General features: G+C 71.5%; 87 protein-coding genes, 2 tRNA genes, 4 pseudogenes and 1 riboswitch. Of the genes and pseudogenes, 44 read left to right on the top strand and 49 right to left on the bottom strand.

The window, feature by feature from the left end; genetic code table 11:
- The 12 genes from ACZ4XX_RS25385 to ACZ4XX_RS25330 all read right to left on the bottom strand — a co-directional run.
- The coding region (locus ACZ4XX_RS25385) for a homocysteine S-methyltransferase family protein (RefSeq protein WP_468510163.1) at positions 1 to 2,162 on the bottom strand (2,162 nt) is incomplete at its 3' end.
- Positions 2,163 to 2,224: 62 nt separating this feature from the next.
- Complete coding sequence (locus ACZ4XX_RS25380; protein WP_468510161.1) at positions 2,225 to 3,208, bottom strand: carbohydrate kinase family protein; 984 nt, start codon at positions 3,206 to 3,208, stop codon at positions 2,225 to 2,227.
- A gap of 5 nt (positions 3,209 to 3,213) precedes the next feature.
- Positions 3,214 to 4,434, bottom strand: a complete 1,221-nt coding sequence (gene metK, locus ACZ4XX_RS25375; protein WP_468510160.1) for a methionine adenosyltransferase — start codon at positions 4,432 to 4,434, stop codon at positions 3,214 to 3,216.
- Positions 4,431 to 4,682 (bottom strand): phosphopantetheine-binding protein, encoded by a 252-nt coding sequence (locus ACZ4XX_RS25370; protein WP_030322008.1) that lies wholly within the window; start codon positions 4,680 to 4,682, stop codon positions 4,431 to 4,433. Before ACZ4XX_RS25370 ends, metK begins: the two co-directional genes overlap by 4 nt.
- A gap of 20 nt (positions 4,683 to 4,702) precedes the next feature.
- Positions 4,703 to 5,140, bottom strand: coding sequence for a holo-ACP synthase (gene acpS / locus ACZ4XX_RS25365; RefSeq protein ID WP_468510159.1), 438 nt, complete (start codon positions 5,138 to 5,140; stop codon positions 4,703 to 4,705).
- 1 nt (position 5,141) lies between these two features.
- Positions 5,142 to 6,041 (bottom strand): class-II aminoacyl-tRNA synthetase family protein, encoded by a 900-nt coding sequence (locus ACZ4XX_RS25360; RefSeq protein ID WP_468510158.1) that lies wholly within the window; start codon positions 6,039 to 6,041, stop codon positions 5,142 to 5,144.
- Between the two features lie 39 nt (positions 6,042 to 6,080).
- Positions 6,081 to 6,974: a diiron oxygenase gene (locus ACZ4XX_RS25355; protein ID WP_468510157.1), complete on the bottom strand. Its 894-nt coding sequence runs from the start codon at positions 6,972 to 6,974 to the stop codon at positions 6,081 to 6,083.
- A gap of 179 nt (positions 6,975 to 7,153) precedes the next feature.
- Positions 7,154 to 8,197 carry a class I SAM-dependent methyltransferase gene (locus ACZ4XX_RS25350; RefSeq protein ID WP_468510156.1) on the bottom strand — a complete coding sequence of 348 codons (1,044 nt, stop codon included), beginning with the start codon at positions 8,195 to 8,197 and terminating at the stop codon, positions 7,154 to 7,156.
- Positions 8,194 to 9,042 carry a class I SAM-dependent methyltransferase gene (locus tag ACZ4XX_RS25345; RefSeq protein WP_468510155.1) on the bottom strand — a complete coding sequence of 283 codons (849 nt, stop codon included), beginning with the start codon at positions 9,040 to 9,042 and terminating at the stop codon, positions 8,194 to 8,196. Before ACZ4XX_RS25345 ends, ACZ4XX_RS25350 begins: the two co-directional genes overlap by 4 nt.
- 237 nt (positions 9,043 to 9,279) lie before the next feature.
- The gene (locus ACZ4XX_RS25340; RefSeq protein WP_468510154.1) at positions 9,280 to 9,819 is read right to left on the bottom strand and encodes a MaoC family dehydratase; all 540 of its coding nucleotides are present in this window, start codon (positions 9,817 to 9,819) and stop codon (positions 9,280 to 9,282) included.
- 100 nt (positions 9,820 to 9,919) lie between these two features.
- A complete protein-coding gene (locus ACZ4XX_RS25335; RefSeq protein WP_468510153.1) occupies positions 9,920 to 11,089 on the bottom strand; it encodes a trans-sulfuration enzyme family protein in 1,170 nt (389 codons plus the stop codon).
- Positions 11,090 to 11,268: 179 nt separating this feature from the next.
- Positions 11,269 to 12,705: an MFS transporter gene (locus ACZ4XX_RS25330; RefSeq protein ID WP_468510152.1), complete on the bottom strand. Its 1,437-nt coding sequence runs from the start codon at positions 12,703 to 12,705 to the stop codon at positions 11,269 to 11,271.
- A 187-nt stretch (positions 12,706 to 12,892) separates the two neighbouring features.
- Between ACZ4XX_RS25330 and ACZ4XX_RS25325 the strand changes: the two genes are divergently transcribed.
- The 3 genes from ACZ4XX_RS25325 (at position 12,893) to cpt (ending at position 15,826) form a co-directional block, all read left to right on the top strand.
- Complete coding sequence (locus tag ACZ4XX_RS25325; RefSeq protein ID WP_468510151.1) at positions 12,893 to 13,612, top strand: HD domain-containing protein; 720 nt, start codon at positions 12,893 to 12,895, stop codon at positions 13,610 to 13,612.
- 388 nt (positions 13,613 to 14,000) lie between these two features.
- A complete protein-coding gene (locus ACZ4XX_RS25320) occupies positions 14,001 to 15,209 on the top strand; it encodes a Cmx/CmrA family chloramphenicol efflux MFS transporter (protein ID WP_468510162.1) in 1,209 nt (402 codons plus the stop codon).
- Between the two features lie 83 nt (positions 15,210 to 15,292).
- Positions 15,293 to 15,826 carry a chloramphenicol phosphotransferase CPT gene (gene cpt, locus ACZ4XX_RS25315; RefSeq protein ID WP_468510150.1) on the top strand — a complete coding sequence of 178 codons (534 nt, stop codon included), beginning with the start codon at positions 15,293 to 15,295 and terminating at the stop codon, positions 15,824 to 15,826.
- Positions 15,827 to 15,890: 64 nt separating this feature from the next.
- Here the strand turns inward: cpt and ACZ4XX_RS25310 are convergent, their stop codons facing one another.
- Together ACZ4XX_RS25310 and ACZ4XX_RS25305 are read right to left on the bottom strand one after the other, a co-directional pair.
- Positions 15,891 to 16,163: a DUF4031 domain-containing protein gene (locus ACZ4XX_RS25310; protein WP_468510149.1), complete on the bottom strand. Its 273-nt coding sequence runs from the start codon at positions 16,161 to 16,163 to the stop codon at positions 15,891 to 15,893.
- 61 nt (positions 16,164 to 16,224) lie between these two features.
- Positions 16,225 to 16,581 carry a hypothetical protein gene (locus ACZ4XX_RS25305; protein ID WP_229314684.1) on the bottom strand — a complete coding sequence of 119 codons (357 nt, stop codon included), beginning with the start codon at positions 16,579 to 16,581 and terminating at the stop codon, positions 16,225 to 16,227.
- Between the two features lie 111 nt (positions 16,582 to 16,692).
- On the opposite strand from ACZ4XX_RS25305, the gene ACZ4XX_RS25300 reads away from it, so the two are divergent.
- The 3 genes from ACZ4XX_RS25300 to ACZ4XX_RS25290 all read left to right on the top strand — a co-directional run bounded on the left by ACZ4XX_RS25300 (position 16,693) and on the right by ACZ4XX_RS25290 (position 20,132).
- Complete coding sequence (locus ACZ4XX_RS25300; RefSeq protein ID WP_468510148.1) at positions 16,693 to 17,610, top strand: MurR/RpiR family transcriptional regulator; 918 nt, start codon at positions 16,693 to 16,695, stop codon at positions 17,608 to 17,610.
- 26 nt (positions 17,611 to 17,636) lie between these two features.
- Entirely contained in the window at positions 17,637 to 18,572 is a 936-nt protein-coding gene (gene murQ / locus ACZ4XX_RS25295) for an N-acetylmuramic acid 6-phosphate etherase (RefSeq protein WP_468510147.1), read from the top strand.
- 69 nt (positions 18,573 to 18,641) lie between these two features.
- Positions 18,642 to 20,132, top strand: a complete 1,491-nt coding sequence (locus tag ACZ4XX_RS25290; RefSeq protein ID WP_468510146.1) for a PTS transporter subunit EIIC — start codon at positions 18,642 to 18,644, stop codon at positions 20,130 to 20,132.
- Between the two features lie 74 nt (positions 20,133 to 20,206).
- On the opposite strand, the gene ACZ4XX_RS25285 is transcribed toward ACZ4XX_RS25290, so the two are convergent.
- Entirely contained in the window at positions 20,207 to 21,712 is a 1,506-nt protein-coding gene (locus ACZ4XX_RS25285; RefSeq protein WP_468510145.1) for an alpha/beta hydrolase, read from the bottom strand.
- A gap of 1,120 nt (positions 21,713 to 22,832) precedes the next feature.
- Here ACZ4XX_RS25285 and ACZ4XX_RS25280 point away from each other — a divergent pair.
- Positions 22,833 to 23,780 carry an aldo/keto reductase gene (locus ACZ4XX_RS25280; protein ID WP_468510144.1) on the top strand — a complete coding sequence of 316 codons (948 nt, stop codon included), beginning with the start codon at positions 22,833 to 22,835 and terminating at the stop codon, positions 23,778 to 23,780.
- An 11-nt stretch (positions 23,781 to 23,791) separates the two neighbouring features.
- On the top strand, positions 23,792 to 24,532 hold the full coding sequence (locus tag ACZ4XX_RS25275; RefSeq protein ID WP_468510143.1) for a transporter substrate-binding domain-containing protein: 741 nt from the start codon (positions 23,792 to 23,794) through the stop codon (positions 24,530 to 24,532).
- 34 nt (positions 24,533 to 24,566) lie between these two features.
- On the opposite strand, the gene ACZ4XX_RS25270 is transcribed toward ACZ4XX_RS25275, so the two are convergent.
- A complete protein-coding gene (locus ACZ4XX_RS25270) occupies positions 24,567 to 25,841 on the bottom strand; it encodes a lysine 2,3-aminomutase (RefSeq protein ID WP_468510142.1) in 1,275 nt (424 codons plus the stop codon).
- Positions 25,842 to 26,223: 382 nt separating this feature from the next.
- Positions 26,224 to 29,364 carry an FG-GAP-like repeat-containing protein gene (locus tag ACZ4XX_RS25265; RefSeq protein ID WP_468510141.1) on the bottom strand — a complete coding sequence of 1,047 codons (3,141 nt, stop codon included), beginning with the start codon at positions 29,362 to 29,364 and terminating at the stop codon, positions 26,224 to 26,226.
- Positions 29,365 to 29,728: 364 nt separating this feature from the next.
- Here ACZ4XX_RS25265 and ACZ4XX_RS25260 point away from each other — a divergent pair, with 364 nt between their 5' ends.
- Together ACZ4XX_RS25260 and ACZ4XX_RS25255 are read left to right on the top strand one after the other, a co-directional pair.
- Positions 29,729 to 30,469, top strand: a complete 741-nt coding sequence (locus ACZ4XX_RS25260) for a class I SAM-dependent methyltransferase (protein WP_468510140.1) — start codon at positions 29,729 to 29,731, stop codon at positions 30,467 to 30,469.
- 41 nt (positions 30,470 to 30,510) lie between these two features.
- A pseudogene (locus tag ACZ4XX_RS25255) lies at positions 30,511 to 30,847 on the top strand (deoxyxylulose-5-phosphate synthase).
- A gap of 83 nt (positions 30,848 to 30,930) precedes the next feature.
- Here the strand turns inward: ACZ4XX_RS25255 and ACZ4XX_RS25250 are convergent.
- Positions 30,931 to 31,401 (bottom strand): SRPBCC domain-containing protein, encoded by a 471-nt coding sequence (locus tag ACZ4XX_RS25250; RefSeq protein WP_468510139.1) that lies wholly within the window; start codon positions 31,399 to 31,401, stop codon positions 30,931 to 30,933.
- A 202-nt stretch (positions 31,402 to 31,603) separates the two neighbouring features.
- Here ACZ4XX_RS25250 and ACZ4XX_RS25245 point away from each other — a divergent pair, with 202 nt between their 5' ends.
- Positions 31,604 to 33,253, top strand: a complete 1,650-nt coding sequence (locus ACZ4XX_RS25245; protein WP_468510138.1) for a hypothetical protein — start codon at positions 31,604 to 31,606, stop codon at positions 33,251 to 33,253.
- Positions 33,243 to 34,913, top strand: a complete 1,671-nt coding sequence (locus tag ACZ4XX_RS25240) for a hypothetical protein (RefSeq protein ID WP_468510137.1) — start codon at positions 33,243 to 33,245, stop codon at positions 34,911 to 34,913. The genes ACZ4XX_RS25245 and ACZ4XX_RS25240 overlap by 11 nt, the downstream gene beginning before the upstream one ends.
- 161 nt (positions 34,914 to 35,074) lie before the next feature.
- Here the strand turns inward: ACZ4XX_RS25240 and groL are convergent, their stop codons facing one another.
- The 4 genes from groL to thrC form a co-directional block, all read right to left on the bottom strand.
- A complete protein-coding gene (gene groL / locus ACZ4XX_RS25235; RefSeq protein ID WP_189836124.1) occupies positions 35,075 to 36,703 on the bottom strand; it encodes a chaperonin GroEL in 1,629 nt (542 codons plus the stop codon).
- A 319-nt stretch (positions 36,704 to 37,022) separates the two neighbouring features.
- Complete coding sequence (locus ACZ4XX_RS25230) at positions 37,023 to 37,226, bottom strand: cold-shock protein (protein WP_015035246.1); 204 nt, start codon at positions 37,224 to 37,226, stop codon at positions 37,023 to 37,025.
- Between the two features lie 408 nt (positions 37,227 to 37,634).
- A complete protein-coding gene (locus ACZ4XX_RS25225; protein ID WP_015035244.1) occupies positions 37,635 to 37,913 on the bottom strand; it encodes a MoaD/ThiS family protein in 279 nt (92 codons plus the stop codon).
- Positions 37,914 to 37,953: 40 nt separating this feature from the next.
- On the bottom strand, positions 37,954 to 39,264 hold the full coding sequence (gene thrC, locus ACZ4XX_RS25220) for a threonine synthase (protein ID WP_389033857.1): 1,311 nt from the start codon (positions 39,262 to 39,264) through the stop codon (positions 37,954 to 37,956).
- Positions 39,258 to 39,402: riboswitch (SAM riboswitch) on the bottom strand. Its footprint overlaps the gene before it by 7 nt.
- A gap of 149 nt (positions 39,403 to 39,551) precedes the next feature.
- Here thrC and ACZ4XX_RS25215 point away from each other — a divergent pair.
- The 3 genes from ACZ4XX_RS25215 to ACZ4XX_RS25205 all read left to right on the top strand — a co-directional run bounded on the left by ACZ4XX_RS25215 (position 39,552) and on the right by ACZ4XX_RS25205 (position 44,071).
- Entirely contained in the window at positions 39,552 to 40,520 is a 969-nt protein-coding gene (locus ACZ4XX_RS25215; RefSeq protein WP_468510136.1) for a glucosyl-3-phosphoglycerate synthase, read from the top strand.
- 108 nt (positions 40,521 to 40,628) lie between these two features.
- Positions 40,629 to 42,485: a DUF7927 domain-containing protein gene (locus tag ACZ4XX_RS25210; RefSeq protein ID WP_468510135.1), complete on the top strand. Its 1,857-nt coding sequence runs from the start codon at positions 40,629 to 40,631 to the stop codon at positions 42,483 to 42,485.
- 140 nt (positions 42,486 to 42,625) lie between these two features.
- Complete coding sequence (locus ACZ4XX_RS25205; RefSeq protein ID WP_468510134.1) at positions 42,626 to 44,071, top strand: alpha,alpha-trehalose-phosphate synthase (UDP-forming); 1,446 nt, start codon at positions 42,626 to 42,628, stop codon at positions 44,069 to 44,071.
- 170 nt (positions 44,072 to 44,241) lie between these two features.
- On the opposite strand, the gene ACZ4XX_RS25200 is transcribed toward ACZ4XX_RS25205, so the two are convergent.
- Entirely contained in the window at positions 44,242 to 44,580 is a 339-nt protein-coding gene (locus ACZ4XX_RS25200) for a winged helix-turn-helix transcriptional regulator (protein ID WP_468510133.1), read from the bottom strand.
- A 97-nt stretch (positions 44,581 to 44,677) separates the two neighbouring features.
- Here ACZ4XX_RS25200 and ACZ4XX_RS25195 point away from each other — a divergent pair, with 97 nt between their 5' ends.
- Positions 44,678 to 45,598, top strand: a complete 921-nt coding sequence (locus tag ACZ4XX_RS25195) for an NAD(P)-dependent oxidoreductase (protein WP_468510132.1) — start codon at positions 44,678 to 44,680, stop codon at positions 45,596 to 45,598.
- 50 nt (positions 45,599 to 45,648) lie between these two features.
- Here the strand turns inward: ACZ4XX_RS25195 and otsB are convergent, their stop codons facing one another.
- The 3 genes from otsB to ACZ4XX_RS25180 form a co-directional block, all read right to left on the bottom strand.
- Positions 45,649 to 46,488: a trehalose-phosphatase gene (gene otsB, locus ACZ4XX_RS25190; RefSeq protein ID WP_468510131.1), complete on the bottom strand. Its 840-nt coding sequence runs from the start codon at positions 46,486 to 46,488 to the stop codon at positions 45,649 to 45,651.
- A gap of 170 nt (positions 46,489 to 46,658) precedes the next feature.
- Entirely contained in the window at positions 46,659 to 46,922 is a 264-nt protein-coding gene (locus ACZ4XX_RS25185; protein WP_468510130.1) for a DUF3263 domain-containing protein, read from the bottom strand.
- A 59-nt stretch (positions 46,923 to 46,981) separates the two neighbouring features.
- Entirely contained in the window at positions 46,982 to 48,265 is a 1,284-nt protein-coding gene (locus tag ACZ4XX_RS25180) for an ABC transporter substrate-binding protein (protein ID WP_468510129.1), read from the bottom strand.
- A gap of 220 nt (positions 48,266 to 48,485) precedes the next feature.
- On the opposite strand from ACZ4XX_RS25180, the gene ACZ4XX_RS25175 reads away from it, so the two are divergent.
- The 3 genes from ACZ4XX_RS25175 (at position 48,486) to ACZ4XX_RS25165 (ending at position 51,650) form a co-directional block, all read left to right on the top strand.
- Entirely contained in the window at positions 48,486 to 49,445 is a 960-nt protein-coding gene (locus ACZ4XX_RS25175; RefSeq protein ID WP_468510128.1) for an ROK family protein, read from the top strand.
- Positions 49,445 to 50,587, top strand: coding sequence for an N-acetylglucosamine-6-phosphate deacetylase (nagA, locus tag ACZ4XX_RS25170; protein WP_468510127.1), 1,143 nt, complete (start codon positions 49,445 to 49,447; stop codon positions 50,585 to 50,587). The genes ACZ4XX_RS25175 and nagA overlap by 1 nt, the downstream gene beginning before the upstream one ends.
- 136 nt (positions 50,588 to 50,723) lie before the next feature.
- Complete coding sequence (locus ACZ4XX_RS25165) at positions 50,724 to 51,650, top strand: 1-phosphofructokinase family hexose kinase (RefSeq protein WP_468510126.1); 927 nt, start codon at positions 50,724 to 50,726, stop codon at positions 51,648 to 51,650.
- A gap of 76 nt (positions 51,651 to 51,726) precedes the next feature.
- Here the strand turns inward: ACZ4XX_RS25165 and ACZ4XX_RS25160 are convergent, their stop codons facing one another.
- Both ACZ4XX_RS25160 and cdgB read right to left on the bottom strand, forming a co-directional pair.
- Positions 51,727 to 52,698, bottom strand: coding sequence for a carbohydrate-binding protein (locus tag ACZ4XX_RS25160; protein ID WP_468510125.1), 972 nt, complete (start codon positions 52,696 to 52,698; stop codon positions 51,727 to 51,729).
- Between the two features lie 95 nt (positions 52,699 to 52,793).
- Positions 52,794 to 54,605, bottom strand: a complete 1,812-nt coding sequence (gene cdgB, locus ACZ4XX_RS25155; protein ID WP_468510124.1) for a diguanylate cyclase CdgB — start codon at positions 54,603 to 54,605, stop codon at positions 52,794 to 52,796.
- A gap of 286 nt (positions 54,606 to 54,891) precedes the next feature.
- Here cdgB and ACZ4XX_RS25150 point away from each other — a divergent pair, with 286 nt between their 5' ends.
- Positions 54,892 to 55,455, top strand: a complete 564-nt coding sequence (locus ACZ4XX_RS25150) for a flavin reductase family protein (RefSeq protein ID WP_468510123.1) — start codon at positions 54,892 to 54,894, stop codon at positions 55,453 to 55,455.
- Positions 55,456 to 55,489: 34 nt separating this feature from the next.
- Here the strand turns inward: ACZ4XX_RS25150 and arfB are convergent, their stop codons facing one another.
- Complete coding sequence (gene arfB, locus ACZ4XX_RS25145) at positions 55,490 to 55,927, bottom strand: alternative ribosome rescue aminoacyl-tRNA hydrolase ArfB (RefSeq protein ID WP_468510122.1); 438 nt, start codon at positions 55,925 to 55,927, stop codon at positions 55,490 to 55,492.
- A 115-nt stretch (positions 55,928 to 56,042) separates the two neighbouring features.
- On the opposite strand from arfB, the gene ACZ4XX_RS25140 reads away from it, so the two are divergent.
- Both ACZ4XX_RS25140 and ACZ4XX_RS25135 read left to right on the top strand, forming a co-directional pair.
- Positions 56,043 to 56,618 (top strand): TerD family protein, encoded by a 576-nt coding sequence (locus ACZ4XX_RS25140; RefSeq protein WP_405856101.1) that lies wholly within the window; start codon positions 56,043 to 56,045, stop codon positions 56,616 to 56,618.
- Positions 56,619 to 56,682: 64 nt separating this feature from the next.
- On the top strand, positions 56,683 to 57,207 hold the full coding sequence (locus ACZ4XX_RS25135; protein WP_468510121.1) for a GNAT family N-acetyltransferase: 525 nt from the start codon (positions 56,683 to 56,685) through the stop codon (positions 57,205 to 57,207).
- A 257-nt stretch (positions 57,208 to 57,464) separates the two neighbouring features.
- On the opposite strand, the gene ACZ4XX_RS25130 is transcribed toward ACZ4XX_RS25135, so the two are convergent.
- Together ACZ4XX_RS25130 and ACZ4XX_RS25125 are read right to left on the bottom strand one after the other, a co-directional pair.
- Complete coding sequence (locus ACZ4XX_RS25130; RefSeq protein WP_468510120.1) at positions 57,465 to 58,895, bottom strand: M1 family metallopeptidase; 1,431 nt, start codon at positions 58,893 to 58,895, stop codon at positions 57,465 to 57,467.
- A gap of 92 nt (positions 58,896 to 58,987) precedes the next feature.
- On the bottom strand, positions 58,988 to 59,527 hold the full coding sequence (locus ACZ4XX_RS25125; RefSeq protein ID WP_468510119.1) for a GlcG/HbpS family heme-binding protein: 540 nt from the start codon (positions 59,525 to 59,527) through the stop codon (positions 58,988 to 58,990).
- 258 nt (positions 59,528 to 59,785) lie between these two features.
- Here ACZ4XX_RS25125 and ACZ4XX_RS25120 point away from each other — a divergent pair, with 258 nt between their 5' ends.
- The 3 genes from ACZ4XX_RS25120 (at position 59,786) to ACZ4XX_RS25110 (ending at position 62,932) form a co-directional block, all read left to right on the top strand.
- Positions 59,786 to 61,003, top strand: coding sequence for a sensor histidine kinase (locus ACZ4XX_RS25120; protein ID WP_468510118.1), 1,218 nt, complete (start codon positions 59,786 to 59,788; stop codon positions 61,001 to 61,003).
- Positions 61,003 to 61,623, top strand: a complete 621-nt coding sequence (locus tag ACZ4XX_RS25115; protein ID WP_468510117.1) for a response regulator — start codon at positions 61,003 to 61,005, stop codon at positions 61,621 to 61,623. Before ACZ4XX_RS25120 ends, ACZ4XX_RS25115 begins: the two co-directional genes overlap by 1 nt.
- 103 nt (positions 61,624 to 61,726) lie before the next feature.
- Positions 61,727 to 62,932, top strand: coding sequence for an FAD-dependent monooxygenase (locus ACZ4XX_RS25110; RefSeq protein WP_468510116.1), 1,206 nt, complete (start codon positions 61,727 to 61,729; stop codon positions 62,930 to 62,932).
- Between the two features lie 6 nt (positions 62,933 to 62,938).
- Here the strand turns inward: ACZ4XX_RS25110 and ACZ4XX_RS25105 are convergent, their stop codons facing one another.
- Both ACZ4XX_RS25105 and ACZ4XX_RS25100 read right to left on the bottom strand, forming a co-directional pair.
- Positions 62,939 to 63,796 carry an ABC transporter permease gene (locus ACZ4XX_RS25105; protein WP_468510115.1) on the bottom strand — a complete coding sequence of 286 codons (858 nt, stop codon included), beginning with the start codon at positions 63,794 to 63,796 and terminating at the stop codon, positions 62,939 to 62,941.
- Complete coding sequence (locus tag ACZ4XX_RS25100; protein ID WP_468510114.1) at positions 63,793 to 64,890, bottom strand: ATP-binding cassette domain-containing protein; 1,098 nt, start codon at positions 64,888 to 64,890, stop codon at positions 63,793 to 63,795. Before ACZ4XX_RS25100 ends, ACZ4XX_RS25105 begins: the two co-directional genes overlap by 4 nt.
- Before the next feature lie 132 nt (positions 64,891 to 65,022).
- On the opposite strand from ACZ4XX_RS25100, the gene ACZ4XX_RS25095 reads away from it, so the two are divergent.
- Genes ACZ4XX_RS25095 through ACZ4XX_RS25085 form a run of 3 tightly spaced genes read left to right on the top strand, consistent with a single transcriptional unit; the run spans position 65,023 to position 67,578 of the window.
- Positions 65,023 to 66,390: a sensor histidine kinase gene (locus ACZ4XX_RS25095; protein WP_468510113.1), complete on the top strand. Its 1,368-nt coding sequence runs from the start codon at positions 65,023 to 65,025 to the stop codon at positions 66,388 to 66,390.
- On the top strand, positions 66,387 to 67,064 hold the full coding sequence (locus ACZ4XX_RS25090; protein WP_468510112.1) for a response regulator: 678 nt from the start codon (positions 66,387 to 66,389) through the stop codon (positions 67,062 to 67,064). Before ACZ4XX_RS25095 ends, ACZ4XX_RS25090 begins: the two co-directional genes overlap by 4 nt.
- 13 nt (positions 67,065 to 67,077) lie before the next feature.
- Positions 67,078 to 67,578, top strand: coding sequence for a hypothetical protein (locus ACZ4XX_RS25085; RefSeq protein WP_468510111.1), 501 nt, complete (start codon positions 67,078 to 67,080; stop codon positions 67,576 to 67,578).
- 111 nt (positions 67,579 to 67,689) lie between these two features.
- Here the strand turns inward: ACZ4XX_RS25085 and ACZ4XX_RS25080 are convergent, their stop codons facing one another.
- Positions 67,690 to 68,364, bottom strand: a complete 675-nt coding sequence (locus ACZ4XX_RS25080) for a pentapeptide repeat-containing protein (RefSeq protein WP_468510110.1) — start codon at positions 68,362 to 68,364, stop codon at positions 67,690 to 67,692.
- Positions 68,365 to 68,490: 126 nt separating this feature from the next.
- Between ACZ4XX_RS25080 and ACZ4XX_RS25075 the strand changes: the two genes are divergently transcribed.
- Both ACZ4XX_RS25075 and ACZ4XX_RS25070 read left to right on the top strand, forming a co-directional pair.
- Positions 68,491 to 69,681, top strand: coding sequence for an NAD(P)-binding protein (locus ACZ4XX_RS25075; RefSeq protein ID WP_468510109.1), 1,191 nt, complete (start codon positions 68,491 to 68,493; stop codon positions 69,679 to 69,681).
- A gap of 57 nt (positions 69,682 to 69,738) precedes the next feature.
- Positions 69,739 to 70,737, top strand: coding sequence for a zinc-binding dehydrogenase (locus tag ACZ4XX_RS25070; protein WP_468510108.1), 999 nt, complete (start codon positions 69,739 to 69,741; stop codon positions 70,735 to 70,737).
- Positions 70,738 to 70,759: 22 nt separating this feature from the next.
- On the opposite strand, the gene ACZ4XX_RS25065 is transcribed toward ACZ4XX_RS25070, so the two are convergent.
- The 4 genes from ACZ4XX_RS25065 to ACZ4XX_RS25050 all read right to left on the bottom strand — a co-directional run bounded on the left by ACZ4XX_RS25065 (position 70,760) and on the right by ACZ4XX_RS25050 (position 73,047).
- Positions 70,760 to 71,095 (bottom strand): hypothetical protein, encoded by a 336-nt coding sequence (locus ACZ4XX_RS25065; protein WP_468510107.1) that lies wholly within the window; start codon positions 71,093 to 71,095, stop codon positions 70,760 to 70,762.
- Between the two features lie 50 nt (positions 71,096 to 71,145).
- Entirely contained in the window at positions 71,146 to 71,538 is a 393-nt protein-coding gene (locus ACZ4XX_RS25060) for a hypothetical protein (protein ID WP_468510106.1), read from the bottom strand.
- Position 71,539: 1 nt separating this feature from the next.
- The gene (locus ACZ4XX_RS25055; protein WP_468510105.1) at positions 71,540 to 72,061 is read right to left on the bottom strand and encodes a GNAT family N-acetyltransferase; all 522 of its coding nucleotides are present in this window, start codon (positions 72,059 to 72,061) and stop codon (positions 71,540 to 71,542) included.
- Positions 72,062 to 72,159: 98 nt separating this feature from the next.
- On the bottom strand, positions 72,160 to 73,047 hold the full coding sequence (locus tag ACZ4XX_RS25050) for an aminoglycoside phosphotransferase family protein (RefSeq protein WP_468510104.1): 888 nt from the start codon (positions 73,045 to 73,047) through the stop codon (positions 72,160 to 72,162).
- A 346-nt stretch (positions 73,048 to 73,393) separates the two neighbouring features.
- Here ACZ4XX_RS25050 and ACZ4XX_RS25045 point away from each other — a divergent pair, with 346 nt between their 5' ends.
- Complete coding sequence (locus ACZ4XX_RS25045; RefSeq protein ID WP_468510103.1) at positions 73,394 to 74,782, top strand: NAD(P)/FAD-dependent oxidoreductase; 1,389 nt, start codon at positions 73,394 to 73,396, stop codon at positions 74,780 to 74,782.
- Between the two features lie 170 nt (positions 74,783 to 74,952).
- Here ACZ4XX_RS25045 and ACZ4XX_RS25040 read toward each other — a convergent pair whose 3' ends face one another.
- Entirely contained in the window at positions 74,953 to 77,064 is a 2,112-nt protein-coding gene (locus ACZ4XX_RS25040; protein WP_468510102.1) for a restriction endonuclease, read from the bottom strand.
- 268 nt (positions 77,065 to 77,332) lie between these two features.
- On the opposite strand from ACZ4XX_RS25040, the gene ACZ4XX_RS25035 reads away from it, so the two are divergent.
- Positions 77,333 to 77,626, top strand: a complete 294-nt coding sequence (locus ACZ4XX_RS25035) for a hypothetical protein (protein WP_468510101.1) — start codon at positions 77,333 to 77,335, stop codon at positions 77,624 to 77,626.
- Between the two features lie 160 nt (positions 77,627 to 77,786).
- Here ACZ4XX_RS25035 and ACZ4XX_RS25030 read toward each other — a convergent pair whose 3' ends face one another.
- The 6 genes from ACZ4XX_RS25030 to ACZ4XX_RS25005 form a co-directional block, all read right to left on the bottom strand.
- Positions 77,787 to 78,665 carry a pentapeptide repeat-containing protein gene (locus tag ACZ4XX_RS25030; RefSeq protein ID WP_468510100.1) on the bottom strand — a complete coding sequence of 293 codons (879 nt, stop codon included), beginning with the start codon at positions 78,663 to 78,665 and terminating at the stop codon, positions 77,787 to 77,789.
- 362 nt (positions 78,666 to 79,027) lie between these two features.
- Positions 79,028 to 79,879 (bottom strand): NAD(P)H-binding protein, encoded by an 852-nt coding sequence (locus ACZ4XX_RS25025; protein WP_468510099.1) that lies wholly within the window; start codon positions 79,877 to 79,879, stop codon positions 79,028 to 79,030.
- A gap of 273 nt (positions 79,880 to 80,152) precedes the next feature.
- The gene (locus ACZ4XX_RS25020) at positions 80,153 to 80,365 is read right to left on the bottom strand and encodes a hypothetical protein (RefSeq protein WP_468510098.1); all 213 of its coding nucleotides are present in this window, start codon (positions 80,363 to 80,365) and stop codon (positions 80,153 to 80,155) included.
- 60 nt (positions 80,366 to 80,425) lie between these two features.
- Entirely contained in the window at positions 80,426 to 80,920 is a 495-nt protein-coding gene (locus tag ACZ4XX_RS25015) for an excalibur calcium-binding domain-containing protein (RefSeq protein ID WP_468510097.1), read from the bottom strand.
- 690 nt (positions 80,921 to 81,610) lie between these two features.
- Positions 81,611 to 81,988: a hypothetical protein gene (locus ACZ4XX_RS25010; RefSeq protein WP_468510096.1), complete on the bottom strand. Its 378-nt coding sequence runs from the start codon at positions 81,986 to 81,988 to the stop codon at positions 81,611 to 81,613.
- Between the two features lie 361 nt (positions 81,989 to 82,349).
- Entirely contained in the window at positions 82,350 to 82,676 is a 327-nt protein-coding gene (locus tag ACZ4XX_RS25005) for a hypothetical protein (RefSeq protein ID WP_468510095.1), read from the bottom strand.
- Positions 82,677 to 82,951: 275 nt separating this feature from the next.
- Here ACZ4XX_RS25005 and ACZ4XX_RS25000 point away from each other — a divergent pair, with 275 nt between their 5' ends.
- From ACZ4XX_RS25000 to ACZ4XX_RS24980, 5 genes are all read left to right on the top strand, one after another.
- Positions 82,952 to 83,515 (top strand): RNA polymerase sigma factor, encoded by a 564-nt coding sequence (locus ACZ4XX_RS25000; protein WP_468510094.1) that lies wholly within the window; start codon positions 82,952 to 82,954, stop codon positions 83,513 to 83,515.
- A 100-nt stretch (positions 83,516 to 83,615) separates the two neighbouring features.
- Entirely contained in the window at positions 83,616 to 84,542 is a 927-nt protein-coding gene (locus ACZ4XX_RS24995; RefSeq protein WP_468510093.1) for a zf-HC2 domain-containing protein, read from the top strand.
- Positions 84,543 to 85,415, top strand: coding sequence for an ABC transporter ATP-binding protein (locus ACZ4XX_RS24990; RefSeq protein ID WP_468510092.1), 873 nt, complete (start codon positions 84,543 to 84,545; stop codon positions 85,413 to 85,415). It begins immediately after the preceding gene.
- Entirely contained in the window at positions 85,412 to 87,049 is a 1,638-nt protein-coding gene (locus ACZ4XX_RS24985) for a hypothetical protein (RefSeq protein WP_468510091.1), read from the top strand. The genes ACZ4XX_RS24990 and ACZ4XX_RS24985 overlap by 4 nt, the downstream gene beginning before the upstream one ends.
- 693 nt (positions 87,050 to 87,742) lie before the next feature.
- On the top strand, positions 87,743 to 87,997 hold the full coding sequence (locus ACZ4XX_RS24980) for a hypothetical protein (protein ID WP_468510164.1): 255 nt from the start codon (positions 87,743 to 87,745) through the stop codon (positions 87,995 to 87,997).
- An 81-nt stretch (positions 87,998 to 88,078) separates the two neighbouring features.
- On the opposite strand, the pseudogene ACZ4XX_RS24975 reads toward ACZ4XX_RS24980, so the two are convergent.
- Together ACZ4XX_RS24975 and ACZ4XX_RS24970 are read right to left on the bottom strand one after the other, a co-directional pair.
- A pseudogene (locus tag ACZ4XX_RS24975) lies at positions 88,079 to 88,186 on the bottom strand (DUF2637 domain-containing protein); the annotation flags it as partial.
- 452 nt (positions 88,187 to 88,638) lie between these two features.
- Positions 88,639 to 88,727: transfer RNA gene (locus ACZ4XX_RS24970), tRNA-Thr, on the bottom strand.
- Between the two features lie 298 nt (positions 88,728 to 89,025).
- On the opposite strand from ACZ4XX_RS24970, the gene ACZ4XX_RS24965 reads away from it, so the two are divergent.
- From ACZ4XX_RS24965 to ACZ4XX_RS24955, 3 genes are all read left to right on the top strand, one after another.
- The gene (locus tag ACZ4XX_RS24965) at positions 89,026 to 89,649 is read left to right on the top strand and encodes a hypothetical protein (protein ID WP_468510090.1); all 624 of its coding nucleotides are present in this window, start codon (positions 89,026 to 89,028) and stop codon (positions 89,647 to 89,649) included.
- 324 nt (positions 89,650 to 89,973) lie between these two features.
- On the top strand, positions 89,974 to 90,411 hold the full coding sequence (locus ACZ4XX_RS24960; RefSeq protein ID WP_468510089.1) for a hypothetical protein: 438 nt from the start codon (positions 89,974 to 89,976) through the stop codon (positions 90,409 to 90,411).
- 736 nt (positions 90,412 to 91,147) lie between these two features.
- The gene (locus ACZ4XX_RS24955; RefSeq protein ID WP_468510088.1) at positions 91,148 to 91,603 is read left to right on the top strand and encodes a hypothetical protein; all 456 of its coding nucleotides are present in this window, start codon (positions 91,148 to 91,150) and stop codon (positions 91,601 to 91,603) included.
- A gap of 134 nt (positions 91,604 to 91,737) precedes the next feature.
- Here the strand turns inward: ACZ4XX_RS24955 and ACZ4XX_RS24950 are convergent.
- Positions 91,738 to 92,322, bottom strand: a pseudogene (locus ACZ4XX_RS24950) (YdcF family protein); the annotation flags it as partial.
- On the opposite strand from ACZ4XX_RS24950, the pseudogene ACZ4XX_RS24945 reads away from it, so the two are divergent.
- A pseudogene (locus ACZ4XX_RS24945) lies at positions 92,311 to 92,868 on the top strand (tyrosine-type recombinase/integrase); the annotation flags it as partial. The pseudogenes ACZ4XX_RS24950 and ACZ4XX_RS24945 sit on opposite strands and share 12 nt — an antisense overlap.
- A 71-nt stretch (positions 92,869 to 92,939) precedes the next feature.
- Here ACZ4XX_RS24945 and ACZ4XX_RS24940 read toward each other — a convergent pair.
- Positions 92,940 to 93,013, bottom strand: a tRNA-Thr gene (locus tag ACZ4XX_RS24940).
- A gap of 182 nt (positions 93,014 to 93,195) precedes the next feature.
- On the opposite strand from ACZ4XX_RS24940, the gene ACZ4XX_RS24935 reads away from it, so the two are divergent.
- The 3 genes from ACZ4XX_RS24935 to ACZ4XX_RS24925 all read left to right on the top strand — a co-directional run bounded on the left by ACZ4XX_RS24935 (position 93,196) and on the right by ACZ4XX_RS24925 (position 95,755).
- Complete coding sequence (locus ACZ4XX_RS24935) at positions 93,196 to 94,293, top strand: ABC transporter ATP-binding protein (RefSeq protein ID WP_468510087.1); 1,098 nt, start codon at positions 93,196 to 93,198, stop codon at positions 94,291 to 94,293.
- A gap of 241 nt (positions 94,294 to 94,534) precedes the next feature.
- Complete coding sequence (locus ACZ4XX_RS24930; RefSeq protein ID WP_231072923.1) at positions 94,535 to 94,945, top strand: hypothetical protein; 411 nt, start codon at positions 94,535 to 94,537, stop codon at positions 94,943 to 94,945.
- A gap of 93 nt (positions 94,946 to 95,038) precedes the next feature.
- Positions 95,039 to 95,755 carry a nucleotidyltransferase family protein gene (locus ACZ4XX_RS24925; protein ID WP_468510086.1) on the top strand — a complete coding sequence of 239 codons (717 nt, stop codon included), beginning with the start codon at positions 95,039 to 95,041 and terminating at the stop codon, positions 95,753 to 95,755.
- Positions 95,756 to 95,957: the final 202 nt, after the last annotated feature.

The raw sequence follows: 95,957 nt of genomic DNA, 5'->3' as shown, positions 1-95,957 counted from the left end.
AGGTTCTTGCCGATGTCGTGGACGTCGCCGCGGACGGTGGCGAGGACGATCGTGCCCTTGCCGTCGGCGTCCGTCTTCTCCATGTGCGGTTCGAGATGGGCCACGGCGGTCTTCATGACCTCGGCGGACTGCAGCACGAACGGCAGCTGCATCTGACCGGAGCCGAACAGCTCGCCGACCGTCTTCATGCCGTCCAGCAGGATCTCGTTGACGATCTCCAGAGCGGGCCGGACCGTCAGGGCCTCGTCGAGGTCCTTCTCCAGGCCGTTCTTCTCCCCGTCGATGATCCGCCGCTTCAACCGCTCGTCCAGCGGCAGAGCGAGGAGCTCCTCCGTCTTGCCGGCCTTCAGGGACTTCGCCGTCGCCCCCTCGAACATCTCCAGGAAGCGCTGGAGCGGGTCGTAGCCGTCCCGGCGGCGGTCGTGGATCAGGTCGAGCGCGACCTCCACCTGCTCCGGTTCGAGGCGGGCGATCGGCAGGATCTTCGAGGCGTGGACGATCGCCGAGTCCAGGCCGGCCTTCACGCACTCGTCGAGGAAGACCGAGTTGAGGACGATGCGCGCGGCCGGGTTCAGGCCGAACGAGATGTTGGACAGGCCCAGGGTGGTCTGCACGTCCGGGTGGAGCCGCTTGAGCTCGCGGATCGCCTCGATCGTCGCGACGCCGTCGCCCCGCGACTCCTCCTGACCCGTGCAGATCGTGAAGGTGAGGGTGTCGATCAGGATGTCCGACTCCCTGATCCCCCAGTTCCCCGTCAGGTCCTCGATGAGCCGCTCGGCGACTGCCACCTTGTGCGCGACGCTGCGGGCCTGGCCCTCCTCGTCGATGGTCAGCGCCATCAGCGCCGCGCCGTGCTCCTTCGCGAGGGCCGTGACCTGCGCGAACCGGGACTCGGGGCCGTCGCCGTCCTCGTAGTTGACCGAGTTGACGACCGCCCGGCCGCCGAGCTTCTCCAGGCCCGCCCGCAGCACTCCGATCTCCGTCGAGTCGAGGACGATCGGCAGCGTCGAGGCCGTCGCGAAGCGGCCGGCCAGCTCCGCCATGTCCGCGACGCCGTCCCGGCCCACGTAGTCCACGCACAGGTCGAGCATGTGCGCGCCCTCGCGGATCTGGTCCCGCGCCATCTCGACGCAGTCGTCCCAGCGGGCCTCCAGCATCGCCTCGCGGAACTTCTTCGAACCGTTGGCGTTCGTCCGCTCGCCGATCGCCAGGTACGCGGTGTCCTGCCGGAACGGCACATGGCTGTAGAGGGAGGACGCGCCCGGCTCCGGTTCCGGCCGCCGGTCGAAGACGGCCGCGCCCCGCACCCGTTCCACGATCTCCCGCAGGTGCTCCGGGGTCGTACCGCAGCAGCCGCCGACCAGCGCGGGACCGTACTCGCGGACGAACGCCTCCTGTGCGTCGGCCAGTTCGGCCGGCGACAGCGGGTAGTGGGCGCCGTCGGAGGTGAGCACGGGCAGGCCGGCGTTGGGCATGACCGAGATCGGTATGCGGGCGTGCCGGGACAGGTGCCGCAGGTGCTCGGCCATCTCGGCCGGGCCCGTGGCGCAGTTCAGGCCGATCATGTCGATGCCGAGCGGCTCCAGGGCGGTCAGCGCCGCCCCGATCTCGGAGCCGAGCAGCATCGTGCCCGTCGTCTCCACGGTGACCTGCACGATCACGGGCAGGTCCACGCCGACCCAGTCCAGGGCCCGGCGGGCGCCGATGACGGCGGCCTTCGTCTGGAGGAGGTCCTGCGAGGTCTCGACGAGCAGGGCGTCCGCGCCGCCGCGGATCAGGCCCTCCGCGTTCTGCCGGAAGGCCTCGCGCAGCGGCTCGTACGTGACGTGGCCCAGGGTCGGCAGCTTCGTCCCGGGGCCCATGGAGCCGAGGACCCAGCGGGGTCGCCCGTCGGCGGCCGTGTGCGCGTCCGCCACGCCCCGGGCGATCCGGGCACCGGCCTCGGACAGCTCGTACACCTGGTGCTCGATGCCGTACTCGGCGAGTGCGGCCAGGTTCGCCCCGAAGGTGTTCGTCTCGACGCAGTCCACGCCCACCGAGAAGTAGGCGTCGTGGACGGAGGCCACGATGTCGGGACGCGTGAGGTTGAGGATCTCGTTGCAGCCTTCGAGGTTCCGGAAGTCGTCCATCGTCGGGTCGGCGGCCTGGAGCATCGTGCCCATCGCCCCGTCGGCCACCACGACCCGCCGCGCGAACTCCTCCCGCAGGGAACTCCGTACGACGGTCACGTGAGCCCCCTCAGACGGGTGACGAGCGTGGCGCTGCACCCGACGCCGTACGTCGTCCTGATCCGGTCCAGGAGCGGGTCCCGGTGCAGGCGGTACTCCTGCGTCCCCACGTAGTCGAGGACGGTCGCGGCCACCGCGCAGCCCAGCTGCGCCGCGCACCGCTCCGGCACGCCCCACAGCCGGCCGGCCAGGAAACCGGACCGGAAGGCGTCACCGACCCCGGTCGGGTCGACGACCGCCGCGACCTCCACGGCCGGCACGGCGAGCGGCTCGCGGCCCTCGCCCCGGATGCGGACACCGGCCTCGCCGTGGGTGGTGACCCAGGTGCCGACCCGGCGCAGCACGTCCGCCTCGGTCCAGCCGGCCTTCTCCAGGAGGAGCGCCGTCTCGTACTCGTTGGTGAACAGGAACCGTGCCCCGTCCACCAGCTCCCGCACCTGCGCGCCGTCGAGCCGCGCCAGCTGCTGCGACGGATCGGCGGCGAAGGGAATCCCCAGGTCACGGCAGGTGCGGGTGTGCCGCAGCATGGCCTCGGGGTCGTCCGGGGAGACCAGGACCAGTTCCAGCCGGCCGGTGCGCGCCACGACCTCCCGCAGGTCGATCTCGCGCGCCTCGGCCATCGCCCCCGCGTAGAAGGTGGCGATCTGGTTCTGGGCCCGGTCGGTCGTACAGACGAACCGGGCGGTGTGGAGCGACTCGCTGACGCGCACCGAGTCGGTGTCCACACCGTGGTCCTTCAGCCAGACCCGGTACGGCTCGAAGTCGGCGCCGACCGCGCCCACGAGGACGGGGCGGAGGCCGAGGACACCGAGTCCGAAGGCGATGTTCGCTGCCACTCCGCCGCGCCTGACCTCCAGGTTGTCGGCGAGGAACGACAGGGAGACCCGGTCCAGCCGGTCGGCGAGCAGCTGTTCGCTGAACCAGCCGGGGAAGGTCATCAGATGGTCGGTCGCGATGGATCCCGTGACAGCGATACGCATGGCCCTCAGCCCTCCTGTCCCGGATGAGCCGCCTTCTTCAGGGCCTCCACGCGGTCGGTGCGCTCCCAGGTGAACTCGGGGAGTTCGCGGCCGAAGTGGCCGTAGGCGGCGGTCTTCGCGTAGATGGGGCGCTTGAGGTCCAGGTCGCGGATGATCGCCGCGGGCCGGAGGTCGAAGACCGCGCTGACGGCTTCCTGGATCTTCTCGTCCGGCAGGGTGCCGGTGCCGAAGGTCTCGACGAAGAGGCCGACGGGTTCGGCCTTGCCGATGGCGTAGGCGACCTGGACCTCGCAGCGGCGGGCGAGGCCGGCGGCGACGACGTTCTTGGCGACCCAGCGCATCGCGTACGCGGCGGAGCGGTCGACCTTCGACGGGTCCTTGCCGGAGAAGGCGCCGCCGCCGTGGCGGGCCATGCCGCCGTAGGTGTCGATGATGATCTTCCGGCCGGTGAGTCCGGCGTCGCCCATCGGGCCGCCGACCTCGAAGCGCCCGGTCGGGTTGACCAGCAGCCGGTAGCCGTCGGACTCCAGGCTGACGCCCTCCTCGACGAGCTCCTTGAGGACGTGCTCGACGACGTACTCGCGCACGTCCGGGGTGAGCAGCCCCTCCACGGAGATGTCCGCGGCGTGCTGCGAGGAGACGACCACGGTGTCGAGGCGGACGGCCTTGTCGCCGTCGTACTCGATGGTGACCTGCGTCTTGCCGTCCGGGCGCAGGTAGGGCACGGTGCCGTCCTTGCGGACCTCGGTGAGCCGGCGCGAGAGCCGGTGGGCGAGGGCGATCGGCAGCGGCATCAGCTCGGCCGTGTCGTCGCAGGCGTAACCGAACATCAGGCCCTGGTCGCCGGCGCCCTGCGCCGCCAGCTCGTCGGCCACGCCCTCCACGCGGGCCTCGTGCGCGGTGTCGACGCCCTGCGCGATGTCCGGGGACTGCGCGCCGATGGACACCGACACGCCGCAGGAGGCGCCGTCGAAGCCCTTCGCGGAGGAGTCGTAGCCGATGTCGAGGACGGCCTCGCGCACCAGCTTCGCTATCGGCGCGTACGCCGTCGTGGTCACCTCGCCGGCGATGTGCACGAGACCCGTGGTGATCAGGGTCTCCACCGCGACCCGCGAGGACGGGTCCTCGGCGAGCAACGCGTCGAGGATGGTGTCGCTGATCCGGTCGGCGATCTTGTCGGGATGGCCCTCGGTCACGGACTCCGAGGTGAAGAGACGGCGGCTCATGCCTGCGCCTCCACCGGGGTCTTGAAGAAGTGCTGCTCGATGGCACCGAGGGTGCGGATGGACTCGACCTCGAGGGTCTCCATCTGGATCGCCGTGCCGCTCTCCTGCTCCAGGAGGAAGACGAACTCGACGAAGGACAGCGAGTCGATGAGCCGGTTCTCGATCAGGTCGAGGTCGGACGCGATGTCGTCGCGCTCGGGGTGACGCTCGAGGATCCAGTTCTTCACCGTCTGCAGGCCGTCGGCCATGGTTGCTCTCCTTTTGGCTGCTAATGGATGGGTGTGGCGGGCGCGATGATCGGTGCGGCCACCGCCACCGCGTAGTCCACGTCGTGGCTGATGGACACGGTGATCTCGGTGATGCCGGACTCGGCGGCCATCTCGGCGGCCGCCCGGTGCAGTTCCACGAGCGGCCAGCCGCCCTCGGAACGCCGCACCACGATGTCCGGCCAGGGCAGGAACCTGCCCCTGACCCGCAAGGTCTTGAAAGCCGCTTCCTTGGCCGCGATCCGCCCGCACAGGCTCAGTACGTCGAGCCCGGAGGAGGTACGGCAGTCGGCGAGCTCGCCGGGGGTGAGCATCCGCTCGAAGAACCGCTCCCCGTACTGGGCGAGGAGCCTGCGGACACGGTTGACGGACACGATGTCCATGCCGAGGTTCGCCCACCCCAGGCCGCCCGCCGGCGGGACGGCGGGACGGGCCGGCACGTCAGATCACCGGCCCGGCCGCGCCACTCGCACCGGCCCGCGTGCGGGCGTTCGCGTCGAGCACCGCCTCGGTCGCCGCCTGCCAGCCGCCGTGGCGGCGGGTCAGCGCGGACAACCAGCGTTCGAGGCCGAAGGCGACACAGCTGGTGAAGGCCGGTCCGCCGGTCGACTCCAGGGTGATGTCGCAGCGGTCGCCGAAGAAGTTCCGGTGCGTGTTGACCGAGGCGATCGCCAGGTCCTCGTACAGGAACTCGTACTTCACCGGGGTGAGCCGCTGGAGGAGCGCCTTCGAGCCGCCCTTGTCGAAGAAGGGGTCGCAGGCGGCCTCCCTGCGCAGCGGCAGGTCGAGCGCCGCGGCGAAGGACCGGATCCGGGTGGTGAAGTCGGCGAGGTGCGTCTCGGCGTGCTCGCGCGCACCGATGGCGACGATCTCCCGCATACGGAAGCCGAGTTGGCGCCGCATGCCCTCGTAGTGGGTCTCCTTGCGGAAGCACCAGGAGCAGATCGTGACGAGGGTGTCGTCGGCGACCCGGGTGCCCTGGTGGTCGAGGTAGACGGCGTAGCAGGAAGCCGAGGGCAGTCCGAGGCCGGCCGGTTCGAGGGCGGCGGCGGGCCACCGCCCGTGCTCGCCGTCGAAGGGGGCGGTGAGGCGTCCCTCCAGGTCGAGCGGGGCGGCGAGGACGGCCTGGTGCGGGAAGTTGTCGTAGTAGTCCAGCTTCGCCAGGTCGGCGGCCGGCAGGAGCGGGGGCATCGTCATCGGGCGTGCGCCCGCGGTCACTCCCCAGCTCTCGAAGGTGTCGTCGAGGAGCCGCAGCAGGCGGGTCCCCTCGGGGCCGAGCGAGGGGAGGCCCCTCGTCGAGCCCGCGGTCTCCCCGGCGTGCGCGGGGGTCGTCACGGTCATGGTCTCTTCACCTCTCGGGTGGGAGGTCTCGCGGGCCGCTCAGACGACGGGCAGGGTGTCGTCGGAGAAGATCCCGGTCTTCAGGAAGAAGGCGAGCGGCTTGCGGATTGCCTTGCGCTCGTGGGGGCGGCGGTTCTCGTCGGCGACCAGCGCGTTGCGCAGGGCCAGCGGGTCGGCGATGCCGGCGTCGCGGTACACGTGCGGGTTGTAGAGCGAGTTGACGCTGTAGACGACGTACCGCTTGAGGTACGCCTCCACCTCGCGGACCCGTTCGGCACTCACGGCCTGGCACATCCGGCCGTACAGGAGGGAGACCAGCTCGCGCCCGAAGGCGATGTGGCGGGACTCGTCCTGGTGGTGGATGCGGTTGACCTCGCGGATGGTGTGGCAGAGCGAGGCGTCCTTCGCCATCCGGGCGTTGTAGTGGTCGACGAGCTCCTCGAAGAAGAGGATGCGGGTGAAGACGAGGAAGTTCTCGACCTCCGGCTCCCAGGCGGCGTCGGCGCGCATGGCGGTGGAGCCGTAGATCTTGTGGCCGTAGCGGCGGCAGAACTCGGAGAAGAACCACATGTGTTCGTTCTCCTCACCGATGAAGTGGTGGAAGAAGTCCGAGGGCACCTCGAAGCCGGGCATGTGGATGCGGCCGACGACCTCGATGAGGAGCTCGCGGATGCCGTGCACGTTGAGGCTGTAGAAGTTGACGGACTCCCACTTCGACAGGCGCTGAAGCGTTTCCTCGTCGAGGGCGTCGTAGTGCTCGGTGCCGTAGACGGTGAGCAGCTCCGGGGTCATCCAGAAGCGGTTCTCCTCCAGTTTCTCGGGCCACTGGAAGGTCTGGTACGGGTTGTAGTAGTCCTCGACGGAGCGCTCGCTGAGCCGCTCCAGGACCTCCATGAACCGGTCGGTGACGGGCAGGGGGGCGGTGGCGCCCATGGTGGTGCTCCTCTTCTTTCGGGGCTCGGTTCGCCTCCGGGGGCCTTGAGTCGGGCTCACGCGTCCGTACGTGCTCGCTCCCTCGTTCCTCGGGAACTCCGCGCGCTCGGACGCGTTCCCCCGACGGCCCCCTTCGGCTCACTCGCCCTCAGGCTCAAGGGGTGCGGGGCCCAGGGCTCTCAGGGCCGGACTTCGTAGACCGCGTTCACCGGGGTCTCGGTGGCACGCCGCCAGCGGGTGAAGCCGGCCTCCTCCGCGATGGCCCGGAAGGCCTTCTCGCCGGAGTGGTTGCCGAGCGCGTGCGGGCCGCGCTGGGCGACCGCGACGGGCAGGCACATGACGGCGGACAGGGCCATGAACATGCGGGCGGCGGGCGTCTGCGCGTCGACGTCCTGCGGGGACACGTTCGACTCGACGAGCATCCATGTGCCGTCCGCGTCGAGGGACTTGTGGACGTGCTGGGCGGCGGCGACCGGGTCGCCCATGTCGTGCAGGGCGTTGAAGAAGCAGACCAGGTCGTAGTCGGAGCCCGGGTAGTCGTCGGCGGACGCGACCTCGAAGACGACCCGCTCGGAGAGACCCGCCTCCTCGGCGAGCTCCCGGGCGATCGAGATGGCCTCCTCCGAGTAGTCGAAGCCGTGCACGGTGGCGTTCGGGAAGGCCTTCGCGATGAGCAGCGTGGTGTGGCCGACGCCGCAGCCCACGTCGGCGACGGTGCCGCCTCCCGCGAGCTTGTCGGTGACCTGGTGGAGGGCGGGCAGCCAGTCGGCGACGAGCTTGTGCTCGTACGTCGGCTGGAAGAAGGAGCCCATGCCGGTGTCGAGGGCCGCGTCGTGTTCGGCCCAGCCGACCCCGTCGCCGGTGCGGTACGCCTCCACGAGCAGGTCCTCGGTGGCGTACAGCGCCTTGAGTGCGGTGAAGAACCCGGCGGCGTACGTGACGGCCTTCGGGTCCGCGAGCACCTCGACGTGGTCGGCGGGGAGCGTGTACGTGAGGGAGCTGGGGTGCCGCTCGACGTACCCGGCGGAGAGCTGGGCGTGCAGCCACTCCTCGATGTACCGCTCGTTCGTGCCTGTCGTCTCGGCGAGCTGCCCGGAGGTGAGCGGGCCCCGCTCGGCGAGCGCCGTGTAGAGGCCGAGGCGCTGCCCGAGGGAGACGGTCAGACCGCGGACGGCCGCCCCGGCGTCGGTGATGACCCGCTGGTGGAAGTCGTGGGCGCTCACGCGGCCGCCTCCTCGTAGCCGTTCGCGCCCGGCAGGTCGCAGGTGAACAGGAAGGAGCGGGGCACCCGCGGGACGGAGCGGGCCGGCACCGGGTAGGGCCAGCGTCCGAAGTCGGCGCCGTCCTCACCGGGCTGCCTGACCTCGCGTACGGCCCAGCCGCAGTCGGCGAGCAGCGCCTCGGGCTCCTCGGTGCCGAAGAGCCAGGGGTTGCCGTCCTCGTCCAGGGCCTTCATGAAGCCGCGGGCGAGCGGGTTCTCCAGGGCGGCCTTCGAGATGACGTCGCCGAGCAGTACGGAGCCGGGGGCGGCGTGCGCGCAGAGCGTCGATATGAGGGTCCGTACGGCCTGCTCCGGCAGGAAGAACAGCAGCCCCTCGACCACCCACAGGACGGGCTCCTCGCTCTTCCAGCCCGCCTCCTTGAGGTGGCCGGTCCAGTCCTGGGTGAGGTCGACGGGGACGGTGATCCGGTCGCGGCCGGCCGGCATCGGCTCCTTCGCCAGCATCTCGGCCTTGGCCTCCAGGAGGGCCGGGCGGTCGAGCTCGTAGACGGTGACGCCGTCGGGCCAGGGCAGCCGGAAGAAACGGGTGTCCATGCCGGCGGCGAGGAAGACGACCTGGCGGATGCCCCGTTCCTCCACCGCCCGGACGATGGCGCGGTCGAGGTAGGTGGTGCGGATGGCGAGGAACGGCACGGTGCCGCCGCCCGCGTAGCGCTCGAGCAGTTCGAAGCCGATCTGGTCGGCGACGGTGCGCGCGTAGGGATCGGCGAACAGCCGGTCCTCGCGCTCGGTCTCCAGGGCGCGCGCGGCGGCGGTCCACTGGGCGGTGCGGGATACGGCCTCCACAGGAGGTCCCCCTTCACTTCGGTGGATGTACGGGGCTTCGGACGGGTCCGGGCGTACGGAGGGGTCCGGATGCGCGGACGGGTCGGGATGCGGGGTCCGGTCTGCGTGCACAGACGGGTCCGCGTGCGTGCACAGACGGGTCCGCGTGCGTGCATGCACAGACGGGTCCGCGTGCGTGCACGGACGGGTCGGGATGTACGGACGGCCGTGTTCAGGGGCCCGACGAAGGACGGTTCGTCAGGCGCTCATGACCGGGACACAGGTCTTGGCCGGTCGCGCGCAGGCGACGGGGTCCTCGGCCGCGGGCATCGACGACAGATGGTCGGCCTCGGAGTCGGCGGGGCGCCGGCGGAAGATGCTGTGCAGGATCATGCTGAACACGGCCGTCCCGTCGGAGGCCACCAGGGTGCACCGCGGTTTGACGGTGCCGGTGGCGGGATTGAACGGCGACGGGGTGGAGCCGAGGATCTCGACGCGCGCGGTGAGGACGTCGCCGGGGCGGACGGGCCGCAGGTAGCGGACCTCGTCGATGCCGGGCGAGCCCATGCAGGCGCTGTAGGCGAGCAGTCCGTCGACGTAGCGGCGCATGAACATCGCCTGGGTGTGGAATCCGCTCGCGATCAGTCCGCGGAACTGCGACCGCTCCGCGCGCTCGGGGTCCGTGTGGAAGGGCTGCGGATCGAAGCGCCTGCCGAACTCCAGCACCTCCTCCGCCGTGATGGTGACGGCGCCCAGCTCGTGGACGTCGCCGGGCCGGAAGTCCTCGAAGTAGCGCATCGTGCGCCCCCCTTGACCTAGGAGTGGTCTTTCCCTGGCACCCACCAATCTACGAATCAGTCATTTATTTTGTCAACCCAAAAGAAGACCTCAAGAGGTGCTATCCGAGGGCCTGTTCGACGTCGGCCCACAGGTCCTCGACGTCCTCCACGCCGACCGACATCCGTACGAGCCCCGGCGCGATGCCGGCGGCCTCCAGCGCGGCCCCGTCGAACTCCCGGTGGGACGTGGACGCCGGATGGGTCATGAGGGACTCCACTCCGCCGAGGGAGAGCGCGAGCCGGGCCACCCGTACGCGCTCGATGAAGGCCCGGCCCGCCTCCCGGCCCCCCGCGAGCTCGAACGACAGCAGCCCGCCGCCGCCGTCCAGGACCGTGCGGGCACGCTCGTACGAGGGATGGCCGGCGAACCACGGGTAGTGGACGGCCGAGACGCGGGGGTGAGCGGCGAGCCGCTCGGCGAGGACGGCGGCGTTGGCGCAGTGCTCGCGCATCCGCAGCGGCAGGGTGGGGATCCCGCGCAGGGTCAGCCAGGCGGCGAACGGGTCGGCGCAGGCGCCGAGTTCGACCGTACGGGGCCAGATGCGGCGGCGCAGCCCGTCGTCGGCGAAGACGGCGGCGCCGCCGAGGACGTCCGAGTGCCCGGAGAGGTACTTGGTGGTGGAGTGGACGACGATGTCTGCGCCGTGCTCCAGGGGACGACACAGGACCGGCGAGGCGAGGGAGTTGTCGACGAGGCCGATAACCCCGAGCGTGCGGGCGGCGGAGAGCAGCCCGGGCAGGTCGGGAACCTGGCCGGTGGGGTTGGCGATGGTCTCCAGGACGAGCAGCCGGGTCGCGGGGTGCACGGCGGCGGCCTCGAACTCGGCCGGGTCGTCGCCGGATATCCGTACGACCTCGATCCCGTACCGCTCGGCCAGGTCGGTGAGCACGGCATGGGTCCCGCCGTACAGGCAGCGCTGCGCCACCACCCTGTCGCCGGGTCGCAGCAGGGCGAGCAGGACCCCGCTGACGGCCCCCATGCCGGAGGCGAAGGCGAGGGCCCCGGCGCCGCCCTCGAGGCCGGCGAGGGTCTGCTCCAGGGCCCGAACGGTCGGGTTGCCGCGGCGGCTGTAGGCGTACGCCCCGTCGGGTCCGGCCATGGCGTCGGCGAGCTCGGCGGCGGACTCGAAGGCGAAGGCGGAGGACTGCACGAGCGGCACGGAGAGCGGCCGACTGCCGGACGGGAGCGGCTCGTTGACGACATGGACGGCGCGGGTCCTGAGTTCCACGGAAGGTCCTTTCCGGACGCTTGTGCGGGATGCGGGAGCGGGTCGCTGTGGGCGGGATGCGGGAGCGGGTCGCTGTGTGCGGGATGCGGGAGCGGGTCGCTGTGTGCGGGATGCGGGATACGGAAAAGGGGCCGCCCGACGTCCGGGGGTGGACATCGGGCGGCCCCTTCGGGCGGGGGTCAGGCGGAGACCTTCTCGCCCTGCGGCGCGGGGGCGGCGGCCTCGGCCGCGACCGCCTTGTCGCTCTTCATGACGAGGAGGGTGATCACACCGCCGACGGCGGCGATGATCGCGGCGCCGATGAAGGCGGACGAGAAGCCGTCCGTCAGCTTCGGCAGGTTGCCGAGCTGGTCGGCGCCCTGGGACATGGCGACGGCGGTCAGCGCGGCGAGGCCGAGCGCGGAGCCGACGTTGTAGGTGGTGTTGACGATGCCGGAGGCGAGACCGGCCTGCTCCTGCGGGGCGCCGGACATGGCGGTCATCATCGTCGGGATGTAGGCGAGGGACATGCCGAGCGCGGCGACCAGCGAGGCCGGGAGGACGTCGACGAGGAAGGAGCCGGTGGGCGGGACGGCGGCGAGCCAGACCAGGCCCGCGGCGAGGACCAGCAGACCGCCGGCGATGAGCGGCTTGGCGCCGACCTTCATCATGAGCCGGGCCGTGATGGCCGTCATGAAGATCATGAGGAGCACGGTCATCGGGAGCAGGGCGGCACCGGACTCGAAGGCGCCGAAGCCCAGGACCTGCTGGAGGTACAGGTTGAGGAAGTACCACATCGGGATCCAGGCGGCGCCGAGCAGCGTCATGGCCAGGTTGGCGGAGCCGAGGCGCGGGACGCGCCAGACGCTGAGCGGCATGAGCGGCTCGCCGATGCTCTTCTGGATCACGAAGAAGAGGACCAGGAGGGCGGCGGCGCCGACCAGCTGGAGGATCGTGCCGGTGGAGCCCCAGCCGACCTCGGGGGCGCGGACCACGGCGAAGACGGCGAGCGCGAGACCGGCGGTGACGGCGACGGCGCCGAGGATGTCGACGGAGCCGCGGCGGGACTCGACGTTCGGCAGGAGCTTGGTGGCGGCGAGGGTCGCGAGGCCGATCGGGATGTAGATGATGAAGACCCACTGCCAGCTCATCCACTCGGTGAAGACACCGCCGAGGAAGACGCCCGCGGTACCGCCGGCCGGGGCGGCGGCGCCGTAGAGCGCCATCGCCTTGCCGAGCTCCTTCGGGTCGTGCATGAAGAGGATCATCAGCAGGGTCATGGCGGAGGGCGCGATGAGCGCGCCGCCGACGCCCTGGACGGCGCGGCCCGCGATCTCGACCCAGGCGGTCTGCGCGGCGGCGGCGAGGACCGAGCCGGCGATCATGACCACCCAGCCGGCGACGAAGATCTTGCGGGCTCCGACGAGGTCGGAGAGGCGTCCGCCGAGGAGCAGCAGGCCGCCGAAGACGATCACGTAGGCGTTGAAGATCCACTGGAGCTCGCTCTGCGAGAAGCCCAGGTCCTTCTGCATCTCGGGGAGCGCGACCCCGATGATCGACGTGTCCATGATGACCATGAACTGTGCGGCGGCGAGCACGACAAGTGCCCACCAGCGCCGGGGATTGACGGTTGACATTGCCCTGACCCTTCACTCGCTGCGGCCCCCCGAGTGGTCCGACCGGAACTCGGGGCATACCCCTAGGGGGTACCTGTGCGGAGCACCGTAGCATACCCATGGGGGGTATGTAAGAGTGAGGGGAAAGCGCTGCCGGGGACACGGGGGAAGCGAGCCTTCCGGCCCGCACGCCGGGCAGAATGCCCCCATGACCGCCGAGGAAGAGCACGAGAACCCCACCGGGCAGCACGACCCCACCGCAGCCCCGGACCCCGAGCTGCTCCAGCGCTGGAACTCCACCCTGCGCGCCGCCCGCGCCGGCCACGAGGGCCCCGACCCCACCCCGTACGGCCGCAATCTGCTGACCCGCTGGGCCGAGCCGCAGCGCCGCTATCACACGGTCGACCACCTGCGGGCGGTCCTCACCCGCATCGACGAGCTCGCCGACCAGGGCGGCGAGGGCGGGGAGTTGGAGCTCGTACGGCTCGCCGCCTGGTTCCACGACGCGGTCTACCGCCCCGACCGCTCCGAGAACGAGGAACGCTCCGCGGTCCTCGCCGAGAAGGCGCTCACCGAGGCCGGACTCACCCCTCACGAGGTCGCCGAGGTCGCGCGCCTGGTCCGCCTGACCGTCAGCCACGACCCGGCCCCGGGCGATCTGAACGGCGAGACGCTCTGCGACGCGGACCTCGCGATCCTGGCGACCGACCCCGATACGTACGGGGGGTATGCGGCAGCCGTCCGCGAGGAGTACGGCTTCGTCCCCGACGACGCCTTCCGCCAGGGCCGCGCGGCGGTCCTCCGCCAGCTCCTCGACCTGCCCCGCCTCTTCCGTACGCCCTACGGGGCGGCGGTCTGGGAGGAGAGGGCGAGGGAGAACCTGGAACGCGAACTCGCGGAACTGACGGCCTCGCCCGGCAAGGGCTGAGCCAGGGGCCGGACCGAGGCGCGGAGACCGCCGGCCACGGGCGGGCCGGCCGCCCGGTCGATCAGGCTGGCCGGTCGATGAGGCCGGCCGCCCGGTCGATGAGGCCGCCCGGTCGATGAGGCCGCCCACCCGGTCGATCCGGCCGGCCGGTCGATCAGGCCGTCAGCGGGTGGGAAGCGCCCCGGGAGGCGTCCGTCCGTATGCCGAGATCCCCGGCGAACCGGGAATGACAGGAACAAACCCCAGGTTGACCCATGTCATGCCGCCTTCCTCCGCCGAGCCCACGACACCCGCTCCCGAGCCCGCCGCACAGGCCGCCGCACAGGGCCCCGAGCCCGCCGCACAGGCCGCCCGGCCCGCAGCGGCGAGCACCGGATCCGCCACCCGCATGCCGCTGGCCGTCTACATCCTCGGCCTGTCCGTCTTCGCGCTCGGAACGAGCGAGTTCATGCTCTCCGGACTGCTGCCGCCCATCGCGGAGGACATGAACGTCTCCATCCCCCGCGCCGGGCTGCTCATCTCGGCCTTCGCGATCGGCATGGTCGTCGGCGCCCCGCTGCTCGCCGTCGCCACCCTCCGGCTCCCCCGCAAGACCACCCTCATCGCCCTCATCACCGTCTTCGGCCTCGGCCAGATAGCCGGCGCGCTCGCATCCGACTACACGGTCCTCTTCGCCTCCCGCGTCATCAGCGCCCTCGCCTGCGCCGGCTTCTGGGCGGTCGGCGCGGCCGTGGCCATCGCGATGGTCCCGGTCGGCTCGCGCGCCCGCGCCATGGCGGTCATGATCGGCGGCCTCTCCATCGCCAACGTCCTCGGCGTCCCGGCCGGCGCGTTCCTCGGCGAGCACCTCGGCTGGCGCTCCGCGTTCTGGGCGGTCGGACTCGCGTCCGCGATCGCCCTCGTCGGCGTCGTCACCCGCATCCCCCACATCCCCCTCCCCGAGACGAAGCCCCGCCTCAAGAGCGAGGTCGCCATCTACCGCGACCGCCAGGTCCTCCTCTCGATCGTCGTCACCGCCCTCGCGGCGGGCGGCGTCTTCTGCGCCTTCTCCTACCTGGCCCCGCTGCTCACCGACGTGTCCGGCCTCGACAAGGGCTGGGTCTCGGGCGTCCTCGGGCTCTTCGGCATCGGCGCGGTGATCGGTACGGCGATCGGCGGCCGGGTCGCCGACGCCCACCTCTTCGGCGTTCTGCTCACCGGCATCGCCGCCTCCACGGTCTTCCTGATCGCCCTGGCCCTCTTCGCGTCCAGCCCGGTCGCCACGATCGTCCTGACCTTCCTCCTCGGCGTCTCCGCCTTCTACACGGCCCCGGCCCTCAACGCCCGCATGTTCAACGTCGCCGGCGCCGCCCCCACGCTCGCGGGCGCCACCACCACCGCCGCCTTCAACCTCGGCAACACGGGTGGCCCCTGGCTCGGCGGCACGGTCATCGACGCGGGCCTCGGCTTCGCCTCGACGGCTTGGGCGGGCGCGGCGATGACCGCCGTCGGCCTCGCGACGGCCGCGGTGGCCCTGAAGCTCCACAGGTCCCCGTCCCGCGTGGTGACCTCCGGCATCCCGCAGCCCGAGAAGGCCGTGTCGACCACGGCCCGCTGACACGATCCCGCCGCCGCCACCGGGCCGGGGACGGCGGCGGAAATCCCCTTCGTACGACGCCGTCACCGCCGTACGGTGGCGCGATGACGACACAGATGATCATCCTCAACGGCGGTTCCAGCGCCGGGAAGTCCGGCATCGTACGGTGCCTCCAGGCCGTACTCCCCGACCCGTGGCTCGCGTTCGGCGTCGACTCGCTCATCGACGCGATGCCCCTCAGGATGCAGAGCTCCGCCGACGGCATCGCGTTCGACGCCGACGGCGGAGTGAACATCGGCGACGACTTCCGCGCCCTCGAGGGCGCCTGGGCCCAGGGCGTCGCCACCATGGCCCGCGCCGGGGCCCGCGTCATCATCGACGACGTCTTCCTGAGCGGAGCGGCCGCCCAGAACCGCTGGCGGAACGTCGTCGGCGACCTCGACGTGCTCTGGGTCGGCGTCCGGTGCGACAGCGCCGTCGCCGAGGGCCGCGAGACCGCGCGCGGCGACCGGGTCGCCGGCATGGCCGCGCAGCAGGCGGACCTCGTGCACCTGGGCGTCGACTACGACGTGGAGGTCGACACCACCCGCACCGAATCGCTGGAATGCGCCCGCGCCATCGCGTCCCACGTCGTCTGACCCGCGCCGCCCGCCCGGGCCGGCCTCCCCCTCCGGGCCGGCGCCACCGGGCTGCCCCGAACCGTCAGGAAGGCGCCGGACGGCCCTTCGGCCGCCGCAGCCCCGCCGCCGTGAGGCGCAGCAGCAGCTCCTTCGATCCGACCTCGACCGCACCGCCGGCCACGGCGTCCGCGTACCGGTCGGAGGGTATGTCGTAGTGGTCGCGCTCGAAGGCCCGGCGCGGCGCGCCGATCGAGGCGGCGAAGGTGTGCAGCTCCTCGAAGGAGGCGTCGCTGACCAGGTGCGACCACATGCGTCCGTGCCCCGGCCAGGTGGGCGGGTCGATGTAGAGGGTCACCGGCGTGTACTCCTCGCTCCGGGGCGTCGTGCCACTCCGGGCCGCCCCACTCCGGGCCGTCTCATGTGAGACCGCCCACGGGCGCGACCACGACACCCTGCTTCCCGCAGACCCAGTGCGGATCCGGCCCCAGCTCGGGCTCCACGTCCAGGGCGTGCGGGTCGCCGGTGGAGCAGACCGGGCAGAGGGGCCAGCGGCCGTACCGTTCGAGCAGGGCGTCCTGGACGTCCTGGGCGACGAGACCGGCGACGTACGTCAGCCCCTCGGGCCACTGCTCGACCCACCAGCGCCGATGGGTCACCGCGTCCTCCACCATCGACACCACCTCGGCCGCGGCGACCTCGCGGGCCACCAGGTCGGCCAGTACCAGGGCGCGAGCGGCATGCAGCGCCTGCTCCACGGGGTCGATGTCGTCCATGCACCCATTGTCACCCGGGGCGCGCGCCCCCAGCGAAGGGCCCAAGGTCCCTGCCCGATCCGGGACCGACGGGGTCTTGTCGCACCACCCCTCCGAAAGTATCTTTCAGATGTGACCAATGACGTGAAGGAAAGTTTCACGGGCGACGCGCCCCCCGCCCCCGCCGCGCTCGCGGCCAAGGTGCGAACCCTCGCGCCGTCCATGACCCGCTCGATGCAGCGGGTCGCCGAAGCCGTCGCCGGAGACCCCGCCGGCTGCGCCGCGCTCACGGTCACCGGCCTCGCCGAGCTCACCGGCACCAGCGAGGCGACCGTCGTCCGCACCGCGCGCCTCCTCGGCTACCCCGGCTACCGCGACCTCAGACTCGCCCTCGCCGGGCTCGCCGCCCAGCAGCAGTCCGGCCGCGCACCCGCCGTCACCGCCGACATCGCCGTCGACGACCCGATCGCCGACGTCGTCGCCAAACTCGCCTACGACGAGCAGCAGACCCTCGCCGACACCGCCGCCGGACTCGACACCGTCCAGCTCGGCGCCGCCGTCGCCGCCCTGGCCACCGCCCGCCGCATCGACATCTACGGCATCGGCGCCTCCGGCCTCGTCGCCCAGGACCTCGGCCAGAAACTCCTCCGCATCGGCCTCATCGCGCACGCCCACAGCGACCCGCACCTCGCCGTCACCAACGCCGTGCAGCTCCGCTCCGGCGACGTCGCCATCGCCATCACCCACTCCGGCTCGACCGGCGACGTCATAGAACCGCTCCGGGTCGCCTTCGACCACGGGGCGACGACGGTCGCGATCACCGGCCGCCCGGACGGACCGGTCACGCAGTACGCCGACCACGTCCTCACCACCTCCACCGCACGCGAGAGTGAACTGCGCCCCGCGGCCATGTCGTCCCGCACCAGCCAACTCCTGGTAGTGGACTGCCTGTTCACCTGCGTCACACAGCGTACGTACGAGACGGCGGCCCCTGCCCTCGCCGCCTCGTACGAAGCCCTGGCCCACCGCCACTCACCCCGCACCCGCTGACGACCACAGCACCGAAAGAGCCGCTCGTGTCTGCTACGTACTCCGAACTCCGCGCCCAGCTGGCGACACTCACCACCGAAGCGTTCCGTCCGGAACTGGCCGAGATCGACCAGCTCCCCACCGCCGAGATCGCCGCGCTCATGAACGGCGAGGACGCCACCGTCCCCGCCGCCGTCGCCCGGCAGCTCCCCGCCATCGCCGCCGCCATCGACGCCACCGCCGCACGCATGGCCCGCGGCGGACGCCTCATCTACATGGGCGCCGGCACCGCGGGCCGCCTCGGCGTCCTCGACGCCAGCGAGTGCCCGCCCACCTTCAACACCGACCCGAGCGAGGTCGTCGGCCTCATCGCGGGCGGCCCCTCCGCCATGGTCAAGGCCGTCGAAGGCGCCGAGGACTCCAAGGAACTCGCCGCCGAGGACCTCACCGCGCTCGGCGTCACCGCCGACGACACCGTCGTCGGCATCTCCGCCTCCGGCCGCACCCCGTACGCCATCGGCGCCGTCGAACACGCCCGCGCCCGGGGCGCGCTCACCATCGGCCTCTCCTGCAACGAGGACAGCGCACTCGCCGCCGCCGCCGAGCACGGCATCGAGGTCGTCCCCGGCCCGGAGCTGCTCACCGGCTCCACCCGGCTCAAGGCGGGCACGGCCCAGAAGCTCGTCCTCAACATGATCTCGACCATCACGATGATCCGGCTCGGCAAGACGTACGGAAACCTGATGGTCGACGTCCGCGCCTCCAACGAGAAGCTCCAGGCCCGCTCGCGGCGGATCGTCGCCCTCGCCACCGGCGCGCCGGACGAGCAGATCGAGACCGCCCTCGCCGCCGCCGACGGGGAGGTGAAGAACGCGATCCTCATGATCCTCGCCGACATCGACGCCCCCACGGCCGCCGAACGGCTGAAGGTCTCCCAGGGCCACCTGCGCGCGGCGCTGCACGCGACCGGTCCCACGCCGTAACCCCCCGGGGGCACCCCCCGTCGGCCCCCTCCCCCAGAGGCACCCCTCACAGCAAGGCACCACCGCACCATGAGCACAGACGACAAGAACCGCGCCACCGCCGCCGCGATCCTCCCCCTCGTCGGCGGCGCCGAGAACATCAGCTCCGTGGCCCACTGCATGACCCGCCTCCGGCTGGGACTGCGCGACCGCTCGCTCGTCCAGGACGAGGCCCTCAAGGCACTGCCCGCCGTGATGGGCGTGGTGGAGGACGACACGTACCAGATCGTCCTCGGCCCGGGCACCGTCGCCCGCGTGACCCCGGAGATCGAGGCCCTCGTGGCGGCGGCCCCGCAGCCGACGCACTCGGCGGACGACCTCGCGGCACAGGGCGCCGCACTGAAGGCGGCGCAGAAGGCGAAGAACGCCACCCCGTTCAAGCTCTTCCTCCGCCGGATCGCGAACATCTTCGTCCCGCTGATCCCCGCCCTCATCGGCTGCGGCATCATCGCCGGCCTCAACGGCCTGCTGATCAACCTCGGCTGGCTGCCCGGCGTCACCCCGGCGCTCGCGGCGATGGCCAGCGGCTTCATGGCCCTCATCGCGGTCTTCGTCGGCTACAACACGGCGAAGGAGTTCGGCGGTACGGCCATCCTCGGCGGCGCCGTCGCGGCGATCATCGTCTTCCCGGGCGTCGCCAAGATCGACGCCTTCGGCCAGACGCTCTCCCCCGGCCAGGGCGGTGTGCTCGGCGCGCTCGGCGCGGCGATCCTCGCGGTGTACGTGGAGAAATGGTGCCGCCGCTGGGTGCCGGAGTCCCTCGACGTCCTGGTCACCCCGACCCTGACGGTCCTGATCTCCGGCCTGGTCACGATCTTCGGCCTGATGTTCGTCGCCGGTGAGATCTCCACCGCCATCGGCGAGTTCGCCAACTGGCTCCTCGCGCACGCGGGCGCCGGAGCGGGCTTCCTCCTCGGCGGCCTGTTCCTGCCGCTGGTGATGCTGGGCCTGCACCAGGCCCTCATCCCGATCCACACCACGCTCATCGAGCAGCAGGGCTACACGGTCCTCCTCCCCATCCTGGCGATGGCGGGCGCGGGCCAGGTCGGCGCGGCGATGGCCGTCTACCTGAAGCTCCCGCGCAACGGCTCGATCCGCCGCACCATCAAGTCCGCGCTCCCGGCCGGCTTCCTGGGCGTGGGCGAGCCCCTCATCTACGGCGTCTCGCTGCCCCTCGGCCGCCCCTTCGTCACGGCCTGCGTCGGCGGAGCGTTCGGCGGCGGCTTCGTCGGACTGTTCAGCATGCTGGGCGACACGGTCGGCTCGACGGCGATCGGCCCCTCGGGCTGGGCCCTCTTCCCCCTCCTCGACGGCAACAAGGGCCTGGGCGAGACGATCGCGATCTACGCGGGCGGTCTGATCGTCGGCTACCTGGCGGGCTTCGCGGCGACGTACTTCTGGGGCTTCAACAAGGAACTCCTGGAGGAGTTCAACGTGGACACGGAAGCGGCACCGACGGAGGTGACCGTGGCGAAGGGCGGCCCGACACCGGAACGGGAGCCGGAGCCGGCGAAGGTCTGAGCGAAACGGGAAGGGAGCCCGGCCGGAAGGATTCCGGCCGGGCTCCCGCACGTCATACGAGATACGGCTACCGCCTACCGGCAGAGAACATCCCCGTCCGGCCGGACGCCCTCGGTGAGGAAACGGGTCACGGCCCGATCCCCACAGGCGTTCCCGTTCCCGAGATAGGCCCCGTGCCCGCCGTGGTCGACGGAGACGAGCCGGGCACGGTCACCGAGGGCGCGCCGCATCCCCATCCCCTTGGAGTACGGGGTGGCGGGATCGCGCAGGTTCTGGATCATCAGGATGTTGGACGGTCCGCGGTCGGTGATGCGGACGGGCTTCTCGACGGCACCGCCCTTCCAGTACGCGCACGGGGTGACGTTCACGGTCATGCCGGCCGTCAGCGGGTGCCGCACGCGTTCGGCGGATACAGCCCGCTGGTAGCTCTGCGCGGACCGGCGGGGCCAGTCGACGTCGTTGCAGATGACGCCCATGGTGATGGCGGCGGCGTCATCGGGCATGGCGCCCGCGAGCTCGGGCGGCAGCACGGGAGTGCCGTTCGGATCGAGGGCGGCGGCGACGAGCCGGCCGAAGGCGGGGAAGGCGGCGTCGGAGTAGAGCGCCTGCTGAAGCGCCTGGAGCAGCACGGTCCCGGTGAGGTCCACACCGGGGGTGCCGGTGGCACGAGGCGCGCGATCGAGCCGAGCGGCAAGACCGAGCACGAGGGGCCGGACGTCCTCGGGGCGCTGGGCGAGCCGAGGCCCGTCGTCGCCCCGGTCGGGGTGCGAGGCCCAGGCGGCGAAGTCGGGGAAGCGGTCCTCGGCGCCCTGCGCCATGCCGTCGAGCCAGCCACGGGCGACGCGCGAGGGGTCGGGGTCGTTGCTGCTGTCGAGGACCCAACGGTCGGTGCGCTCGGGGAACTTCTGGGCGTAGGCGGCGGCGACGTAGGTGCCGTAGGAGACGCTCCAGGCGGAGAGCTTGCGCTCCCCGAGCGCCTGCCGGAGCCGTTCGAGGTCGCGCACCTGGTTGGCGGTGGTGAGGCCGCGCAGCATGGCGCCGCCGTTGCGGGCACAGGCCTGGGCGGTCCGCTTCGACCGGGCCACGTTGTCGTCGACCGAACCGTCGGGGCCGGGCCAGGACCGCAGGGTGACCATCCACCGGTCGGCCGCGGGGAGCCGGCAGTCGGCCTTGGCGGACCCGCCGACGCCGCGCGGGTCGAAGGCGACGAGGTCGTAGGCCCCACCCGTCTCCCGGCCGAGGGCGGCGCCCTTCTGCCCGAGCCGCTGGACACCGGAACTGCCGGGCCCACCGGGAATGACCATGAGGGTCCCGCGATGGGCGTCGGAGCGGGTGCCGGCGATCCGGGACACGGCGAGCTGGATCTGCGTCCCGTCGGGATCGGCGTAGTCGAGGGGTACGGAGAGCTTGGCGCACTGCTGCCCGGGAAGCGGCTTGACGGCGGGGTCGCACGCTCCCCAGTCGAGCCCGGCGGCGGAGGCGGGGGCGACGCCGCTGCCGGCAAGTCCGAGCCCGAGCCCGGCGACGATGGCGACGGAGAGACCGAGAAGGGAAGCGCTGCGTCCAGGATTCGCTGTCATGCCCACAGCCTGTCGAAGCCGGACCCCACGTCCCATCCGGCAGGCACGCGGCCGGAGGGTAGGGCCAACCCCCGGGGGGGGCGGGGGCGCTAGGGGCGGAAGAGGGCCCTTGGGGTGGGCCGGGTGTGGGGGCTTCTGGTGGGACCGCCCTCTCTCCGAGAGTCGCTCCTTCCGGCGGTGCGTCAAGGGCACTCCCTGCGGTCGCGTCGCTGCGCGATGGGCTGCGCCCACCCTTGACCCACCACCTCCAGAAGCGAAGACACTCTCGGAGGGCGGTCCGGGGGCGGGGTCCACGCCGGGCTTCGGGCAGCGGCCGGGATGGGAGGGCGTGTGCCGGTCGGTGGGTGGGGGCTTGGCAGCGGCCGAGGTGGGGTGGGCTGGTGTCGGTGGGTTCGGGGTGCGCGGTTGTTGGATGGGGCGGTCGGGCTCGGCTCAGCGAGTTTCGGTTCTCCGGGGTGGGGCTTCAGGCCCCGCTGGTCACTCCCGGTGGGTGGGGGCGTGAGTAACTGCGCATTACTCCGAGTAACACACCCCTGGATATGAGGACAGACGAGGCTAATCGCCCTTTTCGGGCGGCGAAAGTGCAGGAAACTCCCCCGACCCGCTCCCCACCACCCACCAACAGCGACCAGCGGGGCCTGAATCCCGACCCGAGGACTTCGGCCGGCCGCTAAGCGCCGCCGGGCCGCCCCATTCAACAACCGCGCACCCCGAACCCACCGGAACCGCGCCCACCGACCCCCGCCACAAGCCGCGCCCCCACCCACCGGCCGACGGACGCACACTCCGACCCCGGCCACTGCCCGAAGCCCCGCGCGGCCACGCCCCCCGGGCGCCCTCCGAGTGTGAAAAGGCGGCCTCCGCCGCCGGGTCAAGGGTGGCCGAAGGCCATCGGCGAAGCCGACTTGCCCTTGACGCGGTGGTGGAGGCCGCCACACTCGGAAAGAGGGCGGCCGCACCAGAAGCCCACTCGAAACCCCCGCCCCAGAAACCTCAGAGACCCGCACCCAAGCGACCCGCGTGGCCCCAAGCGGCCCCCAAAACCCGCACACCACAAGGCTCCTCAACGGAATCCTTTATCCGATGGCGGTCACCCATCCCCTGAGGGATCATCCCCCGCATGACCACCACCCCCACCGTCTCCCCCACCCCGCCCACCCCGCCCACCCTCGCCTCCGCCGCCGGTACCTGGGTCCTCGGGGATCTCACCGTCAACCGCATCGGGTTCGGGGCCATGCGGCTGCCCCAGCGCGGCGAGGCGCTCGTCGAGCACGCCGTGCCCCGCGACCGCGGCGAGGCGATCGCCGTGCTGCGCAAGGCCGTCGACCTCGGCGTGAACCACATCGACACCGCCGCGTTCTACTTCTCCCCGCTCCGCTCCGCCAACGAGCTGATCAGCAGCGCCCTCGGCGGGCCCTACCCCGACGACCTCGTCATCACCACCAAGGTCGGCCCCTGCCGCGACGCCGACGGCTCCTGGGGCACCCACGCGCGCACCCCCGCCGCCCTGCGCGGCCAGGTCGAGGAGAATCTGCGTCAGCTCGGCCGCGACCACCTCGACGTCGTCAACCTCCGTATCGTCGGCACCGATTCGATCGCCGAGCGCTTCGGCGCTCTCGCCGAGCTCCGCGACGCCGGTCTCATCCGCCATCTCGGCGTCTCCAACATCACCCCCGAGCAGCTCACCGAGGCGCAGGCCATCGCCCCCGTCGTCTGCGTGCAGAACATGTACGGGATCGGGGTCCGCCCCGAGTACGAGAACTTCGTACGTCACTGCGGCGAGCAGGGCATCGCCTTCGTCCCCTTCTACGCGATCGCCGCCGCCGGCCGTCAGGGCGGAGCCACCGCCCACGAGAGCCCCGCGGTCCTCGCCGTCGCCGAAGCCCACGGCGCGAGCCCCGCCCAGATCCGCATCGCCTGGACCCTTCACCAGGGCCCCCACCTCCTCGCCATCCCCGGCACCGGCGACCCCGACCACCTCGCCGCCAACGTCGACGCCGGTGCGATCCGGCTCTCCGACGAGGACCTGGCGCTTCTGGACGGCCTCCACCGCGAACCGTCTGCCTAGACTCCGTCCCCATGACGATCACACCGGACCCGTCCCGCGCCGCCGGCCTCGCCACCGACCTCGCTCCCACCGGCACCCTCCGGGCCTCCATCAACCTCGGGAACCCGGTGCTCGCCCAGGGCACCCCCGAGGCGCCGTCCGGGATCACCGTCGATCTGGCCCGGGAGATCGGGGCGCGGCTCGGGCTTCCCGTCGAGCTGCTCTGTTTCGACGCGGCGCGGAAGTCCTTCGAAGCGATGACCGACGGTCGGGCCGACCTCTGTTTCCTCGCCGTGGATCCGGCGCGGGAGACGGAGGTCGCGTTCACGGCCCCGTACGTCGTCATCGAGGGCGTGTACGCCGTCCCCCTCGGCTCCGGCCTCACCACCGTCGAGGACGTCGACGTGCCCGGCGTCCGGATCGGCGTCAAGCAGGGTTCCGCGTACGACCTGTTCCTCTCCCGTTCCCTCACGCACGCGACGGTCGTGCGCGGCGCGGAGGGCGTCGACACCTTCCGCGCCGAGGGTCTCGAGGTGGGTGCCGGCATCCGTCAGCCCATGACCTCGTACGTGCGGGAGCACCCCGAAGTCCGTTTGATCGAGGGCAGGTTCATGGAGATCCGGCAGGCGGTCGGCACGACGGTCGACCGGGCGCCCGAGACCGTCGCCTTCCTCCGTTCCCTCGTCGAGGAGCTGAAGGCGAACGGCTTCGTCGCCGAATCGCTCCGTCGCGCCGGCCAGGGCGCGGGGCTGCTCGCCCCGCCCGCGGCCTGACGTTCCCGGGCTGCGGCGGGGCGGTTCAGCCCACTCAGCCCACCACGTCCGCCGCCGTCAACGGCTCTCCCGGAAGCAGGATCCGGTCCCCGGGCCCGTACGGCGTCAACTCGTCCCACCATCGCGCCGCGGGGTCGAAGCGGGCGTACGCCACGGCGCCGGACAGGGCGGGATCGCGGGCCCGGAGTGCGCGGAGGGCGAAGGCCGGGCCCTGTCCGAGCCGGACGACGCCGTCCACGGCGAGCGCGCCCAGTTCCGTGGACATCACCGGGCCGTCGGCGACCGGTGCGAGTCCCCGGACCTGGCGTACCGCCTCCGCGTGGATGTCCACGACCTCGGCGAGCGGGAGGCCGAAGCAGCGGCGCGGGCCCGCGCCGCGCTCGACGAGCACGCGGTGGGGGGCGAGGCCGAGCGCGGTCTGTTCCCGCCACAGGTGCGCCCAGACTCCGGCGTCGTCGTTGACGTGCCGGAGGACGGGGGCCTGGGTTCGTATCGTCGCTCCGGTGGCGAGGATGCGGGCGACGGCCCGGCGGGTCGGTGCCGGGGCGAGCTCCCGGGGGTGGGAGAGCGGGAGGAGCAGCGAGAGGTGGCGGCCGGCCGCGACGACCCGTGCGAGGAGCCGGAGAAGGTCGTCGGCATCGGCGACGGCAGCGGCGGCGTCATCGCTCGGGTCGAGGAAGCGCTCCGGGGCGTGGAGCACGGTCCTCGTCCGGATGCGGATCGTGCGTACCTGGGGAGTGGCCAGGAGTGGTGAGAGGTACGCGTCGAGTTCCGCGGCCCTCATGGCGAGCGGGTCCTCGCCGTCGAGGTCGACGTCCGTGATCTCCGGGTGCCGGGCCAGTCGGGCCGTCATCGTCTCGGGCCCGCCCCGCGCCGGGTCGGCGGCGTCCGGGGGCCGGCGGAAGCAGGAGGCGCAGGGGGCGGGGCAGGTGCGGCGCGGGTCGGGGAGGACGTGCAGGGTGCCCGGGTAGGTGTGCCGGACGACGTCGGTGTTCCGGCCGGCCGGGTGCGGGTCGAGTCGTTCGCAGAGGCCGTCGACGACGAGCCGGAGTCGGTCCCGGTCGCCGTCCCTCAGGGTCTGCTCGACGGCGGCGAAGTCCGCGGCGGCGAGCAGGTCGCGGTGGGGCACGAGGAGCCGGTAGAGGGGGTCGTCGGGGGCGCGCGACCAGTCGATGAGTTCGTCGGCGGCGTGGGAGCCGAGGGTGAAGGGCAGTACGCGGCCGACGACGTCGGCGTCGTGCGCGAGCGCGGGCTGCCCGGTGCGGTCGGCGATGAGCCGGGCGAGCCGGTGACCGGTGAAGACGGTCACCCGTTCCCCACCGCCGGGATGTCGGTCGTCTGCACGGTCGTCGCCTCCCCGAAGGCCTCACCGATGGCTGGTGCGGCGCACCCCCGGATGATGATGGGGAGCGGGGCCCGGGCCGCCAATGGCGCTAGCGGTGGCCCGACTCGGGGGCAACGGAGGAGTCCGGCCATTCGCGCGCGACACGTACCGGACAGCACCGTGTGCCACGAACATCCGGTTCATCCCTGTAAGGCAGGTTTCGCACCCGAGGGCTTTCGGCCTGGGGTAGGCCCGGGGCATCTGCCAGATTGGCGCCTTTCCTCCGCGTCCGCGGATCGCCGCGCGAACGCCCGAGGGCCCGGCCTCGATGGCCGGGCCCGCGGGGTGGGAAGGGGGTGAGCGGGCGTCAGTACAGGCCCTTGAAGCCGTTCCAGCCGCTCGAACCGATCAGCGCCCGGGTGCCGTACCCGCCGGTCCCGGTGCCGCTGTAGCGCCACAGCTTTCCTGCGGTGTCGCGGGCGATCAGGTCCGCGCGGCCGTCGCCCGAGAGGTCACCGACGCCGACCATGGAGGAGTAGCCGCCCCAGCCGCCGCCGACCTGCACGCGCGCGGATACGCCGCCGGTCGCGGTGCCGTGGTAGCGCCAGAGCACGCCCGCCGCGTCCACACCGAGGAGGTCGCCGCGGCCGTCGCCCGAGAGGTCACCGACGCCGACGATCTTCTTGTACAGCTTCCAGTTGGTGCCGATCTTCACGCGGGACTTCACCCGGTGGTCGGCCGTACCGGCGTAGAAGTACATGTCACCGGTCGACGCCTGGCGCACGACCAGGTCCGCGTACCCGTCGCCGTTCACGTCTCCCGGGGACGTCAGCACGTCGTACTGACCCCAGCCCGAACCGACCAGCGTGTACGGCGAGGAGGCGGAGACCACCTTTCCGCACCCGGGGCGATAGGCGCGCAGCTGGTCACCCACGCGGGCATAGACGTCGGCACACCGGTCCGCGTTCAGGTCGCCCGTGGGCACGAACACCGACGACGTCGAGAACTTCGTCCCCGTACCGGCGATCCGCGCCGACAGCGCGCCCGCGCCCGTACCCCGGTACATCGACACCAGACCGGCCGTGTCCATCACCAGCAGATCACCGAAGCCGTCGTCCCCGGCCAGGTCACGCCGCACGGCGGCCGCACCGGTCACGGAAACCGCACCGGAGAGGGTGAGGTCCGTGCCCTGCCCGTCGGCGGGCTTCACCGTCAGGTTCCAGGTGTGGGCCCCGTTGGCGACGAACCTCCCGGCCGCGTCCTTGCCGTCCCAGACAGGGGCGACGATGCCTCGCGCCTCGCCGCCGGTCAGGGTCCGGACGACCTTGCCGGTCGCCTTGTTCCTGAGCGCGAGAGACCAGGAGGAGGCCGGCTTGGACAGCCACCAACGCGGCTTCCAGGAGGCCGACTTGAGGGCGGCGGCGGGGGTGTCGGCATCGATGGCGGCGAGTCGGCCCGTGGTGCCGCCGAGTCCGGAGACGTGGACCTTCCGCAGGGAGTCGACGAACGCGACGCCGCCGCCGAAACGGTCGACCGCCCAGATCGTGCTCTCGTCCTGGACGTCGTAGCCCGCGAGGACGCCGAGTTCACGGTCCTCCGGCTCACCGGAGCGAACGTCGGTCACCGCCAGGGTGTACCCGTACTCGCTGTACGAGGAGTGGGCGAGGAAGCCGTCGCCCAGCTTGGGCTCGGTGTTGCGGGGGACCCAGACCTCGACCGCGACCTTCTTCTCACGGTCGTAGACCACCGCGTCCGTCGAGGCCGAGGTGCAGCGCGAGTAGATCCACCTGCCGACGACCTGGAGGTAGGAGGACCGGCAGTCCGTCCCGAGGTCGAGCGTCTCGGCGGTCGCGCCCGTCCGCAGGTCGATCGCGGAGACGGTGTCGTCCGTGGCGGACGCCGCCCAGAGCCGGCCTCCCCACAGGGCTTGCGCGGTGCCGGCGGCGGAGTTCCGAAGGATCTTGCCGGTCTCGACGTCCGCGACGATCGAGCGCGTTCCGGAGTCCGTGTTCCCGCGGAAGTGCACGTAACGACCGGATGCGCTGTAGAGGATGCCCGCCTGGAGCTTGCCCGTGTGACCGAGCGTGACCGTGCGCGTGGTTCCCGCGGTTCCGGGTGTGGTCACACGCGCCTGGACCGCGCAGTCGGAGCACGCCGGCTGCCCGCCGGACGCCGGGCGGCTCACCGTGTCCAGGGTGACCAGGCGGCCGTCCCCGGTGTCGTGCCACCACGCCCCCGTGGAATTCGACGACTTGAGGACCGCCGGGCAATCGGCGGCGGTGCCGGACAGCGCGTCGCAGGTCCAGGCCTGCCTCGGCGTGTGCGCGCCGGTGAGGGCGAGGTCGAATCCCCGGAGGGTGTGGGTGTCGGTCTGCGTCTCCGTGACGACCCGGCCGTTGGCCGTGGTCAGAGCGGTGTACGGGACGGTCGGAGGAGTGGCCAGGGCCTGGGAGGTGACGGGGACGCCGCCGGCTCCCGGGGCAACGCGTCGAACGCCCCAGTGGGCGGAATCGGTACCGCCCAGCAGGTACAGGGCGCCGTCCGCGCCGGTCTCCACGCCGTCCCCCGACCGGGTGACGATGCCGAGGCCCCGGGTGTCGCCCCCGGAGATGGGCGTGGCGACGACGGGGACGGCCGTGAACTCGTACGGTTCGTGCGGCCCGTCGTAGTGGCCCACGATCCAGTCGCCGACGACGCCGATCCGCCCGTCGGTGTCGTCCCTGTCGTTCGGCAGCTTCACGGTCGTGCCGGGGTCGCCGTGGTCCGTGCGGGAGACGACGAACGCCTGGTCCGTGCCCGACGCGTCGTACCGGACGATCCAGTCGGCGCTGAGGACCGCACGGGAGGTGACCAGGGCGAACGGCACCTCGGGCACGGGCGTGATCGCACCCGTGGCGAAGTCGAGCATCGCGGTGTGCGGGGACGCGGCGTCGCGGTAGGAGATGAGCGCGCCGGCGTCGTCGTGGGCGACGACGTGGGGCGCGTCGACGGCACCCGGTACGGACACGTCGAGGTCGGCAGGGGCATCGGGGCCGTAGCCCAACAGGTGCACGACCCCGCCGCCGGCCCCGTGCTCGGTGACGATCAGCCGGTCCGCCGCGAGGTCGGGGTACCGCTGTTCGGCTCCGAGGGTCCGGGTGAAGACGGCACCGCTCGCGACGTCGTGGACGGTCACCTCGTCCCCGAGGTCCGAGACACAGGCCACCCGGTCGCCGTGGATGACCGGGTCGGACGAGTAGCACGGGGGAGTGTGGACGACACGCCCGTCCTTCAGGCTCTGCCAGGAGGGGTGCGCGGACTCTCCGCCACGCGTCAGCTGGACGCCTGTGCCGACCCCCATGAGGTAGGTGTCAGGCGTTCCGGCGGGGTCCGCGGGTGCGGCGATCGTGGCCGCGTACGGCGCGTCGGACGTGGTCGCGGCCGTCACGGCGGGTGCGGTGACGGCCGTCAGGCCGGTGATGCCCAGCGTCGCGCTCAGTGCGAGCGCGACGGCTCTTCGGACGGACAAGTACGTGTCCCCTCGTGCGGGTGGGAAGCATGCAGGCGAAAGCGCACAGGGGGCGGCACGGCAGGCAGGACAGGGCGGAGTGGACCGCGCGGGCGGGGCCGGCGGGACCCCCCCTGTCGGCAGCCGGATCGTACATTCACGCGATTCGAACGCACCAGAAACCCACCTGCGCGAAGGCCTGAATGCCCTCTTCCCGGCCCTGCAGGGCGCCTTCCGGGAGCCCGCACCCCGGGCGCCACCCCTCGGGTCTCCGCCCCGGGAGGCAGCCCGCCCAGCACCCGCAGAACGTCTCCGGGCACCATGCCTGACCTGGGCTTTCGCCTCTCCTGCCGGTATTCTTGGGGGACTTGGAGGGGAGATCCACTTGGGTCCGAACGATCGCTGCATCCACACCGTCGACGACGTCCTCACTCTGCTCGACGGGCTCTTCGCGCCCGATGCCGACCGGTGGTCCGGTGGCGGCGCCGACTGGTGGGACGGGTTCTACGCCGACCGCGACAAGCCCGTGCCGTTCTTCGTCGCCAAGCCCGACGAGAACCTGGTCTCGTACGTCGAGCGGGGACTGCTCCCGGCCGGTGGCGGGCGGGCCCTCGACCTCGGGTGCGGGCCCGGGCGGAACAGCCTGTACCTCGCGTCGCTGGGGTACGAGGTGGACGCCGTCGACCTTTCCGCGACCGCGATCCGCTGGGCGGAGGAGAGGGCCCGGGAGGCCGGGACCGGGATCCGGTTCGTGTGCGGCGACGCCTTCACCGCCCCCCTGGAAGGCCCGTACGACCTCGTCTACGACTCCGGCTGCTTCCACCACCTGCCGCCGCACCGCCGCATCAGCCACCTCGCGCTCCTGGACCGCGTCCTCGCACCCGGCGGGCACTTCGCACTCACCGCGTTCGCCGCCGGCGAGGGCGGCATGGGCTCCGAACTTCCCGACGCCGACTTCTACCGGAAGGGCAGGCTGGACGGCGGACTCGCCTATACGGACGCCTCGTTGCGCGGCATCTTCGCCGGCCTGACCGACGTCGAGGTCCGTCGTATGCGCGACGAGGCCGCCGACTCCCCCGCCTTCGGCGAGGCCTTCCTCTGGACGGCGCTCTTCCGGCGCCCGTAATCCGGTGGGGGACCGACACCCCGGCCCCCTACCCTCGCCCCATGGGCTATGCCAAGACCTCGTACGTCTGCCTGCCGTGCCGCGCCTCCTACAAGCAGTCCTACCCGGAACCGCATGAGGAGGGGGCGCGAGCGGCGGTGTCCGCGTTGTGCGCGCGCCCTCATCCACGTCGGGTCCGCCTTCGCGCCGCCCCGCCGCCGGGACGTCTCGGGCTGGCGGGCGCTGTCCGTCGTCCTCCACTCCGGCCTCCGGTTCCACAAGTCCTGCTGCGGCGGGCCCGGTTACCGGCCCCGCACCCTGTCCGAGGTCAAGGCCGGCCTGGCCCGCGCCCGCCGGACCGGCGAGCCGATCGCGAAGGCCCTGACCCGCTGGGACTAGGTCCTGTCGTCAGGAACCCGCCGTCGCCCGAAGGGCGGGGCGGGCGGGAGTTCGACGACAGGGCCTGGGGCCGGGCGAGGCCTTCACATCGACTTCAGGTGCTCCGCGAGCCGGTCGTACTGCTCCCGCACCCCCGCCTCCATGCCCGCCGCCAGCGACTGGTCCCTGATCTCGTTCGACGGCCAGAAGGAGGTGCTGGTCAGGGCCGTACCGCCGTCGGGAGTCGCGTCGAACGTGAGCGTGACGCGGACCGGGTCCCCGTCCGGCATCTGCTCGAAGACCTCCGTGTAGTCGAGCCGCTCGACCGGGACGACGTCCTCGTACCTGCCGGAGAAGACGATCTGCTGGCCGTCCGGGGCGGTCTGGCCCCAGCGCCACGCACCGCCCACCCGCAGATCGATGTCGACGACCGTCGTGGTCAGTCCGGCCACCCCGTACCACTCCCGTACGTGCTCGGGGGCCGTCCACGCCTCCCAGACCCTGGCCGGCGGGGCGTCGAAGGTGCGGGTGATGACCAGCTCTCGGTCGGCCGGGGTCGTCAGGAGGGTGACCATGGTCCGTTCCCTTCACGAAGGGGCACTTCCAGGATCACCCCGTCGCCCCCGCCCAGCACTCTCAACAATCAAGTGAACATGTTCAACAGGTGAGCGCTAAAGTTCTTCCACGCGGCCGCTCCCGATCACGGGCGACGCCGCCATCACAGACCTGTGGGGGGTCCCTTTGCCGCGCTCAACGCGCAGGCTTCCGCACGCCTTCGTGCGTGCCGCAGCCGTCTTCGCTCTCTCGGCGGGCGTCATCGCGCCCGCCGTCGTTCACGCCCCGGCCGCCCACGCGGCCGACGTGTCCGCCACCTTCACCACCGACGACGCCAGGCTCGGCGTCCAGATCACCGGCCGCCCGCTGTGGATCAAGGTCAGCGTCCTTGCCTCCACCGCCCCCGGCGCCGCCGTCCTCGCCTCGACCGACGCCCTGAACTGGCAGGACGGGGACACGAACACCGGCCGGCCCTACGGCTACGTCACCGACACCGCCCTGCGGCTGCCCGAGGGCACCGCGTACGGCAGCTACCCGGTGCTCGTCGAGTACCGGCAGCCCGGCGGCACCGTCCAGAAGTGGACCGGCGGCACGTACGCCCACAAGCTGCACACCGGCGTCTCGAAGCTCTCCTTCGACCGCCAGGACACGAGCCTCACCGCCCGGAAGGTCGTCCTCTCCGGCACGGCCACCACCTGGGACCCGGTCACCGGCACCGTGACGCCCGCCCGCGTCGGCACCAAGGTCAAGGTCGACCTCAGCGTCTTCACCGACACGTGGAAGGAGCTGACGGCCACCGCGACCACCGGCGCGGACGGCACCTTCTCGCTGCCGTTCACCCCGAACGCCGCGATCACCCGCGGCACCGCCACCGTCGTCGCACCCGCCGCCGACACCGTGCCCGCCGCCGCCGCACCCGTCCCCGAGGTCGGCGTCGAGAAGACCACGTACCGGATCACCGCCAAGCTGAACAAGTACCGCGTCGCGAAGGACACCAACGTCACCGTCGCCGGCCGCGTCGAGCGGCTGACCCCGGACGGCTGGAAGCCGTACGCGGGCGCGCCGCTCATCACCACGACCCAGAAGCCGACGTACGACCTGTCGGTCCACGGGCTCATGGGCAGTGGCGTCTCGGCGGTCGACGGCACCTTCTCCTACGGGGCGCGCGCCACGCACGCGACGCAGGTGTTCACCTCCCTCGCGCCGTCGGTGTACTACCAGTCCCGCGCGTACGACGAGGGGAACATCGCCGTCCCCCAGCCCTTCTCGTTCACCGGCTGGCGCATCACCCTCGACGAGTACGGCCGGGTCCGCGGCACCGGCCGGATGACGACCCAGGCGTACTGCGGGGAGCAGACCGTCACCCTCCAGGCCTCCCTGGACAACGGCCGCACGTGGCGGAACCTCTCCGGCGCCAAGGCGAGCGGCGGCAACTCCGGCTACTGCCCGTTCGACGTCTCCTCCCGCGCCTACGTCAACGCGCTCTACCGGCTGCACCACCCCGAGAACGACGAGATGGTCGCCCGGACCACCGGCAGCGTCCGGCTCGGCCGCATCCCGACCCGGTTCTCCACGTTCTCCATCACCCCCGCCCGGCCGTACGTGAACACCAAGATGACCGTCTCCGGCACCCTCCAGCAGCAGACCGGCGGAACCTGGAAGCCCCTCAAGGGCGCCAAGGTCACGCTCGTGTTCAAGCCCAAGGGCGAGTCCCAGTGGTACTGGGTGACCCAGAACGTCACCACCGGCAGCACCGGCAAGTTCAGCTTCCGCGCCACCAACTACGGCGACGGTTCATGGGCGTTGGTGAAGCAGTCCGCGACCGCCTACTTCTACAGCGAGACGAAGGCGAAGTACATCGATGCGCGCTGACCTCCGGCGGACCACCGCCCCCCTCGCCACGGCCCTGGCCGCAGTGCTCCTCGGAGGCGCCGTCGCCGCCCCCGCCCAGGCCGCCGACACCCCCTCCCCCCTCGGCATCGGCCCCGCCGTCACCGACAGCCACCAGCGCGGCGTCTTCGGCGTGTCCGCCTGGACCGACACCCCCGGCGTCACGGTCACCAAGGTCTCCGCGACGCTCCGCAAGGGCGACACCGTCGTCGAAATCCCCTCGATCCCCGCGTACGACTGGGACAAGGGCCGGTACGGACTGGGCCAGGAACCGCTGAAGCTGACCGAGGACGGCGGCACGATGCCCGCCCTCGGCCGGTACGCCATCGACATCACGGCCACCGACTCGCGCGGCAACACCAGCACCCGCACCGACGCCGGCATCCTCGACTTCACGCTCAAGCCGCAGCTGGAGTTCGCCTTCTCCGCCCCCGGCTGGGACGACCGCACCACCGTCCCCAGCGGCACCCTGACCGGTGTCCAGCCCGGCTCCGGCGACATCGTGCCGATCACCGGCAGGACGATCGACGTCCAGCGGACGACGCCCCCGGCGAGCCCGGTACAGTCCCCCGTCACCGACGAGACGGGCGCCTTCACCGGCGAGGCGTACCCGGACGTCATGCCGGGCGACGAGTTCCGGGTCGCCTACACCGAGGACAGCGACGAGGTCCACGGCACCGCCGGCTGGACCCGCACCCTCTACACCTGGCGCCCGCACACCGTGACCGTGAAGGCCACCGCCGACCGCGTACGGGTCCTCCCCGGCCAGCAGGCCACCGTCACCGGCCGGATGACCGACCCGAAGAACGGCGGCGCGCCCCTGGCCGGGCAGCAGGTCCGGGTCGGCCCGACCACGGGCACCTCCCTCCACCCCGCGTTCGCCAAGGTCGTCACGACCGACGCCGACGGACGGTTCACCACGCGGATCCCGTCCCTCCCCGGGCTGCGCATCGACGGCTGGACGGTCGAGCGGGTCGACCCGTACCAGAGCTTCGGCACCACCACGGTGGGCGGCCGGCTCGCGATGCCGCAGGAGGCACGGGTCCTCCTCCGGTCCCGCGCCCTGGCGGCCGACGGCATGGTGACCGCAACCGGGCAGCTGCGCGCCACCTATGACCCCGAGGCCTCGTTCAGCGGGCAGCCGCTCCTCCTGGAGGTCTCGGCCGACGGCCGGACCGGCTGGCGGCAGATCGGCTCCGCCAAGGCGGAGGACTACTACGACACCACCGTCAGGGCCGGCAGCCGCGGCGGCTGGTACAGGCTCCGGCACCCGGCGAGCGACGTCCTCGCCGAGGCCGCGAGCAACACCTTCCGCCTCGTCCGCACCGAGACCCGCATCGCGGGCGCGAACGCGGGACCCGAGCCGGTCCGCAAGGGCGCGTACGTCACCATGACGGGCACGCTCCAGCACTACACGAACCGCGCCTGGCGGACGTTCGGGAGCGGGTCCGTGGCCCTGCAGTTCCAGGCGAAGGGTTCGACGACCTGGCGTCAGGTCGCCACGGGCCGCCCGGCCTCCAACGGGAAGATCTCGCTCAAGGCGAAGGCGACCGTGGACGGCACCTGGCGGCTCCGGTACTACGGGGACGCCACGCACTTCACGTCGCCGTTCTCGTGGGCCGACTACCTCGACGTGCGCTGATCACCTGAGCGGCCGGCCGGGTGACCGGCCGGCACGCTCGCCGGTCGGTCAGTCGGCCGGCCGGCACCCGGAAACGCCCGAGGGCGGCACCCCCATCAGGGAGTGCCGCCCTCGTTCGTGCTGAGCTTCGCGTTCAGCGATGAACCACCGATCCCGGAGGATCAGAAGTCCATGTCACCGCCCGGCATGCCGCCGCCGGCCGGCGCGGACGCCTTCTCCGGCTTGTCGGCGATGACGGCCTCGGTGGTGAGGAACAGCGCGGCGATCGACGCGGCGTTCTGCAGCGCGGAGCGCGTGACCTTCGCCGGGTCGATGATGCCCTCGGCGATGAGGTCGACGTACTCGTTGGTCGCGGCGTTCAGGCCGTGGCCGACGGGCAGGTTGCGGACCTTCTCCGCCACGACGCCGCCCTCGAGACCGGCGTTGACCGCGATCTGCTTCAGCGGGGCCTCGAGGGCCAGCTTCACGATGTTCGCGCCCGTGGCCTCGTCACCCGCGAGGTCGGCCTCGAGCTTCTCGAAGACCGAGGAGGCCTGGAGCAGGGCCACGCCGCCGCCGGCGACGATGCCCTCCTCGACGGCCGCCTTCGCGTTGCGAACGGCGTCCTCGATGCGGTGCTTGCGCTCCTTGAGCTCGACCTCGGTCGCGGCACCGGCCTTGATGACCGCAACACCGCCGGCGAGCTTCGCCAGGCGCTCCTGCAGCTTCTCGCGGTCGTAGTCCGAGTCGCTGTTCTCGATCTCGGCGCGGATCTGGTTCACGCGACCGGCGACCTGCTCGCTGTCACCGGCACCGTCGACGATGGTGGTCTCGTCCTTGGTGATGACGACCTTGCGGGCGCGGCCCAGCAGGTCGAGGCCCGCGTTCTCCAGCTTCAGGCCGACCTCCTCGGAGATGACCGTGCCGCCGGTGAGGATGGCGATGTCGTTCAGCATGGCCTTGCGACGGTCGCCGAAGCCCGGAGCCTTGACCGCGACGGACTTGAAGGTGCCGCGGATCTTGTTGACGACCAGGGTCGACAGGGCCTCGCCCTCGACGTCCTCGGCGATGATCAGCAGCGGCTTGCCCGACTGCATGACCTTCTCCAGGAGCGGGAGCAGGTCCTTCACCGAAGAGATCTTGGAGTTGACGATCAGGAGGTACGGGTCGTCGAGCGACGACTCCATGCGCTCCATGTCGGTGGCGAAGTACGCCGAGATGTAGCCCTTGTCGAAGCGCATACCCTCGGTGAGCTCCAGCTCCAGACCGAAGGTCTGGGACTCCTCGACGGTGATGACGCCTTCCTTGCCGACCTTGTCCATCGCCTCGGCGATGAGCTCGCCGATCTGGGTGTCGGCGGCGGAGATGGAGGCCGTGGAAGCGATCTGCTCCTTGGTCTCGACATCCTTCGCCTGCTCGAGCAGGGCGCCGGAGACGGCCTCGACGGCCTTCTCGATACCACGCTTGAGGGCCATCGGGTTGGCACCGGCGGCCACGTTGCGCAGGCCCTCGCGGACGAGCGCCTGGGCGAGAACGGTGGCGGTGGTCGTACCGTCGCCGGCGACGTCGTCCGTCTTCTTGGCGACTTCCTTGACCAGCTCGGCGCCGATCTTCTCGTACGGGTCCTCGAGCTCGATCTCCTTGGCGATGGAGACACCATCGTTGGTGATCGTGGGGGCGCCCCACTTCTTCTCGAGGACGACGTTGCGACCCTTGGGGCCGAGGGTGACCTTGACGGCGTCAGCGAGCTGGTTCATGCCGCGCTCGAGACCGCGCCGGGCCTCCTCGTCGAACGCGATGATCTTGGCCATGTGAAGTGGTCCTCCCGGACATGGGGTGGATAACGCTCCAGGACCGCGCCGACGCCCGCGACGGACGGCCTCCGCAGCTCCGCGTGGTTCCTTGCCCCACCCGGCCGGCGGCCTCGTCTGCCCGATCCTCGTAGCACTCTCACCTGCCGAGTGCTAACGCCAATGATTAGCACTCGCCCTATGAGAGTGCAAGCGACTCTCGAGTTTCGAGAGGTGGACGGAGGGGCGTGAGGGGGCGCGGGAACGCGCGAGGGGTCCGCATCCCCTCAGGGATGCGGACCCCTCGACGGCGTTGCGTCGGTGGCCGATCGCGCCGCGCTCAGACGGCGAGCTTGACCATGTCCGCCTGCGGACCCTTCTGGCCCTGCGAGATCTCGAACTCGACTCGCTGTCCCTCTTCGAGGCTGCGGTAGCCATCCATCTGGATCGCGCTGTAGTGGACGAAAACATCCGCACCACCGTCGACCGCGATGAAGCCGTAGCCCTTCTCCGCGTTGAACCACTTGACGGTGCCCTGAGCCATGCCTAACTCCCCTATTACTGGCCCTTGCGCGGGACCCGCACTTCGCGGAACCCGGGTCAGACCCTGCGCCGGAACGCGTCGACCGCGGCTGAATGTATCTGCCCAACTGCCCTCTGCAACAGGTCAATCGAGCGAGAATTCTGGGCGCCACGGAAAGGCGAATCAGGGAGAATCCCTTGAATTACCGGGCAAGTCGGGCCCGGCAAAGCGTGCAGAAGGTACACAACGCGCACGCACTTTGGCCGCTTCTTGTCGTACCGGGACGCATTCTCATATGCGTCTGGCATGAGCGGCAGGGGGGACTTCCCCAACTCTACCGCGCTCAACCATGCAGAATTGCCCCCTCCGCTTTATGTCGCGGAAGGGGCAATTCAAGAAAGACGGGACAACCGATGGCCCTATGAGGGCTCAGCAGCCTCCGGCGACGGCCGGGATGATCGAGACGCCGGCGCCGGCCGGGGTGGCCGTCTCCAGACCCTGCTCGAAGCGCACGTCGTCGTCGTTCACGTAGACGTTCACGAAGCGGCGCAGCTTGCCCTGGTCGTCCAGGACGCGGGCGGCGATGCCCGTGTGGTTCTTCTCCAGGTCGGCGATGACCTCGGCGAGGGTCGCGCCCTCGGCCTGGACCTCGGACCGACCGCCCGTGTAGGTGCGGAGGATGGTGGGGATGCGGACGTTCACGGCCATGTCTTCGTAACCTTTCGGTGGGCCAGGGAAGCGGACGGACTCAGACGGCGAGGCCGGCGTCGCGGAACGCGTCCAGGCTCGGGCGGATGGTGACGGTCGCCTGAGAGGTGTCGGCCACCGCGTCCAGGGTCTTGAGTCCGTCGCCGGTGTTGAGGACGACGGTGGTGAGGTTCGGGTCGATCAGCCCGTTCTCGACGAGCTTCTTCGCGACGCCGACGGTCACGCCGCCCGCGGTCTCGGCGAAGATGCCCTCGGTCTGCGCGAGGAGCTTGATCGCGTCCACGACCTGCTCGTCGTTCACGTCCTCCACGGCGCCGCCGGTGCGACGGGCGATGTCCAGGACGTACGGGCCGTCGGCCGGGTTGCCGATCGCGAGCGACTTGGCGATGGTGTTCGGCTTCTGCGGGCGGACGACGTCGTGGCCTGCCTTGAAGGCCACCGACACCGGGGAGCAGCCCTCGGCCTGGGCGCCGAAGATCTTGTACGGCTTGTCCTCGACGAGGCCCAGCTTGATGAGCTCCTGGAGACCCTTGTCGATCTTCGTGAGCTGGGAGCCGGAGGCGATCGGGATGACGAGCTGGTCGGGGATGACCCAGCCGAGCTGCTCGCAGATTTCGTACGCCAGCGTCTTGGAGCCCTCGCCGTAGTACGGGCGGAGGTTGACGTTGACGAAGCCCCAGCCCTCGCCCAGCGGGTCGCCGATGAGCTCGGAGCAGAAGCGGTTGACGTCGTCGTAGTTGCCCTCGATGGCGACGAGGTCACCGCCGTAGACACCGGCCATGACGACCTTGCCCTGCTCCAGGTCGTGCGGGATGAACACGCAGGAGCGGAAGCCGGCGCGGGCGGCGGCGGCGCCGACGGCGCCGGCCAGGTTGCCCGTGGAGGAGCAGGAGAGGGTGGTGAAGCCGAAGGCGCGGGCGGCCTCGATGGCCTGGGCGACGACCCGGTCCTTGAAGGAGTGGGTCGGGTTGCCGGAGTCGTCCTTGACGAAGAGCTTGCCGGGGGCGACGCCGATCTCGCGGGCGAGGTTGTCGGCCTGGACGAGCTTGGTCCAGCCCGGGTTCAGGTTGGGCTTGTCGGCGACGTCGGCGGGGACGGGCAGCAGCGGGGCGTAGCGCCAGATGTTGGCGGGGCCGGCCTCGATCTGCTTGCGCAGCGCCTCGGGGTCACCGGTGGGGAGGTCGTACGCGACTTCGAGCGGTCCGAAACAGAGCTCGCAGGCGAAGATCGGGCCGAGCGGGAAGACTTCACCGCATTCGCGACAGGAGAGTCCCGACGCGGGACCGAGGTCGACCGAAGTGGCGGGGGTAACAGTCTGTACAGCCATGGAGGCGAGGCCCTTTCTCCTCATCTTTCCCATGACGAATTTTTCGCCATGAGACGGATTTGGCACCTTCCCTAGTCGGGAGCCTCGCTGGAGGACGAGTAACCGACTGGAGGGTTGCCGGGGCTTCAACGGGCCGTTTCCCTCTGCCCCTCTGGATGAGCGGTATTCGATTGTGAAGCGCGGTGAACTTTCGTTCCTGCGCTCCGGCGCGGGCGGCACCCCGACGTGCATCGGGCATCCGCGTTGTTCAAGACTGTAACCGAAGGCCCGGACGCTTGGACCGGCCGTCCGAACCGCGAGATGGAGATCACGTGCTGGAAGAGGTGGAGCGCTGGCTGGACCGGCGGTCCTGGTCCGTGGCGGACCGGCCGCTGGAGCGGATCCTCGCCGCGAAGCGGAACACGAAGGTCAGCGTCGTCCTGCCGGCGCTGAACGAGGAGGCGACGGTGGGTGACATCGTCGCCGTGATCCGGCGCGAGCTCATGTCGGAGGCGGTGCCGCTCGTCGACGAGCTGGTGGTGATCGACTCGGGTTCCACGGACCGTACGGCGGAGGTGGCTGCGGCGGCCGGGGCGCGGGTGGTCGCACGGGACGCGATACTCCCCCGGATACCGGCCGTGCCGGGCAAGGGCGAGGTCCTGTGGCGGTCGCTGATGGTGACCACCGGGGACATCGTGTGCTTCATCGACGCGGATCTGCGGGACTTCTCGGCGGACTTCGTGTCGGGGATCGTGGGCCCGCTGCTGACCGACCCGGACGTGGACTTCGTCAAGGCGATGTACGACCGTCCGCTCGGCCCCGGGTTCGATGGCCTCGCCTCCGGCGGGACCCCTGCCCAGGGGGGTCGGGTGACGGAGCTCGTGGCCCGTCCGCTCCTCAATCTGCACTGGCCGCAGCTGGCCGGTTTCGTACAGCCGCTGGGCGGCGAGTACGCGGCGCGCCGGTCCCTGCTCGAACGGCTGCCCTTCCCGGTCGGGTACGGGGTGGAGCTCGGCCTGCTCGTGGACGCGCTGCACACGGTGGGCCTGGACGCGCTCGCGCAGGTGGACGTGGGGGTGCGCAAGCACCGGCACCAGGACGGGCAGGCGCTGGGCCGGATGGCGGCGGCGATCTACCGGACGGCGCAGCTGCGGTTGTCGCGGGGACATCTGGTGCGGCCGCGGCTGACGCAGTTCGAGCGGGGCGAGAAGGGTTTCGAGCCACGGACGTACGCGGTGGACACGGAGGAGCGGCCGCCGATGGCCGACATCGTGGAGTACGCCCGCCGCCGCGTGGCCTGACCGTGCGGCGCCCTGACCGCCGTACCCCACCGCGTGGCGCCCTGCCGCCTTGCCCGTCCGCGTGGCGTAACGCCCGATGATGATCAGTTTTTTCTATATTGCCCTTTTATGCGCTTCAGACAACATCACCTGGGCAGGGTGCTCGCGGCCGCCGTGGCCGTCGGACTGACGGCGGGCTCGCTCGCGTTCACCGCGGCGGGGCCGGCCGCGGCGGACGTGGTCGAGCCGTTCGGCAAGCGGTACGCAGCGTCGCTGTACGGCGACTTCACGACGCTCGGCAACACGGTCATGGGCTGTCCGACCACCCCCGCCGACCTGGCCGCCCGCTGTGCGACCGCGGCGAGCGGCCAGGGCTCGGACGGCAACAACACCTTCGTGATGCGGCGGATCGACGCCGGCGCCATGGGTGGCGAGCACGGCTCCAGCACCGGCCACGTGCGGATTCCGGCAGGCGCCGAGGTGGCGTACGCCCGGCTCTTCTGGGGTGGCAACGACGGCACGTACACGAGCCCGAGCGGGGCTCGGCTGAAGCGCTGCGACCTCTCCGGCGCCGATGCCGGGCGCTCGCCCGGCGACCCCACGACGACCGCCCCGGTGATCAGGGTCGGCACGGGTGCCGCGACCCCGGTCTCGATCGACAGCATGGTCGCCGACCCGGCGGACACCGACGGCCCGCACTACTACACGGGCGAGTCGGACGTGACGGCCGCGTTCGCGGGCACGTCGGGGACGGACGCGCAGGTGGCCGTCGGCAACATCTGGGCGCCGGACGGCAAGGGCTGCGTGGCGGGTTGGTCGCTGACCGTCGTCCACCGGTTCCCGGGACCGGACCCGGTCCGCGCCCCCGAGCGGCGGAACGTGTCCGTGTACGGCGGGCACGTCCTCCAGCGCTCGTCCTCCCCCGCGACCACGATCACCGTGGACGGCTTCCACCGGAGCGGCGGCACGGCGCGGGCCGGTGTGACCGCGTACGAGGGCGACCGGAACACCCCCGGCGACACCTTCCTCGTCGGCGGCAAGGCCGTCACCGAGGCCCGCACGGGCGACACCGGCGACTTCTTCGTCGGCGGGGGCGACGGCGCCGTCGCCCCCGAGCAGGTCGACAACCTGGGCATCGACACGAAGACCTTCGACATCCCCGACGACGCCGTCCCGCAGGGCGCCACCTCGGCCGATCTGACCTTCTCGACGCGCGGCGACACCTATGTGGCCGCCGCGCTGGCCTTCTCCGTCCCGGTCCCCGACCTGGAGATCACCAAGACGGCGAGCCCGCGCACGGTGAAGCCGGGCGACACCCTCACGTACACGATCACCGCGAAGAACGTCAGCGCGCTCGACCTCCCGAACGCCAGGTTCGTCGACGACCTGACCGGGAGCCTCGACGACGCCGAGTACCGGGGCGACCTCCGGACGGACCTGGGCACGGCGACGTACACGGCCCCGAGGATCGGGTACGCGGGAACCATCCCGGCCGGGAGGACGGCGACCGTCACCTACTCGGTGAAGATCAAGAACCCGCCGACCGGCGACGGCAGGCTCCACGACCGCGTGGAGGCCGAGACACCCCGCTCGAACTGCGGAGACGGCGGCAAGGACCCGGCCTGCGGGGTGAACCCGCAGCTCAGGAAGCCGAAGCCCCCCAGGCCGACCCCGACGCCGACCCCGACGCCGACCCCGACGGATCCGACCCCGACGCCGGTGGACCCCACGCCCACCCCCGTGGACCCGACGCCGACCCCGGCCGACCCCGCGCCCACCACGCCCCCCGCCGAGGCCGACCCCACGCCCCCCGCCGAGGCCGACCCCGCGTCCCCGGCCCCGGGACCGCACGGGAGCGGCGGCGGCTCGATGGCCGAGACCGGCGGCAACGGCGAGCGGCTGTGGCTGCTGGGCGCGCTGGGCCTCGCCCTCGCGGCGACGGGCCTGGTCGCGAAGGCCGCGATGCGCGGGCGACGCGAGAACTGACGACCGTCCGGAGGCCCGGCCGACAGCCCGGCCGACGACCGTCCCGGGGCCCGGCGGAGGCCCGGCCACCCTCCGTGGCCGGATCCACCCGTCTCGTATACGTACGTTTGAGCGTTTACGGGACGGGCTAGGTTCGCCCCATGGCAACTGTGCTCGTGGCATCCAACCGGGGACCCGTCTCGTACCTGCGCGGCGAGGACGGTGAGCTCGACGCCCGCAGGGGCGGCGGCGGCCTGGTCTCCGGGCTGAGCGCCGTCTCCTCGCAGGACAGCCTGTGGGTGTGCGCCGCGCTCGGCGAGGGCGACCGGGAGGCCGTGCGGCGCGGGATCGGCGAGCCCGGCGTCCGGATGCTCGACATCGACCCGGAGGTGTACGCCGACGCGTACAACGGCATCGCGAACTCGGTGCTGTGGTTCCTCCACCACCACCTGTACGACACCCCCCGCGAGCCCGTCTTCGACGCGGAGTTCCGGCGCCGCTGGGAGTCGTACCGCGCCTACAACCGGGCCTTCGCCGAGGCCCTGGCCGCCGAGGCGGACGACGGCGCGGCGGTCCTGGTGCAGGACTACCACCTGGCGCTCGTCCCCGGGATGCTGCGGGAGCTCCGCCCCGACCTGCGGATCGGGCATTTCACCCACACCCCGTGGGTGTCCTCCGAGTACCTGCGCATGGTGCCGGACGACATCGTCGAGGAGCTCCTGTGGGGCATGCTCGGTGCCGACGAGCTGGGCTTCCACACCTGGGGATGGGCCTCGATGTTCATCAGCTGCTGCTCCCAGCGCGAGGACTCGACCGGAACGGCCCGGGGCGTCTGGCCGAGCGGCGACCCCTGGCACGGGGTGGAGTGGCGCCGCCACGGTGGCCCGAAGGGCCGCACCCGGGTCCGGGCGTACCCCCTGGGCGTCGACGGCGACGAGCTGCGGGCCCTGGCCCACCGCCCCGAGGTGGACGAGGCCCTGGCCCGGCTCCGCGCCGAGGTGGGCGAGCGCAGGACCATCGTCCGCGTCGACCGCACGGAGCTGTCGAAGAACATCCTGCGCGGCCTCCTCGCCTACCGGGAGCTGCTCACCGTCCACCCGGAGTGGCGCGACCGGGTGGTCCACCTGGCCTCGGCGTACCCCTCCCGGCAGGACCTGGAGTCGTACCGCGCGTACACGGCCTCGGTGACCGAGCTGGCCGCCGAGATCAACGCGGAGTTCGGCACGGCCGACTGGCAGCCGGTGATCGTCTCCGTGGAGGACGACTTCACCCGCTCCCTCGCCGCGTACCGCCTGGCGGACGTGGCCCTGGTCAACCCGGTGCGCGACGGCATGAACCTGGTCGCGAAGGAGATACCGGTGGTCTCGGACGCGGGCTGCGCGCTCGTCCTGTCGACGGGCGCGGGTGCGTACAAGGAGCTGCGGACGGACGTCCTCGCGGTCAACCCCTTCGACGTCTCGGAGACCGCCGACGCCCTCCACACCGCCCTGACGATGCCCCCGTCCGAACGCGCCGACCGCACGAGGCGCCTCGCGGCGACGGCGACGGCCCTGCCCCCGCAGCGCTGGTTCCTGAACCAGCTGGACGCGCTGCGGGAGGAGAGTTAGGTCCTGTCGTCAAACTCCCGTCGTCGCCCGAAGGGCGGCCCCGCGGCGTCAGGTGCGTGCTCTCGGCGCGCCGGGCACAAGTCCTCGTACTGGAGTACTCGGGCTTGCGCCCGGTGCGGCGAGAGCGCGTGCATGGCGTCGCGGGGCAGGCGGGAGTGTGACGACAGGGCCTAGGAGGCGGCCCGCTCACGCCCCCACGCGGCCAGGGGTTCCAGGGCCGTGTTGAGCCGGGTGCCGGCCTCGGTCAGGGAGTACTCGACGCGCGGCGGCACCTCGTCGTAGGACGTGCGGTCCACGATGCCGTCCGCCTCCAGCTCCCGCAGGTGCGAGGCGAGGACCTTCTCCGTGATGCCCGGGACGAGCCTCCGCAGCTCCCCGAAGCGGCGGTACGGCTGCTGGTGGAGCGCCCAGAGGATGAGCACCTTCCACTTGCCGCCGATGATCTCCATCGCGGCGTCGATCCCGCAGACGTGCCCGTCCGGTGGGCCGGGCCGGTTCAGTGTCGCCATGTCCGCACCCTTCCGACCTGCTCGCTTCCCCCGGGGTAACCACCCACTTCGAAGTAGGTACTTGATGACCCCCGGGGCCCGGAACCAGCCTAAGGGCATGACAACGACCCCTGTGGAGAAGACCCCTGCGGAGAAGATCCCCGTGGAGAAGACCCCCGTCACCCTGCTCGGCCTCGGCGCCATGGGAAGCGCCCTCGCCCGCACCTGGCTCGCCGCCGGGCATCCGCTCACCGTCTGGAACCGCACCCCGGCCCGTGCCGTCCCGCTCGCCGCCGAGGGCGCGAAGGTCGCGGACAGCGCGGCCGGGGCGATCGCGGCGAGCACCCTCGTCATCGTCTGCCTGCTCGACGACGCCTCGGTCGAGGACGCCCTCGCGGGCGCCGACCTGACCGGCAAGGACGTCGTCAACCTCGTCACCGGCACGCCCGCCCAGGCCCGCGCCCGGGCCGCGTGGGCCGAGGAGCGGGGCGCGCGCTACCTGGACGGCGGCATCATGGCCGTACCGCCGATGGTCGGCGTCCCCGAGGCCGGCGGCTATGTCTTCTACAGCGGCTCGCGGGCGCTGTTCGACCGGCATCAGGAGGCCCTGGCCGTGCCGGTGGGGACCGTCTACGTCGGTGAGGACGCGGGCTTCGCGGCCCTCCACGACGTGGCCCTGCTCAGCGCGATGTACGGGATGTTCGCCGGGGTCGCGCACGCCTTCGCCCTGATCCGGCGGGAGGACATCGACCCGGTCGCGTTCGCGCCGCTGCTCGGCGACTGGATCGGGGCGATGGCGGGGCCGTCGGTCGAGCAGACCGCCCGGCAGCTGAAGGCGGGCGACTACACCGCCGATGTGGTCTCCAGCCTGGCCATGCAGGTGGCCGGCACCCCCACGTTCCTCGGCACCGCGGACGAGCAGGGCGTCAGCCCCGAACTGCTCGCCCCCTACTTCGCGTCGATGCGCCGCCGCCTCGACGTCGGCAGCGGCGAGGAGGACCTGACGGGCATCGTGGACCTGCTCGTACGGAAGGGCTGACCGGCTCCGGCCAGGTGCCCGGCCCCGTCGGCGCCCGAGCCGGGCGGGCCTCAGCCCTCCCGTACCGCCGCGGCGAGCGCCCCCAGGAACTCCACCACCCCCGGTGGGCCCGGCACCGCCAGGTCCCCGCGGTCGGCCAGCTCCGGGACCTCGGTGGAGCCGCTGCAGACCAGCAGGCCCGGGGTGCCGTCGGAGCGGAGTTTCTCGACGGCGGCGAAGGCGGGCAGGTCGCCCAGGTCGTCGCCCGCGTAGAGCACGGACCCGGCGCCCACCTCCCGTACGTACTCCGCGAGCGCGACGCCCTTGTCCATGCCGGGGGGCCGCAGCTCCAGGACCATGCGGCCGGGCTCCAGGACGAGGCCGTGATGGGTGGCGAGGTCGCCCAGCGGGCCCTTGAGGGCCTCGAAGGCGCCCTCCGGGTCGAGGGCGCGGCGGGTGTGGACGGCGACCGCGCGGCCCTTCTCCTCGATCCAGACGCCCGGCCAGGCACCGGCCCGGTCGAGGAAGCCGGGGAGCTCGGCGCGGACGGAGGCGACGCCCGGGTGCGGGGCGGCGGCCCGGACGGTGCCGGTGACGGCGTCCCAGCGTTCGGCGCCGTAGTGGCCGAGGACGACGAGGTGTTCCAGGCCGGGGACGCCGGCGAAGCCGCCGTACCGGACGGCGACCCCGGCGGGGCGGCCGGTCACGACGGCGACGGAGGCGACCTCGGGGGCGAGGGCGGCGAGCGCCTCGACGGCGCCGGGGTGGGCGCGGGCCCGTTCGGGGTCGGGGACGATCTCGGCGAGGGTGCCGTCGAAGTCGAGGGCGACGACGGCTTCGGCGGGCCGCGCGAGCAGCGCGGCCAGGCCGTCGCGGCCGGCGGATGTGGTCGGGTGCGGGAGGCTGACCATGCTCCCGACCCTACCGAGGCGCGCCGTCCGCGTCAGGGCCGCGAACGAGACGGTGCCGGATGATCCGGCCGGCGTCGGCCCCCGCCGGCCCGGGGTACCGCCCCGCGGAGACGGTGCCGGGTGATCCGGCCGGCGTCGGCCCCGGCCGGCCCGGGGTACGGGCCCGCGCTTCAGCGCCGGCGCTGCCTCTCCTCCCGCACCCGCCGCAGCCGGTTCACCGTCACCGGGTCGTGGGCGAGGGCCCTGGGGTCGTCCAGGAGGGCGTTGAGCAGCTGGTAGTAGCGGGTCGGGGAGAGTCCGAGGCTCTCGCGGACCGCGCGCTCCTTGGCGCCGGGGCCGGGCCAGGAGCGGCGCTCGACGGCGAGGAGGGCCTGCTCGCGCTCGCCGAGCCCGCCCTCGTCACCGCTGTCCGCCGTTTCCCGCTCCTCGGTCATACGAACAACCTATTACCCGGCGCTCCGCGTCGCCGTGGCCGCCCGTTCGCGCGGTCGTCCTACTCGGCGCTCTCCGCCGCCGTCGCCGCGCGTCCGATCGCCCCGAGGACCTCGGCGGGGACCCCGGCCGGGGTGACGGCCTTGCCGATGTTCTGCTTGACGTTCTCGCTGACCTGGGCCCAGGACGTCTTGCCGACCGGCGGGAGCTGGCTGTCCGGGAGCGTCTTGAGGAAGACGCGCAGGTTGGCGTGCTGGGGTTCGGTCTCCATGCGGGTGGAGGCGGTGACGGTGACCGGCAGGAGGTCGTTGTCGCCGGCGAACTTCAGGACGTTCTCGTCGCTGAAGGCGAAGTTCAGGAAGTCGCCGATCTCCTTGCGGTGACCGTTCTGCTTGAAGCCCATGATCCAGTCGGCGACGCCCATGGCGGCCTCGGCGTGGCCGTCGGCGCCCGGGAGCGGGACCTGGCCCACCTCGACGCCCTTCTTGGCGGCTTCCTTGAGGAGCGAGGGGTGGCCGTTGAGCATGCCGACCTCGCCGTTCGCGAAGGCGGCGAAGGCGGCCTTGCGGTTGAGCTTGCCGGGGGCGACGGGCCCGGTGAGGCCCTTGCCGACCAGGTTCTTCTTGAGCCAGTCGAAGGTCTTGATGTTGGCGTCGGAGTCGACCGCGTAGTGGTCGGTGCCGTCGATCCAGCCGCCGCCGCCGCTGAGCATCCACATCAGGGCCTCGGCCTGGGCCTCCTCGGGGCCGAGGGGCAGCGCGAAGGGGGTGCGGACACCGTTGTCCTTCAGCTTCTCGGCGGCTCCGGCGAGCTCGTCCCAGGTGGTGGGGGCCTTGGCGCCGGCCTCCTCGAAGAGGGTCTTGTTGTAGAACAGCGGCCGGGTGGAGGCGACGAACGGCAGCCCGTACTGGATCCGCTTGTGCTCCCCGGCGTCGACGAGCGGCGCGAGGAAGTTGGACTGGACGGGTATGGAGAGGAGCTCGTCGGCGGCGTAGAGCTGGCCGGCGGCCGCGTAGTCGGCGTAGGCGCCGATCTGCGCGATGTCGGGGGCCTTGTCGGCCTTGACCATCTCGGCGACCTTGCGGTCGACGTCGTCCCAGGACTCGATCTGCACCTCGACCTTGACGCCGGGGTGTCCGGCCTCGAAGGCGGTGACGAGGTCGGCCCAGTACTTCTTGGTGGTGTCGCCGCCGGTGAGGTCGTAGTCGGCCGCGACCAGTCTCAGGGTCACGTCGCCGGAGTCACCCCCGAGGGAGCCACAGCCGGCGACCGTGGCGGTCAGTCCGAGTGCGGCGACGGCCGCGGTCCATCCAAGAAAACGTCGCCGCTCCACGGCTTCATCCACCTTTTGCTCGTCGTTGAGCTGCATCGAGCCGCACGTTTGCTCTGCGCAGGGCCGTAAGTCTCTCGCGTACGCGGGTATGAGGTCTACACCACTCGGGTATCACTTCCGCAACGTCACCGGGACGATGGGGCCCATGACGGGACCCGAATTTGTATCCGTACGCAACAATCCTCGGCAGTGGACTAGACCTTTTGGGTCCGCGAGGGCCAAACTGTCACCCGTGAGACACGTCATCGCCCTGGATGTGGGCGGCACCGGCATGAAGGCCGCCCTCGTCGGGGCGGACGGCACCCTGCTCCACGAGGCCCGTCGCGCCACCGGACGCGACCGCGGCCCCGAGGCCGTCGTGGAGACGATCCTCGGCTTCGCCGCAGAGCTCCGCGCCCTCGGCCAGGAGCGGTACGGCGAGCCCGCGGCGGCCGCCGGAGTCGCCGTCCCCGGCATCGTCGACGCGGAGAACGGCATCGCCGTCTACGCCGCCAACCTCGGCTGGCACGACGTTCCCATGCGCGAACTCCTCAGCGGCAGACTCGACGGCATCCCCGTCGCCCTCGGCCACGACGTCCGCACCGGCGGCCTCGCCGAAGGCCGCATCGGCGCGGGCAACGGCGCCGACCGCTTCCTCTTCGTGCCCCTCGGCACCGGCATCGCCGGCGCCATCGGCATCGGCGACCGCATCGAGGCCGGCGCCCACGGCTACGCCGGCGAGATCGGCCACATCGTCGTCCGCCCCGGCGGCACCGTCTGCGGCTGCGGCCAGCGCGGCTGCCTGGAGCGGTACGCCTCCGCCTCCGCCGTCTCCCAGGCCTGGGCCGAGGCGAGCGGCGACCCGAAGGCCGACGCCGCCGACTGCGCCAAGGCCGTCGAGTCCGGCGATCCCGCCGCCCTCCGCATCTGGCAGGACGCCGTCGACGCCCTCGCGGACGGCCTCGTCACGGCCCTCACCCTGCTGGACCCCCGCACTCTCATCATCGGTGGCGGACTCGCCGAGGCCGGGGAAACCTTGTTCACACCACTTCGGGCCGCGGTGGAGGAGCGAGTCACGTTCCAGAAGCTGCCCGCCATCGTCCCGGCGGCCCTCGGGGACACCGCCGGATGCCTGGGCGCGGGCCTCCTCGCCTGGGACCTGCTCGCCGAACAGCGCCCCCAGCGCCCCACCGACTCGGAGGTTTCCGCCTGATGGCCGATCACAAGGTTCTCGCCGGCGCACACGTCGTGCTGCCCACCGGGATCGTCGAGAACGGACGCGTGATCGTCGAAGGCGACCGCATCGTGGGCAGCTCGCCCGACGGTGCCCCCACCGTCGACCTGACCGGGCACTGGCTCGTCCCCGGCTTCGTCGACATGCACAACCACGGCGGCGGCGGCGCGTCCTTCACCTCCGGCAGCGTCGACGAGGTCCTCAAGGGCGTCCACACCCACCGGCTGCACGGCACGACCACCGTCGTCGCCTCCTTCGTCACCGGCGAGATGGACTTCCTCACCCAGCGGGCCGGGCTGCTCTCCGAACTCGCCGAACAGGGCGAGATCGCCGGCCTCCACTTCGAGGGCCCCTTCATCTCCCCCTGCCGCAAGGGCGCCCACGACGAGACCCTGCTCCGCGACCCCGACCCGGCCGACGTCCGCAAGCTGGTCGACGCAGCCCGCGGCCAGGCCAGGATGGTCACCCTCGCCACCGAACTCCCCGGCGGCATCGACTCCGTACGCCTGCTCGCCGAGCACGGCGTGATCGCCGCCATCGGCCACACCGACGCCAGCTACGAGCAGACCGTCGAGGCCATCGACGCCGGCGCCACCGTCGCCACCCACCTCTACAACGCGATGCCCGCCCTCGGGCACCGCGCGCCCGGCCCGATCGCCGCCCTCCTGGAGGACGAGCGGATCACCGTCGAACTCATCAACGACGGCACCCACCTCCACCCCGCCGCCCTGGAACTCGCCTTCCACCACGCGGGCCCCGAGCGCGTCGCCCTCATCACCGACGCCATGGACGCCGCCGGCTTCGGCGACGGCCGCTACATGCTCGGCCCGCTGGAGGTCGAGGTGAAGGACAGCGTCGCCCGCCTCGTCGAGGGCGGCTCCATCGCCGGCTCCACCCTCACCCTGGACCGCGCCTTCAAGCGCGCCGCCACCATCGACGGCCTCCCCGTCGAGTCGGTCGTCCAGGCGATCTCCGCCAACCCGGCCCGGCTGCTCGGCGTGTACGACCGCGTCGGCTCCCTGGAACCCGGCAAGGACGCCGACATCGTGGTTCTGGACGCCGGGTTCAACCTCAAGGGCGTCATGCGCAAGGGCGAGTGGATCGTCGACCCGAAGGCCTGAGCACGCCCCTGATCAGGAGTCACACGGAACGGCGGTGGGCCGGGGGTCTGGGCCAACCGCCTTTCGTTTGGCATGATCAGTGCCCGTCGGAGCGTGCGTTCCGCAGGACTTCACACGGAGTACGGGGGTCGGTCGGATGATTCTCACGGTCACCCTCAACACAGCGGTGGACCTGACCTACCGGGTCCCCGCCCTCACACCGCACGCCTCCCACCGGGTCACCCAGGTCATCGAACGCCCCGGCGGAAAGGGCCTCAACGTCGCCCGGGTGCTCGCCGCACTCGGCCACGAGACCGTCGCCACCGGCTTCGCGGGCGGCGCCACCGGTGCCGTGCTCCGCGAACAGCTGGCCGCGACCCCGGTCCGCGACGAACTCGTCGAGACCGCCGGCCCCACCCGCCGTACCGTCGCGATCGTCGACACCGCGACCGGCGACACCACCCAGCTCAACGAACCGGGCCCCACCGTGAGCGCCGCCGAGTGGACCGCCTTCCGCACCCGCTTCACCGCGCTCCTGGACGGCGCCGCGGCGGTCGCCCTCTGCGGCAGCCTCCCGCCGGGCATCCACGTCGGCGCGTACGCGGAACTCGTCCGGCTCGCCCGTACGGCCGGAGTCCCCGTCCTCCTCGACACCAGCGGCGAACCCCTCCGGCGCGGCATCGCCGCCCGCCCGGACCTCGTCAAGCCCAACGCGGACGAACTCGCCCAGCTCACCGGCACCCGCGACCCCCTGCGCGCGACCCGCGAGGCACGGGGCCGCGGCGCCCGAACGGTCGTCTCCTCGCTCGGCCCCGAAGGCCTCCTCGCCGCGACCCCGGAGGGCCTGTGGCGCGCGGCCCCGCCGGCTGCCGTGAAGGGCAACCCGACGGGCGCGGGCGACTCGGCCGTCGCGGGCCTGCTGTCGGGCCTGGTCGACGGCGCCCCCTGGCCCGACCGCCTGTCCCGCGCGGTCGCCCTCTCGGCGGCGACGGTGCTGTCACCGGTGGCGGGCGAGTTCGACGCCGCGGTCTACCCGGAACTGCTGGCCGGAGTGACGGTCACCGCGGAGGGCGAGGCGGGCTGAGCCCCCCTCGGACGAGTACGCGAACGGCCCCGCGCGGGGTACGTCACCGTGCGGGGCCGTTCGACAGGGGCATCGGTCAGCGACCGGTCTTGCCCGCTTCCAGGTAGACCTGGTCCAGGATCGCGTCGCAGGTGTTGCCCGCCTCGCAGGAGATCTTCAGCGCGTTGTCGCCCTTGTTGAGCGTCACGTAGGCGTACGTGTACGTCCAGCCCTTCTCCCAGTCGCCCTCGGGGGCCTTGGCGAAGTTGGACATCCGCACGTCCCGGGGGGTTTCGCCGTTGACCGTGAGGGAGGTCTTGGCGTCCTTGCCGGGCACGCTGTAGATGATCCGCAGGGTGTAGTCACCGGACTCCGGCACCTTGACGGACCAGCTCGCCGAACCGCCCACGCCGTTGAAGGACACGTACGAGCCGCCCGGGCCCTTCGCGCCCTTCACGGTCGAGGCGAGGGCCGCCGGTCCACCCAGCGTCAGCGTCGCCGCGTCCTGCTTCGGGAGCTCCTCCGGGGTCGGCTCCGCACTCGGCTCCGCGCTCGGCTTCTCCGACGGCGTCGCCGGCGCGGTCGCGGTGGTGCCGCCCGTGTTGGCCTGGTCGTTCTTGTCGTCGTCCTTGCCGGAGTTCGTGATCACCGCGGCCGCGATGCCCACCACGACGACCGCGACGACCGCGACCGCGCCGATGAGGATGCCCCGGGTGTTGGGGCCGCGGCCGGAGCCGCCACCGTGGTGGTGCTGCTGCGGGGGTCCCTGCCGGGTCGGCGGGCCGCCGTAGGTCTCCGGCGCGGCGTACTGCGCCTGCGGCTGGCCGTACGGGGCCTGCTGCTGCGGCGGAACGTACGGCTGCTGCTGGCCGCCGTACTGGCGCTCGCCGACCGTTCTGACCTGGTTGTACGAGGTCCGGGGCACGCCTGGCTGAGCCGCGGCGGGGCCGGGGTAGCCGTAGCCGCCCCCACCCGGGGGCTGGGCGCCCGCGGCCTGACCGTCCTCGTACAGGTAGCCGAACGGGTCGTCGTTCTCGGGCTTGTTCGCGCCGTCGTTACCGGCAGCCATCCGGGTTCCTCTCCATGCTCGCCAGCCGTCGCCGACCGGCCGAGCCTACCCCGAACGGACCAGCCCCCGAAGCGGCCCCGGGCGTGTCAGGAGCCTCAGCCGGCGCGGCGGTGGACCTTGGCGCGGGAGCGTTTCTCCACGTACATCCGCTGGTCGGCGGAGTTCAGGACCTCTTCCACGGTCATCCCGCATTCGGCCCAGCCGATGCCGAAACTCGCCCCGACGCGGACCGCCCGGCCGTCCACCCGGATCGGCGGAATGATCGCGTTGCGCAGGCGTACGGCCAGGTCGGCCGCGTCGGCCGCGCCGAGACCGTCGGCGAGGACGACGAACTCGTCACCGCCGAGCCGGGCGACCGTGTCACCGTCGCGGACCCCGGTGGTGAGACGGCGCGCGACCTCGATGAGCACCGCGTCACCGGTGTGGTGCCCGAAGCGGTCGTTGATCGACTTGAAGCCGTCGAGATCGCAGAAGAGGACGGCGAGGCCCTTGGTGCCGTCGTCGATGTCACCGCCCGAGGGGGCCACCATGTGGACGTGGTGGTCGTACGGGCCGGCACCCGCCGGTTCGAAACCGAAGCCGTGCTCGTGTTCGTGCTCGTACGGCGACGACTCGTAGCCGGAGTGACCGGGGCCACCGGAGCCGCCGGCGTCGTATCCGGCGTGCGCGGGCTGCTCGGCGTGCCCCTGGTCGTAGCCCGGCCCGTAGCCCGTCCCGTAGCCGCCGTCCCGCCCCGACTCGTACGCCCCGCCGTACCCCGCCGCCTGGTCGACCGACACGTGCGCCGCCGGGCGCTCGCACAGCCGGGCGGAGAGCCGGGAGCGCAGCTCGGCGCTGTTGGGGAGGCCGGTGAGGGCGTCGTGCGAGGCCCGGTGGGCGAGCTGGAGCTCGTGCCGCTTGCGCTCCTCGATGTCCTCGACGTGGGTGAGGAGGAAACGGGGGCCGTCGGCCGCGTCGGCGACGACCGAGTTACGGAGGGACACCCACACGTACGTGCCGTCGCGCCGCCCGAGCCGCAGCTCGGCACGGCCGCCCTCGGCGGAGGTCCGCAGCAGCGTCCCTATGTCCTCGGGGTGGACGAGGTCGGCGAAGGAGTAGCGCCGCATGGCGGCGGCGGGCCGGCCGAGGAGCCGGCACAGGGCGTCGTTGGTCCGCAGGAGCCGGCCGTGCTGGTCGCCGCCCATCTCGGCGATGGCCATGCCGGAGGGGGCGTACTCGAAGGCCTGCCGGAAGGACTCCTCGCTGGCGCGGAGCGCCTGCTGCTCCCGCTCCAGGCGGACGAGGGCGCGCTGCATGTTGGAGCGGAGCCGGGCGTTGCTGATGGCGATCGCCGACTGGGAGGCGTACATCTGGAGCGCCTCCTGGCCCCAGGGGCCCGGGTGCCGGCCGTTGCGCGGACGGTCGACGGATATGACCCCGAGGAGCTCACGGCCGGAGCCGGGCGGGGCTCCCCCCGGGCGGGCGGAGCCGATCCTGGGCGAGTACATGGGGGCGTAGAGACGGTCGTGCGGGTGCCACTCGTCCTCGAAGCGGGGCGCGGGGCCGTCGGTGTGCCACTGGGGGACGTCGTCCTCCATCAGCACCCAGCCCTCGGTGTGCGGGATGAACCGCAGGTCGCCCCAGGCGGTGGCCATGGACAGGCGGCGGTCCCAGGAGGCGCGGGAGCCGACCCGGCCGGTGATCAGGGCCTCGGCGGCGGAGCTGCCGGCGAAGGCGGCGACGACGAGGTCACCGTCGGGGCGTACGAGGTTGACGCAGGCAAGCTCGTAGTTGAGACCGGCGACCACACCGTCGGCGACGGTCTGCAGGGTGTCCGCCAGGCTGCGCGCAGTGTTGAGGTCCGCCACGACCTGATGCAGCTGCCGCAGGGTCGAGAGACGGACGTACGGCTCCGACTCGGTCTCCATCGCTCGCTCTCCCCGAGACCTCGACAGCAACTCCAGGGTTCTCATCGGCTTCGTGTTGCACAGTCACCGTTCGTATTGCACTGTCACTGCCACTGAATCACAGCGAGCTGCGCACCCGGTACACAGGGTCAGCAAATACTGGGCGCTGTGACTCAAGTCACAGCAGGTCATCGTGGGTCGCCGCGGGTCGCGCCCGCCCGGGCCGCGGGTCCTAGGACCCGCGGGGGTGGCGGCCTGGTCCCCCGGCCCGATGCGGCCCCCGGAGAGCCGGGGCTAGCGTGCGGACGTGCTGCAGAAGACCCCCACCTCGCCCCCCGTGTCCGATCTGGCCATCCCCCATGCTGAGGGGGTGAGCAACGACGAGTTCCGGGCGGCGATGTCCCGCCTCGCGGCCGGCGTGGTCCTGGTGACCGCACACGACCCCGACGACGGCCCGCACGGCGAGGACGTCGGCATGACCGCCACGGCCTTCGTGTCGGTCTCCCTCGATCCGCCGCTGGTCCTGGTCAGCCTGCGCAACGGCTCCCGCATGGACGACCTGCTCGCCGAGGTACCCGTCTGGGCGGTGTCGATCCTCGGCGAGAACCAGCGGCACATCGCCGGGCGCTTCGCCATGAAGAACCGCATCAGCGACCGGCTCCTCTTCGCCGACCTGCCGTACACCCGCGGCGAGGAGAGCGGCGCCCCGCTCATGGGCGGCGCGCTGGCGACCCTGGAGTGCCGTACGGAGAGCAGGGTCGTGGCCGGTGACCACACGCTCGTGGTGGGCCGGGTCCTGACGGTGGACGCCGGGGCGGCGGGCGGCGGCCCGCTGACCTACTACCAGGGGAAGTACCGGGGCCTGTCCTGACCAGGGGACGTCCGTACGGCGGTACGGGGCCGGCTCAGCCCCAGTCGCGGGACTGCCGCGTCCGCTTCGTCTCCGAGCGCTGCTTCTTCTCCCGCAGCCGGCGCTCGTTGATGCCACGGGGGATCTTCGTCGGACGGCGGGGCTTCGGCGGCGGGGCCGTCGCCTCGGCGAGCAGCGCGGCGAGCCGCACCGCCGCCGTCTCACGGTTGCGCCACTGGGAGCGGTGCTCCGAGGCGCGGACCGTGACGACGCCGTTCACCAGACGGCCGGCGAGGCGCTCCAGGGCGCGGGCCTTCCACACCTCGGGAAGCGCGTCGGTGGCCGCGAGGTCGAAGCGCAGCTCGACCTGGGAGTCGCTGGTGTTCACATGCTGACCGCCCGGGCCCGAGGAACGCGAGAAACGCCACTGGAGCTCGGCCTCGGGGAGCGAGACGGAGCCGCGGATGGGATACGGACCGGACATGCCCTCCATGTTCCCCGCAGGGGGCCATCGGAGTCATCCTGTTTTCGCCGGGAGTGCTCCGGGAACCGTCCGGGGGCACCACGCGTTTCTCCAGGCGAAGACACCACGATGAAAGGGACTTTCCATGGCTGTGAGCCTGTCCAAGGGCGGCAACGTCTCTCTGACCAAGGAGGCCCCGGGCCTCACCGCTGTCACCGTGGGCCTCGGCTGGGACGTCCGCACCACCACCGGCACCGACTTCGACCTCGACGCCTCGGCGATCGGCGTGGACGCCGCGGGCAAGGTCGCCTCCGACGCGCACTTCGTCTTCTTCAACAACAAGGCGACGCCGGACCAGACCATCGTCCACACCGGTGACAACCGCACCGGCGAGGGCGGCGGCGACGACGAGCAGATCAACGTCAACCTCGCGGGCCTCCCGGCGAACGTCGACAAGATCGTCTTCCCGGTCTCCATCTACGACGCGGTCGCCCGCTCGCAGAACTTCGGCCAGGTCCGCAACGCGTACATCCGCATCGTGAACCAGGCCGGCGGCGCCGAGCTCGCGCGCTACGACCTCTCCGAGGACGCCGCCGTCGAGACCGCCATGGTCTTCGGCGAGCTGTACCGCAACGGCGCCGAGTGGAAGTTCCGCGCGGTCGGCCAGGGTTACGCCTCGGGCCTGGAGGGCATCGCCCGCGACTTCGGCGTCAACCTCTGACCGACGCAGCGCAGCACCCTTGAGCCCCGGCCGGGTTCTCCCGCCGGGGCTCTACCCTTGCCGCGTGATCGTCGAAGCCCTCGCGCCCAAGGCCCTGGAGGACGGTGCGGCCCTCCCCGGCCCGCTGCTCACCGAACTCACCGCGCTGTACGCCTCGAACGAGGAGTTCCAGCAGCTGAGCGGCGACTTCCCCGACCCCTCCGACATCCGGTCCGAGCAGGTCGCGGCCGCCCTCGCCGACGAACTCGCGCAGCCCACCGCCGAGGTCCTGCTCGCCCGCTCCGAGGGCCGGCTCGTCGCCGTCGCCGTCACCCTCGGCCGCCACCCCGACCCGGCGGAACCCGAACCGTGGCTCGGACTCCTCATGGTCCACGGGGACGAACGGCGCGCGGGCCACGGACGCCGGCTCGCCGCGTACGTCGAGGACCGCTTCCGCGCCGAGGGCCGTACGGGCCTGCGGCTCGCCGTCCTGGAGAACAACCCGAAGGCCCTCGCCTTCTGGACCTCCCTCGGCTACGCGGAGACCGACCGCCGCCCCGACCTCGCCCACGGCCGCGCGTGCGTGGTCATGCGGAAGGCCCTGACCTGACCCCGGCCAGGGCCGGGGTCATCGGTTCCCCTGCGGGTTCGTCGGCGGGACCCGCGCCGAACTCGCGGACCTGCTCCCGGCGCGGCCCTTCCCGTGCCCGCCGGACGGCGCACGGTCCGCACCCCGGCCGCCCGGCACGGAGTGCGTGTTCTACCGGTCGAACGGCAACCTCCTGGCGGACGTCGACCTCTACCGCCTGTGCTGGTCCGGCCCGCGTCTGGCCGCCAAGGACGTGCTGGTCCGCTAGGGGTGTCCCGCTAGGGCTTCGCCGGCTTGCCGTCGCCGTACAGCCACACGTCCCACAGCTCGTCGAGATCCCGCCCGGCCATGCTCTCCGCGTAGGCGGTGAAGTCGTCCGTGGAGGCGTTGGCGTGACGGTACTTCGCGGGCCAGCCGCGCAGGATCTCGTCGAAGGTCTCGTCCCCGACCGTCTCGCGGAGCTTGTGCAGGACCATCGCGCCCCGCTGGTAGACGGGCGGGTCGAAGAGGTTCTCGGCGGTCGGCGGGGCGGCCGGCGGGAACGCCCAGTTGGCCTCCTGGGCGAAGGCCCGCTCGAAGTGCGTCCGCGCGGGGACGTGCTCGTACTCCTCCGTGTACAGCCACTCGGCGTACGTCGCGAAGCCCTCGTTCAGCCACAGGTCCCGCCAGGTCGCGGGCGAGACCGAGTTCCCGAACCACTGGTGGGCCAGCTCGTGGACCAGGGTCGTCCGGTCGAAGGCGGCGGCCGGGAAGACGGGCCGCGTCTGGGTCTCCAGGGCGTACCCGAGCGTCCCGTCCTCGGTGACGATCGCGCCCGCCGTGGAGAAGGGGTACGGGCCGAAACGCCGGGCCTGCCGGGCGATGATCTCGGGAATCTCGCCGCGCAGCGGGGCCGTCGCGCCGGCGATCGGGCGTTCGGCGGCCGTGAGCACGGGGACGGTGCCGGAACCAGGTGCGGCGGTCGCCGTCTCGTACCGGCCGATCGCGACCGTCGCGAGATAGCTCGCCATCGGCTCGGCCGCATGCCACTCGGTCGTCACCCGGCCGTCCGCCGCCGTCCGACGGGCCGTCCTGACGCCGTTGGAGAGCCCTTCGAGCCCGGCCGGGACGGTGAGCGTCAGCTCGTACGCGGCCTTGTCGGAAGGGTGGTGGTTGCCCGGGAACCAGGTCATCGAGCCCGCCGGTTCGCCGACCGCCACGGCGCCGTCGTCGGTGCGCAGCCAGCCCTCGCGGGAGCCGTCCGCGTCCGTGACCGGCTCGGGCACGCCCCCGTACGTGACGGTGGTCCGGAACTCCGCGCCCTCGCGGATCTCCTCGCGCGGCCGGAGCGTCAGCTCGTTCCCGGCCCGGTTGACCGCGGCGGCCTCACCGTCGACGGACGCCCCGTCGACGGTGAGCCCCGCGAGGTCGAGGTTGAAGGCGCTGAGGTCCTGGGTCGCGCGGGCGGTGATCTCGGCGGTGCCGTCGAGCCGCCCGGTCCCGGGGTCGTACGCGAGGGTGAGGGCGTAGTGGCTGACGTCGTAACCGCCGTTGCCGAGCTTCGGGAAGTACGGGTCGCGCAGCCCGGCGGACCCCGGGGTCCCCCGGACGCCGCCGGTGGCCTCCGTACAGCCGCCCGCGAGGAGTGCGAGGGCGGTGAGGGCGGCGGCGAGGCCGCCCGCGGCTGCTCCGGTCCGGTGGTGCCGGTCCGTCCGGTTGCGCTGGGTCACGTATCGATCCTAAGCAGGATCGACGCGGAAGAAGGCGACGGCGCCCGGCGGGGGATCCGGGCGCCGTCGCGGACTGTGGACCGCTGCCGCGACTACTTGCCGAGGGCGGCGACGCCGGCCTGGGCGAACTTCTCGTCGAGGTCGCCCGAGGGGGCGCCCGCGACACCGATGCCCGCGATCGGCGCGCCCTTGGCGGTCACCGGCGCGCCGCCGGCGAGGAAGAGGGTGCCGGGGATGTCCTTCAGGTTCGGGGCCTGGGCGAGGCGGCCGGCGAGGACGGAGGTCGGGGCGTTCCAGGAGACGGCGGTGTACGCCTTCTTCTCGGCCGACTCGTAGGACTGCGGGCCCGCACCGTCGCCGCGGAGGGTGACGATGGTGTTGCCGTTGCGGTCGACGACGGCGACGGAGACGCGCTGGTTCTCCTTCTCGGCGGCGTCCAGCGTCGCCTGCGCGGCCTTGGTGGCGGCCTCGATCGTCAGGTGCGTCGACTGCTGGAGGTTGTCGTTGCCGGCGTCGGCGCGGACCACGGCGGCGGGGGCGGCGGCCGGGGCGGAGGCGTTCGCGGAGACCGCGCCGAAGGTACCGGCGGCGACGACAGCGGCAGCGGTGGCACCGAAGAGGATCTTCTTCATGGGGAACTCCGTGAGGGTGAGGAGGGAAGCGGGGAGGAACTGCGAGGAGAAGCGAGCCGAGCCGAGGTGAACCGTGCGAGCGGTCCGTTCCTTCGCTCTGCAACCAATCCTGTGGCCGGAACCCGGGCCGCCCGGTCCACGGTCCGGCTGCCCTCCGCGCGCACACTGGAGGACGGCCGGGTCAGCCGATCGGCTGATGCCCCCGTGGTCCCCCCGGGCCAGGATGGACACATATGCCCAGGTCAAGAAGGTGAGTACGTGAACCGGCCGACGCAGACGGACCAGGACCCCGACGCCACCTGGCTCGCGCGGGTCATGCACATCGCCTTCTTCCTCCTCCTCGGCGCCTCGCTCGCCCGCTTCCTGCTGCGCCACCCCTGGGAGGACCGCAGCCCCTGGATCGTGGCCCTCTCCGGCGCCCTCGCCTCCCTCTACCTCCTCGGCCCCGTCGTCGGTACCCGCGCCGCGCCCCGCCGGATCGCCTGGCTGGGCACCGTCGTCGCCGTCTGGATCCTGCTCGTCGTCCTCGCGCCGAGCTTCGCCTGGTGCGCGGTGCCGCTCTTCTACACGGGCCTGCGCACCCTCCCGGCGCGGGCCGCGCTCGGCCTGGTCACGCTGCTCACCGCGTTCGTGGTGTTCGCGCAGGTGCAGCTCGCGCACGGCGGCTGGGACCCGAACCTGATCGTCGCCCCGCCGGCCGTCGCCGCCATCGCCACCGGGGTCTTCGTGTACTCCGACCGGCAGGCGGCCCGCCAGCGGGCGCTCATCGACGACCTCATCCGCACCCGGCGCGAACTCGCCGCGATCGAGCGTCGCGAGGGCACGCTCGCCGAGCGCCAGCGCCTGTCGATGGAGATCCACGACACCTTGGCGCAGGGCCTGTCCAGCCAGCAGATGCTGCTCCAGGCCGCCGACCGCACCTGGGACAGCGATCCGGACACCGCCCGCCGCCACGTCCGTACGGCCGAGTCCATCGCCGAACGCAACCTGGCCGAGGCCCGCCGCTTCGTGCACGACCTGGCGCCCGCCGACCTCGCCGAGGGCGGCGGCCTCGAAGAGGCCCTACGCGGCCTGGCGGCCCGCGAGTCGACGGTGTTCCGGGTCGACGGGACCGCCGTCCCGCTCCCCGAACGGGTGCAGTCGGCGCTCCTGCGGATCGCGCAGGGCGCCCTCGCCAACATCCGGGAGCACGCCGGCGCCGACTCCGCCGCCCTGACCCTCACGTACCTCGACGACCAGGTGGTCCTGGACATCGCCGACGACGGCCGCGGCTTCGACCCGGTCGAGAGGCCGGGCGGGGTACGGGGCCACGGGCTGCCCGCGATGCGCGTGCGGGCGCAGCAGCTGGGCGGGACCCTGACGGTCGAGTCCACGCCGGGCGAGGGCACGGTGCTCTCGGCCGCGATCCCGCTCCCGAGCACGCACCCGCACCCGCCGACGAACCCTTCCTCGAACCCGCCCTCCCAGGAGCAGTGATGTCCGTACGGATCCTCCTCTGCGACGACCACGTCGTCGTCCGCGCCGGCCTGCTCGCCCTGCTCGGCAGCACCCCCGACATCGAGGTCGTCGGCGAGGCCGGCAGCGGCGAGGAGGCCGTCGCGATGGCGGCGAAGCTGAAGCCGGACGTCGTCCTGATGGACCTCCAGCTGGGCGCGGGCATCGACGGCGTGGAGGCGACCCGCCTGATCGCGCCGACCGGCGTCCACGTCCTCGTCCTCACCACGTACGACACGGACGCCGACATCACGCGGGCCATCGAGGCCGGCGCCACCGGCTACCTCCTGAAGGCCGAGCGGCCCGAGGAGCTGTTCGCCGCCATCCACTCGGCCGCCCAGGGCCGCACCGCCCTCTCCCCGCCGGTCGCCAGCCGGGTCATGGACCGGATGCGCGGCGCGGCGGGCCCGACCCTCACCGACCGGGAGCGGGACATCCTGGGCCAGCTGGGGCGCGGCCTCGGCAACCGCGAGATCGCGCGGGCGCTGTTCATCAGCGAGGCGACGGTGAAGACCCACCTCGGCCGCATCTACGCGAAGCTCGGCGTCGACACGCGCGCGGGCGCGGTGGCGGTCGCGAAGGAACGGCGCCTGCTGCCGTAGGCCGCGCTTCGGGCGCACCCGGGGTCCCACCACTGCTACTGTGCGTTGCCGTTCGACAGCACGGTGTCATGCCTCAGGCCCGGTCAGTCCAGTGGGAGCGCACGTGAAGCTCGCGATCGTCGGCGGCGGACCCGCCGGCCTCTACCTCTCGATCCTGCTGAAGCGGCAGGACCCCGCCCACGAGATCACCGTGTACGAGCGGAACCCCGAGGGTTCCACGTACGGCTGGGGTGTGACGTACTGGGCCGGGCTCCTCGACAAGCTGCGCGCGGGCGACCCCGAGTCCGCGGCCGCCGTCTCCGAGGCCTCGGTGACCTGGACCGACGGCGTCGCGATCGTCCGCGACGAACGCACCGTCCACCGGGGCGACGCGGGCTTCGGCATCGGGCGGCGAAGGATGCTGGCGCTGCTCGCCGACCGGGCCGAAGAGCTCGGCGTGCACGTCGAGTTCGAGCACGACATCGCGGGCCCCGACGCGCCCGAGCTGGCCGACGCGGACCTGGTGGTCGCCGCCGACGGCGTCAACAGCGTGCTCCGCGAGGCCCACCCCGAACACTTCGGCAGCGCGGTCACCAGCGGCCGCAACCAGTACATCTGGCTCGGCACCACCAAGGTCTTCGACTCCTTCAGCTTCGCCTTCAAGGAGACCGGGCACGGCTGGATCTGGTGCTACGCCTACGGGTTCAGCGGCGAGCGTTCCACCTGTGTGGTCGAGTGCTCCCGGGAGACGTGGAGCGGCCTCGGCCTCGACACGCTCGGCGAGGCCGACAGCCTCCACCTCCTCGAGAAGCTGTTCCACGACCTCCTCGACGGGCACGAACTGATCGGCCGCGACCGCGCCGACGACGCCGCCCAGTGGCTCACCTTCCGCACCCTCACCAACCGCGTCTGGCACCACGGCAACCTCGTCCTCCTCGGCGACGCCGCCCACACCACGCACTACTCGATCGGCGCGGGCACGACCCTGGCCCTGGAGGACGCGCTGGCCCTGGCCGACGCGCTGCGCGCGCACACCGACCTGGACACGGCCCTCACCACGTACGGGAAGCGCCGTCGCGCCGAGCTCGTCTCCGCCCAGAGCGCCGCCCGCTACAGCGCCCAGTGGTACGAGAACCTCCCGCGGTACATGCGCCTGGAACCGGCCCGGATGTTCGCGCTCCTGGGACAGCGCCACTCGCCGCTGCTCCCCCACATCCCGCCGCAGCTCTACTACCGGATCGACCGGGCCGCCGAACAGCTGGAGCCGTTGCGGCGCCTCAAGCGCTGGCTCGGCCCGCGCGTGGCACGCGCGGTGCACGGCCGCCGCTGAGCGCCCTCACACGTCCCGGCGGTGGACCGCGACCAGGGCCACCGCCACCGCGGCGAGCGACCACACCGCGTACACCGTCCACGCCCCGCCCGCCGACCACGGGAACTCCACCGGCACCGGCGAGTCCCCCACCTCCGTCAGCCGCCGCCACGCGCCCTGCGGCAGGGCGTGCAGGAACGTCGCCGACCAGCGGCTGCGCCCGTCGACGAGCGCGGGCAGCAGGAGCAGGACACCGGTGAGGGTGACGATCGTCGTCGCCGTGTGCCGGAGCAGCGCCCCGAGGCCGAAGCCGACGAGCGCGCACACGGGGGCGAGCAGCGCGGACGCGGTGAGGGCCGCCGCCGCGCCCGGGTGGCCGATCGACATGCCGGCGTCCCGGCCGGACAGCACCGCCTGGGTGGCGGCGAAGGACACTCCGGCGACGAGCACCCCGTACACGAGCATCACACCCGTCAGGACCAGCGCCTTCGCCGCGATCACGGACCGCCGGTCGGGAACGGCCGCGAAGGTCGTACGGATCTGGCCGGTGCCGTACTCGCCGACGATCACGAGCGCGCCGAGGGCCCCGGTCGCCAGCATGAACACCATGGCCCCACCGAGCGTGAAGGCGTCCCTCATCGCCCAGATAGGCACGAAGAGTTCGCGGATGCCCTCGCTGTAGTGCGGGTAGTTCCGGTAGTCGGCGAAGGAGGCGTTGAGGTTGACGCCGAGGACGGCGAACGCGCCGACGCCGAACGCCCAGGGGGTGGAGCGCAGGGACCACAGCTTCATCCACTCGCCGGCGAGGAGATCACGGAAACGGGCTCTCGGGGCGCGTGTCGGCTCCGTGGTGGGCCGGGTCGGTGCGCCGTGCGGGGCGTTCATCGGTCTCCTCCCATCGGCTGGTACTCGACGCTGTCCGCGGTCAGCTCCATGAACGCGTCCTCCAAGGACGATCCCCGTGAGGCGAGTTCGGCGAGCGGGACTCCGTGCCGGAAGGCGAGCACGCCGATCCGGTCCGCGCCCAGCCCCGTCACGACCAGCGGCCCGTCCGCCGCTTCCGGAGGACGTACGGTCGCCCCGGCGCGGATCAGTACGGCGGTGAGGCCCGGCGCCGCCGCCGGGTCGGCGGTCCGCACGGTCACGCCGCGGCCGGAGCCCGCACCGGTGCCGCGCGCGGCGAAGTCCGCCAGGCTCTCGGCGGCGATCAGCCTGCCGCGGCCGATGACGACGAGATCGTCGGCGGTGTGCTCCATCTCGCTCATCAGATGGCTGGAGACGAACACCGTCCGCCCCTCGGCGGCGAGCCGCCGGAACAGCCCGCGCGCCCACAGCACACCCTCCGGGTCCAGGCCGTTGACCGGCTCGTCGAAGAGCAGCACCGGCGGGTCGCCGAGGAGCGCGGCGGCGATCCCGAGCCGTTGCTTCATGCCGAGGGAGTAGCCGCCGATCCTGCGGCGGGCCGCCTCGGCGAGGCCCACCTCGTCGAGGACCTCGCCGACCCGGCGGCGCGGGATGCCGTTGGTGCGGGCGAGCGCGGCAAGATGCCCCTCGGCGGTCCGCCCGCCGTGCACGTCGTGCGCGTCGAGCAGCGCCCCGACGTGGCGCAGCCCGCGGGGCAGGTCCCGGAACCGCCGCCCGCCGACGGTCGCGCTCCCGGACGTCGGCTCGTCGAGCCCGAGGATCAGCCGCAGGGTCGTGGACTTCCCGGCCCCGTTGGGCCCGAGAAACCCGGTCACCCGCCCGGCCCGGACGGTGAAGCCGAGCCGGTCGACGGCGGGACGGGCGACGGCGGGGCGGGCGACGGCGGGGCGGGCGGTGGCGGGACGGGCGACGGCGGGGCGGGCGACGGCGGGGCGGGCAGTGGCGGGACGGGCGGTGGCAGCGGGGTCCTCACGGCGCGACGACTCCGGGTCGGCGCGGCCCGCGATGCGGCGACGGCGGCCGTAGCGTTTCGTCAGTTCATGGGCTTCGATCACGCGGCCCACGGTGCCGGGTCCACACCCCCGCCGGCATCGGCCCGCCGGCCGCAACCGGGCGGGGACGGTGGCCCGTGGGTGTACGCCCGCGGGCCGATGTCCCGGCACCCTTCCGCACATACGATCGGCCGCATGCCCGCCACGCCCAGCCCGTCTCCGCCGGCCCCCACCGCCCCGCACGGACGCCCGGCCCCGGACGGACCGGGGGCGCCGGACGGACCCATGGCCCCGGACGGATCTACGGCCCCGCGCGGGCGTGTCCCCACCCTCCTGACCTGGTGCGCCGCCGCCGTCCATCCCCTCGTCCTCTTCCTGGGCGTACAGGCGGGGCCCTTCCGCTCCGGCGAACTGCGGTTGTTCCTCACCGCCGTCGCCGTGGGGCTCCTGCTCCCGCTCGCGCGCCGCACGCCCGAGGCGGCGCTCGGGCTGCTGCTCGTCGGCCTGTTCGCCGCGTCCACGACCCGGCCGTACGCCGAGCTGACGTACCTTCCGGTGCTCGCCGCCGACATCTGCGTCGGCCTCCTCGCGGCCCGCCGTCCGCTGCTCCGGGTCACCCTGCCCGCCGCCGCCGTGACGCTCACCGTGCAGATCGGTTCGGCGCTGTACACGACCTCGGGCCAGGACGTCTTCGTCACCACCGTCGTCGCCCTGGCCCTCGCGCTGCTCACCGCCGGGCTGCTCGGCCACGCCTCCCGCGAGCGGCGCGCGCACGCGGCGGAGCTGCGCGCCCGGACGGCGGCCGAGGCCGTCACCGCCGAACGGCTGCGGATCGCCCGCGAGCTGCACGACGTGATCGCGCACAGCATCGGCGTCATCGCCATCCAGGCCGGCGTCGGCCGCCGGGTCATCGACACCCAGCCGGCCGAGGCCCGCAACGCGCTCGCCACCATCGAGACCACCAGCCGGGAGACCCTCGCCGGGCTGCGCCGCACCCTGGGAGCGCTGCGGGCCTCGACGAAGGACGCCCCGGGGCGCGGAGCCGCGCCGCGCGACCCCGCGCCGGGCCTCGCGGACCTGGACCGGCTCGCCGCGTCGACGGCGGACGCGGGCGTACGGGTCGAGGTGCGGCACCTCGGCGACCGGGGCCGGACGCTGCCGCCGGAGGTCGAGCTCGCCGCGTACCGGATCGTCCAGGAGTCGCTGACCAACGTCGTACGCCACGCGGCCACGCCCACGTGCCGGGTGACCGTGGAACGGGGCGAGGACGCGCTGCTCGTCGAGATCACGGACGACGGCCGACCGACGAAGCCCGGCACCGCTCCCGCCGGAACCGCCGCACCCACCGCATCCGTCCCACCGGCCTCCACCGGATACGGCATCGTCGGCATGAGCGAGCGCGCCGCACTCCTCGGTGGCCGCTTCTCCGCGGGCCCTCGCCCCGGTGGCGGCTTCCATGTGACGGCCGTACTGCCCCTGCCTCTGCCGCCGCCCCTGCCACCGCCGCTGTCCCTGCCGCTCGCGGCCCCGGAACCGGTCCAGGAAGGAACCCCCGCCCCATGAGCACCAGCCCCGCCGCCCCGATCGACGTCCTCCTCGTCGACGACCAACCGCTGGTACGGGCGGGTCTGCGCGTGCTGATGGCGGACCACCCCGACCTCCTCGTGGTCGGCGAGGCGGGCACGGGCGACGAGGCCGTCCGGCTCGCCCGGGAGCTACGGCCCGACGTGGTCGTGATGGATGTGCGGATGCCCGGCATGGACGGCATCGAGGCGACCCGGATCGTCACGGCCGGCCCGGGCGCGCCCCGGGTCCTCGTCCTCACCACCTTCGACGACGACGAGTACGTGTACGGCGCGCTCCGCTCCGGGGCCAGCGGCTTCCTGGTGAAGGACATGGCCCTGGACGACATCCTCGCGGCGGTCCGGGTCGTCGCCGCCGGGGACGCCCTGATCGCGCCGGGCGTCACGCGCCGCCTCATCGAGGAGTTCGCGGCCCGCCCGGAGCCCGCCCCCACCGCGGCCCTCCCTACGGACGCCCTCCACGGAGTGACCGCCCGGGAGCGCGAGGTGCTCTCCCTCGTCGGCCGGGGTCTGTCCAACGGCGAGATCGCGGAACGGCTCCACATCAGCGCGGCCACCGCCAAGGCGCACGTGGCGCGCCTCTTCACCAAGCTGGACGCCCGCGACCGGGTGCAGCTGGTGATCCTCGCGTACGGGGCGGGCCTGGCTCCGTGACACCATCGGTCCCGTGCTCGACATCGGCTACTCCCTCTCCCGTCGCTTCCCCGACCCGCCGCAGACCGACTACCGCCACGCGGACGTCCACGCCCTGCGCCACGACCTGTTCTGCGGGGACGTGTACCTCGCCGACACCAAGACGGACCGCGAAGTATCCACAGCCTGGGGATGGGTGCCCGTCCTCGACTTCGCCTGGGCCCTGTGCGACATCGTCGAGCAGATCGACCAGGACCCGCGCGGCAACCGCGCCTCCCAGCCGCAGTACGCCGAGCTCGACTTCACCGAGTCCTCGGACCGCATGCTCTTCGAGCGCCGCTTCGGCTGGGTGGACGTCGAGGCCGACTGGATGCCGGGCGACGAGCCGCCGCTCACCTTCAACCACAAGGTGCTCCGCCGCGAAGCCCGCGACTTCCTGCACGACCTGCTCGCCGACCTCACGGACATGCACGAGGGCCTCGCCGACAACCCGGCCGTCTGGTCCCTCCAGGCCCGCTTCCCCCGCCTGCCCTGACCTGCCGGGGGGCCACAGCCCGCCCCCATCCCCCGCCTGCCTCGACCCGCGAGGGCCGCAGCCCGCCCGCATCCCCGTCCACCCCGGCCCCCCAGGGCCGCGGTCCGCCCGCTACCCCTCCACCCGCACCCCCAGCTGCGCCGCGAGCACCGGCGCGAGGTCGAGGAGCTGGGCCGTCGAGATCACCGCACCCGCGAGCGACTCGACCCCGCGCGCGATCTCCAGCCTCTGGGCGCCCCTCAGGTCCACGTCCTTGAGCCGTGCCCCGCTGAAGTCCACGCCCGTGAGCACGCAGTCCACGAACTCCACCCGTTCCAGCGAGGCGCCCCCGAAGTCGGGCTCGCTCAGCACACACCCCTCGAAGACGACGTCCTTCAGCTTCGCCGACCGCAGGTTCAGGTAGTCGCTCTTCCCTCCCCGTACGACCACTCTCTCCAGCACCGCCCCGTGCAGCTGCGCCCCGCCGAGCCGCGCGTCCACGAGCTCCACGTCCCGCAGCTGCGCCCCGGCGAGGACCGTCCCCACCCCCCGTACGCCCGTGAGCACCGAGTCGAGGAAGCGGGCCCCCGTCAGCCGCGCCTCGTCGAGCCCGCACTCACGCAGCGCGCAGTCCAGGAACCGCGCGCCCTCTCCCGACTGACCCGTGAGGTCGAGCCCGGTGAGTGCGAGGCCGTCGTAGTCCCCGTCCGGTTCGAGCCCTCCCCCGTACGTCTCCAGGGGAGGGAGCCGGAGCTCCGGCCGCCGCGCCCCCGCGACCGCCGTCTTCTTCTTCCGAGTCGTCGCCATGCCTCCATGGTGATGTACGCCACTGACAGCGCCCCGATGTCACAACCGCGACCCCGCCCCTCGTCCCCCTAGCGAGACCGGACACGAGGCCGACGAGAGATCGGCCCGATCGAGCGGGAGAGCGACATGCGGAAGCTCACGATCATCGGCGGCGGCTTCGCCGGACTGACCGCGGCCATCACCGCCGCCGAGGCGGGCGTCAAGGTGACCGTCCACGAGGCGCACCGGACCCCCGGCGGCCGGGCTCGCACCGCCGAGGGCCCGTACCTCACCAACGAGGGCCCGCATGCGATCTACGCCGGCGGCCCGCACTGGACCTGGCTCAAGCAGCGCGGCCTCCTCGGCGCGCTGGCCCCGCTGCCGGTCTCCGAGGCCCTCAGGCTCCGCTTCCACCGTGACGGCGCCCTGCGCCGCACCCCGCCGCTCGGCATGTTCCGCCAGTCGCTCCGCACTGCAGAACAGGCCCCCGTGGACGTCGACTTCCGCACCTGGGCCACCGGGCTCGCGGGCGGCCGGGCGGCGCACGCCGCCGCCTCGTACGCGGCGGTGGCGACCTTCCACCACGACCCGGGCGCGCTCTCCGCCCGCTTCGTGCAGGAGCGGCTCCACCGGGCCGCCTCCGTGCCGCCGGAGGCGCACTTCATCCGGGGCGGCTGGGGTCAGCTGATAGAGCGGATGGTCGCGCGGGCGTGGGAGTCGGGCGTACGGATCGAGACGTCGTCCCGTGTCGACAGCCTCGGCGACCTGCCGCTCGGCGGGGGGCCCGTGATCGTCGCGACCGCACTGGCGGCCGCCGCCCGGCTGCTCGACGACCCGTCGCTGACGGGAGAGAGCGGCCGTACGGTCCTGTTCGACCTGGCGCTGCGCACCCGTAAGGGCGACCCGTTCGTCATCTCGGACCTGGACGCGCCGGGCTGGATCGAGCGCTTCACGGCCCAGGACCCCACGCTCGCCCCGGCCGGCGAGCAGCTGATCCAGGCCCAGCTGCCGATCGGACCCGGCGAGTCGAAGGCGGACGGCGTGGCGCACGCCGAACGGCTCCTCGACCTCGGGTTCCCGGGCTGGCGCGAGCGGACGGTGTGGCGGCGGGAGGCGCTGTGCCAGGGGCGTACAGGAGCGGTCGACCGGCCCGGCACGACCTGGCGCGACCGGCCGGCCGTCGACCGGGGCGACGGTGTGTACCTGGTGGGCGACCAGGTGGCGGCGCCCGGCGTGCTCGCGGAGGTGTCGTTCACCAGCGCGGTGGAGGCGGTGTCGCTGGCGCTGCGCGCCGAACGAGGTGTCCCGAGGAAGGGACTTGACCTCAAGCATGCTTGAGGTCAGAGGCTGTTCCTCGTCGGACCACAACCACCCGCACGACGAACGGGGAACGCCATGCACGCCATCCGCCTCCACGCCTTCGGCCCCGCCGAGAACCTCACGTACGAGGAGGCCCCCGACCCCGTACCGGGCCCCGGCCAGGTCCGCATCAAGGTCGCGGCGGCCGGGGTGCACCTCCTCGACACCGCGCTCCGGGAGGGGATGCCGGGCCCGTTCCCGGCACCCGCCGAGCTGCCCACGATCCCGGGGCGCGAGGTCGCCGGCACCGTCGACGCGCTCGGCGAGGGCACCGACCCGGCCTGGCTCGGCCGGCGGGTCGTCGTCCACCTCGGCATGGTCCCCGGCGGCTACGCCGAGCTCGCCGTCACCGACGCCGCCCGCCTCCACCAGCTGCCCGACCACCTCGGCGAGGCGGAGGCCGTCGCCATGATCGGCACCGGCCGCACCACCCTGGGCATCCTGCAGTTCACCGAACTCGGCCCCGACTCGGTGGCCGTCGTACCCGCGGCGGCCGGCGGCATCGGCACCCTGCTCGTCCAGTACGCCAAGAACGCCGGCGCCGCCGTCATCGGCCTCGCCGGCGGCCCGGCGAAGGTCGCGCTCGTCGAGGAGAACGGCGCCGACCTGGCCGTCGACTACAAGCAGCCGGACTGGCCGGAGAGGGTCCGCGCGTACCTGGGCGAGCGCACCGCCACCGTCGTCTTCGACTCGGTCGGCGGCGACACCGGCCGCGCGGCCGTCGACCTCCTCGGCAAGGGCGGACAGCACGTCGTCTTCGGCTGGTCGGGCGCCGGACTCCACGACGGCGAGGCGCTCACCTTCACCCCGGAGGAACTGGCCGCGCGCGGCATCACGTCGGAGTCCGTCCTCGGCCCCGTCATGCTCCAGAAGGCGGGCGGCGACGTCCGCAACCTCGAACTCGCCGCCCTGGACGCGGCGACCACGGGCACCCTCCGCCCGGCGGTCCACCGCTTCCCGCTGGCGGACGCGGCGGGCGCGCACCGCGCCCTGGAGACGCGGGGCACGACGGGCAAGGTGGTCCTGATCCCCTAGACGGCCCAGGAGTACGCGGGCCTCAGACGCCCACCACGTCCCAGGAGTGCGCCTTGAACTCCTTCAGGAAGTCGGGGTGGTCCTCCCACATCCGGGCGACGGAGCGCAGCACGTCCCAGTTGTGCTCCAACGCCTGGTCCACCACCTGCCGCAGCTCGGGCGCCGACTCCCGCTTCTCCACGAGGCCGTTGACGGCGGAGGCCGCCTGCACGGTGTAACGCGCGGCGCGCAGGGCCCGGGAGGTGTCGTCCATGCCGAAACCGTGGTCGCTGCCGTTCGCCGGGTCGAAGAGGGGCGTCAACCGCGCCTCGATGAACGCCGTGATCCGCTGAAACCGCTGCTCAATGTCCGTATCCATGGCACCTTCCTACACCCCGCGGCGGCGGGGCCCGTCATCGCCACCGCTCGCTACCGGTTCTCCCGCGGGAGCACGCGCAGGTCCCAGAGGCTCCTGCCGCTCTCCCCCTCCCGGACGAGCACCCGCCCGGCCAGCTCCCGCAGCCGGGCCCAGTCCAGCGAGTCGGAGAGCGCCTCCGCGGTCCACCAGTCCGTCGCCCCGTCGCGGGTCATGTCCTCGAGGATCGCCTCGATCAGCTTCACATCGGCCAGCGAGTCACCGCTGAGGGCTCCCTCCTCGGCGAGCGGCGGGGCCAGCCGCAGGCCGAGGAGGAGGTCCGGGGCGAGGTCGGCCGCGAGGATGTCGTGCTGCTCCCGCCAGGCCCGCTGATCGGGGGCGGACGCCGCCACGACGATCAGGAACCTGCACAGGAAGCCCCGTCGCCGGGCGGTGTCGAGGGCCACGTCAGACGCTCCGGGGGTCCGCACTGTCTGCACGGTCCGGTCCGACCGCTCCGACCGCACCCAGGTCGGCCAGCGCACCGTCCGTCAGGCGGTACACCGTCCATTCGTCCTGCGGGCGGGCGCCGAGGGACTCGTAGAAGTCGATCGACGGCTTGTTCCAGTTCAGTACGGACCACTCCAGGCGCTCGTACCCGCGCTCGACGCAGATCCGGGCCAGTTCGGTGAGCAGCGCCTTGCCGTGGCCGCCGCCGCGCACCTCCGGGCGGACGTACAGGTCCTCCAGGTAGATGCCGTGGACTCCGCGCCACGTCGAGAAGTTGAGGAACCAGATGGCGAAGCCGACGACCTCGCCGTCCTCGGTCTCGGCGACGTGCGCGAAGGCGGCGGGGCGCTCGCCGAAGAGCGCCTCCCGGAGCTGCTCGGGGGTCGTACGGACCTCGTCGAGAGCCTTCTCGTACTCCGCGAGGTCACGGACGAGGGAGTGGACGACGGGAACGTCGGCAGGCGTGGCTGTACGGATCATGGGGCAAGCCTGCCCCGGGCCGACCGGTCCTGGCCAGGAGGTTTCACGCGGCCCGGCGTCTCCCCGCCCGTCCTCCCCCGCCCGTCCTCCCCCGCGGCTCACGCCCGCGCCGCCCGCAGGATCCGCGCGACCTCCACCTGTTCCGCGTCCAGCCCCGGCTCCCCGTCCTCCACGTCCCACAGCCCGTTCTGCAGCACCCGCCCCAGCGTCCACGCCACCGCCCTCCCCCGGTCGCCGACGACCTCGGCGAGGAGGTCGAAGCGCCACAGGACGTCGGCCGGGTCGAAGCGGTCCATCAGGGCCGGCAGCAGATCGAAGCCCGGGTCCCCCGCGAGCGGCTTGGGGTCGATCGCCAGCCACGGTTCACGCTCGGCCGCCAGGACGTTCTCGAGGTGCAGGTCCCAGTGGAGCAGCCGGTCGCCCGGTTCGCCCGCCACCTCCCGTACGGCAGCAGCGCAGTCCCGCAGCACCGCCGCGTCCTCCGCGCCGAGGCGTCCGGCCGCGTCCGGCACGTCCGCGAGCATCCCGGCCGCGATGTCGCCGAGCCCCCGCAGCCCCTCCGGCGCCGGCAGCGCCACCAGCCGGGCGAGCAGCCCCGCGACGACGCCCATCGCCTCCCGCGTGTCGGCGACGGAGCTCAGCGGCCGGGCCTCGTCGAGCCGCTCCAGCAGCATCGTCCCCGTATCGGCGTCATGGTCGAGGAGCCGCACCACACCGCCGCCGTCCCAGGCGCGCAGCCCGACCGGCTCCCCCTCGGTCTCGTCGTCGAGGATCTGCATCTTCAGCGCGGCCGGCGTACCGTCAGCGACCCGGTCGACGGGCAGCACGAGCGACGCCATGCCGTACATGGAGGGCCCCGTGACCCGTAGCCCCCACCGGTCGAGGAACTCCTGGGCCTGTTCCGGCAGCGCGGCGACGAACGCCCGCCCGGCCTCGCCGTTGTACTTCACCTGAGACGCGACAAGTTGATCCGGTACGTGAATCACCCCACGACCCTAGACACCGGCGTCACGCAGCGCCTCCGAGAATCGGGCCGCGCCGTACAGGGCGTCCCCGCCCGGCAGCACCCCCCGCCCACCAGGACGGTCGGCGTGCCTCCGACGCCCGAGTCCTCGAAGGCCTGCTCGGAGTCCGCCACCCACCGCCGGTACGTCCTGCGTACGGGCAGGGGAGAGTGCTTCCGGAGCGACGCAATCCGTGGCGGCCGCGCCTGCGCCGTCCACCCTCGAAGCCAGGCCGTGCCCCGTCCGGGAATCGCCGCCGAAGGACCCGTATCCACAGGCCCAGGACCCCCGGTAACCTCCCGCCCACGCACCCGGAAGAGGGATACACATGAGTACGGTCAACGGCGGCATCTCGTTCTGGTACGCGCAGGACGGCGCCCCCGACCCCCGCGAACCGCTCCCCGGCGACACCACGGCCGACGTCTGCATCGTCGGCGGCGGCTACACGGGCCTGTGGACCGCCTACTACCTCAAGAAGGCCGTCCCCTTCCTCAACATCACCGTGCTCGAGGCGAAGTTCTGCGGCTACGGCGCCTCCGGCCGCAACGGCGGCTGGCTCTACAACGGCATCGCCGGCCGCGACCGCTACGCCAAGCTCCACGGACACGAGGCCGCCGTCCGCCTCCAGCAGGCCATGAACGCCACCGTCACCGAGGTCCTCGACGTCTGCGAGACCGAGAAGATCGAGGCCGACCAGCACCGCGGCGGCGTCCTGGAGGTCGCCCTCTCCCCCGCCCAGCTCGCCCGCCTCAAGGACTTCCACGCCGTCGAGATCGCCTTCGGCGAGACGGACCGGGAGATGTACGGAGCCCGCGAGACCTCCGACCGCATCCGCGTCACCGGCGCCGTCGGCTCCTCCTGGACCCCGCACGGCGCCCGCCTCCACCCCGTGAAACTGGTGAAGGGCCTCGCGGCGGCCGTCGAGGCGCTCGGCGTCACCATCCACGAGTCGACCCCGGTCACCGAGATCAAGCCGAAGCACGCGGTCACTCCGTACGGCACGGTCCGCGCCCCGTACATCCTGCGCTGCACCGAGGGCTTCACGGCCTCCCTCGCCGGCCAGCGCCGCACCTGGCTGCCGATGAACTCCTCGATGATCGCCACCGAGCCGCTCACCGACGCCCAGTGGGAGTCGATCGGCTGGAACGGCCGCGAGACCCTCGGCGACATGGCCCACGCCTACATGTACGCCCAGCGCACCGCCGACGGCCGCATCGCCCTGGGCGGCCGGGGAGTCCCGTACCGCTTCGGCTCCAAGACCGACAACGACGGCCGCACCCAGCCGCAGACGATCGAGGCGCTCCGCGACATCCTGGTCCGCTTCTTCCCCCAGCTCGCGGGGGTGCGGGTGGACCACGCCTGGTCCGGCGTCCTCGGCGTCCCGCGCGACTGGTGCGCCACGGTCACCCTGGACCGCTCGACGGGCCTGGGCTGGGCGGGCGGATACGTCGGCTCGGGCGTCGCGACGGCGAACCTCGCGGCCCGCACCCTGCGCGACCTCATCCAGCAGGACTCGGGCCAGTCGGGCCCGACCGACCTCACGGCCCTCCCCTGGGTGAACCACAAGGTCCGCAAATGGGAACCCGAGCCGCTGCGCTGGCTGGGAGTCCAGACGATGTACGCGGCCTTCCGGGGCGCGGACCGCCGCGAGGCGACGGGCCACGCGGCGGCGACGGACAGGGTGGCGATCCTGGCGAACCGTCTGAGCGGCCGCTGAGAGCGGGGCCGGCGCGGGCCGGGCACCCGCACCGGCCCTTCTCCCCAGGACTCACCCCACGTCACTCCAGCCCCGCCACCGCGTCACTCCGCTCCCGTCACTCCCCTTCCCCCAGCACTCCACTCCCTCACTCTCCTCAGCGCTCCACTCACCCCGACACTCCACCCCCGTCACTCCACTTCGATGCCGAAGTCCCCGACGAGCTCCTCGAGTCCGCCTCGGTACCCCTTCCCGCCGAGGACGAAGTCCCAGTCGCCGCCGGCCCGCCGCCGGAAGGAGCCGAGGACGAGCGCGGTCTCGCCGGGGCGGCCGTCGGAGACGACGAGCCGGTCGAGCTCGGCGCCGGCGTCGTCGCGCAGCCGGATGCCGGCATCGGTGAACCCGCCGAGGTCGGCGTCCGGATTGACCTCGGGGTCGACGGCGGCGACGAGCACGAGCCGGTCGGCGGACGGCGGCAGGGCGTCGAAACCGACCCGGACGGCGGCCCGGTCGCCGGGCGGGGCCGCGACCATGGCGACGGAACCGTCGGGCGTGGAGGGGTTGTTGAAGAACACGAACCACTCGTCGCCGAGAACCCGCTGACCGGAGCAGACGAGCGCGCAGACGTCGAGGGCGGCGGACCCGGCCCAGTCCATCCCGAGGAGATTGAAGTCGTCGTCGGCCTCGGCGGTGGGGGCGGCGACGGACGGGACGGGATCGACGGGTGACGGGCTCGCCGCGGCTGCCGTCCCGGACCCCAACCGCCCGCGAAGTCCGTGCTGATGGAGCAGATCGACGAGCTCGACACCGGAGATCAGGGTCAGCGGCTTGCCGTTGGCGAAGGTGTAGGAGCCTGGCCCGAACCCGGACGTGGTGACGAGGACCCCCTTGTTGGCGCCGGCGCCCTGCACGGTGCCGAAGAGGTCGCGTACGGCGGAGGGCGGGACGGTGTTCCGGTACCGCTTCACCTGGACGAGGATGGACCCGCCGCTGATGGGGTCGGGATCGAGGGCCTCGACGTCGACGCCGCCGTCGTTGGACCGCTGGGTGGTGACGGCCTGCAGGCCCCGGGCCCGGAACAGCTGGGCGACGAGCCCCTCGAAGGCGATCGGATCCATGGCGAGCAGATCGGGCTCGTCCCCGTCCCCCTGCACGACGACCTCGGCCCCGACCTGCTCGGGAGTCCAGAGGGCGGCGACGGCCACGCGTTCGTCGGGCCTGGCGGAGAGCCGGCCGTCGAGGGCGCCGGTCACGCATTCCACGGCCCCGACGAGCTCCAGGTTGAGCCGCTCGAAGACATCCCGCCCGACGGCGACGGAGGCGACGCACACGCGCCCGGCGAGCCCGGTGGCGGGATCGACGCCACCGACGTACCCGTTGAGGGTGACGGCCTCCAGAGCGCCGGAGCGATCGGCGCGGAACAGCTCGTTCAGGGCCAGGAGGACACTCTGGGCGAGGACGTCGCGATAGAGGGCGCGCCGCTGGGTGACGGGCCGGGGAACGTCCTTCTCCTGATCGGTACTGGGAAGGTACTTGACCCCCTTGGCCTCGGGGACGATGTCGTACCCCGGCAGGTCCCAGTCGAGAACGAGCCGGCGCCGACCCGGTTCGTAGGCGGCGGACACCTCGCGGGGAAAGCCCTCGGGCCAGGCGGTGGAGGCGAAGAGCACGGCGGAGAAGAACTCGACGACGGTCTCGGGATCACCGCCGCCGAGGGCGACCTCGGTCCCGGCGACCCCGCGGTTGTGCGCACGGATCTCGTCGAGCCGGACGGCGGCCCATTCGTCGTACGCCCGCCGGTAGGCGGCCAGTTGCTCGACGCGTCGCGCCTCGGCGGCCTGGGCGGCGTACCAGTCCCGCTCGAACCGGGCGCGCGCATCCCGCTCGGCCTGGGCCCGCCCGGAGGCGCTCCAGGCGGCCTCGGGCTGGTAGAACCGCTGGTCGGGCATGGGCACGGGGTCCCCGAGGGGCCCGGGCGAGAACGGCTCGATCTCCTCGGCCCGCCGCAGCGTGTCGACGCTGAAGGCGGGCGCCCGACACCCGGCGGCCAGCAGGCCCTCGATCGCCTGCACGCGCGCGTCCAACTCCTGGGTCCGCCGCAGGGCGTCGGCCTCACGCCGCTGCCGGTAGGCGGCCTTCTGCTCCCGCTGCATCCGGGCCACGTCCCGCTCGTACGCCCGCTGCACGCGCTCGGCATCCCGCTGCTGCCGCAGCACGGCCTGATGCTGCCCCTCCCGCTGTCGCTGCGCCACCCGCTGCTGCTCGGCCCACACCCCGATCAGCCCCCCGGAACGCCGCCCCATCAGCCCCACCCCTCCCGCAAGACACCCCAGCCACCAGTACGCCCCCGTGATGACCAAGTGTCCCGGACCACCCGCCCCCACAACACACGAACGCCCGACCAGCCCACCCGAAGCCCCCGCACCGCCCCCGACCACCTCCGACCGCCCCCAAGCCCCCAGCCCTCCCCCCCCCATAGCTCTCCGCACACACACGACTACATAACGCTAGGATCGCCGACGTTGTCGTTGCCGCCGCAGTCCGAGCGGCGTACCGAGAAGGGGCACTCCCATGGCCATCATCGTGACGTTCGACCTGCCCGGCGCCGGACAGGAGCTCTACGACACGGTCATCGACCGCGTGACCGACGGCCAGGGCTTCACCCGGTTCGCAGACCTGCAGAACCCGGGCCTCGTCTCCCACGCGGCGGGCCCGGTCGACGGAGGGTTCCGCGTCACGGAGGTCTGGGAGAGCGCGGAGGCCCTCGAAGCCCATGCGAAGACCTTCGGCCCGATCCTCTCCGACCTCGGCTACGCCGACCTGGAGCCCACGATCATCCCGGCACACAAGGTCGTCGTGCAGTAGCCACCGAACGCCCGACGGCTACGGGACGGGAGGGGGCTGCCGAGAGGCGCGGTACGAAGCCGCGCACCGCACCCCCGCCCGTCCGCAGCCCCCACGAAACACGCGAAGAAGCCCATCTCGCTCCCAGAAGGGTGGGGGGCCACGGGGCCTCGGCCGGCAATCAGCCCATCGGACCAGGGACTGTCGCGTCGGGCAGCGGGAAGGACGTGTCCCACTCAGTGGTGAATTTCGTCCTCGTCCGATTGGCTCCGGTGAGGTCTGCGCCGGTGAGGTTCGCAAGTGTCAGGTCGGCATCGGTGAGGTTCGCCCCCGCGAGGTCGGCTCCCGAGAGATCAGCACCGGTGAGGTGCGCGCCGGTGAGGTTGGCCCGGCCGAGGTCGGCCCCTTCGAGGCGGGCGCCGGCGAGTTCCGCACCGGTGAGGTCCGCCCCGCGGAGATCGGAGCGCATCAGACGAATGCCGGTGAGATCCGATCCGCTCAGATCGGCTTCGCCGAGCTGCGAGTCGGCCAGGTCTGCGCCGCCGAGGGAAGCATGAACGACATGCGCCCCTGACAGGTCCGCGCGGGACAGGACAGCGAACCTCAGGTCGGAGTACGCAAGGTCGGCATGTCCGAGTTGCGGGTGATCCAATCGCACAGCCCGGAGGTCGGAGAACTGCAGATCGACCACGGCGCCTCCATCCGGTGCCGGGTTCCGCCGGGCGAGCACGGTCGCAGCGGCCTGGATGTCCGTGGAAGGTCTGTGATCGACCCCGGTGGGCGCCCCTCTGGGATCAGGGGCATGCTCGCGTACGTACGCCGACAGGACCGCGACGATGGTCGGATGGTCGCGGGCCGAGTCCTGCATGATGCGCTGCAGCGCGTAGATGCCGCCGAGCCGGACGTCCAAGGTCTTGGACCCCAGGTTCTGAACCGCGACGTTGAATCGGTTCGTGATCTGGCCGTGCTCGGCGATCCGGATCTCGTCCTTGGCCTGCCCCACTGTCACCCACGTGAAGAGCACTGCGGCAACCGCGGCGAGACCCGGCAGAGCCGCCACGGCGAGTCCGAGCCACTGAACACGTACTCCCGCGCCGCCGTCCGGACGGGCCTGGTCACGCTCCGGCCGCCTCCGGCCCGCAGCATCCCGCTGCGCAAGGCGACGCATGCGCCGATGCCCGAAGTTCCCAGTCACTCCCCCATGACACCCCAGGGGTGCCACGGCCACGCGTCCATTCGCCCGGATGCCCCACACACAACCCCGCCGACCTGCCCCCGGACGGGCCGGGGCGACTCCACGGGCGGCTCGCAGTCAGGGCAAGGCAGGGGCGCCGCCCCCTTCACGCTGCGAGTCCCGTGGGCCGCGTACCGGAAAGGCAGATGGCCCCCGACCTTCACGGTTCACGTGCAGGGACGTCCCTCTCAGCGGAAGTCCGCCGCGTGGTCCACCGCCCACTCCCGGAAGGACCGGGCCGGGGTGCCCGTGATGCGCTCCACCTCATCGTTGACCGGCTCCGGATCTTCGATCATCTTCGCCTGGGCCGGCAACACGGCCTCCACCAACTCCGCCGGGTAGCCCGCGGCCTTCATCTGCTCGACGGCCTCGTCCAGCGCGACCTCCTCGAACCGCACCGGTCGCCCGATCGCCTCGCCGATCAGGGCCGCCTGCTGTTCCTGGGTGATCAGTTCGGGGCCGGTGAGCAGGGGGCGGGCGCCGAGCAGGGAGTCGGTCGTCAGCGCCTGGACGGCGACCGCGGCGATGTCGGCCTCGTGGATCAACGGACGGGCCAGCCTTGCCAGCGGCGCCCGTACCGCACCGGTGGTGCGGACCTCCTCCGCCCAGCCCAGCGTGTTGCTCGCGAACCCGGTGGGCCGCAGCGCCGTCCACTCCAGTCCCGACGCCTCGGTCAGCCGCTCCAGCTCCGTGTGGAACATGGTGATCACCTCGCCCGGCTTATCCTTCCCGCTCCCCACCCCCGCGGAAGACAGGTAGACCACCCGTCGAGCGTGCTTCCCGATCACGTCGATCACGTCCGACGCGCCCTCGGCGCTCAGGAACGGCCACACCAGGAAGACCGTATCGACGCCCTCCAGGGCCGGGCCCAGCGACGCGGGATCGCCGAGATCGCCACGCACCGCCTGCACACCCTCCGGGAACTCCGACTCCCCTCGCACCAGCGCCCGCACGGGCACGCCCGCCGCGTGCAGCCGGCGCACCACCGCGCCACCGACCTTTCCAGTCGCGCCGGTCACCAGAACCATGGGCTGTGTCATCGACATCTCCTCGCCTCGCCGTTCGATGACACGACTCTCGTACATCAACCAAGGTTGAGGTCAAGCACCGACCGGAGTGGCCGTCAGGCACCGCTCCAACCGACGATCGGCCCGCAGCGGTGGAGCGCGGATCCCCCCATGCGACGGCCGAGCTTCAGAGCCGTCGGGAGCAGAGGAAGACGACGGCCGCACTTGCCCGTCGTCAGCCCCGTCCCGGAGTTCGAGCAACCCCGCCAGAGGCATCGGGCGTGAACGCGTGACGACTTGGGGCCTCTACAGCTCCGGCCACATGTGCGGCTCCATGTACACGTGCTCCCCTCGGAAGAACCAGTCCGCCAGATCCGTGAGCCGCTCGATGCATGCGGTGTAGTAGTCAGCCGGCTCCTGCCGAGGGAAGTCGGGGTGTGCCGTCCACGAGGGAACGTCCGTGGCGACGTGGTAGTACCCCTCTGCCAGCCGTCGAGGAAGCTCATCCGCTTCCTGCAAGCGTTCGCACACCGCGCATGGCCTTCTCGGACACGTCCGGCAGAGGCCACAGATGAGGTGCTACCGACCGGCGTACGGCTCGCAGGCGATGCCGTCCCCTTCCCGGTCGAGCGCGTCTCGATACCCAGGCTGGCCACGAAGCAGCGGCGCCGCTCCGGCGGCCCGCACCGCATCGCAGTTCTCGTAGTACGCCTCCGCTGGTGCGGCCGACTCCGACGGCTCAGGCACAACGGGATCGGAAACCTCAGCCTCAGGAACGTCCGGCTCAGGCGTCTCGGGCGCACGCGTATCCGGCTCAGGCCCATCCGACTCAGGCGTCTCCCCGGGCGGTGGTACCGGAGCCGGCGCGGATGGCGACTCCGTCACTGTGACGGTCTCAGTCTCGGTCACCGTGGGGGGAGCGTCAGGGCGTTCGCCCTCGGCAGGGCCCTCGCAGGCGCTGATGACGGCTCCCAGCGCGAGGAAGGCCACCACTAGCGCAGCGATGACGAACCCACCCTTGCCCCAAGCCGAGCGCCCCGACCACCATCCGCCCGCTCTGTCGTGATCATTCATCGGCACCGCCACGTTGAAGGATCTCCCCTCAGTGGACCACCGCCCGGTCCGCCCCGCATCACGATGAACCATGCCGCCCGGCAAGGAAGGTGCTGCACCTCGTCACAAGCCCCGAGCGCGGTCGCATGAACGATGAACGCGCTCGACAGCCTCGCCGGTGATGGTGTGCCCGACCGTCGATGTCGGCCGTAGATGTCGGCCGTAGATGTCGAAGACCCCCAACCATGATCGGTTGGGGGTCTTCGACGTTTCTACCTGGAGCCCCCTGTCGGGTTCGAACCGACGACCCCCGCTCTACAAGTCCTGGACGGGGCGGGGTGGGTGGCGTCGGACGGTGTTGCGCCGTCCGACACCACCTGGTCAGAGGTCCCGCACGGTGCCGCGTGATCCAGACAGAAGCGGGCCGTGCCGGAACGTCCGCTCACGCATCGCTGACGCACAACTCGGCATGGGCCGTCTGGGTGGCGTCACCCCATGGGGGGGGTCCCCAGCGAGCGCCGGCGGAATCGGCGAATACGCCTGAGGGTTCGAGTGGTCAGGGCTTGAGGAGGGCGGCTGCCTCGCGGGCGGCGTCGATGGCACCGGCGCTGGCGGCCTGCCGGTCGTCGTCGCTGCCGGCGCAGGCCAGGTGGATCACCATGTTGCTGCGGCGGAAGACGACTTGCGCGGTGATGATGCCGTCATTCTGCTTCAGGACCAGCTGGGACAGGTCCAGCGGATCGCCGCCGAGCTCGACAAAGCCGAGGCGTCCCTTGGCCTGAGGTTGGCTCGTGTCCGTATCGGCCGGCTCTGCCCGCTCCGCCGGGCCAGGGGTTCCCTGAGCCTCTCCACGCCTGCCGCACAAGCCTTGCCGCCGTACGCGGCGGCGAACTCAGTCTGCGCGAACCGGGGCATGCGCGAGCAGACGGCGGTGCCGCCCTCAGCGGCCAGGGCGTCGAGGTAGTCGTCGGCGGCCTGTTCGAGCGGCTTGAGGGTGCTGTCCACAAGGACGGCGCAGCTCGCCATGAAGGCTGCGATCGCCGCTCCGATGGCGACGAGGGCGATGCCCGTGACCCATATCGCGCGCACCGCAACACGTGGCCACGACCCTGATAGGGCTACCACCACGTGCGAAACATTCGAAGGGAACGCCAGGGTTCTTCTGTTGAACCTGGTGAAGAATTACTTTGATGTCGACCCGAGAAAGCAGTAAGCAATGGGCGCCGAGGCGACATGCTCGAACCCGCCGTACCAGGAAGCCGCCACTCCGATCACACGGCGAAGAAGAGTAAATCGCTCCGCCCGAGGCGGATCTCCTTGCTCTGGTCACCGCCGAACCGACCTTTTCAGATCATCGAAGGGCCGTTAAAATCGCCGGCGCACCGGGTACCGACCGCAACTCCACTGCGGTCGGTACCCAGTCGCGATCCCGATCAGCGTCCGTTGCCGGTCAGCAGCTGGCCAGGCCGGCGAAGACGCGCGGGGTGATGGCGACCTTGCTGCTCTGCTGGTCACCCGGATCCATGGTCTGACACGGGCCGTCCAGCCCCCAGTCCCAGAGGATCCTCACCCGGTACGTGCCGGAGGTGCAGTTGTTCTTGGCGTACGCGGTCTGAGTGAGAACCCCCGAGTTCACCCAGCCCTTGACACAGGTCGGCAGGGCCTGGGCACTAGCCTCTGCGGCTACGGCAGGGGTGGTGACTGCCGCAATACCGGAGAGGGTGATGGTCGCCGCCCCGAGTGCGGCGGCCCTCTTTAAGGTCTGTGAAATTCGCATCCGCGCAGTTCACTCCTTCTCTTCAGTCTCAATAGAACTGTTCGATGTAGCGAATGCGAGTCCGCTTCCCGGGCCCTCCTGGATCAAGGGCATGCTGCAGACCGTCTGATTTTCCCCCATGGCGCGTAAGCGACTGCGAATCCCGGCCAGTCAGATACCGCCTGGTTGTCAAACAATTGGAGTTCCGGATTCCGAACACGCCTCCCACCGAATGAGATGCAGGTCACTGCTCGCAGTCGAACCAACCCGTCTTCTCAGATCGACAAGGGGGTGTGATGGGCGAACGAAGGGGTGCGCAAGCCGATGTCGAGCTCTTCAGCGCCGTGGCGGAAGGGGACTGCGAGGCGTTCGAGGAGCTCTTCCGCAGGTTTGCTCCATGGCTCAGGGGGCTCCTGGGTCAAAGGTGCGCCGACCCCGTACTCGTCGATGAGGTCGTCCAGGACGTCTTCGTGGAGATCTGGAGGCATCGCGAGCGCCGCCGGAGGATGCGCATCGATCAAGTGGACAACGTGAGTGGATGGTTATGGCGCATCGCCCAGCGCCGACTGATTGACGCCCAGCGAGCACAGGAACGTCGAGGAAGCCTCCTGCGCCGTCTGGGAGGTCTTCCCAGACGCCACGCGGCATCTGCGGAAGACGAACTGCTGGCGGAGCTGGGCGACGGAGCTCTGGCCGCGGTGGAGCTCCTACCCGCTGATCTCAAGGCTGTGGTCAGGGCAACAGCGCTGGAGGGACTCACGGTTCGAGAAGCTGCCGAGCAGCTGAGAATCCCCACCGGGACAGTCAAGTCCAGGGCTTCTCGTGCCAGACGGCTACTCAAGGAGAGGCTGCTGCCGTGACCGGATTCACGACATCGAGAACGACGAGTGCGGCGGCGAGTACGGCGGCGAGTACGGCGGCGAGTACGGCGAACGAAGACCCGGTCGACAGGAGGAGTAGATGAGTGGGACGCAGACGGCCTGCCCGGCCGATGGCCCGGATGGCGGCTCGGCGCATCTGAGTCCCGGCCTGCTCCGGGCGTTCATGGACACACCGCTTGCCAAGGAACCCAGGGAGCTTGTCGAAGCCCACCTGGCCCACTGCTCGGTCTGTCGTTCGCGGCTGTTCCCGTCCGTGGGGGATGAGACAGCGATGTCCTCTCTGTGGGCACGGATCGACCGTGCCGCAGACGAGCCGACAAGAGGCCTGCTGGAGAGGTGCGCACTACGCATCGGGGTTCCCGAACACGCTGCTCGATTGTGTGCGGCGATGCCCTCGTTGCGGTGGTCCTGGTGGGGCGGTGCAGCCCTGCTGCTCTTGCTGGCCGTGGCCATTGCTCGCTGGAGTGAGTCCAGCTCGGCGTCCCTGGCGTTCTTCGCGCTGGCGCCCGCGCTTTCGGCACTCGCTGTCGTGGCGGTTACCGGTCAGCGCTTCGATCCGGCATACGTGTGGCTGGCGGTCTCCCCGTTGAACGGATTCCGTGTCGTTCTGTTGCGGGCCGCCGTGATCCAGGTTCTGAGCCTCGCAATGAGCAGCGCCGGCGCTGTGGGCCTGCCGCTTCCGTTTCCTCACATGCTCGGCTGGTTGATTCCGTCGCTCATGCTCACAGCGGTCTGTCTCGCACTGATGAGTCGTGTGGACGCTGTTCCTGCCATCGTGCTCACACTCACAGCCTGGGCTGTCTGGCTCGTGTTCGCCTACAGCGCGGATATGCCCGCTGGGACGCGACTGCTCCTGCCGACCTCACAAATGATCATGGCTGCGGTGGCCGTGCTGGCGGTCGGCGTACTCGCATTGCTCCGCGACGGATTCGACACGTTCGACAACAAGCAAGCTCGGACAGCCCCCTACGGGGTACCGACTACAGGCACGAGGGAACTGGCGTAAATGGGACCTGCGACATCACAAGTCACCTTGACCGATGTGAGCGTGCGCTACGGGCGCCACATCGCTCTGAGGGATGTATCCCTGACCTTGGGACAGGGGGTGACAGGTCTGCTCGGACCCAACGGCGCGGGGAAATCCACCTTGCTGCGTACTCTCGCCACGGCAAGCACCCCGGACACGGGCACACTGTCGATGCTGGGGCATGATCCGCTGACAGCCGCAGGCCGGCAGGCTCTGCGTCGACGGCTCGGATATCTCCCTCAGAACCCGGGGCTTCCCTCCCACTTCACCGCGTTCGAGTTCATCGACTATGTAGGGATCCTCAAGGAGATCAGTGACCGGGAGACCCGAAGGGCGGAAGCACGAAGGGTGCTGGAGGAGGTCGGCCTGACCGCCGACCGCAGCAAGCGCATCCGAAAGCTGTCAGGCGGTATGCGGCAGCGTGTCGGCCTCGCCGCCGCCGTCGTCGGCGATCCGGAGCTACTGATCCTGGACGAGCCGACCGTGGGTCTCGACCCCGAACAGCGCCTGCGCTTCCGTGAACTCATCGCCGAACTGGGGGAAGGCAGAACCGTTCTGCTCTCGACACACCAGACAGAGGACGTGGCTGCCCTGTGCCACAAGGTCGTGGTGCTCGACCACGGCACGGTGAAGTTCCAGGGAACCCCACGCGAGCTGGCCCTGCTCGCACAAGGGAGAGTTTGGAGCAGCGGCGAGCGCTCACCGGGCGCCCTTGCGGCATGGCGAACCGGCGTCGGCACCTTCCGCAACATCGGAGTGCCGCCGGCTGGTGCGGTCATGGTCGAACCGACCATCGAGGATGGCTACCTCCTGCTGCTCGACGGTGCTCATACCCCTGCAGGTGCGGCATGAGCGGGCAGCACGGCACAGGAATCGACGGCGCGACCGTCCTCGCGCACGAGCACCACGTACCTCCGTCGGCACAGCTGCGGACCCAGCTGGGGTTACGGGCCCAGTGGTCGCTCGCACGCTTCGAGTCTGCGCAGATGCTCCGGCATCCAGCCATCATCGCGGCCGTGCTCGCGTATGCCGCCCTCTGGGTGTACGAGGTATTGAGCACAGGGCACCGCGGGCGGTATCCGGTGCTCCAGGACGAGGACCGCTACGCACAGATGCCTCTGCTCCTGTTGGCCGCGGGGGCTCTGATCGCCGCCAATCTCGCCGCAACCCGGACACACCGCCACGGCGCAGAGCCACTCTGTGAAGTGCTCACACTGCCCCTTTGGCGGCGATCGCTCGCCCACCTTCTCGCAGTGCTTCCGCTGGCTGGGGTGGCCGCGATCCTGACCGCAGCACGGATCGCCTATTACGCGCTCGCCCCCACTGCGGTCGGCAGTCCGTCGCTGGTCGAACTTGCCACCGGACCAGTGGTCGTACTTCTTGCCGGCTGTGCGGGAGTGGCCCTCGCCCGATTCACTCCTGCTGCGATGGCGGGCCCATTTGCGGCGCTGCTCCTCGGGGCGCTTGTTCTGTGCAGCGCGCTGGGCGTGCGGGGCATGAAGTGGCTGGGACCCCTCGGTGTGGAAAACGAGTTCGCGGCCCCATTGCCCACCACCTTGATGGACCGCCCCGCCCTGGCACATCTCGGCTATCTGATCGTCTTGACAGGCGTGCTGGTCCTGGTCGCCCTGGTCCGATCCGGCATGCGTACGCTCGCAGCAAGGTCCTGCCTCGTACTCATGGCCGCGACCGCCATCCTGGTCGGCGCCGTCCAGTACCAGACGTCTCCCACCTCGCTGCTGGACCGCCGAGTGGCCGCGGAGAGGTATCCGGGGGATCAGCAACGCTGCCGAACCGCCGGCCCGGTTACATTCTGCGCGTTCCCCGAGTTCCTGGGTCGTACCAAGGACTGGGAGCAGGTCACCGACGGCATCCTCAGCAAGGTCCCCGTGGACAGGCAGACGGGCCCGTACGCAGTACGCCAAAGGCTCTTCTTCGCCGGAGATCGCGACGGTGTCGCCAGCCGTCCTCCGCTGGACGCATGGGCCCAAGACGACACCCGGCACAACACACCCGGAGCCGTCACCGTCGGCACCCGATGGGGCAATGACGAGATCAGCGGCAGCGCCGTGCTCTCCTTCGCGGTGCAATTCGCCGATCGCGTTGTCGCTGCCCCTGTCCCGGAGGGTCAGCCACAAGCAGGGGGTCCGTGTCGGGCCCGCGCCGTGACGGTGCTGTGGCTCGCGGCGCAGGCGACCCCGGAAACAGCCGACGCTCTGCGGTCCCTCAGCCGACGCAGCGTCGGGGGCGTCACGCTACCCATGCTGAATTCATCCGAGTCGGTCTCCGTCAATGCCCCTGAGGTGCAGATCGTTCTCGATCTGCTGGACAGGTCGTCAGGGGAAGTCGGTGATCGCCTGAAGGCGTCTTGGTCCGTACTGGCCGACCCGCGCACGAGCACAGTGCAGGCCGCCCGATTGTTGGGCGTGACCGCGCCCACGAATACGGACCAGGGTTCGGAGGGCACCTCATGCGCAGCCCATTGAACTTGCAGACCGCTCTTCTCCCGTATTTGTTCCGCATGGCACCCCGCCTTCCCGTGGCGGTGGGAGGCGGAGCTGCCCTCGTGACCTGCGTACTGCCCCTTGCCCTCTCGAAGCGTCTCGAACTAGGCGACGCGGCATTGCTGTTGCGTGTCGCAGCGGTTCTGTGCACAGTCCCTGTCGCACTCGCCCTGGACGATCCGGCGGACCGCACCACGGCCACGCTTCCGTTCCCCTTGGCGGTTCGACGGCTCCTCCGGCTGGCTCTGGTCGTGGTACCGCTCACCGTCATCTGGACAGTGTGTGGATTCCTGCTCAGTGCCGCACTGAATCCGGACGACCTCGTCCGGCTTCCCCTAGCGGGTCTGTCCCTGGAAGCAGCCACGCTGGCAGCCGTAGCCGTCCTGCTGTCCGCGCTCGGCCTTCGCCTCTCAAAAGGAGAGCGTGGCAGCACCTTGGGCGCGCCGGCGAGCGCGCTGTTGCCCCTCTTCCTCGCTCTGAGCCCCGCCCGATCAGACCTGTTCGCCGTGCCTTACGGGGATTCCTGGGAGGCATCCCGCTGGATCTGGGCCTTGATGCTGGCTGTCGCATCGGGCTCTGCCGTCGCGATTCTGAAGAGACACCGTCTCACCACCCGTCGCTCATCTTCCACGCGACCTTCACCCCGCCCGATCGCCTCACTGTCTGGAGATCACCATGAAGCAAACCGTCCGTGACGCCCTGCTTGCCTGTGCTGCACCGATGGTCGTACTTCTCGTCGGCCTTGTCACAGTCTCGGGCTCGGAAACCACGACCGACGCATCAGGTCGCAGCACCACCACATCCAACGGCCTCACCGACACGCCTGCACTGGTCGTCTACGCGGCAACCCTCGCCACGCTGGCGGTGTCCGTACTCATCCAGCGCCGCATCCGCCGCTCTCGGGGGCTGCAAGGGGGCAGGGCGGGCTGACAGCGGGCGGACCCCCGGTGGCCGCCCGGGCCACTGGACGAACAGCTCTCCGTTGAAACAGCGGCCGCGGATCGGCTCGCCGGTGATGTCGTCGAGGGCGAGCCCGCCTGGGCGGGTCTGCTGGTTGAGGCGGATGGCGTGCAGGACGTTGGCCCAGATGCTGGTGGCGGTGGCGATGCCAACCAGGGCCGAGCCCGAGAGAACGGCGAACTCCTCCACCCCGCGAACGTCACCCGCCGCTTCATCGAGCTGTATGAGGAGATCGGCTCCCGCCGGTCCGGCTCCACGACCTCCGCCACGGAGCGGCGACCCTCGCACACGCGGCCGGCGCCGGCCTCAAGGCCATCCAGGAGATGCTCGGCCACTCCTCGATCGCCGTCACGGCGGACACGTACACGAGCCTGCTCCCCGAAGCGGATCTCGCGATCGCGGAGGCCACCGCCCGCCTCGTCCCGCGCGCCCGCGCTCCGCACACTCCGCACGCCGCCCTGCCGGATCATGCCGTTCTCTCGGGGGAACGCCGGGTGCTGCCACGCCGTCCGCTCACGCACCGCGCACACAAACGGCCCCGGACGAAGAGTCCGAGGCCGTGTAGGGCGCCGCTCCGGGACGAAATCCCAAGTCAGCGACGCCTGGCGCAGAGCCCCCTGTCGGGTTCGAACCGACGACCCCCGCTTTACAAGAGCGGGAGGGCGTGCACGCGTCTGACCTGCGCGGTTGTGGTGCTGGCTGATCCGATGTCCAGGCCCTGTAGTCGCCCCTCGTTCCCCGTGGGTCCCCGCACGTTCTGGCACGGATGTGGCACGGGGTGGGCAACACCTGATCCGTAGCTCTCGCCGGATCAGTGAGCAACGGCCATTCCGGCGGTTGCCGCTCAGAGCCGGGTGGGTCCGAGGCCCTCGCTGACGATGATGCATGCCGACTCTCGCACATGGGGATGGTCAGTCGAGAACCGGCCCTGCGTAGGTACGTGCGCTGCACGGGTCCGCAGCTGGGAAGGTCGATATCGGCGATCATTCTTGCGAGATGTGTTTCTGAAGCGGGGAGAGAATATGGAATGGGGGACGATTACCACCGTCCTTATCGGCGGACTCATCGGCTTGAGCGGTGAAGCAATAGGGAGAATCGGAGCTCGCCGTCAAGCACGAATAGCCCGGCAAGAGGCCCTGGAGGACGCCAATATAGCTCGAAGTCAGGCGATTGAAGATGGCAACAGAAGGGAGAAGGAAGCCAGAGAGAGGAGTGCTGCAGAAAACATCCTCTCAGCCTATCTTGAGAACCCCATCAGGCTTGTGAATCAACCCAGGGAGGAGGTCGTGTTGAGTGTTGCCAGGGTATGCACGATCCTGGGCTTCGAGCATTCCTTCATCCTCGACGCCGAGCTGCGTCAACGCGTCGCTGAGATCTCCTATTTCCTGGATCTTGCGGCAGCGGGCGACGTGGGGGGATACACGGTCGCAGAGGTAGGATTCCTTGCCAGGAGTGAGACCCGGATGCTAATGGGGGCATGGGCAAGAGGGGAGGACTTGCCGCCTTCAATCGAAGGGTGGGGGGAGCTCCGGCGCAGCCGTTCAGAGATAGAAACACGCTGGCAGCAGGAATTGAGTGATGCGGGGCTGAGGGTGAAAGTACCGCCACTATCCATCTATTAGGGCGCGGGCCCGGCACTCCCGAGCGAGTAGGTCGATGAAGCTCAAATAAGCAAGTCTCCCTCTTTAAGTGATTTTGAAAACCGTCGTGGCAGCGATGTCACCGTGGGTTCAAATCCCACACCCACCGCAGATGAACGGCCCCTGACCAGCCAAGACGGTCAGGGGCCGTTCCCGTGTCCTTGACCGTGATCTCCCGGCGTTCCCCGCGCTTCCCTGCTGGATCGGGCACGTACGGGGCACGGCGGCAACGCTGCGGTCTCCAGGACTGCGCCTGTTGGCGACCTGCCGTCTCGGCCCATCAGGACGTCAAGCATGATGTCCGGCATGCTGCTGACCTTCGGCCCCGACCGCCAGACTCGCGAGTTCAAGTGCGACTGCTGCGATGCCCCCATTGAGCGGGCCTGGGACTACATCTACGCGGACGGAAGCTCGTATGCCGTCTACTTCGCGAACTGCTATCACCACACCGACCGAGACCACGACGCATGGATAGACGTGATCTTTGGTACGTGGGGCGTGGGCCCTGACGAGTGGACAGATCACGTTGCGTTCGCCTGCCGAGTGGGCCCCGTAGCGGGACAGTCCACGCCTGCCTCCACCCTCGTGACCGCTGGCCTCGCCAACCCGGACGGGCCTCTCTTCGGGCTCAAGCTCGATCGTGAAGCCGCCCTGCAACATCCGAAGCTGAGTGAATTCTGGAACGTCTCGGACTTCATTCTGGAAAACGACCCCCTGGTGCGCGGGCACGTCTACGGTCACTGATGCGGCCGACGAGCTGCCTGGTGAACGGCTGAACGACACGCGCATCAGCCACAGCGAGACCGGTACCGACGCGGAGCGACCACACCGGCCACGGCCACATCGCGGCAGCAGCTGCTCCCCGCCCGCCCCTTCCCGGTGGTGCGTTCGCCTTACGCACCCGTCATCTGCGACGGCGGGGGTACGGTGCCTCGTCCCATCCAGGCCCGACAGTCGGCCGGCCGTGCGCAAGGGGCCACCCCTCCCTGGCCGCTGGCTGTCTTTTGGTTGCCCGTCTTGGCCGCACTCGGCAGCGCTCGTGGCTACGCGTGCCATGTGACGGTTGCCGTTCTTGGAGGCCTGCTTGGCTGCCCATCAACCCAAGCTGTCAGGCGTGCGGACGGCGGCCGGGCTGGAGCAGGGCGTAGACAGGAGCGCAGGCCCGGGCGACGGGCCGCGCGCGCCGCGCCGTGCGCGGCGGGTGCCTTGATGAGGTAGAGAAACCTGTAACAGCTCCTCATGGCCTCGCGCTCTAGCGCTCAGTGGATTCGGGCCGCGGGCCCAGTCGGCGCTCCAGTTCGACCTCTTCGTAGTCCACGGTGATGCCAGATTCCGTCTCACATCGGTAAGCAGGTTGCTGCCTCACCACGTGACGTGACACAGCTGATTCAGCCGCTGGACACGTTCCGGCTGGCAGCGGCAGGCTGAGCCCCCATTACCTGACTGGTCAACCCCCGCTGGCCAACAGATAAGGACGCCCATGGCCGACGAAGCGCGCGCATTGCTCCGGGTGGCAGGCGTCCTGGCGGTGGTCGTCGCCGCAGTGGTGGGCAGCGGTCTATACGACATCTTCAAGGGTCGCGACTACATGGTCCCCATCGACGTAGCCGACGTGGAAGGGACATGGATTGCCGAGGAAGGCGGCAACGCACGGCTGGTGGTACGTGGGGACGGTAAGGCCGAGCTGACCCCTGAGGCGCAAGCCAACGTCTGCGGATGGCCAGCGGGGCGCGACACCCGGGCGATACAGGCGGCATGGGCCTTCGGCGACATCGACGATCCACGGCTGATACACCTGGAACTCAAGTACCCCGACCCTGATACGGCCTACCCCTGCTATTTCGAACTCCACGTCGACCCGGACGGGCAGGCCGGCGTCCTCGGAGACGGCCGCCGCCCCTACACCGCATACGTGCGCAGCGAAACTACGGACTGACCGCCGGAGCCGACTCACACGGGAGCAGTAGTTCACGCGCCGCAGGCCAGTCCGTGTACGCATCTGTCTCGCAGGACCTCTGAGACGACACCTACTGGGGCTCACGAACAGTCGCATGATCGACCGGACAGGTTCTAGTGGGTGCGCCTGAGGACTTGCCCGTCAGCACCTCGGAGTAGGCGGCTCGTGAATCCACCTTGGCAGAGGCGTTCGTACGAGGCGAGCACGTCGGCAGGTGTGTCCTGGCTGATCATGAAGCCCTGTGCCGGGTAGATCAGCAGTCGTTGGAGAGCGCCTACAAGCATGTCGATGACCATGCGGGCGTCGCCGATCGAGTCGACGTAATCCTGGAGCGTCATAGGACTCGAAGCACTGACGATCTCGACTTCGGGCCACAGCTTTCGTGCCGTGGCGTACGCCCTCCGCTCCTCGTATGGCTTGCTGATCAGCAGGACGGTGGACACGGTGATGCCGGCCTCGGCCAGGAGGTCCCGGGAGAAGCGGATGTTCTCGCCCGTGTTCCGGGCTCGCGGCTCCACCATCACATCTGAGGCGGGTACGCCGAGCTCGATCGCGCGCTCCTGGTAGTGCACGGCCTCGCCGCGCGGCATGCGTTCCCGGGTCGTCGGGCTGGTCGCCCCGGTGAACACGAGGAGTGGAGCCAAGCCGCGCTTGTACAGGTCGACGGCAGCGTCGGCCACGCCCAGGTCCTCCTCGCCGCCTTCACCACGCTCCGGTTCGGTGAGCTGGCCTCGCTCCGCCGCCGGGACCTCGACCTGACCCGCTCCGTGGTCATGGTCCGCCGTGCACAGGCCGAGCTGCAGAACGGCACGCTCGCCGACAAGGCACCGAAGTCCGCCGCCGGCGTCCGGCCCGTCGCCTTCCCTGCCGAACTCGTCCCCGAGCTCGTTCACCACCTGGAGCACTTCGCCGGGGCCGGGCAGGATGGCCATCTGTTTCAGGGCCCCCGCGGCGGGCTCCTCCGACGGAGCAACTTCCGGGACGACTGGACCGCCGCTCGCGCCACCGCCGGCGTCTCCGCCGACGTCCACTTCCACGACCTCCGCCACACCGGGAACACCCTGGCCTCCAGCGCCGGAGCCAGCACCCGCGAGCTCATGACGCGGATGGGACACAGCACAACCCGCGCCGCGCTGATCTATCAGCACATGACGAGCGACCGTGATCAGCACATCGCGGGGAAGCTCGGCGAGATGATCCGCCAGGCTCGCCAAGCCCGGCCGGAAGGGCCATCTGGCACGTAGGTGGCACGGCCGTGATCATGCGAAAGGGCCAGCGCCGGGGAATCATGCCCCTGCGCTGGCCCTTTGCCTTGAGCCCCCTGTCGGGTTCGAACCGACGACCCCCGCTTTACAAGAGCGGTGCTCTGGCCAGCTGAGCTAAGGAGGCAGCGAGTGCAGTGTAACCAACCTCGTCCCGGCGAAGGTCGGAAATCTCACGTCGGGTGGGGTGCTGACAGATCCCGCGGCGCCAGGTAGCGTCACGTGCAGTTCATCCAGGTGGACTAGACCTCAATCCTTCCTTTACTCGGATCGTCCGGCACGTTCCTGCCGGTGAAGGGACACATCACCATGGCTTCCGTCACTTTCGACAAGGCGACCCGGGTGTACCCCGGTGCCACCAAGCCCTCCGTCGACCAGCTCGACATCGAGATCGCCGACGGCGAGTTCCTCGTCCTCGTCGGGCCCTCCGGCTGTGGCAAGTCGACCTCCCTGCGCATGCTCGCGGGTCTCGAGGACGTCAACGCCGGCTCCATCCGCATCGGTGACCGCGACGTCACGCACCTGCCGCCCAAGGACCGGGACATCGCGATGGTGTTCCAGAACTACGCGCTGTACCCGCACATGACCGTCGCCGACAACATGGGCTTCGCGCTCAAGATCGCCGGTGTCAACAAGTCCGAGATCCGCACCAAGGTCGAAGAGGCCGCGAAGATCCTGGACCTCACCGAGTACCTCGACCGCAAGCCGAAGGCGCTCTCCGGCGGTCAGCGTCAGCGTGTCGCCATGGGTCGCGCCATCGTGCGTGAGCCGCAGGTCTTCCTCATGGACGAGCCGCTGTCGAACCTCGACGCCAAGCTCCGCGTCTCGACCCGTACGCAGATCGCCGGCCTCCAGCGCCGTCTGGGCATCACCACGGTCTACGTCACCCACGACCAGACCGAGGCCCTCACCATGGGCGACCGCGTCGCGGTCCTCAAGGACGGTCTGCTCCAGCAGGTCGACTCGCCGCGCAACATGTACGACAAGCCGGCCAACCTCTTCGTCGCCGGCTTCATCGGCTCCCCCGCCATGAACCTGATCGAGGTCCCGATCACCGACGGCGGCGTCAAGTTCGGCAACAGCGTCGTCCCGGTCTCCCGTGACGCCATCGCCGCCGCCTCCGCCAACGGCGACACCACCGTCACCGTCGGCGTCCGCCCCGAGCACTTCGACGTGCAGGGCCCCACCGGCAAGGACGGCCTGGCCGTCACCGTCAACGTCGTCGAGGAGCTCGGCTCCGACGGCTTCGTGTACGGCTCCACCCGCGTCGGCGGCGAGGACAAGGACCTGGTCGTCCGCGTCGGCGGCCGCGACGTCCCCGCCAAGGGCACCACGCTGCACGTCGTCCCGCGCGCCGCCGAGCTGCACGTCTTCTCGACGTCGACCGGCGCCCGCCTCAGCGACTGATCCTCACCGGACAACCGCGCCACACCGTGGCCGAACGGCCCCGTATCTCTTGCAGATGCGGGGTCGTTCGTCTTGATGGCGGACCCGGAGGACCCCGCCGGGGGTTTACCGGGAAAACCCCGGCATTCCCGGCCCACCCCCACTCCCGCGTCAACACGGAATTCGAAAAGCCGCTTCGAACCATCCCCCGCGAGAGTGACTAAATGTCGCCATATCACTACCGGCCGCTACGCTCGCCTGCGTGACGCCTACTGCCCGCCGAATCGGCCGCTCTCTCGCCCTCGTCCTGCCCGTCGTCCTGGTGCTCTCGGGAACGCTCGCGGTGTCCGCCGTGCCGTGGGCCGGCGAGGACGCCGGGACCCAGCTGACGGCGTCCTCCTCCAAGGTCTCCGTCCGGGCCAAGTCCCGTGCACCGCAGGACGTTCTGCGCGACCAGCTCCTCGCCGAGCTCCAGGAGAAGGACCCCGGGGTCGCCCTCACCCACCTCCAGCGCGAGGTGGAGAACCGGCCCTCCCTCGCCAAGCACTGCATGTCCATCGCCCGCTCCCTCGGCCGCGCCGCCGTCGAGCAGTACGGCCCCTCCCGCGCGCAGGGCTTCTCGCGGCCGGTCTGCGACACCTCGTACGCCACCGGCGTGATGCGCGCGAGCTGAGCGACGACGCCGAGCGACGACGCTGAGCCACGACGCGCGTCCGGCCGTCGGGCGTCCGACCGCCGGACGTACGGGGCGCCTATCGTTCCCCGTATGCACACCTCTCCGACGCAGGCCGTGGTCCTGGCGGGCGGCCAGGGCTCACGGCTCCGCCCGTACACCGACGACCGCCCCAAGCCGATGGTCGAGATCCCGGGCACCGGGACCCCGATCATCGGCCATCAGCTTTCCTGGCTTGCCGCCGAGGGCGTGACCGACGCCGTCGTCTCCTGCGGCCACCTCGCCGAAGTGCTCCAGGAGTGGCTGGAGAGCGCCGACCTCCCCCTCAAGGTGACGACGGTCGTCGAGACCGAGCCCCTGGGCCGCGGTGGCGGCCTCAAGTACGCCGCCGCGCATCTGCCCGCGCCGGACCGGCCCTGGTACGCCACCAACGGCGACATCTGGACCCGTTTCTCGCTGCGCGAGATGGCCGCCTTCCACGACGAGCGCGACGCCGTCGCCACCCTCGCCCTGGCCCGCCCCCGCATCCCGTGGGGCGCCGTCGAGACCGACACCTTCGGCCACATCACCGACTTCGTCGAGGCGCCGCCGTCGCCGTACCTCATCAACGCCGGCGTGTACGTCTTCTCCGCGGCCTTCACGGAGCTCCTCCCGGACCTGGGCGACCACGAGCGCACCACCTTCCCCCGGCTCGCCCGTGAGAAGCGGCTGGCGGGCTTCCCGCTGCCCCAGGGGGCCTACTGGCGGGCCATCGACACCGCCAAGGACCTCACCGAGGCCGCCAAGGAGCTCGCCGCCCAGCGGGGATGACACGCCCCGACTCCCCGACGCACCCAGCGGGGATGCCCCGCACGCACACGTACGCGCCTCCCTCACACGTACGCACCCGCACGGAAGGGGGGGGGGGGGGGGGGGGGGGTGTCGGGGCCTCTCTTTGTTTTTGTGTTTGTTCCGGCGGGCGTTTCGTTGTGGTGGAGGCACCGGAGGGTTGGGGCCAAAAGCCACCCCACTC

Source organism: Streptomyces sp. NPDC029956 (assembly GCF_055574655.1).
This window is presented reverse-complemented; position numbering and strand designations above follow the sequence as displayed.

Coding starts and splice junctions, on each gene's coding strand:
- ACZ4XX_RS25380 (WP_468510161.1), bottom strand. CDS start 3,208: ATGCGTATCGCTGTCACGGGATCCATCGCGACCGACCATCTGATGACC.
- metK (WP_468510160.1), bottom strand. CDS start 4,434: ATGAGCCGCCGTCTCTTCACCTCGGAGTCCGTGACCGAGGGCCATCCC.
- ACZ4XX_RS25370 (WP_030322008.1), bottom strand. CDS start 4,682: ATGGCCGACGGCCTGCAGACGGTGAAGAACTGGATCCTCGAGCGTCAC.
- ACZ4XX_RS25360 (WP_468510158.1), bottom strand. CDS start 6,041: ATGACCGTGACGACCCCCGCGCACGCCGGGGAGACCGCGGGCTCGACG.
- ACZ4XX_RS25355 (WP_468510157.1), bottom strand. CDS start 6,974: ATGGGCGCCACCGCCCCCCTGCCCGTCACCGACCGGTTCATGGAGGTC.
- ACZ4XX_RS25340 (WP_468510154.1), bottom strand. CDS start 9,819: ATGCGCTACTTCGAGGACTTCCGGCCCGGCGACGTCCACGAGCTGGGC.
- ACZ4XX_RS25330 (WP_468510152.1), bottom strand. CDS start 12,705: ATGTCAACCGTCAATCCCCGGCGCTGGTGGGCACTTGTCGTGCTCGCC.
- ACZ4XX_RS25325 (WP_468510151.1), top strand. CDS start 12,893: ATGACCGCCGAGGAAGAGCACGAGAACCCCACCGGGCAGCACGACCCC.
- ACZ4XX_RS25320 (WP_468510162.1), top strand. CDS start 14,001: ATGCCGCTGGCCGTCTACATCCTCGGCCTGTCCGTCTTCGCGCTCGGA.
- cpt (WP_468510150.1), top strand. CDS start 15,293: ATGACGACACAGATGATCATCCTCAACGGCGGTTCCAGCGCCGGGAAG.
- ACZ4XX_RS25305 (WP_229314684.1), bottom strand. CDS start 16,581: ATGGACGACATCGACCCCGTGGAGCAGGCGCTGCATGCCGCTCGCGCC.
- ACZ4XX_RS25290 (WP_468510146.1), top strand. CDS start 18,642: ATGAGCACAGACGACAAGAACCGCGCCACCGCCGCCGCGATCCTCCCC.
- ACZ4XX_RS25285 (WP_468510145.1), bottom strand. CDS start 21,712: ATGACAGCGAATCCTGGACGCAGCGCTTCCCTTCTCGGTCTCTCCGTC.
- ACZ4XX_RS25280 (WP_468510144.1), top strand. CDS start 22,833: ATGACCACCACCCCCACCGTCTCCCCCACCCCGCCCACCCCGCCCACC.
- ACZ4XX_RS25275 (WP_468510143.1), top strand. CDS start 23,792: ATGACGATCACACCGGACCCGTCCCGCGCCGCCGGCCTCGCCACCGAC.
- ACZ4XX_RS25250 (WP_468510139.1), bottom strand. CDS start 31,401: ATGGTCACCCTCCTGACGACCCCGGCCGACCGAGAGCTGGTCATCACC.
- ACZ4XX_RS25240 (WP_468510137.1), top strand. CDS start 33,243: ATGCGCGCTGACCTCCGGCGGACCACCGCCCCCCTCGCCACGGCCCTG.
- groL (WP_189836124.1), bottom strand. CDS start 36,703: ATGGCCAAGATCATCGCGTTCGACGAGGAGGCCCGGCGCGGTCTCGAG.
- ACZ4XX_RS25230 (WP_015035246.1), bottom strand. CDS start 37,226: ATGGCTCAGGGCACCGTCAAGTGGTTCAACGCGGAGAAGGGCTACGGC.
- ACZ4XX_RS25225 (WP_015035244.1), bottom strand. CDS start 37,913: ATGGCCGTGAACGTCCGCATCCCCACCATCCTCCGCACCTACACGGGC.
- thrC (WP_389033857.1), bottom strand. CDS start 39,264: ATGAGGAGAAAGGGCCTCGCCTCCATGGCTGTACAGACTGTTACCCCC.
- ACZ4XX_RS25210 (WP_468510135.1), top strand. CDS start 40,629: ATGCGCTTCAGACAACATCACCTGGGCAGGGTGCTCGCGGCCGCCGTG.
- ACZ4XX_RS25205 (WP_468510134.1), top strand. CDS start 42,626: ATGGCAACTGTGCTCGTGGCATCCAACCGGGGACCCGTCTCGTACCTG.
- ACZ4XX_RS25200 (WP_468510133.1), bottom strand. CDS start 44,580: ATGGCGACACTGAACCGGCCCGGCCCACCGGACGGGCACGTCTGCGGG.
- ACZ4XX_RS25195 (WP_468510132.1), top strand. CDS start 44,678: ATGACAACGACCCCTGTGGAGAAGACCCCTGCGGAGAAGATCCCCGTG.
- otsB (WP_468510131.1), bottom strand. CDS start 46,488: ATGGTCAGCCTCCCGCACCCGACCACATCCGCCGGCCGCGACGGCCTG.
- ACZ4XX_RS25185 (WP_468510130.1), bottom strand. CDS start 46,922: ATGACCGAGGAGCGGGAAACGGCGGACAGCGGTGACGAGGGCGGGCTC.
- nagA (WP_468510127.1), top strand. CDS start 49,445: ATGGCCGATCACAAGGTTCTCGCCGGCGCACACGTCGTGCTGCCCACC.
- ACZ4XX_RS25165 (WP_468510126.1), top strand. CDS start 50,724: ATGATTCTCACGGTCACCCTCAACACAGCGGTGGACCTGACCTACCGG.
- ACZ4XX_RS25160 (WP_468510125.1), bottom strand. CDS start 52,698: ATGGCTGCCGGTAACGACGGCGCGAACAAGCCCGAGAACGACGACCCG.
- cdgB (WP_468510124.1), bottom strand. CDS start 54,605: ATGGAGACCGAGTCGGAGCCGTACGTCCGTCTCTCGACCCTGCGGCAG.
- arfB (WP_468510122.1), bottom strand. CDS start 55,927: ATGGAGGGCATGTCCGGTCCGTATCCCATCCGCGGCTCCGTCTCGCTC.
- ACZ4XX_RS25140 (WP_405856101.1), top strand. CDS start 56,043: ATGGCTGTGAGCCTGTCCAAGGGCGGCAACGTCTCTCTGACCAAGGAG.
- ACZ4XX_RS25125 (WP_468510119.1), bottom strand. CDS start 59,527: ATGAAGAAGATCCTCTTCGGTGCCACCGCTGCCGCTGTCGTCGCCGCC.
- ACZ4XX_RS25115 (WP_468510117.1), top strand. CDS start 61,003: ATGTCCGTACGGATCCTCCTCTGCGACGACCACGTCGTCGTCCGCGCC.
- ACZ4XX_RS25105 (WP_468510115.1), bottom strand. CDS start 63,796: ATGAACGCCCCGCACGGCGCACCGACCCGGCCCACCACGGAGCCGACA.
- ACZ4XX_RS25095 (WP_468510113.1), top strand. CDS start 65,023: ATGCCCGCCACGCCCAGCCCGTCTCCGCCGGCCCCCACCGCCCCGCAC.
- ACZ4XX_RS25090 (WP_468510112.1), top strand. CDS start 66,387: ATGAGCACCAGCCCCGCCGCCCCGATCGACGTCCTCCTCGTCGACGAC.
- ACZ4XX_RS25080 (WP_468510110.1), bottom strand. CDS start 68,364: ATGGCGACGACTCGGAAGAAGAAGACGGCGGTCGCGGGGGCGCGGCGG.
- ACZ4XX_RS25075 (WP_468510109.1), top strand. CDS start 68,491: ATGCGGAAGCTCACGATCATCGGCGGCGGCTTCGCCGGACTGACCGCG.
- ACZ4XX_RS25070 (WP_468510108.1), top strand. CDS start 69,739: ATGCACGCCATCCGCCTCCACGCCTTCGGCCCCGCCGAGAACCTCACG.
- ACZ4XX_RS25065 (WP_468510107.1), bottom strand. CDS start 71,095: ATGGATACGGACATTGAGCAGCGGTTTCAGCGGATCACGGCGTTCATC.
- ACZ4XX_RS25055 (WP_468510105.1), bottom strand. CDS start 72,061: ATGATCCGTACAGCCACGCCTGCCGACGTTCCCGTCGTCCACTCCCTC.
- ACZ4XX_RS25045 (WP_468510103.1), top strand. CDS start 73,394: ATGAGTACGGTCAACGGCGGCATCTCGTTCTGGTACGCGCAGGACGGC.
- ACZ4XX_RS25040 (WP_468510102.1), bottom strand. CDS start 77,064: ATGGGGCGGCGTTCCGGGGGGCTGATCGGGGTGTGGGCCGAGCAGCAG.
- ACZ4XX_RS25035 (WP_468510101.1), top strand. CDS start 77,333: ATGGCCATCATCGTGACGTTCGACCTGCCCGGCGCCGGACAGGAGCTC.
- ACZ4XX_RS25025 (WP_468510099.1), bottom strand. CDS start 79,879: ATGACACAGCCCATGGTTCTGGTGACCGGCGCGACTGGAAAGGTCGGT.
- ACZ4XX_RS25015 (WP_468510097.1), bottom strand. CDS start 80,920: ATGAATGATCACGACAGAGCGGGCGGATGGTGGTCGGGGCGCTCGGCT.
- ACZ4XX_RS25005 (WP_468510095.1), bottom strand. CDS start 82,676: ATGCGAATTTCACAGACCTTAAAGAGGGCCGCCGCACTCGGGGCGGCG.
- ACZ4XX_RS25000 (WP_468510094.1), top strand. CDS start 82,952: ATGGGCGAACGAAGGGGTGCGCAAGCCGATGTCGAGCTCTTCAGCGCC.
- ACZ4XX_RS24995 (WP_468510093.1), top strand. CDS start 83,616: ATGAGTGGGACGCAGACGGCCTGCCCGGCCGATGGCCCGGATGGCGGC.
- ACZ4XX_RS24990 (WP_468510092.1), top strand. CDS start 84,543: ATGGGACCTGCGACATCACAAGTCACCTTGACCGATGTGAGCGTGCGC.
- ACZ4XX_RS24985 (WP_468510091.1), top strand. CDS start 85,412: ATGAGCGGGCAGCACGGCACAGGAATCGACGGCGCGACCGTCCTCGCG.
- ACZ4XX_RS24980 (WP_468510164.1), top strand. CDS start 87,743: ATGAAGCAAACCGTCCGTGACGCCCTGCTTGCCTGTGCTGCACCGATG.
- ACZ4XX_RS24960 (WP_468510089.1), top strand. CDS start 89,974: ATGCTGCTGACCTTCGGCCCCGACCGCCAGACTCGCGAGTTCAAGTGC.
- ACZ4XX_RS24955 (WP_468510088.1), top strand. CDS start 91,148: ATGGCCGACGAAGCGCGCGCATTGCTCCGGGTGGCAGGCGTCCTGGCG.
- ACZ4XX_RS24935 (WP_468510087.1), top strand. CDS start 93,196: ATGGCTTCCGTCACTTTCGACAAGGCGACCCGGGTGTACCCCGGTGCC.
- ACZ4XX_RS24925 (WP_468510086.1), top strand. CDS start 95,039: ATGCACACCTCTCCGACGCAGGCCGTGGTCCTGGCGGGCGGCCAGGGC.